The sequence below is a fragment of the Amycolatopsis sp. NPDC050768 genome (genome assembly GCF_040654155.1).
In the GTDB taxonomy this organism is placed as follows: domain Bacteria; phylum Actinomycetota; class Actinomycetes; order Mycobacteriales; family Pseudonocardiaceae; genus Amycolatopsis.
On record NZ_JBFAHL010000004.1, the window covers coordinates 451646 to 565393 of the forward strand.

The 113748-nt window shown below is 70.3% G+C and carries 105 protein-coding genes and 4 pseudogenes (2 of these 109 only partly in view); 41 read left to right on the top strand and 68 right to left on the bottom strand.

Translation table 11 applies throughout. The annotated features are described in order from the left end of the window. The 4 genes in view from AB0H62_RS15280 to AB0H62_RS15295 are tightly spaced (at most 5 nt apart) and all read left to right on the top strand, a layout consistent with a single transcriptional unit that may run on beyond the window. Positions 1-251: the final stretch of a crotonase/enoyl-CoA hydratase family protein gene (locus AB0H62_RS15280; protein ID WP_360586493.1), read on the top strand. 514 nt of this gene lie to the left of the window's left edge; 251 of the gene's 765 nt are visible here — the last part of the coding sequence; the start codon falls outside the window, past its left edge; it ends in the stop codon at positions 249-251. Positions 252-256: 5 nt separating this feature from the next. Further along, the gene (locus AB0H62_RS15285) at positions 257-997 is read left to right on the top strand and encodes an acetoacetate decarboxylase (protein ID WP_360586495.1); all 741 of its coding nucleotides are present in this window, start codon (positions 257-259) and stop codon (positions 995-997) included. 2 nt (positions 998-999) lie between these two features. After that, positions 1000-1968 (top strand): 3-hydroxyacyl-CoA dehydrogenase NAD-binding domain-containing protein, encoded by a 969-nt coding sequence (locus AB0H62_RS15290; RefSeq protein WP_220242334.1) that lies wholly within the window; start codon positions 1000-1002, stop codon positions 1966-1968. A 1-nt stretch (position 1969) separates the two neighbouring features. After that, complete coding sequence (locus tag AB0H62_RS15295; protein WP_360586497.1) at positions 1970-3175, top strand: acyl-CoA dehydrogenase family protein; 1206 nt, start codon at positions 1970-1972, stop codon at positions 3173-3175. Positions 3176-3195: 20 nt separating this feature from the next. Here the strand turns inward: AB0H62_RS15295 and AB0H62_RS15300 are convergent, their stop codons facing one another. Both AB0H62_RS15300 and AB0H62_RS15305 read right to left on the bottom strand, forming a co-directional pair. After that, positions 3196-4434, bottom strand: coding sequence for an LCP family protein (locus AB0H62_RS15300; protein WP_220242336.1), 1239 nt, complete (start codon positions 4432-4434; stop codon positions 3196-3198). A gap of 195 nt (positions 4435-4629) precedes the next feature. Further along, positions 4630-5373: an SDR family NAD(P)-dependent oxidoreductase gene (locus AB0H62_RS15305; protein ID WP_360586499.1), complete on the bottom strand. Its 744-nt coding sequence runs from the start codon at positions 5371-5373 to the stop codon at positions 4630-4632. A 101-nt stretch (positions 5374-5474) separates the two neighbouring features. On the opposite strand from AB0H62_RS15305, the gene AB0H62_RS15310 reads away from it, so the two are divergent. The 3 genes from AB0H62_RS15310 to AB0H62_RS15320 all read left to right on the top strand — a co-directional run bounded on the left by AB0H62_RS15310 (position 5475) and on the right by AB0H62_RS15320 (position 8937). Further along, positions 5475-6083 carry a TetR/AcrR family transcriptional regulator gene (locus AB0H62_RS15310; protein ID WP_220242338.1) on the top strand — a complete coding sequence of 203 codons (609 nt, stop codon included), beginning with the start codon at positions 5475-5477 and terminating at the stop codon, positions 6081-6083. Between the two features lie 286 nt (positions 6084-6369). Beyond that, the gene (locus AB0H62_RS15315) at positions 6370-7926 is read left to right on the top strand and encodes an MDR family MFS transporter (RefSeq protein WP_360586502.1); all 1557 of its coding nucleotides are present in this window, start codon (positions 6370-6372) and stop codon (positions 7924-7926) included. 15 nt (positions 7927-7941) lie between these two features. Continuing rightward, positions 7942-8937, top strand: a complete 996-nt coding sequence (locus AB0H62_RS15320; protein WP_360586504.1) for an RNA polymerase subunit sigma-70 — start codon at positions 7942-7944, stop codon at positions 8935-8937. A 130-nt stretch (positions 8938-9067) separates the two neighbouring features. Here the strand turns inward: AB0H62_RS15320 and AB0H62_RS15325 are convergent, their stop codons facing one another. Further along, positions 9068-9337 (bottom strand): WhiB family transcriptional regulator, encoded by a 270-nt coding sequence (locus tag AB0H62_RS15325; protein ID WP_220242340.1) that lies wholly within the window; start codon positions 9335-9337, stop codon positions 9068-9070. A gap of 613 nt (positions 9338-9950) precedes the next feature. Here AB0H62_RS15325 and AB0H62_RS15330 point away from each other — a divergent pair. Next, a pseudogene (locus tag AB0H62_RS15330) lies at positions 9951-10085 on the top strand (sigma factor-like helix-turn-helix DNA-binding protein); the annotation flags it as partial. Between the two features lie 162 nt (positions 10086-10247). Beyond that, positions 10248-10841: an RNA polymerase sigma factor ShbA gene (shbA, locus tag AB0H62_RS15335; RefSeq protein ID WP_255638870.1), complete on the top strand. Its 594-nt coding sequence runs from the start codon at positions 10248-10250 to the stop codon at positions 10839-10841. 21 nt (positions 10842-10862) lie between these two features. On the opposite strand, the gene AB0H62_RS15340 is transcribed toward shbA, so the two are convergent. Next, complete coding sequence (locus AB0H62_RS15340) at positions 10863-12233, bottom strand: carboxypeptidase-like regulatory domain-containing protein (RefSeq protein WP_360586506.1); 1371 nt, start codon at positions 12231-12233, stop codon at positions 10863-10865. A gap of 180 nt (positions 12234-12413) precedes the next feature. After that, complete coding sequence (locus AB0H62_RS15345) at positions 12414-13262, bottom strand: LysR substrate-binding domain-containing protein (protein WP_220242343.1); 849 nt, start codon at positions 13260-13262, stop codon at positions 12414-12416. A 98-nt stretch (positions 13263-13360) separates the two neighbouring features. Here AB0H62_RS15345 and AB0H62_RS15350 point away from each other — a divergent pair, with 98 nt between their 5' ends. The 6 genes from AB0H62_RS15350 (at position 13361) to AB0H62_RS15375 (ending at position 20215) form a co-directional block, all read left to right on the top strand. Next, positions 13361-14395, top strand: coding sequence for a bile acid:sodium symporter family protein (locus tag AB0H62_RS15350; RefSeq protein WP_360586509.1), 1035 nt, complete (start codon positions 13361-13363; stop codon positions 14393-14395). A gap of 1081 nt (positions 14396-15476) precedes the next feature. Beyond that, complete coding sequence (locus AB0H62_RS15355) at positions 15477-16829, top strand: MFS transporter (RefSeq protein ID WP_220242345.1); 1353 nt, start codon at positions 15477-15479, stop codon at positions 16827-16829. Next, on the top strand, positions 16829-17848 hold the full coding sequence (locus tag AB0H62_RS15360; RefSeq protein WP_360586511.1) for an alcohol dehydrogenase catalytic domain-containing protein: 1020 nt from the start codon (positions 16829-16831) through the stop codon (positions 17846-17848). The genes AB0H62_RS15355 and AB0H62_RS15360 overlap by 1 nt, the downstream gene beginning before the upstream one ends. Beyond that, the gene (locus AB0H62_RS15365) at positions 17845-18813 is read left to right on the top strand and encodes a CoA transferase (protein WP_360586513.1); all 969 of its coding nucleotides are present in this window, start codon (positions 17845-17847) and stop codon (positions 18811-18813) included. Before AB0H62_RS15360 ends, AB0H62_RS15365 begins: the two co-directional genes overlap by 4 nt. 1 nt (position 18814) lies before the next feature. After that, positions 18815-19342: a type II 3-dehydroquinate dehydratase gene (locus AB0H62_RS15370; protein WP_360586515.1), complete on the top strand. Its 528-nt coding sequence runs from the start codon at positions 18815-18817 to the stop codon at positions 19340-19342. Positions 19343-19426: 84 nt separating this feature from the next. Next, positions 19427-20215, top strand: a complete 789-nt coding sequence (locus AB0H62_RS15375) for an IclR family transcriptional regulator (protein ID WP_220242348.1) — start codon at positions 19427-19429, stop codon at positions 20213-20215. A 7-nt stretch (positions 20216-20222) separates the two neighbouring features. On the opposite strand, the gene AB0H62_RS15380 is transcribed toward AB0H62_RS15375, so the two are convergent. Then, positions 20223-20657, bottom strand: coding sequence for a VOC family protein (locus AB0H62_RS15380; RefSeq protein WP_220242349.1), 435 nt, complete (start codon positions 20655-20657; stop codon positions 20223-20225). Positions 20658-20889: 232 nt separating this feature from the next. On the opposite strand from AB0H62_RS15380, the gene AB0H62_RS15385 reads away from it, so the two are divergent. Continuing rightward, positions 20890-21459: a DUF1062 domain-containing protein gene (locus AB0H62_RS15385; protein WP_360586518.1), complete on the top strand. Its 570-nt coding sequence runs from the start codon at positions 20890-20892 to the stop codon at positions 21457-21459. A gap of 110 nt (positions 21460-21569) precedes the next feature. Here the strand turns inward: AB0H62_RS15385 and AB0H62_RS15390 are convergent, their stop codons facing one another. The 8 genes from AB0H62_RS15390 to AB0H62_RS15425 form a co-directional block, all read right to left on the bottom strand. Then, on the bottom strand, positions 21570-22700 hold the full coding sequence (locus AB0H62_RS15390) for a hypothetical protein (protein ID WP_220242350.1): 1131 nt from the start codon (positions 22698-22700) through the stop codon (positions 21570-21572). 10 nt (positions 22701-22710) lie between these two features. Continuing rightward, the gene (locus AB0H62_RS15395) at positions 22711-23109 is read right to left on the bottom strand and encodes a hypothetical protein (protein ID WP_360586520.1); all 399 of its coding nucleotides are present in this window, start codon (positions 23107-23109) and stop codon (positions 22711-22713) included. 1 nt (position 23110) lies between these two features. Then, positions 23111-24094: a phosphotransferase family protein gene (locus AB0H62_RS15400; protein WP_360586522.1), complete on the bottom strand. Its 984-nt coding sequence runs from the start codon at positions 24092-24094 to the stop codon at positions 23111-23113. Next, on the bottom strand, positions 24091-25305 hold the full coding sequence (locus AB0H62_RS15405; protein WP_220242353.1) for an acetyl-CoA hydrolase/transferase C-terminal domain-containing protein: 1215 nt from the start codon (positions 25303-25305) through the stop codon (positions 24091-24093). Before AB0H62_RS15405 ends, AB0H62_RS15400 begins: the two co-directional genes overlap by 4 nt. Further along, positions 25302-26177: a cyclase family protein gene (locus AB0H62_RS15410; RefSeq protein ID WP_220242354.1), complete on the bottom strand. Its 876-nt coding sequence runs from the start codon at positions 26175-26177 to the stop codon at positions 25302-25304. The genes AB0H62_RS15405 and AB0H62_RS15410 overlap by 4 nt, the downstream gene beginning before the upstream one ends. Next, positions 26174-27769 (bottom strand): class I adenylate-forming enzyme family protein, encoded by a 1596-nt coding sequence (locus AB0H62_RS15415; protein WP_360586524.1) that lies wholly within the window; start codon positions 27767-27769, stop codon positions 26174-26176. The genes AB0H62_RS15410 and AB0H62_RS15415 overlap by 4 nt, the downstream gene beginning before the upstream one ends. Positions 27770-27967: 198 nt before the next feature. Continuing rightward, positions 27968-29146, bottom strand: coding sequence for a CaiB/BaiF CoA-transferase family protein (locus AB0H62_RS15420; protein ID WP_360586526.1), 1179 nt, complete (start codon positions 29144-29146; stop codon positions 27968-27970). Then, positions 29143-30321 carry an acyl-CoA dehydrogenase family protein gene (locus AB0H62_RS15425; RefSeq protein WP_360586528.1) on the bottom strand — a complete coding sequence of 393 codons (1179 nt, stop codon included), beginning with the start codon at positions 30319-30321 and terminating at the stop codon, positions 29143-29145. The genes AB0H62_RS15420 and AB0H62_RS15425 overlap by 4 nt, the downstream gene beginning before the upstream one ends. Positions 30322-30449: 128 nt before the next feature. Here AB0H62_RS15425 and AB0H62_RS15430 point away from each other — a divergent pair, with 128 nt between their 5' ends. Further along, positions 30450-31247, top strand: coding sequence for a methyltransferase domain-containing protein (locus AB0H62_RS15430; protein WP_220242358.1), 798 nt, complete (start codon positions 30450-30452; stop codon positions 31245-31247). Positions 31248-31262: 15 nt separating this feature from the next. On the opposite strand, the gene AB0H62_RS15435 is transcribed toward AB0H62_RS15430, so the two are convergent. Further along, a complete protein-coding gene (locus AB0H62_RS15435; RefSeq protein WP_360586530.1) occupies positions 31263-31562 on the bottom strand; it encodes a hypothetical protein in 300 nt (99 codons plus the stop codon). A gap of 242 nt (positions 31563-31804) precedes the next feature. Next, positions 31805-32198, bottom strand: a pseudogene (locus AB0H62_RS15440) (MerR family transcriptional regulator). Between the two features lie 88 nt (positions 32199-32286). On the opposite strand from AB0H62_RS15440, the gene AB0H62_RS15445 reads away from it, so the two are divergent. Continuing rightward, positions 32287-33219, top strand: coding sequence for an LLM class F420-dependent oxidoreductase (locus AB0H62_RS15445; protein WP_360586532.1), 933 nt, complete (start codon positions 32287-32289; stop codon positions 33217-33219). Between the two features lie 62 nt (positions 33220-33281). Here AB0H62_RS15445 and AB0H62_RS15450 read toward each other — a convergent pair whose 3' ends face one another. From AB0H62_RS15450 to AB0H62_RS15470, 5 genes are read right to left on the bottom strand one after another with little or no spacing between them, the layout of a single operon-like run. Next, entirely contained in the window at positions 33282-34139 is an 858-nt protein-coding gene (locus AB0H62_RS15450; RefSeq protein WP_220242361.1) for an NAD(P)-dependent oxidoreductase, read from the bottom strand. After that, complete coding sequence (locus AB0H62_RS15455; RefSeq protein WP_360586535.1) at positions 34136-35200, bottom strand: alcohol dehydrogenase catalytic domain-containing protein; 1065 nt, start codon at positions 35198-35200, stop codon at positions 34136-34138. Before AB0H62_RS15455 ends, AB0H62_RS15450 begins: the two co-directional genes overlap by 4 nt. Next, the gene (locus AB0H62_RS15460) at positions 35197-36177 is read right to left on the bottom strand and encodes a zinc-binding dehydrogenase (RefSeq protein ID WP_220242362.1); all 981 of its coding nucleotides are present in this window, start codon (positions 36175-36177) and stop codon (positions 35197-35199) included. Before AB0H62_RS15460 ends, AB0H62_RS15455 begins: the two co-directional genes overlap by 4 nt. A gap of 14 nt (positions 36178-36191) precedes the next feature. Then, positions 36192-37577, bottom strand: coding sequence for a Xaa-Pro peptidase family protein (locus tag AB0H62_RS15465; protein WP_360586537.1), 1386 nt, complete (start codon positions 37575-37577; stop codon positions 36192-36194). Between the two features lie 59 nt (positions 37578-37636). Continuing rightward, positions 37637-38416 carry a glucose 1-dehydrogenase gene (locus tag AB0H62_RS15470; RefSeq protein ID WP_220242364.1) on the bottom strand — a complete coding sequence of 260 codons (780 nt, stop codon included), beginning with the start codon at positions 38414-38416 and terminating at the stop codon, positions 37637-37639. Between the two features lie 170 nt (positions 38417-38586). Here AB0H62_RS15470 and AB0H62_RS15475 point away from each other — a divergent pair, with 170 nt between their 5' ends. Continuing rightward, positions 38587-39285: a cupin domain-containing protein gene (locus AB0H62_RS15475; protein WP_360586539.1), complete on the top strand. Its 699-nt coding sequence runs from the start codon at positions 38587-38589 to the stop codon at positions 39283-39285. A gap of 44 nt (positions 39286-39329) precedes the next feature. On the opposite strand, the gene AB0H62_RS15480 is transcribed toward AB0H62_RS15475, so the two are convergent. From AB0H62_RS15480 to AB0H62_RS15500, 5 genes are all read right to left on the bottom strand, one after another. Continuing rightward, positions 39330-40424 carry an SDR family oxidoreductase gene (locus tag AB0H62_RS15480; protein ID WP_220242366.1) on the bottom strand — a complete coding sequence of 365 codons (1095 nt, stop codon included), beginning with the start codon at positions 40422-40424 and terminating at the stop codon, positions 39330-39332. Between the two features lie 44 nt (positions 40425-40468). After that, the gene (locus AB0H62_RS15485) at positions 40469-42982 is read right to left on the bottom strand and encodes an ATP-binding cassette domain-containing protein (RefSeq protein WP_360586542.1); all 2514 of its coding nucleotides are present in this window, start codon (positions 42980-42982) and stop codon (positions 40469-40471) included. Between the two features lie 10 nt (positions 42983-42992). After that, complete coding sequence (locus AB0H62_RS15490; RefSeq protein WP_220242368.1) at positions 42993-44102, bottom strand: substrate-binding domain-containing protein; 1110 nt, start codon at positions 44100-44102, stop codon at positions 42993-42995. Between the two features lie 12 nt (positions 44103-44114). Next, positions 44115-45200, bottom strand: a complete 1086-nt coding sequence (locus tag AB0H62_RS15495; protein ID WP_220242370.1) for an ABC transporter permease — start codon at positions 45198-45200, stop codon at positions 44115-44117. A 107-nt stretch (positions 45201-45307) separates the two neighbouring features. Further along, positions 45308-46369, bottom strand: a complete 1062-nt coding sequence (locus AB0H62_RS15500; protein WP_360586544.1) for a 2,3-butanediol dehydrogenase — start codon at positions 46367-46369, stop codon at positions 45308-45310. A 292-nt stretch (positions 46370-46661) separates the two neighbouring features. Between AB0H62_RS15500 and eboE the strand changes: the two genes are divergently transcribed. Beyond that, positions 46662-47864: a metabolite traffic protein EboE gene (eboE, locus tag AB0H62_RS15505; RefSeq protein WP_360586546.1), complete on the top strand. Its 1203-nt coding sequence runs from the start codon at positions 46662-46664 to the stop codon at positions 47862-47864. Positions 47865-47932: 68 nt separating this feature from the next. Continuing rightward, the gene (locus AB0H62_RS15510) at positions 47933-48625 is read left to right on the top strand and encodes an XRE family transcriptional regulator (protein ID WP_220242373.1); all 693 of its coding nucleotides are present in this window, start codon (positions 47933-47935) and stop codon (positions 48623-48625) included. Between the two features lie 33 nt (positions 48626-48658). On the opposite strand, the gene AB0H62_RS15515 is transcribed toward AB0H62_RS15510, so the two are convergent. Together AB0H62_RS15515 and AB0H62_RS15520 are read right to left on the bottom strand one after the other, a co-directional pair. Beyond that, the gene (locus tag AB0H62_RS15515; protein WP_220242374.1) at positions 48659-49315 is read right to left on the bottom strand and encodes a nuclear transport factor 2 family protein; all 657 of its coding nucleotides are present in this window, start codon (positions 49313-49315) and stop codon (positions 48659-48661) included. A gap of 71 nt (positions 49316-49386) precedes the next feature. Beyond that, on the bottom strand, positions 49387-50145 hold the full coding sequence (locus AB0H62_RS15520) for an arylamine N-acetyltransferase (RefSeq protein ID WP_360586548.1): 759 nt from the start codon (positions 50143-50145) through the stop codon (positions 49387-49389). Between the two features lie 107 nt (positions 50146-50252). Between AB0H62_RS15520 and AB0H62_RS15525 the strand changes: the two genes are divergently transcribed. Next, a complete protein-coding gene (locus AB0H62_RS15525; RefSeq protein WP_360586550.1) occupies positions 50253-50927 on the top strand; it encodes a TetR/AcrR family transcriptional regulator in 675 nt (224 codons plus the stop codon). On the opposite strand, the gene AB0H62_RS15530 is transcribed toward AB0H62_RS15525, so the two are convergent. Beyond that, positions 50918-51559, bottom strand: a complete 642-nt coding sequence (locus tag AB0H62_RS15530) for a TetR/AcrR family transcriptional regulator (protein WP_220246916.1) — start codon at positions 51557-51559, stop codon at positions 50918-50920. The genes AB0H62_RS15525 and AB0H62_RS15530 overlap by 10 nt on opposite strands. A gap of 139 nt (positions 51560-51698) precedes the next feature. On the opposite strand from AB0H62_RS15530, the gene AB0H62_RS15535 reads away from it, so the two are divergent. The 3 genes from AB0H62_RS15535 (at position 51699) to AB0H62_RS15545 (ending at position 54584) form a co-directional block, all read left to right on the top strand. After that, positions 51699-52262, top strand: coding sequence for a DUF4863 family protein (locus AB0H62_RS15535; RefSeq protein WP_220242377.1), 564 nt, complete (start codon positions 51699-51701; stop codon positions 52260-52262). A gap of 18 nt (positions 52263-52280) precedes the next feature. Further along, entirely contained in the window at positions 52281-53027 is a 747-nt protein-coding gene (locus tag AB0H62_RS15540) for a nitroreductase (RefSeq protein WP_360586553.1), read from the top strand. Positions 53028-53243: 216 nt separating this feature from the next. Next, a complete protein-coding gene (locus tag AB0H62_RS15545) occupies positions 53244-54584 on the top strand; it encodes an MFS transporter (RefSeq protein WP_360586555.1) in 1341 nt (446 codons plus the stop codon). 106 nt (positions 54585-54690) lie between these two features. On the opposite strand, the gene AB0H62_RS15550 is transcribed toward AB0H62_RS15545, so the two are convergent. Both AB0H62_RS15550 and wrbA read right to left on the bottom strand, forming a co-directional pair. Then, complete coding sequence (locus AB0H62_RS15550; protein WP_360586557.1) at positions 54691-55461, bottom strand: IclR family transcriptional regulator; 771 nt, start codon at positions 55459-55461, stop codon at positions 54691-54693. Positions 55462-55521: 60 nt separating this feature from the next. Beyond that, on the bottom strand, positions 55522-56133 hold the full coding sequence (wrbA, locus tag AB0H62_RS15555; protein WP_220242379.1) for an NAD(P)H:quinone oxidoreductase: 612 nt from the start codon (positions 56131-56133) through the stop codon (positions 55522-55524). Positions 56134-56499: 366 nt separating this feature from the next. On the opposite strand from wrbA, the gene AB0H62_RS15560 reads away from it, so the two are divergent. Beyond that, a complete protein-coding gene (locus AB0H62_RS15560) occupies positions 56500-57225 on the top strand; it encodes a PIG-L deacetylase family protein (RefSeq protein WP_360586559.1) in 726 nt (241 codons plus the stop codon). 214 nt (positions 57226-57439) lie between these two features. Here the strand turns inward: AB0H62_RS15560 and AB0H62_RS15565 are convergent, their stop codons facing one another. Together AB0H62_RS15565 and AB0H62_RS15570 are read right to left on the bottom strand one after the other, a co-directional pair. Next, positions 57440-58426, bottom strand: coding sequence for a hypothetical protein (locus AB0H62_RS15565; RefSeq protein WP_360586561.1), 987 nt, complete (start codon positions 58424-58426; stop codon positions 57440-57442). Positions 58427-58542: 116 nt separating this feature from the next. Next, on the bottom strand, positions 58543-60276 hold the full coding sequence (locus AB0H62_RS15570) for a GAF domain-containing protein (protein ID WP_360586563.1): 1734 nt from the start codon (positions 60274-60276) through the stop codon (positions 58543-58545). 136 nt (positions 60277-60412) lie between these two features. Here AB0H62_RS15570 and AB0H62_RS15575 point away from each other — a divergent pair, with 136 nt between their 5' ends. Then, positions 60413-61408 (top strand): nitroreductase family protein, encoded by a 996-nt coding sequence (locus AB0H62_RS15575; RefSeq protein WP_360586565.1) that lies wholly within the window; start codon positions 60413-60415, stop codon positions 61406-61408. A 21-nt stretch (positions 61409-61429) separates the two neighbouring features. Here the strand turns inward: AB0H62_RS15575 and AB0H62_RS15580 are convergent, their stop codons facing one another. From AB0H62_RS15580 to AB0H62_RS15630, 11 genes are all read right to left on the bottom strand, one after another. Further along, positions 61430-63139, bottom strand: coding sequence for a GAF domain-containing protein (locus AB0H62_RS15580; protein ID WP_360586567.1), 1710 nt, complete (start codon positions 63137-63139; stop codon positions 61430-61432). Positions 63140-63297: 158 nt separating this feature from the next. After that, positions 63298-63756 carry a DUF6292 family protein gene (locus AB0H62_RS15585; RefSeq protein ID WP_220242385.1) on the bottom strand — a complete coding sequence of 153 codons (459 nt, stop codon included), beginning with the start codon at positions 63754-63756 and terminating at the stop codon, positions 63298-63300. A 269-nt stretch (positions 63757-64025) separates the two neighbouring features. Beyond that, entirely contained in the window at positions 64026-64664 is a 639-nt protein-coding gene (locus AB0H62_RS15590) for a response regulator transcription factor (protein ID WP_360586569.1), read from the bottom strand. Between the two features lie 211 nt (positions 64665-64875). Further along, on the bottom strand, positions 64876-66069 hold the full coding sequence (locus tag AB0H62_RS15595) for a CHAD domain-containing protein (protein ID WP_360586571.1): 1194 nt from the start codon (positions 66067-66069) through the stop codon (positions 64876-64878). Further along, the gene (locus AB0H62_RS15600; RefSeq protein WP_360586573.1) at positions 66066-66956 is read right to left on the bottom strand and encodes a universal stress protein; all 891 of its coding nucleotides are present in this window, start codon (positions 66954-66956) and stop codon (positions 66066-66068) included. The genes AB0H62_RS15595 and AB0H62_RS15600 overlap by 4 nt, the downstream gene beginning before the upstream one ends. Positions 66957-67261: 305 nt before the next feature. Beyond that, positions 67262-68128 (bottom strand): universal stress protein, encoded by an 867-nt coding sequence (locus tag AB0H62_RS15605; RefSeq protein ID WP_220246920.1) that lies wholly within the window; start codon positions 68126-68128, stop codon positions 67262-67264. A 5-nt stretch (positions 68129-68133) separates the two neighbouring features. Then, positions 68134-69150: a nitroreductase gene (locus AB0H62_RS15610; RefSeq protein WP_220242388.1), complete on the bottom strand. Its 1017-nt coding sequence runs from the start codon at positions 69148-69150 to the stop codon at positions 68134-68136. A 253-nt stretch (positions 69151-69403) separates the two neighbouring features. Next, positions 69404-70132, bottom strand: coding sequence for an alpha/beta hydrolase (locus AB0H62_RS15615; RefSeq protein ID WP_360586575.1), 729 nt, complete (start codon positions 70130-70132; stop codon positions 69404-69406). Between the two features lie 183 nt (positions 70133-70315). Beyond that, positions 70316-73165: an FAD-binding and (Fe-S)-binding domain-containing protein gene (locus AB0H62_RS15620; protein ID WP_360586577.1), complete on the bottom strand. Its 2850-nt coding sequence runs from the start codon at positions 73163-73165 to the stop codon at positions 70316-70318. Between the two features lie 417 nt (positions 73166-73582). Further along, a complete protein-coding gene (locus AB0H62_RS15625) occupies positions 73583-74404 on the bottom strand; it encodes an alpha/beta hydrolase (RefSeq protein WP_220242391.1) in 822 nt (273 codons plus the stop codon). A gap of 40 nt (positions 74405-74444) precedes the next feature. After that, positions 74445-76037, bottom strand: coding sequence for an FAD-dependent monooxygenase (locus AB0H62_RS15630; RefSeq protein WP_360586579.1), 1593 nt, complete (start codon positions 76035-76037; stop codon positions 74445-74447). A gap of 196 nt (positions 76038-76233) precedes the next feature. On the opposite strand from AB0H62_RS15630, the gene AB0H62_RS15635 reads away from it, so the two are divergent. Beyond that, positions 76234-76833: a TetR/AcrR family transcriptional regulator gene (locus AB0H62_RS15635; protein WP_220242393.1), complete on the top strand. Its 600-nt coding sequence runs from the start codon at positions 76234-76236 to the stop codon at positions 76831-76833. A gap of 76 nt (positions 76834-76909) precedes the next feature. On the opposite strand, the gene AB0H62_RS15640 is transcribed toward AB0H62_RS15635, so the two are convergent. From AB0H62_RS15640 to AB0H62_RS15660, 5 genes are all read right to left on the bottom strand, one after another. Beyond that, on the bottom strand, positions 76910-77257 hold the full coding sequence (locus AB0H62_RS15640) for a TraR/DksA C4-type zinc finger protein (protein ID WP_255638212.1): 348 nt from the start codon (positions 77255-77257) through the stop codon (positions 76910-76912). A gap of 263 nt (positions 77258-77520) precedes the next feature. Beyond that, positions 77521-78855, bottom strand: a complete 1335-nt coding sequence (locus AB0H62_RS15645; protein WP_220242394.1) for an MFS transporter — start codon at positions 78853-78855, stop codon at positions 77521-77523. A 231-nt stretch (positions 78856-79086) separates the two neighbouring features. Further along, entirely contained in the window at positions 79087-79728 is a 642-nt protein-coding gene (locus tag AB0H62_RS15650; RefSeq protein ID WP_220242395.1) for a 3-oxoacid CoA-transferase subunit B, read from the bottom strand. Further along, positions 79725-80507, bottom strand: coding sequence for a 3-oxoacid CoA-transferase subunit A (locus AB0H62_RS15655; protein ID WP_360586581.1), 783 nt, complete (start codon positions 80505-80507; stop codon positions 79725-79727). The genes AB0H62_RS15650 and AB0H62_RS15655 overlap by 4 nt, the downstream gene beginning before the upstream one ends. Next, positions 80491-81477 carry a LysR family transcriptional regulator gene (locus AB0H62_RS15660; RefSeq protein WP_220242397.1) on the bottom strand — a complete coding sequence of 329 codons (987 nt, stop codon included), beginning with the start codon at positions 81475-81477 and terminating at the stop codon, positions 80491-80493. The genes AB0H62_RS15655 and AB0H62_RS15660 overlap by 17 nt, the downstream gene beginning before the upstream one ends. A gap of 231 nt (positions 81478-81708) precedes the next feature. Between AB0H62_RS15660 and AB0H62_RS15665 the strand changes: the two genes are divergently transcribed. From AB0H62_RS15665 to AB0H62_RS15695, 7 genes are all read left to right on the top strand, one after another. Further along, positions 81709-82758, top strand: a complete 1050-nt coding sequence (locus AB0H62_RS15665; protein WP_220242398.1) for a hypothetical protein — start codon at positions 81709-81711, stop codon at positions 82756-82758. A gap of 11 nt (positions 82759-82769) precedes the next feature. Then, positions 82770-83372, top strand: coding sequence for a UGSC family (seleno)protein (locus AB0H62_RS15670; protein WP_220242399.1), 603 nt, complete (start codon positions 82770-82772; stop codon positions 83370-83372). Then, positions 83369-83617: a NifU family protein gene (locus AB0H62_RS15675; RefSeq protein WP_220242400.1), complete on the top strand. Its 249-nt coding sequence runs from the start codon at positions 83369-83371 to the stop codon at positions 83615-83617. The genes AB0H62_RS15670 and AB0H62_RS15675 overlap by 4 nt, the downstream gene beginning before the upstream one ends. Before the next feature lie 103 nt (positions 83618-83720). Further along, entirely contained in the window at positions 83721-84926 is a 1206-nt protein-coding gene (locus tag AB0H62_RS15680) for an acyl-CoA dehydrogenase family protein (protein ID WP_360586585.1), read from the top strand. A gap of 15 nt (positions 84927-84941) precedes the next feature. Further along, positions 84942-85868: a thioredoxin-disulfide reductase gene (trxB, locus tag AB0H62_RS15685; RefSeq protein WP_360586587.1), complete on the top strand. Its 927-nt coding sequence runs from the start codon at positions 84942-84944 to the stop codon at positions 85866-85868. A gap of 35 nt (positions 85869-85903) precedes the next feature. After that, positions 85904-86248 (top strand): thioredoxin, encoded by a 345-nt coding sequence (gene trxA, locus AB0H62_RS15690; protein ID WP_360586588.1) that lies wholly within the window; start codon positions 85904-85906, stop codon positions 86246-86248. Next, positions 86245-87105, top strand: coding sequence for a 3-hydroxybutyryl-CoA dehydrogenase (locus AB0H62_RS15695; RefSeq protein WP_360586590.1), 861 nt, complete (start codon positions 86245-86247; stop codon positions 87103-87105). The genes trxA and AB0H62_RS15695 overlap by 4 nt, the downstream gene beginning before the upstream one ends. Positions 87106-87153: 48 nt before the next feature. Here the strand turns inward: AB0H62_RS15695 and AB0H62_RS15700 are convergent, their stop codons facing one another. The 7 genes from AB0H62_RS15700 to AB0H62_RS15730 form a co-directional block, all read right to left on the bottom strand. Beyond that, positions 87154-88047 (bottom strand): LysR family transcriptional regulator, encoded by an 894-nt coding sequence (locus AB0H62_RS15700; protein ID WP_360586592.1) that lies wholly within the window; start codon positions 88045-88047, stop codon positions 87154-87156. 48 nt (positions 88048-88095) lie between these two features. Beyond that, positions 88096-89442: an MFS transporter gene (locus tag AB0H62_RS15705; protein ID WP_360586594.1), complete on the bottom strand. Its 1347-nt coding sequence runs from the start codon at positions 89440-89442 to the stop codon at positions 88096-88098. Positions 89443-89560: 118 nt separating this feature from the next. Then, positions 89561-90679 (bottom strand): CoA transferase, encoded by a 1119-nt coding sequence (locus AB0H62_RS15710; RefSeq protein ID WP_360586596.1) that lies wholly within the window; start codon positions 90677-90679, stop codon positions 89561-89563. After that, positions 90676-91854: an acyl-CoA dehydrogenase family protein gene (locus AB0H62_RS15715; protein WP_360586598.1), complete on the bottom strand. Its 1179-nt coding sequence runs from the start codon at positions 91852-91854 to the stop codon at positions 90676-90678. The genes AB0H62_RS15710 and AB0H62_RS15715 overlap by 4 nt, the downstream gene beginning before the upstream one ends. Next, positions 91854-92861, bottom strand: coding sequence for a thioredoxin-disulfide reductase (gene trxB / locus AB0H62_RS15720; protein WP_360586600.1), 1008 nt, complete (start codon positions 92859-92861; stop codon positions 91854-91856). Before trxB (AB0H62_RS15720) ends, AB0H62_RS15715 begins: the two co-directional genes overlap by 1 nt. Before the next feature lie 18 nt (positions 92862-92879). After that, complete coding sequence (locus AB0H62_RS15725; protein ID WP_360586602.1) at positions 92880-93434, bottom strand: UGSC family (seleno)protein; 555 nt, start codon at positions 93432-93434, stop codon at positions 92880-92882. A 47-nt stretch (positions 93435-93481) separates the two neighbouring features. Then, a complete protein-coding gene (locus tag AB0H62_RS15730) occupies positions 93482-94588 on the bottom strand; it encodes a hypothetical protein (protein ID WP_220242411.1) in 1107 nt (368 codons plus the stop codon). Positions 94589-94705: 117 nt separating this feature from the next. Between AB0H62_RS15730 and AB0H62_RS15735 the strand changes: the two genes are divergently transcribed. Continuing rightward, positions 94706-95632 carry a LysR family transcriptional regulator gene (locus tag AB0H62_RS15735; protein ID WP_220242412.1) on the top strand — a complete coding sequence of 309 codons (927 nt, stop codon included), beginning with the start codon at positions 94706-94708 and terminating at the stop codon, positions 95630-95632. A 44-nt stretch (positions 95633-95676) separates the two neighbouring features. Here the strand turns inward: AB0H62_RS15735 and AB0H62_RS15740 are convergent, their stop codons facing one another. Together AB0H62_RS15740 and AB0H62_RS15745 are read right to left on the bottom strand one after the other, a co-directional pair. After that, positions 95677-96384: an amino acid racemase gene (locus tag AB0H62_RS15740; RefSeq protein WP_220242413.1), complete on the bottom strand. Its 708-nt coding sequence runs from the start codon at positions 96382-96384 to the stop codon at positions 95677-95679. A 74-nt stretch (positions 96385-96458) separates the two neighbouring features. Continuing rightward, positions 96459-98069: a thiamine pyrophosphate-binding protein gene (locus AB0H62_RS15745; RefSeq protein WP_220242414.1), complete on the bottom strand. Its 1611-nt coding sequence runs from the start codon at positions 98067-98069 to the stop codon at positions 96459-96461. Between the two features lie 133 nt (positions 98070-98202). Between AB0H62_RS15745 and AB0H62_RS15750 the strand changes: the two genes are divergently transcribed. Then, positions 98203-99180, top strand: a complete 978-nt coding sequence (locus AB0H62_RS15750; RefSeq protein ID WP_220242415.1) for a LysR family transcriptional regulator — start codon at positions 98203-98205, stop codon at positions 99178-99180. 198 nt (positions 99181-99378) lie between these two features. On the opposite strand, the gene AB0H62_RS15755 is transcribed toward AB0H62_RS15750, so the two are convergent. The 5 genes from AB0H62_RS15755 to AB0H62_RS15775 all read right to left on the bottom strand — a co-directional run bounded on the left by AB0H62_RS15755 (position 99379) and on the right by AB0H62_RS15775 (position 105334). Continuing rightward, positions 99379-100965, bottom strand: coding sequence for an MFS transporter (locus tag AB0H62_RS15755; RefSeq protein WP_220242416.1), 1587 nt, complete (start codon positions 100963-100965; stop codon positions 99379-99381). A 31-nt stretch (positions 100966-100996) separates the two neighbouring features. Beyond that, a complete protein-coding gene (locus AB0H62_RS15760; RefSeq protein ID WP_220242417.1) occupies positions 100997-102448 on the bottom strand; it encodes a UbiD family decarboxylase in 1452 nt (483 codons plus the stop codon). A 194-nt stretch (positions 102449-102642) separates the two neighbouring features. Then, positions 102643-103419 carry a maleylpyruvate isomerase family mycothiol-dependent enzyme gene (locus AB0H62_RS15765; RefSeq protein WP_360586606.1) on the bottom strand — a complete coding sequence of 259 codons (777 nt, stop codon included), beginning with the start codon at positions 103417-103419 and terminating at the stop codon, positions 102643-102645. After that, positions 103416-104270, bottom strand: a complete 855-nt coding sequence (locus tag AB0H62_RS15770) for a fumarylacetoacetate hydrolase family protein (protein ID WP_360586608.1) — start codon at positions 104268-104270, stop codon at positions 103416-103418. The genes AB0H62_RS15765 and AB0H62_RS15770 overlap by 4 nt, the downstream gene beginning before the upstream one ends. Next, positions 104267-105334, bottom strand: a complete 1068-nt coding sequence (locus AB0H62_RS15775) for a cupin domain-containing protein (RefSeq protein ID WP_220246922.1) — start codon at positions 105332-105334, stop codon at positions 104267-104269. Before AB0H62_RS15775 ends, AB0H62_RS15770 begins: the two co-directional genes overlap by 4 nt. 134 nt (positions 105335-105468) lie before the next feature. Between AB0H62_RS15775 and AB0H62_RS15780 the strand changes: the two genes are divergently transcribed. Then, positions 105469-106230, top strand: coding sequence for an IclR family transcriptional regulator (locus AB0H62_RS15780; RefSeq protein WP_255638213.1), 762 nt, complete (start codon positions 105469-105471; stop codon positions 106228-106230). 4 nt (positions 106231-106234) lie between these two features. Here the strand turns inward: AB0H62_RS15780 and AB0H62_RS15785 are convergent, their stop codons facing one another. Next, complete coding sequence (locus AB0H62_RS15785) at positions 106235-106987, bottom strand: IclR family transcriptional regulator (protein WP_220242420.1); 753 nt, start codon at positions 106985-106987, stop codon at positions 106235-106237. An 83-nt stretch (positions 106988-107070) separates the two neighbouring features. Between AB0H62_RS15785 and AB0H62_RS15790 the strand changes: the two genes are divergently transcribed. After that, on the top strand, positions 107071-108423 hold the full coding sequence (locus AB0H62_RS15790) for an MFS transporter (protein ID WP_360586611.1): 1353 nt from the start codon (positions 107071-107073) through the stop codon (positions 108421-108423). Further along, positions 108423-109646, top strand: a complete 1224-nt coding sequence (locus AB0H62_RS15795) for a flavin-dependent oxidoreductase (protein WP_360586612.1) — start codon at positions 108423-108425, stop codon at positions 109644-109646. Before AB0H62_RS15790 ends, AB0H62_RS15795 begins: the two co-directional genes overlap by 1 nt. A gap of 62 nt (positions 109647-109708) precedes the next feature. Here AB0H62_RS15795 and AB0H62_RS15800 read toward each other — a convergent pair whose 3' ends face one another. Continuing rightward, positions 109709-111139, bottom strand: coding sequence for a low temperature requirement protein A (locus AB0H62_RS15800; RefSeq protein ID WP_360586614.1), 1431 nt, complete (start codon positions 111137-111139; stop codon positions 109709-109711). 440 nt (positions 111140-111579) lie between these two features. On the opposite strand from AB0H62_RS15800, the pseudogene AB0H62_RS15805 reads away from it, so the two are divergent. After that, positions 111580-111660 (top strand): annotated as a pseudogene (locus tag AB0H62_RS15805) (hypothetical protein); the annotation flags it as partial. A 66-nt stretch (positions 111661-111726) separates the two neighbouring features. Here the strand turns inward: AB0H62_RS15805 and AB0H62_RS15810 are convergent. The 3 genes and pseudogenes from AB0H62_RS15810 to AB0H62_RS15820 all read right to left on the bottom strand — a co-directional run. After that, positions 111727-112992 (bottom strand): annotated as a pseudogene (locus tag AB0H62_RS15810) (MFS transporter); the annotation flags it as partial. Positions 112993-113036: 44 nt separating this feature from the next. Continuing rightward, positions 113037-113195 (bottom strand): hypothetical protein, encoded by a 159-nt coding sequence (locus tag AB0H62_RS15815; RefSeq protein ID WP_220242425.1) that lies wholly within the window; start codon positions 113193-113195, stop codon positions 113037-113039. Positions 113196-113550: 355 nt separating this feature from the next. Next, positions 113551-113748, bottom strand: partial view of a LysR substrate-binding domain-containing protein gene (locus AB0H62_RS15820; protein WP_360586616.1) — the end only. It continues 729 nt past the right edge of the window; 198 of the gene's 927 nt are visible here — the last part of the coding sequence; the start codon falls outside the window, past its right edge; it ends in the stop codon at positions 113551-113553.

A 113748-nucleotide genomic window follows, 5' to 3' on the forward strand; every position in this document is an offset into this window, starting at 1 on the left:
TGGCCAACCGCGTGGTCGCCCCGGGTGAAGCCACCGCCGTCGCGCTGCAACTGGCCGAGCTGGTCGCGCGGAACGCGCCGCTCGCACTGGCCGCGGTGAAGAAGATCGTGCGCGCCGCCGACGGGATCTCCGAGCCCGAGGCGTTCGCCGCGCAGCGTGAAGAGCTCAAGACCCTGATGACCTCCGCCGACGTCCGCGAGGGCATGACCGCCTTCGCCGAGCGCCGCGCGCCCCAGTGGACCGGACGGTGACGACCATGAAGCAAGAAGACGTCCTGCGGCACGTGACCACGCCACTCGTGAACCCCGCGTTCGCGCCGATGGTGCCGCGGTTCACCAACCGCGAGTACCTCAACATCGTCTACCGCACCGACCCCGAGGCCCTGCGCGCCGTCGTTCCGGAGCCGCTGCAGATCGAAGAGCCGCTGGTGCGCTTCGAGGTCATGAAGATGGGCGACGTGAGCGGCTACGGCCCCTACACCGAGTCGGGCCAGGCCATCCCGGTCACCTTCGACGGTGAGCGCGGCGAGTACCTGCACGCGATGTACCTCGACAACTTCCCGGCCACCGCGTCGGGACGCGAGGTCAGCGCCTACCCGAAGACCATCGGGGCGCCGAACCTCTATGTCGACAACGGCGCGCTCGTCGGCGCGCTGGATTACGGCACGCTTCGCGTGGCCACCGCGACCATGGGCTACAAGCACTTCGCGCTGGACATCGAGGCCGCCGAAGCGCAGATCACCGTGCCGACGTTCATGCTGAAGATCATCCCCGGCTACGACGGCGCGCCCCGCGTGATGGAGCTCGTGCGGACCGAGATCACCGACGTGGTCGTGAAGGAGGCCTGGACCGGACCCGCACGGCTGCAGCTGTTCGAGCACGTGCTGGCGCCGCTGGCCGACCTGCCGGTGCGCGAGATCGTCTCCGCGAGCCACATTCTCACCGACCTGACCCTCGCCCCCGTCACGCCGGTCCACGACTACCTCAAGGGAGCTTGACCATGAGCACCACCGAGTTCCACAGCGCCACCGAGTTCAACAGGGCAGCCGTCATCGGGGCCGGCACCATCGGCCTGTCCTGGACCGCCTTGTTCGCCGGCCACGGCCTCACCGTCAAGGTCACCGACCCGCGCCCCGACCTGGCCGAAGCCGTCGCCGCGGCGCTGGCCGAGTTCACCCCGCACCTGGCCGCACAGGGCCTCGACGTCACCGGGCTGGCCGACCGCGTGCAGATCGCCGGCAGTGTCGAAGAAGCCGTGCGCGACGCCGACGTGGTGCAGGAGAACGGCCCGGAGAGCGTCGAGTTCAAAAAGGACCTTTTCACCACGCTCGTGGAAGCCGCGCCGAAACACGCGCTGCTGCTGAGCTCGTCGTCGGCGATCCCGTCGACCGCCTTCACCGGCGAGCTGGCCGACGCGAGTCGGGTCCTCATCGGACACCCGTTCAACCCGCCGCACCTCATCCCGCTCGTCGAGGTCGTGCCCGGCGAGCGCACCGGCGAGGACGCGACCCAGGCGGCCGTCGACTTCTACACGTTCCTCGGCCGCGTACCGGTGGTGGAGCGCAAGGAAATCCCCGGTTTCGTCGGCAACCGCCTGCAGAACGCGCTGAGCCGCGAGGCGATCTACCTCGTCGAGCAGGGTGTGGTCACGCCCGAGGACCTCGACAAGGTGATGACCAACTCGCTCGGCATCCGCTGGGCCACGGTCGGGCCGTTCCTCGGCTCGCACCTGGGCGGCGGCCCCGGCGGTTACCGGCACATGGCCGAGCACATCGGCCCGTCGATGAAGAAGATGTGGGCCGGCCTCGGGCAGCCCTCGCAGACCCCGGAAGAAACCGAACGGCTCGTCGAAGCCGTCGAAAAGGCTTACGGCTCCTCCACGTACTCGGAACTCGCCGAGGCGCGCGACCGCAAGCAACTCGCCGTTCTGTCCGCATTGGACAGCGCGGACAGCAAGGAGGAGAACTGACATGGCCACTCTTGAAGACCAGCTCGTCGCCGACTTCTACGACTACGAAGCCCTGCTGAGCGACGAAGAGCGCAAGCTGCTCGTCAAGGCCCGCGGTTTCATGCGCGACGAGGTCAAGCCGCTGGTGAACGAGAACTGGGCCGCCGGTACCTTCCCGAAGGAGCTGATCGCGAAGTTCCGCGAGAGCGGCCTCGCGGGTCTGCCGTACGAGGGCTACGGCGAGCACCGCGCCGCCACCAGCCACCTGCTCACCGGGATGATGGCCATGGAGATGAGCCGCACCGACGCCTCGGTCGCCACGTTCTTCGGTGTCCACAACGGACTCGCGATGTACTCGATCTACTCCGGCGGCAGCCAGGAACAGCGCGACCGCTGGCTCCCCGAAATGGCCGCGATGGACAAGATCGGCGCGTTCGCCATGACCGAACCGCTCGGCGGGTCCGATGTGGCCGGTGGTATGCGCACCACGGCGCAGCGTGTATCTACTGAGGGAGAGGGGAACACCTGGATCCTCAACGGCGCCAAGCGCTGGATCGGCAACGCGACCTTCGCCGACTACGTGGTGGTCTGGGCGCGCGACGTCGACGACAACAACGTGAAGGGCTTCGTCGTCGAGAAGGGCACGCCGGGCTTCTCGCCGGTCAAGATCGAGAACAAGATCGCGTTCCGCATCGTCGAGAACGCCGAGATCACCCTCACCGACGTGCGCGTGCCGGAGGCGAACCGCCTGCAGGGCATCGACTCCTTCCGCGACGTCGCCGAGATCCTGCGCGCCACCCGCGGCGGCGTCGCGTGGCAGGCGCTGGGCGTGATGATCGGCGCCTACGAGCTCGCTCTGGACTACGCGAAGGAGCGCAAGCAGTTCGGCCGTCCGATCGCGCGGTTCCAGCTGGTGCAGGACCTGCTGGTGAAGAGCCTCGGCAACATCACCGCGTCGTGGGGCATGCTCGTGCAGCTGGCCCGCCTGCAGGACGCCGGGATCTTCAAGGACGAGCACTCCTCTCTCGCCAAGGCGTTCGTCACCTCGCGGATGCGCGAGGTCGTGGCCTGGGGCCGGGAGATCTTCGGCGGCAACGGCATCGTGCTCGACCACGACATCGCGCGGTTCTTCGCCGACGCGGAAGCCATCTACTCCTTCGAGGGCACCCGCGAGATGAACACGCTCATCGTGGGCAAGGCGATCACGGGGCAGAGCGCCTTTGTCTGATGGCGCAGGGTGATCTGCGGTCAGTTCACGCAGCCGGTGGCGTTCGTCGCCACCGGCTGTTGTGGCGTTCCGCCGGCAGGCGTGTCCGAAGGCGGGTTCACGGACTTCGTGACGGCGATCGGCTTCACCCCTCCGCCGTGCGTGCCAGGCGGTGAGCTGGTCTCGCCGGATCCGCCGGAGGCCGACACCGACGACGAGCTCAGCTGGTTCTGCACGAACGTCTTGACCTGCTGCGGGCTGACCTTCACCGCGTCACCGTCGGCCGGCGTGGCCAGCGACAGGCTCTGCACCGGGATCGTGACGAACGCGATGGCGCCGGAGCTGATGCCGTGCAGCTGCTGCGCGAAGCTCAGCACGTCCCAGCCCTTGTCGAGCACGACCGAACCCTGCAACGCGTCGACGAGGGCCGACAGCTTGTCCGGGCTGGTCAGCGTGCCCCCGCCGAGCACGTTCTTCGCCATGCCGGCCAGGAACGCCTGCTGGCGAGCGATGCGGTCGAGGTCACCGTTGGGCAGGCCGTGGCGCTGCCGCACGAACGCGAGCGCCTGAGCACCGGACAGCGTCTGCGGGCCGGCCGGGAAGTTCGCGCCGGAATAGGAGTCGTGCACCGGGTTGTTCAGGCACACCTGCACGCCGCCGACGGCCTGGCTCAGCGCCGCGAACCCGGCGAGGTTCACCGCCGCGTAGTGGTTGATCGTGAGCCCGGTGAGCTCTTCGACGGTGGCGATCGCGGACTTCGCGCCCTCGGCGTCGGCGGCCACCTCGAGCTGCGGACCGCTGAGGCCCTGGCCCGACAGGTGCGAACGCGCGGACGCCCGCGCCCGGCTGTAGGCCGAGTTGATCTTGTGTTTGCCGTATCCCGGGACGTCCACATAGGAGTCACGCGGGATGGAGATCGCCGTGGCGGCCGCGCCGCCCGCCGGCACGTGGACCACGATCATCGTGTCGGTGGTGCTGCCGCCGTCGTCGCCGCTGCCGGCGTGCAACGAGTCGAGCACGTTCTGTGGCAACGGGTTCCCGTTGGCATCGGTGCGCGAGTCGAGTCCGACAAGGAGGATGTTCTGCGCCACCTGCAGCGGTTGTCCGGTCGGTGTTTCGGGAACCTGCGCGGCGGGCGGGATGACGTCGGCCGTGACGATCCCGGTGTCGAGCCGGTGCAGCTGCGACCACGCGTACCCGGTGGCACCCAGCACCAGCGTCGACACCACCCCCAGCACGAAACGGCCGCCGATCCGGCGGCCCCGGGACGTGAGCAGCACGACAGAATCCCCTTGCTTCCCAGAAAGAGCCCGAGAGGGCCTTCTTCGAGGATCACCGCGTTAGCTGGGAATAGCCTGAGAATCCTGTCGCAAAGATGTGATGATGCCCGTTCGGCCGACCTGCGCTGGGCCGAAAGTGAGCCACGCCACGGGGTTCCGCGACACCGCGTGGCGCGACGGATACGAGGAGTCCGCTCAGCGCGGCATGCGCCGCCACACCGCACGCGGCAACAGGCGAATCACCGCGAAGACCGGACGGAGCACTCCCGGCACCCAGACGACCGCGCGCCGGCGCCGCAGCGCCGCGACGGTCGCGTCGGCCACCTGGTCGGGCGTGCTGGAGAACGGCGCCGGCGACATGCCCTCGGTCATCCGGCCGATCACGAAGCCGGGCCGCACGAGAAGCAGGTGCACGCCGGTGCCGTACAGCGCGTCGGCGAGCCCGCAGGCGAAGCCGTCGAGCCCGGCCTTGGCCGAGCCGTAGACGTAGTTGGCGCGCCGCACGCGGACGCCCGCGACGGAGGAGAACACCACGAGGCTGCCCGAGCCTTGCGCGCGCAGCAGTTCGGCCGTGTGGGTGAGGACGGCCACCTGGGCGACGTAGTCTGTGTGCACGATCGCCGTGGCGTGCTCGGCGTCGGCCTCCGCGCGGGCCTGGTCGCCGAGGATGCCGAAGGCGAGCACGACGACGTCCAGCGGACCGTGCTCGGCGACGACGCGGTCGAGGAACGGGCGGTGCCCGGCCAGGTCGTCGGCGTCGAACCCCGCGGTCTCGACCACCTCGGCGCCGGCCGCTCGCAGCGTCGTGACCTGCTCCGTCAGGTCGGCGCCCGGTCGCGCGGCCAGCACGAACCGCTTCGCCCCGCCCGCGGCCAGCCGCTGCGCGACCGCCGTCCCGATCTCGCTGCGTCCGCCCAGCACCAGCACCGTTCCGCTCACGCGCGGCAGTCTGCCAGCCCCGCTCAGGGCCTGCCCGAGGTGGCCTGTTTCACAAACTGCAACTTTGCAGATTGTGAAAGTTTCGCGCTACGCTCGTCGGCGTGTCCTCTCCCGGCCTGCGCGAGCGCAAGAAGCTCGAAACCCACCGCACGCTCTCGACCGTCGCCGTGCGGCTCGTCGGCGAACGCGGTCTGGACCATGTGACGGTGGAGGACATCGCGGCGGAGGCGGGGGTTTCCGCGCGTACCTTCTTCAACTACTTCGCGTCCAAAGAGGACGCCGTGGTGATCGCGCACGCCGACCGGGCCGAGCGCAGCCGGCGCCTCATCGACCGGCTCGCCGAGCTGCCGCCGGAGCTGAGCACGCTCGAGGCAGTGGTCGCCGCCGCGCGCGAAGACCTCGCGGAGATCGACGAGAACCGCGACGAGTGGCTCACGCGGATCCGGATCATCAAGGAGAACCCGGGCCTGACGCTGCGGGCCCTGTCCCTGAGCACCGACGTCGTCGAGCCTGCGATCGCCGCAGTCGCCCGGCGCAGCGGCACGGACCCGGCGAAGGATCTCTTCCCGTCGCTGCTGTTCTCCGCCGTCGGCGCCGCGATCAACGCCTCGCTCATGCTCTGGCGCGACCTCGGGGGTTCGCGCCCGCTGCTCGACCTCGTCGACGAGGCGGTGGCCGCACTGGCCGCCGGGCTCGCCGATCCGCGCTGAACCGCCACGACCGCGACCGGAAGCACTCGCCACACCACTTGCACTCCGCTCCCGCTGCACCGCATGGCATGCCACCGCACGCCCACCACGACACCGCACGCCGCACCCGACACCGCCGCCCGCGCTTCACCACCCGCGCGCCCAGCGACCCAACCGGCCTGAACCCGGACCGACCCGACCCGCGCTGAAGCGCACTCCGCCGTTTCCACCGAACCCGCGCTCGGACCGAACCGGGCCGAGCCGAAGTCCCACCCGACCCACCCGAGCACTCTCCGAGGGGATCTCCATGACCGTGTCCGAAACCGAGGCGCCCGCCGCCTCGGGCGCGATGAGTCGGCAGCAGGTGCTGCAGGCGATGTCGGGGCTGATGATGGGCATCTTCGTCGCCATCCTCGCCTCCACCGTGGTGGCCAACGCGCTGCCGCGGATCGTGTCCGAGCTGGGCGGCTCGCAGTCTTCCTACACCTGGGTGGTGACCACGGAGCTGCTCGCGATGACGGCGACGGTTCCGCTGTGGGGCAAGCTTTCCGACCTCTACAACAAGAAGCTGCTGATCCAGCTGTCGCTCGGGCTGTTCGTGGTGGGCTCGCTGGTGGCCGGCTTCGCGCCGAACATCGAGCTGCTCATCGTGAGCCGCATCGCGCAGGGCATCGGCGGCGGTGGCCTCACGGCGCTGGCGCAGGTGATCATGGCGGCGATCGTGTCTCCGCGTGAGCTCGGCAAGTTCTCCGGCATCTTCGGCGCCGTCTTCGCCGTGGGCACCGTGGCCGGGCCGCTGATCGGCGGCGTGCTCGTGGACACCTCGTGGCTCGGCTGGCGCTGGTGCTTCTTCCTCGGCGTGCCGTTCGCGCTCGCCGCGATCCTGCTGCTGCAGCGCACCCTCAAGCTGCCGACGATCCGGCGCGAGGCGCACGTGGACTGGCTCGGGGCGTTCCTGATCATGCTCGGGGTGTCCACTTTGCTCGTGTGGTCGTCGCTCGCCGGCTCGTCGTTCGCGTGGGGCTCCTGGCAGACGGGCGTGCTCGTGCCGGTCGGCGTCGTGGTGCTGGCGGTCGCGGTGTTCGTGGAGACGAAGGTGCGCGAGCCGATCATCCCGCTGCGCCTGTTCCGCAACCGCACGGTTTCGCTGACCACGATCGCGAGCTTCTTCGTGGGTGTCGCGATGTTCGGCGGCACGGTGTTCCTGTCGCAGTACTTCCAGCTCTCGCTCGGCAAGTCGCCGACAGTCGCCGGCCTGATGAGCCTGCCGATGATCTTCGGGCTGCTGGTGTCCTCCACCGTGTCGGGCCAGCTGATCAGCCGCACCGGGCGGTGGAAGGGCCACCTGGTCCTGGGTGCCGTGCTGCTGACCGTGGGCCTCGGGCTGCTCGGGCTCATCGACGCCCACACCAGCGTGCTGGAACTGAGCCTGTTCATGCTGGTGCTGGGCGTCGGGGTCGGCATGCTCATGCAGAACCTGGTGCTGGTGACGCAGAACGACGTGCCCGCCCACGACCTCGGCGCGGCGACCTCCACGCTGTCGTTCTTCCGCAGCCTCGGCGGCTCGATCGGGGTGAGCGCGCTGGGTGCCGTGCTGGCCAGCCGGGTCACGACGCTGATCACCGAGGGCCTCGGCCCGATGCCGGCGATGAGCAGCGGCGGCAGCGAGAAGGTGCCGAACCTGGCCGACCTGCCCGCGCCGATCGCGAACGTGATCCGCGAGGCCTACGGCACCGCGACGAGCGACCTGTTCCTCATCGCCGCGCCGATCGCGCTGCTCGTGGTGGTGGCGGTGGCGTTCCTCAAGCACCTGCCGCTGAAGACCCAGAGCGGTCTCGAACGACTCGCGGAGGAAGCCGCCTGAGCTACCGTGCTCCGCGTGGACGACGACTTCGGCACGCTCCTCGAACGGCACCGCCGGGAGATCCTGGTGCACTGCTACCGGATGAGCGGTTCGTTCGAGGAAGCCGAGGACCTCACGCAGGAGGCGTTCCTGCGGGCATGGAAGGGCCGGGGCGGGTTCGAGGGCCGGGCGAGCGTGCGGACGTGGCTGTACCGCATCGCCACCAACGTGTGCCTCGACGCCCTGGCCCGCCGGCCCCGCCGCGTCCTGCCGGACGAGCTGGGCGCGGCCGCCGACCCGGCCGGCACCCCGGCCGCGCTCGACGTGCCGTGGCTCGGCCCGATCCCCGACGCACTGCTCGACGCCGCCTTGATCGACACCGCGGCCCCGGACGAAACCGGCGCCGCGGTGGTGGAGCGCGAGACGATCGAGCTCGCGTTCCTCGCCGCCGTCCAGCACCTGCCGCCCCGGCAGCGCGCGGCGCTGGTCCTGCGCGACGTCCTGGATTGGTCCGCCAAGGACACGGCGGCGGTGCTGGAGACGTCGGTGGCGTCGGCCAACAGCGCGTTGCAGCGCGCTCGCGAAACCCTGCGTACGCACTTGCCCGCGCGGCGTGCCGACTGGGCTTCCGCCGGCGCGACCACGGCGGAGGAAGCCGAGTTGCTGCGCCGGTTCATCGCCGCGTACGAAGCGGGCGATCCGAACGCGGTCGCGGAATTGCTGCGCGAGGACGCGCGGGCCGTGATGCCGCCGTACTCGCTCTGGTTCGACAGCCGCGAGCGGATCATCGCCGCCCTGCGCACGAGCATGGACGCGGAGTCACCGTATTTCACGGGCTGGTTCCGGATGGTCGCGGTGCGTGCGAATCGGCAGCCCGCCGTGGCCACCTGGGTACGACGGCCCGGGGAGAACGGGTTCCGCCGGTTCGGCATCAGCGTGCTCACGGTGGAGCACGGATTGGTCACGGCGGTGGCGGCGTTCGAAACGGCGTCGTTCGCGCCGTACGGATTACCGGAGACGCTCTCGGAATGAGCCGCGCCGGGCAAAAAAGAGCCCGGGTGGGTGACCTCGATCAGGTCACCCACCCGGGCACAAGCCGGTCCCCGTGGGGATTTCCGGGAAAGTCTCGCCTTCGCCTCCGGGAATGGTCACCGGCACGCGGTCAGGCGGCTTGATGCCGTTCGGCGGCGGAGCGGGTGCGAACCAGCTTGCGGCGCTCCAGCTCGGTGGTTCCCCCGAAGATGCCGTTGTCCAGCCCGTTGTCCAGGGCGTAGGAAAGGCACGCTTCGCGAACCGGGCAGCGCGCGCAGACCGCCTTGGCCTCGTCGACCTGACGGGCTCCGGGGCCGACGTCCGAAATCGGGAAGAACAGTTCCGGATCCTCGTCCTGGCAGGCTGCGCGGGACAGCCAGCCGGTGCTCGTGAGTTCCATTGTTGCGTTTCACCTCCTGTCGAACATTGTCTTTTCTCGGTCAACCGACTTCTCCGGGCGCACGGCGCAGCACAACTCCAGAGAGCTGTACAGCTCGGGTGACGCTCGGTGGGCTTTCGGCCGACCCCGCAAGACCACTGTGCCCCAGGTAAGGACAGCGGCCCGCGGACGACCGAAGTTTCAACTTACCACCGATGGCGGTTGTTCCTAAGAGTTACGGGCCCAGCTCACACTGATCTTCTGTTGTGCCAGGAGAGGTACCCGCGCGAACGCGTCGTCACACGTGGTGCCGACATCGAATCGTTACACCTGGCGCCGCCCTCACCGCACCTGTTCCTACAGCAGAGCGGACAGGGCGGGGGTGGGCGTGGACGAATTCGACGGGTTCTTCCGCGCCGAGTTCCCGCCCCTGGTGGCCTTCGGCTGCAAGCTGGGCCTGGACCCGGCGGCGGCGCGCGAGGCCGCCGCCGACGCGCTGCTGCAGGAGGCGCAGGTGTGGCCGCCGCCGGACGATCCGCGCGCGCGGGTGCGCCTGGGCGTGCGGGTGTTCGCCGGGGAGCAGGTCCCGGCGGACGACGGTCTGACCGCGCTCGTCGAGCGGAACGCCCTGGGGGTGGAGCTGCTCGCGACGCTGCCGGACACGCAGCGCACCGTGCTGGCGTGGTCGCTCGACGGCTTCGCCCCGGCCGCCATCGGGACCGCCCTCGGGATGCCGGCCAGCACGGTGCGCTCGAACCTGCGCCACGCACGGGAACGACTCAACCGCCGGGTGTCGCCCTTGCCTGGCGTGCCGGATTTGTCTGTCTTGCCGGATGGGGAGGACGCCCTCGTGACCCTGCTACTGGAAGCCGACGCGACGCTGACCGGAGCCCTTCGCCGGGGCCTCGATGTGGAAGCGACGCTCCGGCACGTGAAATCCCGCACCGCGGCGCGCTTCCCCGACCACTGGCACCACCTCGACGGCCCCGTCGCCGCCGCCACGGCCGGCGACCGCCTCGCGGCCGCTCGGCTGTTGGAGGCCGTCCGCCCCCTGGTCGTCCGCTACTGCCGCGGCCGTCTCGGCGGATCCGACCGCGCCTACGCCTCCGCCGACGACGTGGCCCAGGAGGTGTGCGTCGCGCTGCTCGCCGCCCTGCCGACGTACCGCGACCAGGGCCGCCCATTCCTGGCCTTCGTGTACGGCATCGCGCAACACAAGGTCGCCGACGCCCACCGCGCGGTCGCCCGCAACCGCACCGACCCGGTCGCCGACCTCCCCGACCGCACCGACACCGCGGACGGCCCCGAGCAACTCGCCCTGCGCACCGAGCTCACCACCCGCCTGGCGCGCCTGCTGGACGTCCTGCCGGACCGCCAGCGGGAGATCGTCCTGCTGCGCGTGGTGGTCGGCCTCACGGCGGAGGAGACGGCGGAAGCAGTGGGCGCTTCGCCGGGCGCGGTGCGGGTGTCGCAGCACCGCGCGTTGCTGCGGCTGCGGAACCTGCTGAACGGCGGGCAGGGGTGACCTGCCCGCCCCAGCGGTGAACTACTTGGGGACGACCTGGAACTCCCACGTGCCGAGCCCGTACGGCGGCACGACCACCCAGGTCTCGCCGAAGTCGGGCGCGATCTTCCAGGCCCCGAGCGCCGAGACCCGGTACTTCCCGGCCGGCAGCGCCGCGAACGTGACCCCGCCGGAAGCGTCGGTCGACGCGAGTCGCAGCTGGGTGGTTCCCGGACGGGTCAGAGCGATCTGGACGTGCCCGACCTCCTCACCGGTGTCGCGATAACCGTTGTGGTTGCGGTCGAAGTACGCGATCCCCGGCCAGTCGGTGCTGCGGGCGGGCACCGAGCTCTCGGCCCCGACAGTCGGCGTTTGCCCGCCGGCGAGTGTGTAGAGGTAGCAGGACAGGCTGGTGAGCCCGTAGTACGAGGCTTCCTCCGGCACCGTTCCGCTGACCGCGATCGTCTTGGTCTCACCGGGTGCGACGCTCGCCCCCGGGCTCCCGAAGGAGAAATCACCCCACTCGGAGTCCGGGATCGGCACGTCGTTGGAGCCCCCGAACGGGTCGCAGTCGATCAGGAGACCGGCGGCCGCGTACTGCCCGCCGTTGTGCACGGTCACGGTCGCCTTCGCCTGGTCGCCGATGTGGTAGCTCGGCTTGTCGAAGGCGATCCGCAGGTCCAGCGATTCGGCGAGCGGCCGGGCACCGGCGAGCATCAGTGCGGAACTCGACCCGCTGCCGTCAACTCGCACGTCGTGCGCCGGGAGCACCCATCCGCCCGGCACGCCCGCGAAATCCAGCCGGTACACGTGAGCCGGCACGGCGGGTATCCGGAACGTGCCGTCGGGACCGGTGGTGGCGCTGAAGACCAAGTCGAAGCGATCGGTGTCACGCAGCGACACCTTCACTCCGGCCAGGGCGTCGCCGGCGCCCGGATGCTCGTCGCCGTCGGCGTCGGCGAACACCTGGCCGCCGACGTCCTCCTTGACGTCCGGGGAGATCACGTCCACCGCGGTCGTCACGGAGTTGTCGTCCTGGTTCGCGTCGGCGTCGTTGCGCACGCCGATCCGGTAGACCGGAGGACCGTTCCAGTCGAAGAACATCGCGTCGAACGTGAGGTGCCGGCTGTCCCCGGGCGCGCTCGTGGCGCCCTCGGGCAGCGTCGGGTCGAGGTCGCCCCACTGCGACAAGGTGAGGCCGACGTCCGTTCCGCTGACACCACCCATGTCGCCGCGGGCCCCGACGGCGGGTGCGTCACCCACATTGGTGACCTCGACAGTGACCTTGAACCGGTCCCCCAGCACGAGGGGTCCCGCCGGGAACTCGACGCTCACGCGCAAGTCCGAGCCGGTGGCGGCCGAGGCGGGGGTGGTGGCCGCCAGGCCGAGGAAAGCGAGCAGTGCGGTCAGCACGCAGGCAGCGCGAGCCGACCGGGCTCTGGAGCCCGTTGACATGGAAGTTCTCCCCCTGATCCGGTGCCCCGACGTGTGGTCGGCCCCCGACACCGCTCATCCGCCCGGCGAGCGTGAAAGACAGCTTCCGAAATCTAGAGCGCGGCGGGATCGATCATCAGGCCCGTTCGGCCGAATCGATCACTCCTGTCCGAGCTTCGCCACCACGAAATCCGCCAGTGCCGCCGCTGGGCCTTCGGTCGCGTCGCGCAGCAGGAGCATGAACTCCACGTCGCCCGGGTCGGGCAGGCCGAGGTGGGCCGGGAGCTCGAGGAGGCCGTCCGGGACGAGGCTGCGGGCGTGGACCGTGATGCCGAGCCCGGCGGCCGCCGCGGCGCGCAGGCCGGTGAGGCTGGAGGTGAGGCACGCGGCGCGCCATTCGAGGCCCGCGCGTTCGAGCGCCTCGACGGCAAGCTGACGCGTGACCGACGGCATGGGGTACTGCACGAGCGGGACGGGCTGGCCGGCCTCCAGCACGGTGGCCGTCGAGCCGATCCACACCAGGGGTTCGCGGCGCAGGACGCGGGCGGGGCCGGGGGCGCCGGGGCGGCGTTTGCCGAGCACCAGGTCGAGGCGGCCCTCGGCGAGGCGGCGGGCGAGCACATCGGACAGTTCGACGTGGAGCTCCACGTCGACGAGCGGGTGGCTGCGCCGCAGCCGGCGCAGGATCTCGGGCACCTCTTCGAGCACGAAGTCCTCGGACACTCCGAAGCGGACGCGCCCCCGCACCTGGGTCCCGCGGAAGTGACGCGCGGCACGTTCTTCCGTGTCCACAATGGTCTGGGCGAAGCCCAACATCGCCTGCCCGCGCGCGGTGAGGTCGACCGCGTGGGTGTCGCGTTGGAACAGCAGCCCGCCGGCTTCCCTTTCGAGGCGCCGGATGTGCTGGCTGACTGTGGGCTGGCCCACACCCAGCCGCCGGGCCGCGGCGGTGAAGCTGCGGGTCTCGGCCACCGCGAGGAAGGAGCGGCACAGGCGGGAATCCAGCATGCGTCACATCTTATCGGCGCCCACAATGACAGTGAGTACGGTGATCGGGGTTCCGAATGACCGTGCCGCACCGGAGAATCGGGTGGGAAAGGAGTTCCATGACGACCGTGTTCGCCCCGTTGACCCGCCCCGTTTCCGCGCTGCTGGCCAAGCTGCGGATCGACCCGTTCATCGCCGCCATCCTGCTGACGGTGGGCGTCGCGTCGCTCCTGCCCGCCTCCGGCGGCACCGCCACCGGCTTCGGGATCGCGGCGAACATCGCGGTGGGACTGCTGTTCTTCCTCTACGGCGCAAGGCTTTCGAGCAAGGAAGCCATCGACGGCCTGAAGCACTGGCGCCTGCACGTCACTGTGCTGTCCGCCACATTCGTGCTGTTCCCCTTGCTGGGCCTCGCGGCGTCGTTCCTCTCCCCCGGGCTGCTCACGTCGCCGCTCTACACCGGCGTGCTGTTCCTGTGCCTGCTGCCGTCCACGGTGCAGTCGTCGATCGCGTTCACGTCGATCGCCAAGGGCAACGTCGCGGCCGCCATCTGCAGCGCGTCGGTGTCGAACCTGCTCGGCATCGTGCTGACGCCGCTGCTCGTCGCGCTGCTGCTCGCGACCGACGGCCCGGGCGTGAGCGGTCAGGCGGTCCTGGACATCGTGCTGCAGCTGCTCGTGCCGTTCGTGGCCGGCCAGCTCGCACGCCGCTGGATCGGCGGCTGGGTCAGCCGCCACTCGGCGCCGCTGAAGCTCGTGGACCGCGGCTCGATCCTGCTCGTCGTCTACACCGCCTTCAGCGAGGGCATGACCGAAGGCATCTGGCACAAGCTCGACATCGGCCCCCTGTTCGTGCTGCTGGGCGTGTGCGTGGTGCTGCTCGCCGCCGTGCTCACCACTACGAGCGTCGGCGCGCGGCTGCTCGGCTTCGACCGCGCCGACCGCATCACGATCGTGTTCTGCGGCTCCAAGAAGAGCTTGGCCAGCGGCCTGCCGATGGCCACCGTGCTCTTCGGCCACGGACAGGTGGGCCTGATCGTGCTGCCGCTGATGCTGTTCCACCAGATCCAGCTGATCGTGTGCGCCGCGATGGCCCGCCGCTACGCCCGCGAGGCCGCGGCCGACGAGCAGGGTGAGCTGGTCCCCGCGAGCTGACCTTCAGCCCGGAACGGTTCACCCGGCAGGGTCTTTTCCGGACGATGTGCACGCTTGGTCCGGCCACACGGGACTATCAGGCAACGCCGCAGCTCGGGAGCAAGAGGACGGCAAGACTCGACTAAGGCGTATTCGGGTATTTCGCTGCTGGAATCCGCGAATGACTTGTCGACGGCCATCGAGTCGGGTGACTGGGCGTCGATCACCCGAAGAAGGCGCAAACCCAGAATGCGGTCAACGACATCGAGAACGTCCTGAAAACCGACCGGCGCTACGAGGGACTCTCCGACGAGATCAAGAAGAACCTGGCCAACGAGTACTTCTGGGGCAAGAAGCAAGGACGGGTCTGAGCAACCGGCCGGACCTCGACCCCCGCGGGTCCGGTCCGGCCACCGCTCGCAGCCGGCGCGAGATCACCAGCCGCATGGTGTCCGACGTGTCTTCTTCGAGCTTCGCGTCGCGCATCCACTGCTCGACGGGGAACTCGCGCGAGTAGCCCCAGCCGCCGAGGGCTTGCACGGCGCCCAGGTGTAGAACATTGCGGTCTCCAACGCCTGGAGTTGCGCCATGGCCCCGTTTTTCGTGGCGGGTTCGCCGGTATCGATGCGGCGGGCGGCGTTGAGGGTGAGCAGCCACGTGGACTCGACGGCGTCGACGTCGGCGGCACGTTCGTGATCGGCGCCGGTTCGCTGGTGCTCGGCCTGGTCGTGTTGCTGGTGTGCCGCCGGGTCTACCTCGCCTTCTTCCGCCGCGGAGGAGCGACGCGGAAGGCTTGGAGGAGGCCGAATCCTCTCGCGAGATCTTCGAGTACTACGCCATCGCAGGCCCGCTTCTGCATCGCAACCCGCACCCAGGCCGAGCCGATCATCGGCGACCCCGGTCCCAGGGCGTCTCCTTCACCGGCTCCGAACGCGCTGCTCCGCCGTGTCGCGCGGCGCCACCCTCCGCACCGGCGGCGCGCTCCAACCCCGACCTGAGCCTTGTGGCGAAGCCCTCGACGAAGTACCGTCGCCTCATTCGAGTTTAAGAAAGATCTTTCGGTATTTCGAATCGAAGGGACTCGGGGTCAATGGCGACAACGATGAGGGCCACCACGGCGATGGGCAGACGGCGGGTCGCCGTCGCGTGCATCATCGGGAACTTCCTGGAGTACTTCGACTTCGGCGTGTACGGGTTTCTCGCCGTGGCCATCGGGCACGAGTTCTTCCCCGGTGGGTCCAGTGCGGTGGGGCTGCTGAAGTCCCTGGCGGTGTTCGGGGTGGCGTTCGCGGTGCGGCCGCTGGGTGGCGTCGTGTTCGGGCTCATCGGGGACCGGGCCGGACGGAAGGTGTCGTTGTCGGCGAGTGTGGCGCTGATGGGCGTCGCGACGACGTTGATCGGGGTGCTGCCGTCGTACGCGACGATCGGGATCGCGGCGCCGGTGCTGCTGGTGTTGCTGCGGTGCCTGCAGGGGCTGGCCGTGGGCGGCGAGTGGGGTGCGAGCTCGGCCTACCTGATCGAGACGGCGCCGGCCGACCGGCGCGGGATCCCCGGCAGCTTCCCGTCCATGGCGGCGGCGCTGGGGCTCATCTTCGGCGCCCTGCTGTCGCTCGCCTTCCAGCTCTCCCTCAGCGCCGCGGCCCTCGACAGCTGGGGCTGGCGCGTGCCGTTCTTCGTCGCGGCGCCGCTGGCCGCCGTCGGCCTCTACGTCCGCCAGCGGCTGGAGGACACACCGATCTTCGAAGAGCTCGCGAAGAGCGACGCGCCGCGGGCCCGGCTGAAGGACGCGCTGCGCCGCGACCAGGCGAAGGCGATCTTCGTGACCTTCGGGTTCTCCTGGATCTGCGGGGTGGGCCTGTACTTCCTCGGCACCTACGTCGTGAACTACCTGACCGCGACCGCGCACGTCGGCGGCACCCGCGCGACCGTGCTGACCTCGATCGGGCTCGCCATCTACTGCGCGCTGTGCCCGCTCGCGGGCCGGCTGTCCGACCGGCTGGGCCGGCGCCGCACGCTGCTGTTCGGCTGCCTCGGCCACGTCGTGTTCGGCATCCCGGTGTTCATGGCGCTCGGGACCGGGTCGACGCCGGTCGTGATCGTCGCGCTGATCGTGTTCGCGATCTTCCAGGCACCGATCAACGCCAACACCTCGCTGGTGCTCATCGAGATGTTCCCGGCCTCGACGCGGCTCACCAGCGGGGCGCTCGGCTTCAACCTCGGCGTCGGCGCGCCGTCGGGCTTCGCGCCACTGGTCGCCGCGGCGCTGGTGGTGTCGACCGGGCTGAGCTACGCACCGGGCATCCTGCTGGTCGGCGTCGCGCTGATCTGCGGGCTGATCCTGCTGTTCTGGCTGCCGGAGACGGCCGGGCGCGACCTCACGCTCGACGTCGACGCAACCAAGTCCGGCCCCGCCCCGACGATCGCGGGCAAGGTGACCGAGGTCGTGTCGCCGTGATGCGAGCCGCAGTGCTGACGGCGCCGGACCGCTTCGAGGTGCACGACCGCCCGGTCCCCGAACCCACGGCCGACCAGCTGCTCGTGCGGGTGGCCGCGTGCGGGATCTGCGGCCACGACGTGCTGGCGCGCAAGGGTTTGCTGGCCGCCAAACCCGGCCAGGTGCTCGGGCACGAGATCGCCGGACGCGTCGAGGCCGTCGGTCCCGCCGGCGACACTTCGTGGCTGGGCCGCCGGGTCGCGCTCGTGCAGCGGTTCCCGTGCGGCACGTGCGCCGAGTGCGTGGCCGGGCACACCAACACCTGCCGCAGCGGCCCGGGCTTCTACGGCGAGGACCTGCCCGGCGGTTACGCCGAGTACGTCCTCGCCGGGCCGGTCAACGCGGTCGCCCTTCCCGACACCGTCGACGACGCCTCAGGCGCGATCCTTTCCTGTGCGCTGGGCACCGGACTGCATGCGCTGCGCCGCACCCGGGCCGCGGCAGGCGACGTCGTGCTCGTGACCGGCGCGAGCGGCGGCGTCGGTGTCCACACGGTACGGATCGCCGCCGCACTCGGCGCCACCGTGATCGCCCTGACGAGCAGTGACAGCAAAAGGCAAGCGCTACTGGACTCGGGCGCCCAGGCCGTGGTGACCGTCGCGGAAGGCGCACCGGCCGTGCGCGCGGCCGCCGCGGACCTTGGCCGCCCGCGCGGAGTCGACGTCGCGATCGAGACCACCGGCACCCCGACCTTCACGCTGTCGCTGAAAGCCTTGGCGCCGCACGGAAGGCTGGCCGTCGTCGGCAACACCGACCCCGGCGCCGTCGAAGTCCACTTGGGACTCATGATCCTCAAGGAGCTCGAAATCGTCGGCTCGGCCCACGCGAACCGCCGGGAGCTGCTCGACGTCGTCGACCTCGTCTCCAGCGGCAAGGTGACCCCCGTGCCGCCGCGGGTCTGGCCCCTCGACGACGTCGCCGCCGCCCACGCCGCCGTCGACTCCGGCGCGCTCGTCGGCCGGGCAGTGGTCCGGCCGTGACCGCCCCGCTGCACGGCATGACCGTGCTCGACCTGAGCCAGCAGCTGCCGGGACCATACGCGACCTTCCTGCTCGCGTCACTCGGCGCCGACGTCCTCAAGGTCGAGCCGCCCGCCGGCGACCCGGCCCGCCGCTTCGACCCGCCGATGTTCGAGCGCGTCAACGCCGGCAAGCGCAGCGTTTTCCTCGATTTGAAGTCGCCCGCCGACCGCGAGCGACTGCTGGAGCTGGCAGCCGGGTGCGCGGTGTTCGTCGAGGGCTTCCGCCCCGGCGTCACCGCCCGCCTCGGCTGCGACGAGAAGGCCGTGCGCGAGGTGCGCCCGGACGTCGTCTATTGCTCGATCAGCGGAATGGGCCAGACCGGACCGCTGGCGGGCCATCCCACGCACGACCTGTCGCTGCAGGCCATGGCCGGAATCCTCGGCGATGCGGGAGAGTCCGACCGCATCGGCGTGCCGTGGGTCGACCTCGGCACCGCCACCACGGCCGCACTCGCGATCACCGCGGCGTGGCACGCGGGCGGCGGCACCTTCCTCGACCTGGCGATGCTCGACGTCGCGACGGGCTGGAGCTCGGTCAAACCCCTCGCCGTCACGGAGCCGGAGGCGACCTACGGCGTCGTCGGGGCCACGGACGGCTTCGTCGCCCTCGCGCTGCTCGAAGACCACATGTGGCTCCGCCTGTGCACGGCGCTGGGCTGGCCCGCCGACCCGGCCCTGGCCACCTACGCCGACCGGCGCGGCCACGCGGCGGAGATCCGCGCGCGGCTGGAAACCGCGTTCGCGCAGTGCACCGTCGCGGAACTGATCGCGCTGGCCCACGAGCACGACCTGCCGCTCGGCCCCACCGACGCCACGGGCGATCCGGACACCGTCGCCCAGCTGCGCGCCCGGGGCCGCGACGGCAGCCCGGCCGCGCGCCACACCCCGTTGCCGCTCAACCTGATCACCCCGCAGGAGTCCTGACATGTCCCTCTCGCGCTTCCGCGGACCGGACCCGACACCGTGGCGCATCGGCGTGATCGACGGCCCGAACATGCCCAACCTCGGCCACCGCTCCGAGACCATCTACGGCCCGATCAAGTCCCTGGCCGACCTCCAAAAGCTCGTGGCCGAGATGGCCGGTGAGCTCGGCGTGTCCGTCGTCCCGTTCGCCTCCAACCACGAGGGCGAGATCCTCGACTTCATCCACCGCACCGCGCGCGAGGTCGACGGCTACGTCATCAACCCCGCCGGCCTCACCACCTACGGCGAAGCCACGCGCCACGCCCTCGACGACACGACCAAACCCGTCGTCGAATGCCATTTCGCCAACACCGCCCGGCACTTCGCCGAGGTGACGCCGCCGCAGCTCGTGCAGCAGTCGCGGTTCACCTACACCGCGACCGGCCTGGTCATGGGCCTGCGCCAGTACAGCTACCTCGGTGCGCTCCTGGCCCTGACCCTGGCGCTGGACGACGCGGATTTCCTCGCCGGCGGGACCCGCCGGCACTGATCACCCCGGCCGTCTCGCCACCGGCGACGGCCGGGGATCGGCTAGGCTTTTTGGCGGATGACCAGCGACGAAAGGCAGGGGTGCGTGGCAGCCGACACAGGAGCGGAACGGTTCTCGCGGGTGTTCGACACGCTCGAGCTGCTCGTCGGGCACCCGGAGGGCATGACGCTCACCGAGATCGTGAAACGGCTCGGGATGCCGGCGAGCAGCGCCCACAACCTGTTGCAGCGGATGGCCGCCACCGACGTCATCGTGGTCTCCGATGACCTGCGCTACTCGCTCGGCTCGCGCGCGGTGCGTCTGGGCATCCGCATCGTCGACGGCCTGGAGGTGCGTGACGTCGCCCGCCGCCCCCTGCAGGAGCTGACCCGCGCGACCGGCGAGGACGTCTACCTCGCGGTGCGCCTCGGCACGCGGGTGTCCTACATCGACCGGTTCCCCGGCACGCGCCCGATCGCGGTCGACATCCGGCTGGGCCAGTCGCTGTTCCTGCACGCCACGGCCGTCGGCAAGCTGTTCGCCGCGTTCCACCCGCCTCTGCACCGGCGGCTGATGGGTGAACCGCGGCCGCGGCTGACCGAGCACACGCTCACCGAAGAGGCCGATCTCGAGCGCGAGCTGGAGACGATCCGGCGCGCCGGCTACTCCGTGAGCCGCGAGGAAGCCATCCCCGGCGTCGTCGGCTACGGGTTCCCGATCCGCGACGCGTACGGCGAGATCACGGCCGCCATCCACATCTCGGTGCCGCTCGCGCAGATCGACGAGACACACGAGAAGCTGTTGCTGGACAAAGCTTTCGAGGCGGCCGCCTCGATCGAAGCCGACCTGGGCCGCAGCGGTGCGGACCTGTCGCGGCGCGGGCGCCGGGCCTAGCACCGCCTCAGTCGAGGCAGAACTCGTTGCCCTCGACGTCCTGCATCACCAGGCACGACTCGTTCTCCTCGTCGGCGACCAGCAACTGCTGGCGAACCGCGCCGAGCGCGACCAGGCGGGCGCATTCGGCTTCGAGGACGGCGACACGCTCCGCACCCACGAGCCCGGTGCCGACCCGCACGTCGAGGTGCACCCGGTTCTTGACGACCTTGCCTTCGGGCACGCGCTGGAAGTACATCCGCGGGCCGGCGCCGGTGGGATCACCGCACACGAACCCCGCGTCCTGTTTCTCCGGCGGCAGAGAGCGGGTGAACTCGTCCCAGGTCGCGAACCCGTCCGGCGGCGGCGGGACGACGTAGCCGAGCACCTCGCACCAGAACCGCGCGACGCGCTCCGGCGACGCGCAGTCGAAGGTGATCTGGACCTGCCTGACTGACCCCATCGGCCCACCCTAGCCCGGCGTCGTCTTCCCCCGCACGCGAAAACCGGTGGAGCGATGCCGCCGTGCGCCATTACCGTGCTGTCGAACCACGTTGCCCAGGAAAGGGCGTGCCGTTGTACACGCTGTGAGACCTCCCGAGAGCTGATTCGTCGCGCGTCGCGCCTGTGCGCCGCGCTGACTTTTGCTGCGGACTTCTCACAGAAACCGGTGTACTTCTGTGCTCACCCATTGGGTGGTCGAACCCACCCGTTTTCCCGTCCTGCTCCGTCGCTGCACGGCCTGCGGTCACGACCGTTTCCGCGCCAGTGGCAAATTCCGCGTCAACGCAAACCACAAGCTCCTCGACGCCTGGCTCCTCGTGCTCTGCTCCTCGTGCGGAGACACGGCGAAACTATCGGTCCTGGAGCGGGTCAACGTGCGCTCCGTCCGTCCCGAACTGCTGGAACGGTTGCACACCAACGATCTCGGCCTCGCCGCCGAGCTGCTCCAGGACCCGGTCGTGCTGCACCGCAACCACGTCGCCCTCGACTGGGCCGGCGCTTGGCGCCTCGACACCGGCGGATCGGATCACCTCGACCGTGAGGTGATCGACGTTTCGGTCCGCTTCGCCGCCCGGATTCCAGTCCGGCCGGTGCGCTTGATCGCCGACGGCTGCGCACTTTCGCGCGCCGAGGTCGAAAGGCTGCTCGCCGAAGGGAAACTCGTTTCGGCGGCCCGCCTGAGCGGCAAGCTCTCCGGCGACTTCACCTTCACGCTGTGTTGTCTGCCCCGGCTCCGCCGGGGCGGGCGACATCGCCTTTGAGCCGGTGTGGGGATCGAGCGGTCGGATCGGCCTGGCGGCCGATCGCACCGCTCAATCCCCACACCGGCGCGATCTCGCGGCGGTGTTCAGTACAAAACCCCCAGCCGGGTTCAGTCCAAAAACGCCCAGCCCGGGCGGCCCGACTTGCAGGTTTCGTAGGCCACGGGGTCGATGGTCTGGTAGATGCCGATCACCGTTTCGCCGTCGCAGGTGACGCGGCACAGGTGTTCGTCCAGACCACGCAGGCTGATGCGGGTGCGGGGGTTCGTGAGGTCGTAGGTCTCGCCCTCGGTCAGCTCCGGGCCGTCGTAGGAGCCCTGGTGGATGCCGCTTTCCGGGGTGCCGCCGTACATGCCGCAGCGCAGGAACGCCGTCTGCAGGCCGAGGTGCTCGTAGTGCAGCTGCTTGACCTCGCCGGTGCCGAGGCGGTAGTCGACGATGCCCTCGGCGAAGATGTCGGTGTCGGGGTCGAAGCGCAGCCGCCGCGTCGGTTTGGCCACGCGCGTCGCGCCGGGCCGGCTGTCGCCGAACGGGTAGTACACGCGGTCGCCCCACAGCGTCCAGTCGGAGAACGGCACGAACGCGTTGCCGGACACGCCCACGTGGAGCCGTCCGCCGAGCGACATCGCCGGCCCGCCCACGCCGCGGCCCGTGCCCCAGTGCCGGTCGCGGGTGCCCGCGGAGCCGGGGCCGAGCTCGACGCGGGTGCCGTCGACCTCGACCCAGCCCTCGACCGTGCCGAAGCCCTCGAACCCGGCGGTGACGTCGTTGCGCCGGCCCGGCGGCGTGCCGTGGGCCGAGTCGGACAGCGGCTCGCGGAACACCTGCCGGGTGGTGTCGCGGAAGGTCAGGTCGTAGCTGATGCCGTGCTCGTTGGGCTCGAGCACGTAGCGCCATTCCCGCAGGCCGCGGATGATCTCCGGGGCGATCGGGCCGATGCGCAGGTCGGCGCGGTCCACGCCGAGCGCGCGGAAGCTGCGCACGGAGGTGTGCCGGCCGCGGAAGTTGACGATGGCGTAGGCCTCGGCGCGGTCGAGGTTCGGGTAGAAGCTGCCGCCGGTCGCGACCATGACCTCGCCGGTCGGGTCGTGGCAGATCATCCAGTACCGCTCGTAGGCGCGCGGGTCGCCGGTCGCCATCACGCGGATCGGGTCCGGCGTCTGGTGGATGAGGTAATCGTCCAACGGGGACAGGGGGAACTGCTCGGCGAAGTGCTCGTCGCCGACGGTCAGGTCGCTCATCGCCACCTCCTCAGCTCGGGTCGGCTTCGATCCGACGGACCAGGTACTCGGTGATCTCCCGCCGGGCGGCGGTTCCGTCCGCGGTGTCGGGCAGGTTCGTGATCACGCGGGACAGCAGCGCTCGCAGCTCGGCGTTGCGCTGGGCGGCTTGAGCGACGTCGTAGCCGGCGGGTCCAGCCGCCGCGGGGATCCCGATGTCCTGCGCGTGGCGGGTCAGCAACTGCGCCATGGTGGCGTTGTCGTTGACGTAGAAGGGAAGCAGCTCGGACCACGAACGGCCGATCTGCTTCAGCAGCCGCCGCACGTTGGCCAGGTTCTCGCGGGAGTCCCGGCTCAGCTCGGGGTCGCCTGCGACTTCGTCCAGCAGGCGCTGCGCACCGTGCAGCTGGTCCTCGATGGTCGGGCGCACGTCAACTCCTTTCGGCGATCGCGGTCAGCAGGGTCTGCAGCACGCGTTGGGTCGGGCGGTACGGTTCGTCGCTGCGCTCGTCGAGGAAGGCCCGGAGCCCGCTGACCTGCATGACCACGGTTTTGAAGGTCGAGAAAACCACCCACCACTCCAGCGCCGTCTCGTCGACGTCGAGGCCGGTGGTCTCGCGATAGTGGCGGACGAGATCGTCGCGTTCCCACACGCCCTCGATGAGGTGCTCGCGGCGACGCAGGGGCTGCACGACCCAGCCGAGGTCTTCCAGCGGGTCGCCGAGGTGCGCAAGCTCCCAGTCGAGCAGCGCGGAAATGTGGTTGCCTTGCAGCAGGATGTTGCCGGGCTTGAAATCCGCGTGCACGAGCACGGTGCGCGGCGACGCGGGAGCGTGCTCGCGCAGCCACGCAACAGCAAGGTCCACTTCGGGCAGTGCTTCGAGCTGGTCCTGGCGCAACACGGTCTCCCAGCGGTTCAGCTCGGCCAGCGCTGCCTGTTCCCCCGGATCTTCGAGCACGGCGCCGAGGCCGGTCGAGCGCCAGTCGACAGAGTGGACTTGGGCCAGCAGTTCGCAGAACCGCCGGGCCAGGTCGGCGCGTTCGGCCGGCGGGCGGTCGCCGTTGACCACGCGGTAGTCGCAGTCGCCGGGTTCGCGGCGCATGATCAGCGACGGTTTGCCGAGCCACCGGCCGTCCGAGTCCAGCCAGCGGGCCTGCGGCGCCGGGAGCCCGCTCGGCTCCAGGGCGCGCAGGACGGCGAACTCCGTGCCGCGGTCGGTGTCGACCAGGCCGCCTTCGGGGTCGCGGCGCAGGATCAGCGGCTCGCGTTCGTCCGTGGCGGGATCGACGAGGTCGAACACCCAGTTCTCCCGCGAGCGGCCGACGCCGACGCGGGCCAGGTCGACGATCTTCGGGACCGAGCCGAGCTGCGCCGAGAGGAACTCGTGCAGCTGCTCGTCGAGCGTGCTGGTCATGGCGTCTCCCGCAGTGAGGAACGGTGGCCGGGGGCCGCGATGGCGATGAGGGCGTCGGCACGCTCGGTGAGGCTTTTGCCGCGCAGGTCGGCGATCCCGTGTTCGGTGACGACGACGTCCACATGGGACCGTGGTGTGGTGACGGCACCGGCGTGCAAGCCGCGCACGATGCGGGACCGGGTGCCCTCGCCCGTCGTGGCGGGGAGCATCACGACCGAACAGCCGTCCCGCGACTGCTGGGCCGCGCGCAGGTAGTCGGGCTGGCCGCCGATCCCGCCGACGTAGCCGGAGCCGAGCTCCTCCGCGTTGACCTGACCGGTGAGATCCACCTGCAGCGCGGAGTTCATCGCCACGAAGTGGTCGACGTCGGCGAACGCGCCCGGCCGCGACAGGTCCGAGACGGGCCGCACGAGCACCCCGGATTCGACCACCCAGTCGTAGAGCTCCGGGGAGCCGGCGGCCTCGCAGATCGTCACGGCGCCCGGCTCGTCGCTCAGCGCGCCGGAGCGGGCGAGGTCGAGCAGCCAGGAGCCGGCGAGCGTCGAGTGCACGCGCAGGTCGCGTCGGGACTCCAACGCCCGGCCGATCGCCGACGGCAGCGTGCCGACGCCGAGCTGGATCGTCGCGCCGTCGGGCACCAGGCCGGCGACGTGCCGCGCGATCGTTTCGTGCACCGGCCCGGTCGTGCCGGCCGTGATCGTCGGCATCGGCCGGGAGCTGAGCACGGTCGCCGTCAGCTGCGAGGAGTGCACGCGGGGCGCGCTCGTGTGCGGCAGGCGGTCGTTGACCTCGGCGACGACGGCGCGGGCACGGCCGAGCAGGTCGTAGGTGTAGTCGACGGACAGACCGAGGCTGTGGTGACCGGTCTCGTCGGCGCTCGACACCTGCAGCGCCACCACGATCTGCTCGGGGTTGCGGCTCGCGAGCGCGCGCGGGACGTCGCGGAAGTGACACGGGATCACGGAGACGGTGCCGTTCGCGGCGAGCCGGCCGAGCGGGCCCAGCGCGCCGAACGACACCAGCGGCAGCTCACGGGCGGCCGGGCCGGTGAGCGCGGTGCTGTGGCTGAGCCCGACGAACACCTCGACGTCGGGCGGGGCCGCCCGCACCAGCTGTTCGAGCAGGGGCGTCGGCTCGCCGGTGCCCTGCGCGACCACGACGAGGTCGCCGGGTTTCAGGACGCCGGTGAGCCAGCCCTCGTCCGCGGTCACAGGACGACCACCGGCGTGACCGGAGTGGCCGTCGAGCCGACGAGCGGGATCGGGGCGAAGACGAACAGGAACGTCGACCGCGATTCGGCCGCCAGCGCGTCACCGAGCCCGGCCAGCTCGAGGTTCTCCAGCAGCGGCACGCCGTGCTGGTGCAGGAGCAGCAGGTGCGCGGGGAACCCGCTGGTCGCCGACTGCTGCTCCACGGCGTAGTTGTCGGCGCCGACGAGCGCGACGTCGCGGTCGGCCAGCCAGCGCGCGGCTTCCTCCGTGATCCCGGGCTCGTCCGCGAAGTAGTCACCGCCGCGGCCTTGCGTTTCCAGCCAGCCGGTGCGGATCAGCACGGCGTCGCCGATTTCGGGCGTGACACCGGTTTCCGCGATGCCGCGGCGCAGCTCGTCGACCCCGACGGGGGCGCTCGGCTCCAGCGGGCCGCCGGTCGCGGCCACCAGGTCCACGAGCACCCCGCGCGTCACGACCGGGAGCAGCTTTTCGGCACCGCAGCGCTGGGCGCCGCGCGTGGTGCGCGTCGAGGCCTGCGAGTGTCCATTGTAGATCTCCTCGCCCGTCCACGCGTGGGACAGCGAGTCGACGTGGGTGCCGCTGTGCGTCGGGAACTGCACGGTGTCCTCGGCGAACCGGAAGCCGCCCGGCGAACGCGCACCCAGGGCGTAGTCGCCGGCGTCGCGGTTCATGAATCGCATCGGCCCCGGCCGGTGGCGCGGCGACGCGGTGGCCGGGCCGAGCGGCTGGGCGAGGCTGAGCGTCCGGCCCGACCGCACGAGCCCGGCCGCGCGGCGCGTGACGTCGGGGGTGACGAGGTTGAGGGCGCCGGCCTCGTCGCCGGTGCCCCAGCGGCCCCAGTTGCCCGTCATGGCGTGCCTGCTTTCAGCTTGTCCTGCACGAGTTTCTCCGCCTCGTCGCGCAACGTCCGGCGGACGAGCTTGCCGGTGCCGGTCTTCGGCAGCTGTTCGACGATCGCCACCGCCCACGGCACCTTGTACCCCGCGATGCGCTCCTTGCAGTGGGCGATCACGTCCTGCGCGGTGAGCTTTCCGCCGCGCGCCACGACGAACGCCACCACGACCTCGTCGCGGCTCGGGTGCGGCGCGCCGAGCACCACAGCCTCGGCCACCTCCGGATGGCCTGACAGGAAGCTCTCGACCTCGGCCGGGGAGACGTTGATGCCGGAGGTCTTGATCATGTCGGTGATCCGGCCGACGAACGAGACGGTGCCGTCGGCGTTGACCACTCCACGGTCGCCGGTGCGGAACCAGCCGTCGCCGGTGAAGGCGTCCGCGTTGGCTTCGTCGTCGTTGAGGTAGCCCGGCGTCAGGCGGCCGCGCACCTGCAGCTCCCCCGGCTCGCCCGCGGGCAGCAGCGCGCCGGTTTCCTGGTCGGCCACCCGGATCTCGACGCCGGTCAGCGGCTCGCCCTGCGTGCTCAGGCGCGTCCCGAGCGGCATGCGATGGTCGGTCACGCAGCAGTTGCCGTAGGTCTCGGTCGAGCCGTAGACGTTGCACATCTCGCTGATGCCCAGCTGCGTGATCGCGCGCTCGACTTCTTCGGGGCGGCCGATGGTCAGCCCGGTGCGCAACGAGTCCACCGCCCGCACGCGCTCCGCCGGTCCGTTGACGAGCGCGTCGACCATGGCGGGCAACAGGTACGCGGCCGTCACGCGCTCCGCCGCCATCAGCTCGGCCGCGATTCGGGGTTCGAACTGCTCCTGCAGCACGAAGCACGCCCGGTGCGTCATCGTGGCCATGAGCGCGTTGGCGCAGCCGAAACTCCAGAACAGCGGGGAGCCGAACCACACGCGGTCGTCGGCGGACAGGCCCATGCGCTCGCCGATGTGGAAGCCGTTGAGGATCAGGTCGCGATGGCACAGCGGGACGGCCTTGGGGTTCTTCGTCGAGCCCGAGGTGTAGAGCACGAAGGCGGGTTCGCCGGGATCGGCTTCCGCCGGGGTGGCCGGCGGCTTCGGCAGATCGGCCCACGCCAGCGCCCCGTCCGGCACGGCGTCGCCGAGCACGACGACGTGCCTCAGCTCCGGGAACACCTCCCCCGGTTTCCCCAGGTCCGGCACCAGCTTCCGCAGCTCGCCGACGAGGTCGTTGCCCCGTACCCGGTCCACCATCACCAGCACCGACGCTTTCGAGCTGGTCAGCAGGTACTCGATGTCGTAGGCCTTGACCCACGTGTTGAACGCGTCGACCCGCGCCCCGGCCGCCATCGCCCCGAACGCCACCGGCACCCACGCGGCATCGTTCGGCGCCAGCAGCGCGACGACGTCCCCTTCACCGACGCCGATCCCCTGCAACGCCCTGCGCGCGTCGTCCATCCGCTCGTTCAGCTGCGCGTACGTCAGCCGCACGCCGCCGACCACGAAGGCCTCCCGTTCCGGCACAGCCGCGGCACCCGCGCGCAGCAGGTCGGGCAGGGTCTCGGCAGCAGGCGTCGTGGTCATCGCGACATCATCGTCACTTTCGTAATCTCGAATCGAAATTCGTATATCCGTAAGCTACCGGCCGCGTGGCGAGGGAGTCAAGACGATCGGCAGCTGCGGCGATAGCCTGCCGCGGGCACGACAACGCCGGCCCCGGAACCACCGCTGGTACCAACGGGTTCCGCAGGGCCACGACGAAGTCCGGCGACAGCCGGTATCTCACGCCCGGGGCGGCCCAGCGATTCCGCGGGCGATGACGTCGTCGGCGTCCACACCGGACTCCGCGAGCAGGGCGCGCGTGTGCTGGCCCAGCGCGGGGACGTCGCCCATGCGGGCTTCGACGTCGGCGAAGGTCGCGGGTGGCAGCAGGGCGTCGATCTCGGCGAACTCGGTGCCGACCTTGCGCCAGCGGTCGCGGGCGCGCAGCTGGGGGTGGTCGACGACCTGGCCGACTTCCTTGAGCTGAGCGGCGGGAACGCCGGCCGAGGCGAGGCGCTCGTCGAGCTCGGCGTTGGTCCAGCGGACGGTGTGGCCGGCGACCGCGGCGTCGCAGGCGGCGCGGTGGGCGACGCGGTCGACGTTGGTGGTGAACCGCGGGTCGCCGGCGAGTTCGGGGGCCTCGAGCACGGCGGTGACCAGGGTGCGCCAGCCGCTGTCGTTCTGGACGCCGATCAGCATCTGGCCATCGCGGGTCGGGAAGGCGTCGTACGGGGCGATCGAGCTGTGGCTCAGCCCCATGCGGGCGGGCTGGGTGCCGGCGTACATCTGCGTGTAGAGCGCGTAGCCCATCCACTCGACGGTGGCCTCCAGCATCGAGACCTCGATGGTGGCGCCCTCGCCGGTGCGCCAGCGGCGCAGCAGCGCGGCCAGCACGGCCTGCGAGCAGTACATGCCCGACGCGATGTCGGCGGTCGGGATGCCGGTCTTCGCCGGCGTCTCGGGCGTGCCAGTGATGGCGATGAGCCCGGCCTCGGCCTGGATGAGCATGTCGTAGGCCTTGCGCTGCTCCATCGGCCCGCCGGCGCCGAAGCCCGACACGTTCACCACGACCAGTTCCGGGTGCTCGGCGCGCAGATCACCGAACCCGAGGCGGTCGGCGGCACCGGGGGCGAGGTTCTGCACGAACACGTCCGCGCCGGCGACGAGCCGGCGCGCGATGTCGCGGCCCTCCGGCACTTTCAGGTCGAGCGCGATCGACTCCTTGCCCCGGTTGAGCCAGACGAAATGCGCCCCGGTGCCGTGGACGACGTGGTCGTAGCCGCGCGCGAAGTCGCCACCGTCGATGCGTTCGATCTTGATCACGCGGGCACCGAGGTCGGCGAGGTTGCGGGTGGCCAGAGGAGCGGCGACGGCCTGCTCGACCGCGACGACGGTGACCCCTTCGAGCGGGCGCGTCACGACTGCTTCCGCTTCTCGGCGCGCACGAGCCCGCCGCCGACGATGAGCCGCTGGATTTCGCTGGTCCCTTCGTAGAGCCGCATGAGCCGCACGTCGCGGTAGATACGCTCGACCGGGACCTCGCGCAGGTAGCCGCTGCCGCCGTGGATCTGCACCGCCAGGTCGGCGGTCTTGCCGGCCATCTCGGTGCAGAACAGCTTCGCCGCCGACGGCGCGATCCGGCGGTCCTCCCCCGTCACGTACAGCCGCGCGGCCTCGCGGGCCAGCGCCCGGCCGGCGAGCACGCCCGTCTGCTGGTCGGCGATCATCGCCTGCACCAGCTGGAAGTCCCCGATCACCGTGCCGCCCTGGGTCGCGGTCGCGGCGTAGGAGACCGACTCGTCGAGCGCCCGTTGCGCGGCACCGACGGCCAGCCCGGCCATGTGGACGCGGCCGCGGGCCAGCGACGTCATCGCGGCCCTGTACCCGACCTCACCGTCTCCGCCGACCAGGGCCTCGGGGCCGACGCGGACCCCGGTGAAGGTGACTTCCGCGGTGCGCGAGCCCTCCTGCCCCATCTTGGCGTCCTTCGGGCCGACCGTGATTCCCGGCGCGTCGGCCGGCACGAGGAACACCGCGATGCCCGTGCCGGAATCCGACGCCGGCCGCGTGCGGGCGAACACGACGAACAGGCCGGCCTCGGTGGCGTTGGTGATGAACTGCTTGCCGCCGTCGATGACCCAGCCGTCGCCGTCCGGTTTGGCGGTGGTGCGCAGGCCTGCCGGGTTCGACCCGGCGCCGGGTTCGGTGAGCGCGAACGAGGCGACGATCTCGCCCGAGGCGATGCCCGGCAACCACCGCGCGCGCTGCTCCTCGGTGCCGAACCCGACCAGGACCTGGCCCGCGATGCCGTTGTTCGTGCCGAACATCGAGCGCAGGGACAGCGACGTGTACCCCAGCGCCATGGCGACCTCGACGTCCTGCACGAGATCGAGGCCGAGACCGCCCCACTCCTGCGGGATCGCGTAGCCGAACAACCCCATCTCGGCGGCTTGGGCCCGAAGATCGGCGGGAATGGCGTCCGTGGTCATGATCTCGACCTCGCGAGGCGTCACGCGGGTGCGCACGAAGTCGTTGATCTGACCGAGGACGGCCGCGAACACGTCGTCGGGGACGTCGGGGTTGCCCAGGTACATGGCGATCAGTATCCGCCGAGCGGCCGCACCTCGCCCAGCCCCGCTCAGCCGCACGATTCCGTTTCGCCGCTGGTCCAGATGCCGAGAACGGCGTCCCGATCACTGAGAAGCTGAGCTAGGCTCACGATGTGACGTCCTACACCCATGGTCACCAGGAATCCGTGCTCCGCTCACATCGCTGGCGGACCGCCGAAAACTCGTGCGCGTACCTCCTGCCCCGGCTCGCGCCCGGGCAGGCGCTGCTCGACATCGGCAGCGGGCCCGGGACGATCACCGCCGACCTCGCCGCGCTGGTGGCTCCGGGCCGGGTCACCGGCGTCGAGATCACCGACGCGGCCCGCCGGCTCGGCGAAGCAGAGGCCGCCCGGCGCGGCTTGGGCAACGTCGAGTTCGTTGTCGGCGACGTCCACGCGCTCGACTTCCCCGACGACACCTTCGACGTCGTCCACGCCCACCAAGTGCTGCAGCACGTCGCCGACCCGGTGCTGGCCCTGCGCGAAATGCGACGCGTGTGCCGCCCCGGCGGTCTCGTCGCCGCGCGCGACGCCGACTACCAGGCCTTCACCTGGCACCCCGCGGACCCGGCGCTCGACCGCTGGCTCGAGCTCTACCGCCAGGCCTTCCGCGCCAACGGCAGCGAGCCCGACGCCGGCCGGCGGCTGCTCACCTGGGCCCACGCCGCGGGCTTCACCGACGTCGTCCCGTCGTCCGCCACGTGGTGCTTCGCCACACCCGAAGACCGCGCCTACTGGGGCAGCATGTGGGCCGAGCGCGTCCTGAACTCCGACACCACCACCCAGATCCTCCGCGACGGCCTCGCGCAGCCGGCCGAGCTCGAGGAGATCTCCACCGCGTGGCGCCGCTGGGTCGACGACCCCGACGGCTGGTTTTCCGTCCTGCACGGCGAAATCGTGGCCGTCGCGTAAAGTCAGCGCGAGAAATCAGATTTCGTCGACCTGATACGCGACCACACTCGCGGGCACGAGCAGCGCACCGTTGCATTCCGCGGTCGCCGGGCCGAATCCGTACGGGACGAAATCACCCGCCGCGAACCAGAACGCGTTTCCGCTCGCACAGTGGGCGATCACGCGGTAGCCGTGACCTTCGCCGGGCAGGCACGAAACACTGATGCCCTGTCCGAAAAAGATGCTGTAGCGCTCCCCGAAACAGCCCGCCGCGGCGAACTGGTCACCACTCGCCGCGGCGGGAACAGCGGACAGACCCAGCAAAGAAAACAACATCGCGGCAAGAACAAGCAGATTTCGACGCACAATTCCTCCCAGGCACGAGGATCTCGACCTTTTCCAGCGTAGAAGCGCGGGAGAATTACCGGCAATTCATCGGGCGAGTGAGTGAAAGCCAGCGGAACGTCACAGCGCTGCTCCATTGGAGCCGGCCCGGGCACCCACCGGACACGTCCGCGCGACGGCCCGGCACACCCCGCAGAACTCGGGACCGTTTCACTGCCGGCGCCCGGGGAGGCTCAGGACATGGCCTTGCTCGCGGCGTTCGCTGCCTTGACGTTGACGACCGCGTCGAGGTAATCGGCGATCGCGTCCCGGTTGCGGGTCAGGAACTCGATGCGTTCGGTCAGCCGGTCTTGCTCGCGGTGCAGGGTGGTGATCATCTCGGGAGGTCACGTCGGGCACGTAGATGGTCTGGGGCTTGTCCAGGCACGGCAGGAGCTGCTCGATGATACGGGTCGGCAGCCCCGCGTCGAGCAGTCCCTTGATCTGCCGGACGACGTCCACGTGCGACTCGGTGTACTCGCGGTACCCGTTGCCGCCGCGGCTCGGCGCGAGCAGGCCCTGTTCCTCGTAGTAGCGCAGCAGCCGGGTGGAGACGCCCGTGCGCTCCGCGAGCTCACCGACTCTCATGTGTCCAAGACTACCTTGACCTTCACACCAATGTGAATGTTCAAACTCGGTCCTGTCAGGACAATCACGACTCGCTCGGAGAACTGTCATGAAGCTCGGACTCCGCCTGCCCCAACGACTGGGTGTGGACCTGCGGCACGACGTGGTCGAAGCGGCCCGCACGGCGGAAGCGGCCGGTTACGCCGGCTTGTGGACCTACGAACGGCTGCTCTTCCCGGAGAAGCCCCTCGAACCGTACGGGGTGCCGAACGCGCCGTGGCCCGCCGCGCAGCGGCAGGCCGCCGATCCCCTGGCCGTGCTCACCGCCGCCGCGGTGGTGACCAGCACCGTGCGCCTCGGCACGTCCGTCCTGGTCGCCCCGCTCCACCTGCCCATCCAGCTGGCGAAGGAGCTGGCCACGGTCGACCAGCTCAGCGGCGGCCGCGTGATCGCGGGCCTGAGCACCGGCTGGTCCACCGACGAGCTCCAGGCCGCCGGCACCACGCGCGCCGACCGCGGCCGCATCCTCGACGAGACCCTCGACGTGTTCGACGCCGCGTGGGGCCCGGACCCGGTGACCTTCCGCGGCACCCGCACGGTCATCGACAACGCGGCGGTCCTGCCCAAGCCCGTGTCGAAGATCCCCGTCATGCTGGGCGGCGGTGGCGACTCCCGCGCCCTGCGGCGCATCGCCCAGCGCGCCGACGGCTGGCTGCCGCTGCTCACCACCCCCGGCCCGGCCGGCACCGCCGAACTGCGCACCGGCTGGGACCGCATCCGGGAGCTGGCCACCGACTACGGCCGCGACGCGAGCCGGATGGAGATGGTCGTGGTCGGCAACGTCACCTTCACCGACCGCCCGGCCGGCCCCGATCGCACCGCGTTCGTCGGCACCCTCGACCAGATCCTGGAAGACGTCCACACGGCCGCCGAGGCGGGCGCGGACGAGCTCATCGTGGACCTGAACCTGCAGGACTGGTTCACCAGCACCCGGCAGATGCTCGAGACCGCCGTGGAAATCCGCGACCGGGCCGACGTCTGACCGGCGACGCCACCGGAGCCGCAACCGGTTCCGGGGTCACCGCCTGACCAGCGCCGGAGCGCTCAGCTCCCGTTGTACAGCCGCGCGAGCGTCGCCATGTCCTCCTGTCCGAGACCGGCCGACTGGGCCCGGTGCACGACGTCGACGGCGGTCCGCACCGTCGGGCTCTGCCGCGCCGGGTCGGGAACCGCGTCGAGGAACAGTTCGAGGTCCTTGCGCACCAGGTCCACCGCGAAGGCCACCGGAGGGTTGGTCTCGGACAGAAAGGCGTCGCGCTTGTAGCGCACGAACGGGGCGGCGATGGCGGACTCGCCGATCGTGTCGTAGGCCGTGCGCAGGTCGATACCCGCGCGCGTCGCGGTGCCGAGGACCTCGCCGAGGGTGGCGTTGAAGGTGTGCAGCAGGGCGTTGACGCACAGCTTCAGCGTCGAGGCGGTGCCGACCGGTCCGATGTGGATGGTCCGCCCGCCCAGGAACCGCAGCACCGGGTCCGCCGCGGACAGGTCCTCGGCCGCACCGCCGAACATGATCGTCAACGACCCGGAGCGGGCCGCGCCGACCGACCCGGACACCGGGGCCTCGGCGAACCGGATCCCGTGCCCGGCCAGGGTTTCCGCCACTTCGCGCGCGACCGTCGGCCCGGAGGTGCCCATGTCGAGCACCAGCGTGGTCCCGGCGAGCGCGTCGACGACCCCGGTCAGCACGGCCCGCAAGGCCGGCCCGTCGGCGAGCATGGCGATCACCACGTCGGCCCCGGTCACGGCGTCGGCCGCCGAGGCCGCGACCCGGTCCGGCGGAATTCCGGCTCGGCGCGCCCGTTCGGGATCGCGGTTCCAGCCGACGACGTCGACGCCGCTGTCGACCAGCCGCAGGAGCAGCTGCGAGCCCATCGCGCCCAGTCCCAGCACCGCGACCTTCACAAGCGCCTCCCCGGGTCGATGAGGACCTTGCCGTCCACTCCCCCGGCAGCCAGCCGCGCGAGGCCGCGGTCGGTGAGCTCGTCGAGCCCGATCACCGAGTCGAGCAGCTCGGCACCGAGCACACCGGCGGAAAGGATCTCCAACGCCGGCACCAGATCCGCCCCGCACACGTGCGCCACCGTCGACTCGACGGTGATCTCGCGCAGCACCAGGCCGAACAGGTCCACCGCGGGCGCCTGCTTGGGCAGGCCGACGGCGAGGATCCGTCCGCCGTCGGTGACCATCCGCAGCGCGTTCTCGAACTGCCCCGGCGCACCGCTGGCCTCGATGACCACGTCGGCGCCACGCCCACCGGTCAGCTCCCGCACCGCCTCGACGACGTCGCCCGCCGCGTCCACGGTCCGGGCGGCGCCGAGCCGGGCGGCCCGATCCAGCTTGTCGCCGGCGAAGTCGACCACGGTGACGTCGGCGTCGTCCAGGTGCCGCAGCCCGGCCAGGACGAAGGAGCCGATGGCACCGGCGCCGATGACCACCACGGTGTCACCAGGCCGGACGCCCGCCCGCCGCGCGGCGTGCAGGCCGACGGCCAGCGGCTGCGCCAGCCCGGCGTGGTCGAGGGGAACCCCCGCCGGGATCGGGCGGAGCATGCCGGCGGGTGCGGCGACGTATTCCGCGAGCCCGCCGGGGGCGTTGAGCCCGAGCGTGTAGTACCGGCGGCACAGGTTGGTGCGGCCCTCACCGCAGCGATCGCACTGTCCACAGGAGACACCGGCGCCGGCGGCGACCAGATCGCCCGCGGCGAACCCCTCGCCGGCGTCCACGACCTCGCCGACGAACTCGTGGCCGATGATCATCGGGCCAAGGTGCCCGCTGCCGGGGTGGCGCCGGGTGAGCGGCACCATCTTCGGGCCGGCCGCCCACTCCGTGGCGTCAGAGCCGCAGATCCCGCTGCGCCGCACGGCGACGAGCACCTCGCCGTCGCGAAGCCGGGGCACCGGCACCTCTTCGATCCGGACGTCCTGGCGGCCGTGGTAGACGGCCGCCCTCATGGTCGGGGTCACCGCGCGGCCTCGAACTCGAGGTGCACCTTGATGTTCTTCGCCGTGTCGCGCGAGGCGGTGATCGCCTCCGCGGCCCGCTCCACGGGGAACCGGCCGGTCACCAGGTCGGACAGGTCGAGTCCGGCGCGGGCGAGGAACCGCAGCGTCTCCGGCCACACCCCCGGTGAACCGATGATGCCGCGGATGCTCAGCTCCTTCGACTGGATGAGACCCAGCGCGGCAGGCGCGCTGCCGCCCACGTCGATGCCGACGTACACGACCCGCGCGCCGTGCGCGGCGACCTCCAGCACGTCGGCCATCACCGACGGCCGCCCCGTCGCCTCGATCACCACGGTGCCACCGACGCCGCCGGTCGCCTCGGCCACCTGCTCCGCGATCGGCCCGGCCGTCGGGTCGAGCACCACCTCGGCGCCGAGCTTGCGCGCCGCTTCCGCGCGCCCGGCCGCCGGCTCGACGGTGATGGTGCGCGCGCCCAGCGCCGCGGCACCGGCGGTGACACCGAGACCGATCGGACCGGCGCCGAACACCACCACCGTGTCGCTGGCGTTGACGTTGCCCGCCTTCATCAGCGCGTGGTATCCGCAGCTGAACGGCTCGACGAGCGCGCCGTCGGTGAACGACAGCGAATCGGGCAGCCGGTGCAGCCACGCGGGTTTGGCGACGAAGAACTCCGCCGCCGCACCGCTGACCGAGAAGCCGAAGTGGTCGTCGCCGATCACGCACTCGCCCACCACGCGGTCGCCGGGCGCGAACTCCGTGACGTCGGCACCGGTCTCGACGATCTGGCCCGCCCACTCGTGCCCCGGGATGATCGGATAGGAGAACGGGATGATGTAACGGCCTTCGAGCAGGTCGATGTCGGAGTGGCAGATGCCGACCGAGCGGGCCGCGACGAGCACCTCGTCGGCGGCGATCCGCGGCACCTCCAGCTCGTCGACGGACACCGTGTCCGCCGCGGTGAACCTCAGGGCTTTCATCGTCTGGCTCCTTCTCAGGCGGTGGCTTCGCCGCGGCCGGCCGGCGTGTTGAGGTGCGACTGGGACTCACGCGCGGTGGAGAGCGCGCCGTTCACGGCGATGTAGCGGGGACCGGCGACCAGCAGGTCCTCGGCCGGGAACTTGGTGATCACCTCGCAGCCCTCGGGGGTCACCACGAGCTCCTCCTCGATCCGGGCCGCGCCGATGCCGTCGGCCGAGGGCCAGTACGTCTCGAGCGCGAACACGTTCCCGACCTCCAGCACCTCGGGGTGCTCCAGCGAGACCAGGCGCGAGAAGATCGGCTTCTCCCAGATGGACAGCCCGACGCCGTGCCCGTACTGCAGGGCGAACGCGGCTTCCTCGTCGGCGAACCCGAACTCCTGCGCGGTGGGCCACACCGACACGATGTCCGCCGTCGTGGCGCCCGGGCGCACCAGCGCGATGGCGTGGTCCATGTACTCACGGGCCCGCACGTAGGCGTCACGCTGCGCGCGGCTGGCCGAACCGACCGCGAACGTGCGGTAGTAGCAGGTGCGGTAGCCCTGGTGGCTGTGCAGGATGTCGAAGAACGCGGGGTCACCGGGCCGGATCAGCCGGTCGGAGAACACGTGCGGGTGCGGCGAGCAGCGCTCGCCGGAGATCGCGTTGACGCCCTCCACGTACTCCGAACCGAGGTCGTAGAGCGACTTCGAGACCAGCCCCACGCACTCGTTCTCCCGCACGCCCGGGCGCAGGAACCGGTAGAGGTCGTCGTAGGCCGCGTCGACCATCGAGGCCGCCTGGGTCAGCAGCGAGATCTCGTCGGCGGTCTTCACGCGCCGGGCCTCCATGAAGACCTGCTGCCCATCGGTGACCGTGATGCCCGCGCGCTGCAGGGCGGCGAGGATCGGCAGCTCGATCACGTCGACGCCGAGCGGTTCGCCGAGCAGCCCGAACTTCTCCAGCTCGCGCTTGATCTTCGCGGCGACCTCGTCGGCGATGCCCGCGTCCGGGTGGAACGCGCCGCGCAGCGTGGAGATCCCGGCGCGGGCCCCGGACTCGGCGCGCGGCCGGACCGCGCCGTGGTGCGGCGCGTGCGGGTCGGCGTCGGCCTCGGCGGTCGTGGTGGCGAGCCACGGGTTGTAGAGCTCGTGGTGCTTGGCCGCGGACCCGAAGTCCCACACGATCGGGTCGGTGGCGCGGGTCAGCAGGGAGAACCGGATGAGCTTGTCCATGGCCCACGTGCCGATGTGGGTGGCGGACATGTAGCGGATGTTGGCGAAGTCGAACGCGAGGACGGCGCCGAGGCTCGACTTGTCCAGCTGCTCGCGCAGTCGCTGCAGGCGTTGCGTGCGCAGGCGTTCGTGGTCGATCCTGGTCTCCCAGTCGACGGCGTTGGGCCCGAACGTGGCGATCGGCATGAGTTTTCCTTTCCCCCGCGGCGGTGGACCGCCGGGAACGTGTGACGAGCGGGACGGCCTCAGACGAGGACCATCCCGCCCTCGATCGGGATCACCTGCCCGGTGATGTAGTCGGAGTCGGGGCCGGCGAGGAACACGGCCGTGGGCACGAGGTCCTCGGGTTCGGCCGGGCGGCCGAGGATGATGTCGCCGGCCATCGCGGCGAACCCGGCGTCGCCCTCCCCCATGCGCTCGAGGTCGCGGTCGAGCTTGTCCCACAACGGGGTCCGCACCACGCCGGGCGCGAAGGCGTTGACGGTGATGCCGTGGCCGGCAAGCGCGCGGGCGCCGGACTGCGTCAGCGAGATCACCGCGGCCTTGCTCGCGCAGTAGGGCGCGAAGTTCGGGAAGCCCTGGCGGCCGGCGATCGAGGCCGTGTTCACGATCTTGCCGCCACCGCCCTGCCGGATGAACTGGCGGGCGGCCTCCTGGCTGCCGAGCACGACCCCGAACGCGTTGACGCGGAAGATCCGCTCCCACACGGCTTCGGTGATGTCGAGAAACTTCTCCGGCTCGTTGAACCCCGCGTTGTTGAAGTACGCGTCGACCCGGCCGAACTCGCTCACGGCGAGGTCGATCGCCGCGCGGACGTCTTCGCGGTCGACGACGTCGACACGCCGGTGCACCGCCCGCCCGCCACTGTCGCGAATGGACTGCGCCACCGCGGCGGCTTCGGGTTCGTCGCGGTCGGTGACGACCAGCGCCGCGCCCTCGGCCGCCATCCCGCGGGCGAGAGCGGCTCCGATCCCCCGGCCCGCGCCGGTCACCACCACGGTCCTGTCGGTCAGCCGAGCCGGCATGGCCACGCTCCTCTCGTCGAGACGCTCGGCGTTCGCTCCCGCTGAACGAAACGCCGCCGATCCGGGATGTTGCGCAGGTCGCACCCGCGCGTGTGTACAGCCACAACGCACGAACGTATGATCGAGTGAACAGTCGGCGATGGCGCCGCGAACGGAACGGGAGCGGCACCGTGGACGACCGGATCGGCCCTGCCCTGCGCGAAGCGCGGATCAGGCAGAAGCGCACCCTGCGCGGCGTGGCGCTGGCCACGGGGCTCTCGGCGAGCCTGCTGTCGCAGGTCGAGACCGGCAAGTCGCAACCGTCCGTGAGCACGCTCTACACGCTGGTCAGCCACCTGGGCCTGTCGCTGGACGAAGTGCTCGGCCTCGAGGTCACCGGCCGCCGCACGAAGGCCGAGCCCGGTAGCCGCCCGGTCGTCCTCGAGCCCGACGAGGCTGCCACCACCATCCAGCGCGCGGCCGACAACCCGGTGCTGGACATGGACAACGGCGTGCGCTGGGAACGCCTCGCGATCGACGGCTCGCGGTCGGTGGAACCGCTGCTGGTGGCCTACGAGCCCGGCGCGAGCAGCTCCGTCGACGGCGGGCTGATGCGCCACCAGGGCAGGGAGCACGCCTACCTCCTCTACGGCGAGCTCACGCTGCGGTTCGAGTCCGACGAGCACGTGCTGCGCGCCGGCGACTCGTTCTCCTTCCACTCCGAGCGCCCGCACCTCTACGTCAACCACACCGACGCGCCCGCGCGGGGGCTGTGGTTCGTCGTCGGCCGCACCGGCTCCGGCCGGCCGCGCGACTGGCTCGCCGAGCCGCCGGCCGAACTGATCGAGCTGCTCGGCCACCCGCTCCCGGCGACGAGCGACGAGCGCTGACCGAGCGCCCGGAGCGCGTGTCCTGCGCATTGCGTCCACTGTGGTCATTCCGCTGTGCTTGCTTCGGTCGTGGCGGGCGGGATGATCCGCTCCGCGCGCAAGGTCTCGAAGAGCCGGGCGAAGGAGTCCAGCGTGCTGGTGTAGCCCGTGAACCCGGCCTTGCGGCTCTTGCTCATGTCGGTGAGGCACTCGATGGGCCGGCCGAGGTCGCTGTCGGTGTGCCACCACGAGGCGACGCGGGTGAGGTCCGCTTCGCGCAGCCCGTGGCGCTCAGCGATCCGGCGCCAGACTCCGGCGGCGTCGGCCATCTGCTCCTCCAGCGGCGCGGGCTTGCCGTCGAACCCGGCCGGGGTGACGCCGAGCAGCTTCGCGAGGCGCGGCCACATCCAGCGCCAGCGGAACACGTCGCCGTTGGCGATGTTGAACGCCTCGTCGCGCCCGTTCTCGTCGGTGGCCGCCCACACCATCTGGTCGGCCAGCAGCCCGGCGTCGGTCATGTCGGTGACGCCGTTCCACTGGACCTCCGAGCCGGGGAAGCGGAACGCCCGCCCGGTCTCGCGGCAGACGGCCGCGTAGACGGCCAGCGTCATCCCCATGTTCATGGCGTTGCCGACGGCGTGGCCGATGACGGTGTGCGCCCGGTGCACGCTCCAGGTGAAGCCGTGGCGCTCGGCGGCCGCGAAGAGCTCGTCCTCTTGCGCGTAGTAGAAGTTCGGCACGTCGAGCCGCGCCTCGTCCTCGTGGAACGGCGTGTCGGGCGTGACCCCGGCGGCGTAGGCCTCGAACGGCCCGAGGTAGTGCTTCAGCCCGGTCATCAGGGCGACGTGGCGCACGGCGCCGCCCGCGGTGGCCGCCGCGAGCACGTTGCGCACGATGCCGGCGTTGACGTCGATGTTCTCCGCTTCGGTCGGCTGGCGCGACCACGCGGTGAGGAAGACGTGCGTCGGTTTCGTGTCCGCGAGCGCGGCGCTCAGCGCGGCCGCGTCCTCCAGGTCGGCGCGGACAGAGCGGACTCCGGCGATGCCGCATTCGCTGCGGCGGGACACCCCGGTCACCGCCCAGCCGCGTTCGACCAGCCGGGTGGCCACCGCGGCCCCGGCGATGCCGGTGACCCCGACGACGAGTGCTGTTTCGGTCACTGTCTCCTCTTTCTGCTGGGATCTGGGCCCGGGTTCGGCAAAGCTCAGACCAGGGCCGGGGTCCGGCGGCGCACCCGGGTGTAGATCGCCGCCGCGACGAGGATCAGGATCCCCTGGAAGAAGTACTGCCAGCTCTGGCTCAGGTTCAGGAACGTCGTCGCGTTGAGCACTTCCTGGATCAGCGCGGCGCCCAGCAGGGTCCCGATGAACGACCCGCGCCCGCCGGCGAGGCTCGCGCCGCCCAGCACGACCGCGGTGATGCTGGAGAGCGTGTAGCTCACGCCCTGGGTCGGGTCGCCGACGCCGATCTGGGCCATCAGCAGCAGCGCGCCGAAGAAGGTCAGGACGGCGCAGCCGAGGTAGGCCAGCACGTGGACCCGGTTCACCTTCACGCCCAGGCGCCGCGCGGACCCCTCGTTCGACCCGGCCGCACGCAGGCCGCGGCCCCACGCGGTGAACCGCAGTGCGAACTCCAGCCCGACGGCGACCACCACCGCCACGAGGAACGCGATCGGCACGAACCCGACCGTCGCGGTGATCGCGTCGGTGACCGACGTGCTGATGAACCCGCCCTGGAACGGCCGCAGCAGCAGGGAGACGCCCTGCAGTCCGATGTAGAGGGTAAGGGTCGCGGCCACCGCCGTGAACCCGCCGAAGCGGATCAGCACCCCGTTGAGCACCCCGGACCCGACGGCCACCACGAGCATGATTACGAACGCGAGCGCCACGAGCGGCGGCGAGCGGCCGTCGGTGACGAAGAACGACGCGATCACCACCAGGAGTCCCGCGAGTGGACCGACCGACAGGTCGATCCCGCCGGTCATGATCACGATCGTCTGGCCAAGGCTGATGAACGCGAGCGCCGTGAGCAGCGTCAGCAGGGAGGTGAGGTTGAACGGCGCGAGGAACCGCACATTGTGGGCGAAGGTGTAGCCGCCGAGCGCGAGGATGACCAGCGCGAGCACCAGGCTCGGCGCGTAGTCGCCCTTGGCCAGGTCGCGCAGGCGCTCGGCCAGCGGGGGGCGCCCGGTCGAGGGAACCGGCTTGGCCGGCACGGCCTTCTTCGCCGATGGCGCGTCGCCGCGCAGCGTGGTGGCGTTGACGACCGAGCCGGTGATCTTCTCCTCGGTGACGTCCTCGCCGGTGAGCTCGGCGACGACGTGGCCACGCGAGAACACCACGACCCGGTCGCAGAGTCCTTCCAGCTCCTTGGCGTCGGACGACACCACGACCACCGGCACCCCGGACGCGGCCACGTCGCGCATGATCGTGTAGATCTCCGACCGGGCGCCGACGTCGACGCCCTGGGTCGGCTCGTCTGCCAGCAGCAGCCGCGGCGCGGCGAGCAGGGCGCGCGCCATCACCACCTTCTGCTGGTTGCCGCCCGAGAGCGCCATCACGTTCGTCTCGCGCGAAGCGGTCTTGACCGAGAGCTTGGCCAGCTCGGCGTCCACAGTGGATCGTTCACGTTCGCCGGAGACCACTCCCCCGCCTGCGAACGAGGGCAACGCGCTGACCGCGGCGTTCTCCCGCACCGACATCGCCGGCAGCAGGCTTTCCCGGTGGCGGTCGGCCGGCATGTACGCGGTCGAACGGACGAGGGCCCGGCCCCGCAGCGGCACACCGTCGAGCACGATCCGTCCGGTCGACGGACGAAGTCCCGCCAGTGCGCGCAGGAACTCGCTCTGGCCGTTGCCGACAATGCCGGCCAGCCCGACGATCTCCCCGTGGTGCGCGACGAGCCGCGCGTCGTGGAAGCCCTCGCCGGACAGGCCTTCGACCTCCAGCGCGACCTTCGCGCCGGCCGGGTCCGAGTACTTCTCCGGGAACGCCGACGCGAGCTCACGCCCGACGATCAACCGCAGCATCTCGTCGTCGGTGAGGTCGGCGACGGCCGAGTGCCCGCGCGCCCGGCCGTCGCGCAGCACCGTGACCTCGTCGGCGATCTCGCGCACCTCGGCGAGGCGATGCGTGATGTAGACGACCGCCGTGCCGCGGGCCGTGGCCTGGCGCACCTGGTCGAACAGGATCTCGGTCTGCTGGGCACCCAGCGGCGCGGTCGGCTCGTCGAGGATCAGCACCTTCGGCTCCAGCGCGATGGCCTTTGCCAGCTCCAGCAGCTGTTTCTGCGCGACGCCGAGGTCGGCCACCCGGTCCTGCAGCCGCAGGTCCGAACCGACCCGGCGCAGCAGTTCCACCATCCACACGCGCGGGGTGCCGGCCGGCATCCGCTCGGCGGGCACGGCGAGGCGGATGTTCTCCGCGACCGTCATGTCCGCCAGCACGGCGGGATGCTGGTGCACGATCGCGATGCCGAGCCGGCTCGCCCGGTCGGTGGTCAGGGCCGCGATCGGCTCGCCGGCCACCGTGATCGTGCCCTCGTCGGGCCGGGTGGAGCCCGACGCGACGCCCATCAGCGTGGACTTGCCCGCGCCGTTCTCACCCAGCAGCGCGTGCACCCGGCCGCCGAAGACATCGAGCGATACCTCCGACAGCGCCCGCACGGGCCCGTAGCTCTTCGACACCCCGGAGAGGCTCAGAGCCGCAACTTCGGTCATGGTCGGTCTCCTACTTCAGGGCAGCGGTCTGGTCCGCTTTGGACAGCGAGCTGGACACGAACGCGTCGCTCGGCAGCTCCTTGTCGCACGTGACGGGGTGCGGCTGCCCGGAGATCGAGTCCTCGAACGCGGTCTGCGGGTACACCTGGTCCTTCGGCACCACACCGCCGGTCGCCTTGGCCACCGCGACGTCGATCGCCAGGCGGGACATCGCGTTCTGCGAGGAGACGGTGAACAGCTGGAACGGGCTGCCGGCGTCCTTCTGCTGCTGCCAGTTGCAGGCGAGCTGGTTGGCGTCCTCGGTCGCGATCGCCGGGATCTTGCGCCCGGCCGAGGTGAACGCGGAGAACGAACTCGCCAGCGCGGCACCGAAGTCCGTGGTGATCGCGTCGATCTCCGGGTTCTTGGCCAGCGCCGCGGTGATCACGCGCTGGGTCTGCGCGGCGTCCCAGTTGGTCACCTCGTACGGCGTGGTACCGACGAACTGGATCCCCGGGTGGTCCTTGAGCACGCTCTGCATGCCCTTGTACTCGTCGAGGCTCTGCGAGTTCGCGGCCGGACCGCCGAGGTTGAGCACCTTGCCCTTGCCGTTGAGCGCCTTCACGAGCCACTGGCCCCACAGCACCCCGGCCTGCTCGAAGTTCGTGCTCACGAACGCGTCGTAGTCCTGGCCGGGCGTTCCGCCCGGGTTGACCCGGTACGGCACGGTGACCACGCCCGCCTTGAACGCGCTGCGCAGGGCGGGCAGCACCGCTTGGCCCGCGTCCGGGAAGACCACGATCGCCTGCGTGCCCTTGGCGACGAGGCCCTGGATGTCCGAAATGGCCTTCTGGGTGTTGCCTTGCCCGTCGGTGTAGGTGAACGACGTGACGCTGGGGCACTTCGCTACCTCGGCCTTGGCTTCGGCCGTGGTGACCTTGCGCCAGTTGTTGTCGCCGAAGCCGTCGGCCAGGCCGAGGGTGACCTGCTTCGAACCGCACCAGGCCGGCGCGTTCGCGTTGGCGGGTTTGCCGCCCTCGGCGCTGGTCGAGCCGCCGTCGTCCACCGTGCAGGCGGTGGTGACGAGGGCGAGGGAAGCCAAGCCGGCGAGCAACGACCGGCGAAGGGGCTGGACAGACATGGGAAACCCTTCCTACTGCTGGGTCCGGGGAGCGGGGACACGGCGGAACCAGCCGCGCACGGCGGCCCAGTTCACGGTGTAGACGGCGACACCCGCGGCGAGCGCGAGCGCCTGGACGATGTTGTTCGTCGCCGCGCTGACGCCGAGCGTCAGCACGAACTGGTCGAGCTGGGACAGGAACAAGGCGGCTATGGCGCTGGCGACCGGGCTGCCCTTGCCGCCGAGCAGGGACGTGCCGCCCAGCACGACAGCCGCGACCGACGGCAGCAGCAGCGTGTCGCCCTGGAACGCGCCCGGCGTGGTGACGATGCCGGCCAGGAGGATGCCCGCGGTGCCGTAGAGCAGGGACGCCCAGACGTAGGCGGCGAGCTGGTGGCGTCGCACGCGCAGGCCGGCCAGCCCCGCTGCCTCCGGGTTGTCGCCCACGGCCTCGAACCGGCGGCCCGGCACGGTGCGCTTCATCGCGAAGCCGGTCACCGCGACGAGGACGACGGCGATGTAGACCGCGTAGGGCAGGCCGAGGAAGCGGCCGGTGACGAGCGAGTGCAGCGTGTCCGTGGTCGTCACCGGCGAGCCGCCCGAGACCCCGAGCACCACCGCGTACAGCAACGCGTTGGTGCCCAGCGACGTGACGATCGCCGACATCCCCAGCCGGCTCACGACGAGGCCGTTGAGCAGCCCCGCCGCCAGCGCCGCGACGTAGGCGAGCAGCACCGCGGGGAGCAGCTTCCCGTTGTCACCGGCGGGGTAGTGCGTCACGATGATCACGCTCAGGGACACGGTGCCGGGCACCGACAGGTCGATTCCCGCCTGCTGCACGACCAGCGTCTGCCCGAGCGCGACCACGGCGAGCACCGCGGCGAAGGGCAGCATCCCCTGCAGCGAGCTGCGACCCAGGCTCTCGGGCTGCAGCAGCAGGCTCACGAGGAACAGCAGCGCGGTCGCGACGAGGATCGTCACGAGTCCGCGCGAGGCACGCTGCGCCGTCGTCTGCCGCCAGAGGCTCGGGCGGCCGCGCGGGCGGTCGGTCCCCGAAGCCGGGGCGGGCGACGGGGCCGACTGTGTGACGACCACGGAACCCCTTCTCGTGTCGCTCATCGGATCGCTCCTCGGGTGCAGCGCACCGGGTCGCAGGGCAGGACGAATTATGTCCACAAAGGTCTTGCGGACAGCGGGAAATGGTTGTGGTGTAAAGGCGGTTCGGGTCAGCCGACCTGGACGAGCAGCTTCTGCGCGTCGCCTTCGGGGTCGAGCAGCCGGTCGAACCCGCCGGTGACGACGTCGTCGACCGCGATCACCTCGGTGAGCACGCGCTCCACCGGGAAGCGGCCGGTCGCGACGAGCGAGATGATGCGCGGGAAGTCGAACACGGGGTAGCACCACGTGCCGACCAGGCTCAGATCGCGCTGCGACAGGGCCATCGGGTCGATCGTGGCGGGCCGGACGTGCAGGCCCACCTGCGTCGCGGTGCCGTGGGAGCGCAGGCTGCCCAGCGCCGTGGCGAGGCCGGCCTCCGAGCCGGAGCACTCCGCGGCGACGTCGGCCCCGATCCCGCCGGTGAGCGCGCGGACCGCCTCCGGCACGTCCTCGGCCACCGGGTCGAGCACGGTCGCGACCCCGAGCGCTTCGAGCAGGGCCCGGCGGCGCGCGTTCGGCTCGCTCACGAAGATCTGTGCCGCGCCGGACGCGTGGGCGTACAGCGCGGCGAGCGCGCCGATCGGCCCGGCGCCGGTGATCAGGACGCTGTCGCCGGAGGTGAAGCCGGTGCGGTCGACGCCGTACGCGGCGACCGCGGCCGGCTCGACGAGCGCGCCCTGCACGTCCGACACCGATTCCGGCAGCACCGAGATCTGGTGCTCCGGAACCACCACCTGTTCGCTGATCCCGCCGCCGTCCCAACTCAGTCCCGTGCAGGCCATCCGCTGGCACAGGTGGTTGAGCCCGCGGCGGCAGTAGTAGCAGTGTCCACAGTAGATCAACGGCATCACCGAAACCCGGTCGCCGACGCGGACACCGGTGACCTCGGCACCGATTTCCAGCACTTGCCCGGAGAACTCGTGCCCGAGCACCTGCGGCGCCGCCGCGTGCGAGAGGGGGTGCGGGCTGGTCGGGATGACGATCGGCCCGGACGCGTACTCGTGCAGGTCGGTGCCGCAGATTCCGCACAGGTAGGGACGGACGCGCACTTGGCGCGCACCGACCACGGCCGGCTCCGGGATGTTCTCGACCCGGATGTCGTGCTTGTCGTGGAAGACCGCGGCGCGCATGCTCAACTCCTCGTAGTCTCTCCGGAAACCCGCGCAGCCGGGATCCGGGCGTGGACACGGCGTCGGTACTCGCCGGGTTCACTCCCGTTCGACGACGCTGTACAGCGGTAGTGAACAATGAACCAGCCAGTGAGTCAAGAGTCAGCGAACAAATTTGACAGATACGCAGGTCAAACGCAGCAATCCTTGACAGCACTGGGTTTCGGACTGTTCACTTCGAGCAAACGTCTGCTGCAGCGCGTCACCGCAGCACTTCCGGCAGCCCCTCTGCCACCTTCCCCGGAGGAACCTCATGGACCTCGGCACGCGTCTGGGCCACCTGTCCTACTCGACCCTCGTGCACCCGGGTGACACCTGGGACGAGATGAACGCCAGCCTCGAGACCTACGTCCCCGAAGTGAAGCGCCGCGTCTCCCCCGACGCGCCGTTCGGGGTGTCGCTGCGGCTCTCGGGCGCGTCCGCCGACCGGCTCGCCGGCGACGCCCCCGAGCGGGACCGGCTGAAGAAGTACCTGGCGGACAACGATCTCTACGTCTATACCGTCAACGCGTTCCCGCACGGACCGTTCAAGGGCCGTTCGGTGATGGAGAACGTGTACGAACCGGACTGGAGCACCGAAGAGCGCGTCGCGTACACCACGCGCGTGGCCGACGTGCTCGCCGACATCGCCGCGGACGGGGTCGAGCCGACCATCCAGACCGTGCCGCTCGCCTACCGGCCCAAGGTCACCGGCGAGGCGTACGTGGACCTGTTCACGCACAACGTGCTGCGGGTCGTCGCCCACCTCGTCGCCCTCGAACGCCGCACCGGCCGGCGGGTGAAGCTCGCGATCGAGCCGGAACCGTTCTGCTACCTGGAAACCATCGAGGAGACCGTCCGCTACTTCACCTCACGGCTGTACTCCCGGGCCGCGGCCGAGACTCTTTCCGACCTCGCCGACCTGCCGCTCGCGGAAGCCTTCGGCGCCCTGCGCCGTCACGTCGGGATCGTGTTCGACATCGGGCACCAGGCCGTGGAGTTCGACGACATCCCCGCCTCGCTCGACCTGCTCGCCGACGCCGGCGTGCCCGTGTTCAAGCTGCAGCAGGCCGCCGCGCTGTGGGTGCCCGAGGTGACCGACGAGGTGGTGCGCGAGCTGGAGCGGTTCACCCGCACCATCTACCTGAGCCAGACCTCCGAGCTGCGCGAGGGCACCGTCACCCGCCACCTCAACCTCTCCGACGCGATCGCCGCCTGGCGGCGCGATCCCGGCGGCGCGCGCGAATGGCGCACGCACTTCCACGTGCCGGTCTTCCTCGACGACCTCGGCCCGTTCCGCACCACGCGGTTCGCCTTGGAACAGGCCCTGGACCGCCATCGCGCGCAGCCGCAGTCGTCGCACCTGGAGATCGAGACCTACACCTGGGACGTGCTGCCCGAGCACCTCAAGAGCGGCGACATCACCGACTACGTCGTGCGGGAGCTGGAGTTCGTGCGCGACCGGCTCACCGCTTGAGCCGCCCTCGCGGCGAGGGCGTCAAGCTATAGTGAACACTGACCGAACGACAGCGCGAGGAGCGAGACGTGGCAGCGAAGCACGAGCCGGCGGCGGAGCACTCCGAGGCCGCGAACCTCGGCGAGCAGCTGCGGGCGCGCCGGCAGGCGTCCGGGCTGTCGCTGCGCCAGTTCGCGCGCGATCTCGGGTACTCGGCCGCGTTCGTGTCGCAGATCGAGAACAACAAGTCCCAGCCCTCGGTCGCGACCTTGTACGCGATCTGCAGCGCCCTCAACGTCTCCATCGACGAGTTGTTCAGCAGCGCCGCCGGTGCGGGCGCGGAGGAACCGCCCGCGCCCGCACCGGCGGCGGGCGTCGAGAAGCACAGCTTCCACGGCGCGCTGGCGAAGCTCAACGAAAGTCCCGAGGAGCAGCAGAGCCCCCTGCTCCGCCCCGGCGAACGGCGCCAGCTCGTCCTCGACTCCGGCGTCACGTGGGAGCAGCTGTCGTCCATCCACGACAGCACGGTGGACTTCCTGCACGTCCGCTACGAAGTCGCCGGCAGCTCCGTCCCCGACGACAAGCTCACCCGCCACTCGGGCATCGAATACGGCTACATCATCAGCGGCACCCTGGAAGTCGCCTTGGCCTTCGACACCTACCAGCTCCACGCCGGCGACTCCATCGCCTTCGACTCGACGACCCCCCACCGCCTCACCAACCGCGGCGACGGCCCGGCCGAGGCGATCTGGTTCGTCCACGGCCGGAATCCGGCTCGCTGAACCCCATAGGCCATCGCGCCGGACCCGGCAGCGTCACGAAGCTCCGCCGCGGTCGTCGCTGCGGACGACACCCGGGGTCGCCGAGCCGTCGAGCCAGCCCCGGCCCTCGGCGTAGAGCACCTCGACCACCGGTCCGCGCAGCCCGGGGAGGTCACGCATGACCTGGTGGCCGTTGTCCTCCTGCAGGTAGCCGAGGTGGCGGTAGCCGACCGGGAAACTCGCCAGCACGGCCGCGTCGAGTTCCAGGGTCGTGGCCGGGTCGACGACGTCCATCCGGTCGGATTCGTAGATCGGCTGGCGGCGGACGATTCCCCACCGCCCGTCACGGCGTTCGAGGAAGTCGAAGAACCGCCCGGTGCACGTCACATCGACGAGCGTCTCGTGGACGCGCGCCCGCTGCTCGATCTTCATCTTCGTCTGGGCGATCGCCCGATCACCGGCGACCTCGCACGTGAATCCGCCGAGGAAGTGCAGGATCTGCCCGCCCCGGTCGAAGGCCGCTCGGCTCACCTTGATGAACTCGGTGAACGGGCCCTGGAACCACGTCGCGGTCATCCAGCCGTCGGCGTGCCAAACCGTCGCGAACTTCTCCCACTGCGCGGAATCGCGGTACAGGGCCCAGTCCTCGACGACCTTCCGGATCTGCTCGTTCGCCGAACCGTCGGTGTCGTGCTCGTTGTGCAGAGGCATGCGCCCCACCATTTCCTGCCCTGCGCGGAATGTCGACGGCCGGCTTCCACCGACCGGAAACCGTGACGAAATCATCCCGCGGTGGGCACGGAATCGAGAACGACGCCGAAGTGCTCGCGATAGGCCGCGAGCACTTCGTCGTCGTGTTCGAGCACGCGCTCGGTGCGCGTCTCCCCCTCGGTCTCGATCAGCCGGGCGCCCGCGATCGTCACCCGGCCACCGGGCCTCACGAGCGAACACGTCGGCCCGTGCGCGAAGGGCGAAGCCGGCGAGTTCGCGTGCCACCAGGCCATCGCCTGGAAGTCTTCGAGCTCCCGCGGCCTCGCTTCGAGGCGGTAGACGACGTTTCCGTCGCACAGCACGTCGACATCTCCGTGCGGCGCGGGCAGCACGGTGAACCCGCCCGCCGGATCCGGCTGCTCCTCGGTGGTCGCGAGCCGCAGCGGCCGGATGCTGAACCGGCCGAACCCGACGTCGACCAGCCACGGCTCGTCCAGGTCCACCCGCAGCGCCAGGTGGTCGAGCGGCGGGCCGAACCCACCGTCCCGCCGCATCACGCGGCCGGCCAGTAGCCGCACGTCGAACCCGACACCGCGCAGCAGCAGGCCGAACGCCCCGTTGAGCTCGTAGCAAAGCCCGCCACGACGCCGCCGCACCACCTTGTCGAGCAACGCCTTCTCGTCGAGGTCGACCTGCTCGCCCAGGTAGCGGCCGAGGTTCTCGAACGGCACCCGCTCCAAGTGCCGCCGTTGCAGCTCGCACAGTGCTTCGAGGCCGGGTACTCCGGGATGAACCGCTTCGAGTCTGCGGAGGTAGTCCTCGACGTCCACGATCACGTTCCTCCAGTGGCGACTGGTTACGTTACAGATATAGTGTGTAACTTCGAGGTTAACAGAGGATCCGTACCGTGGATCGACTTTCCCAGCGAGGTGGAACCGTGGCGCGAGCACGCCGAGCGACGGCGGTCGTACCCGCCGGCACCGAAGACGGTCCGCGTCCGGTCGGCCGGCCCCGTGATGCCGCGCTCGACGAGGCGATCATCCTCGCCACCCGGCGACGCCTCGTCCTGGACGGCTACTCCCGCATGACGATCCGCGACATCGCCGCCGACGCCGAGGTCGGCCGTCCGACGTTGTACCGGCGCTGGGGCACCAAGTTCGAGCTCGTCGTCGACGCCCTCGACTACGGCTTCCGCAAGCAGCACGCCATGTTCGAGATGGACCTCGACGAACTCGCCCCGCGGGAAGCGCTCGTGGAGGTCGTCCGGCGCCTCGACCCCACGTACTTCAACCCGGACGCGATGGTCCTGATGGGCACGTTCGCCGGGGAGGCGGTCCACACCCCCGAACTGCTCGGAATCCTCCGTGAGCACGCAGTGGAACCCCGCGTGCGCCTGGTCGAGAGCGTGCTGACCCGGCTGCAGGACCGCGGGGCCGCGCGCGAGGACATCGACAAGCACACGATCGCGACGATGTGCTTCGGCAGTTATCTGGCCGCCTTCTTCCGCGGCGAGTCCGACCTGGACATCGCCGAGGCGGTCGTCTCCGTGCTGTGGCCCGCCATCGGGAAAAAGCCCACCCGACGGCGCACCACAGTGGACCGTCAGCGCTGAACGGCGATCCCCGGCCACAGGACGGCGACGACCTGCTCGGCGAGCCCCTTGCGGTCGGGTTCCGCACGAAGGAATGCGGCGAAGTAGCTGCCGAAGCACAAGGTGGCGATCGTGTGCCGATCGATGTCCGGTCGCACCTCGCCGCGCTCCTGCAGTTCGGCCAGCACGCCTTCGAGCTGCCGCAACCGGGGCTCGACGGCGTGCTCCAGGACGATCGCGAGCAGCTCCGGCGTCCGCATCGTCTCGCTCATGAAGTTGCCCATGAGCACCATCGCGTCCGGGTTGAAGTAACACGGATCCAGCCGCCGGACGGCCTCGGTCAGCGCCTCGAGCGCGGGGAGTTCCTCCAGGCTCAGATCGGGATAGGTGTCTCGTTGCGCCCGGAGCCCGTAGTCGATCGCCTCGATGGTGAGCTCGAGCTTGCCCGGCCAGCGCCGGTAGATCGTCGGCCGGGACACACCGGCGTCGGAGGCGATGTCCCCGATGGTCATCTTCGAATAGCCGTCGAGAACCAGCCTGCGGCGCGCGGCCGTGATGATCGCTTCGTCGCGCCCGGGATCCAGTGGCCGGCCACCGCGTGACACGGCCACCGCTTCGCCCGCAACCGAATCCGCCTTGCGTGAGTCCGTCATGGCCTGATTATCGGGCACGCCGCGGGCGGTCTACACCGACCTCGAACGTTACAGCTATTGACTGTAACGTTCGGAGTGTCTTACCTTCGTCGTGCGCGGGGCACCCCGCTCCGGCAACGACGCCAGGAGAAGACAGCGCATGAGCGCGACACCCGAAGATCTGATCGAGCGCAGCATCCCGTTCATCAACGAGATCAAGAACCGCACAGCCGGAGTCGAGCTGGAAACCTGGCTCAACGAGAGCCGGGGACCGGGCTCCGAACTGTGGGACGACCTCGCCCGGATGATCAAGGAAGGCGTGGCCGAGGGCTGGGCCGCCAACATCGAGGTGGACGGCCCCAACTACCGCCGCAGCAGGATCATCGAGCCGTCCGAGCGGCTGAGCTGGTTCAGCATCACCGCGGTCTACCTCAACAGCGTCCCGCTGTTCTGCGGTGAATACCACCAGCACCCCTACGGCGAGATCAACATGGTCATCCCCCTGGATCCCGGCGCCCTGCTGCGTGGGCCGCGCGGCTGGCAGGGACCGGGATGGACCTCGCCCGAGCCGGGCAGCCACCACTACCCCGAGGTCGTGGGCGGCGGCCTGATCGCCTTGTTCTACCTGCCCGCGGGGCGCATCTCCTACGACATCACGGTGCCCGACGACTACGAGGTCACCGTGCCCGAGGGCTATGAGATCGCCGCGTCCGACGGGCGCTGACCCGAGGCCGACCAGCTGATGAAAGACACCACCACCACGAAATTCGCCGCGTCGACCGGCCCGGCGAAGGGCGCGGCGACCGTCGTCGAGGCGCTGCTGACCCGGCGCAGCGTGCGCGCGTTTCTGCCCACCCCCGTCCCGAGAGCCGAGGTGGAGCGCCTGCTGGCGCTCGCCTCCCGCTCGGCCAGCAATTCCAACGGTCAGCCGTGGCACGTCCACGTCCTGACCGGCGAGCCGAAGAGACGCCTGACCGAGGCGCTCTGGCAGGCGCTGGACGGCGACGGTCGCGTCACCGAACAGGAGTACCCGTACCAGCCGGCCGCGCAGGATTGGGAAGAACCGTTCCGGAGCCGGCGACAGAGGTTCGGCGAAGGTCTCTACCGGGACACCCTCGGCATCGAGGCGCACGACGCCGAGGGACGGCTGGCCCATCACCGTCGCAACTACGACTTCTTCGGCGCCCCGGTCGGCCTGGTCCTCACGGTCAGCCGGAGTCCGCTCGCCGGCGCACTCATCGACGCCGGGCTGTTCCTGCAAGCGTTGATGCTGCTGGCCCGGCAAGCGGGGCTCGACACCTGCCCGCAAGCCTCGTTCATCGACTTCTACCCGGTTCTGAGGCAGCACCTGAAGATTCCGGACGACCAGATCATCGTGTGCGGGCTCGCGCTCGGCCACGCCGATCCCGACCACCGCCTCAGCCGGCACCGGACAGCGCGAGAACCGGTCGGCACCTTCACGACCTTCCACAGCGGCGAAACCGTCTGATCTCCGACGGCGAATTCGCTGCCGCTCGATGACTTTCCCCGATCCCCGGGCTTCTCCCTCCCCTTGTCTCGACACCGAATCTTCGGTGGATCGTGCCCCCACCCGAAAGGCGATATCGCCGTGTCTTCTCGAATATCGGAACCAGGCCGCACCGTGCGCCTGGACGACCTGATCGACGGCCGACCAGTAGGCAGATTCCACGTCCTGGTCCTGGCTTTGACCGGCTTGGTCATGTTCCTCGACGGTCTCGACACGCAAGCGATCAGCTTCGTCGCCCCGGCGGTCGCCCGGGAATGGTCCCTGCCCGTCGCCGCGCTCGGCCCGATCTTCTCGGCTTCGATCGTCGGGCTGATGATCGGTTACCTGGTGCTCTCGCCGTTGGCCCACCGGATCGGGCACCGCAAGCTCGTCATCGCCGCCACGGCGTTGTTCGGGGTGTTCACCGTGCTGTGCGCGGTGGCCGGGAACGAGACGCAGCTGATCGCGCTGCGGCTGTTGACCGGGGCGGGCCTCGGCGCGGCCATCCCAAGCGCCGTCGCGCTGGCCAGCGAGTTCGCGCCGGCCCGGCGCCGCTCGACGTTCGTCATGTTGATCTACTGCTGGCTGGCCCTCGGCTTCGTCGCGGCGAGCTTGATCTCCGGCGCGGTCATCCCGGCCTGGGGATGGCGACCCCTGTTCGTGCTCGGCGGCATCCTGCCGTTGCTCCTCGCGCTGGTTCTGCTGAGGTTGCTGCCCGACTCCCCGAGCTACCTCCTGCCCCGCGACGCCGCTCGAGCTCGCGCGACCCTGCGGCGTCTCGACCCTGACCTGGATCCGACGACGCGCGTGTTGCCCGCCGAGCGCGCCTCCGGAGCCGCCGGGGCATCGGCGCGAACCCGTTCTCCGCTGATCGAGCTGTTCCGGCGGCACTGGCTGGTCAGCACCGCGTTGCTGTGGATCGCGTTCATGCTCAACCTGGGTGTGTTCTACGCCGTTCAAAGCTGGCTGCCCACGATCCTGGGCCGGCTCGGACACGCGCCCTCGACGGCGGTCCTCGCGACGGCGCTCACGACGATCGGCGGGATCGTCGCGGCGCTCGTGATCGGACCCTCGATGGACCGGCGCGGGCCGTTCGGCACGCTCGGTGTGGTCTACCTCCTCGGCGCGGTGTTCGTGTCGATGCTCGCGTTCGCGGTCACCGGGGAGAGCTGGCTGGTGCTCGGCGCGGCGTTCCTCGCCGGCACCTGCGTGACCGGTGGGCAGATGAGCGTCGTCGCGCTGGCCACGGTGCTCTACCCGCCTCGGATCCGGCCGACCGGCGTCGGCTGGGCCCTGGGCATCGGCCGGATCGGCGGCATCCTGGGGCCGCTGCTCGTCGGGTTCGCCCTGGGCGGCGGGACGGCTCCCCGAACCGTGTTCGTGGTGATGGGCGTGGTCCTCCTGGTGGCCAGCGGCGCGGTCATGGCCCTGGCCAGGGTTTCGCGCACCGTCCGGACCGACGCCCGGCGGGCTGACTCCGCCGGCTCGTCCGCGGCCGGCTCGGATGCGGCACGAACAGTGGCCGTCACCGGCGACTGACGACCCGACGACCGACCGGGAACCGAGCGGGCCGCACCACGGCCCGTTCGGTTCCCTGCGGCCGGCTTCAGGGCACGTCCGTCGCATGTGGACGGTTGCCGGCCGGTCAGGAGGGCCGGCCCACTGGCGCATCAGGCTCGACGCGGCGGGAGATCTCCCTCGCCACGTCACGGATCGCCGCCGCGTAGCGCGACACGTCGACGTGGGAATGCGCGACGATGCCCACGGCCGCCCGCACGTCTCCCCTGCCGTCGGTCACCGCCGCCGCGACCGAGGACGTACCGAGCGTCATCTCCTGGTGCACGGTACCGATTCCGGTGTCGCGCGTCGCGGAGATCGCGGCGGCGAGCCGACCGGGTTCAGTCAGGGTGTAGCGGGTGCAGCGTGCGAGACCGCGCTGCTGCACCTGGGAAACGACGTGAGCGGGAGCCGACGCCAGCAGCACCTTTCCGACGCCGGTCGCGTGCAACGGCAGCCGCCCGCCGACCTCCGTGACGGTGCGGACGGCCCGCGGTCCGGTGAGCCGCTCGATAACGAGCGCGTCGTGGCCGGCGCGGAGGGCGAGCTGCACGTTCTCGTGCGTGGACTCGTAGAGGTTCTGCATGAGCGGCAGGGCCGTCTCGCGCAGTCCCGACGGGATCGTCGCGCGGGTCCCGAGCTCCCAGAGCCGCAAGCCCACGCGATACCGGCCGCTGGGTGCGCGTTCGATCCCGCCCCACCGCTCGAGTGCGCCCAGCATGCGATGGGTCGTGGACAGCGGCAGGCCGGATCGCCCGGCGATCTCGACGAGGGTCAGGTCGGCCCCGTCGAAGACGTCGAGCAGGGTCAGCAGCCGATCGATCGTGGACCGACCGGGCTCACGCGCGTTACCGGACACGACACGTACTCCTTCCCGCCGCGGCCGCGGCAGCGCTCGACGGCACCCGCCGGAAACCGATCAGCCGCAGGTTTTGACGCCGGTGGCGATCCGGGCGACACGCTCTCCCTGGTGCCGGGCCGCCGCCCGGGCGGTCTCGTCGACGGGCGCCTCGCCTCGCCGCCCGACATGGCTGCTGCCGTAAGGGTTTCCGTCGGCGAACTTGACGGGATCGGTGTACCCCGGCGCGACGACGATGCCGCCGAAGTGGTGGAACGTGGTGTACAGGGCGAGCAACGTCGATTCCTGGCCGCCGTGGTCGGTGTCGGTCGTCGTGAACCCGGAGTACACCTTGTCCGCGAGCTGCCCCTGCGCCCACTGGGGACCCAGCGTGTCGAGGAACTGCTTGAGCTGACTGGCGATGTTGCCGAAGCGAGTGGGTGACCCCATCACGATGCCGTCCGCCCACAGCAGGTCGTCGGGAGTGGCGACCGGCAGGTCGCGGGTCGCGGCGACGTGCTCGGCCCACGCCGGCCGCGACGCGATCGCCGCCTCGGGCGCGAGCTCGGCGACCTTGCGCAGGCGAACCTCGGCGCCGGCCTTCTCGGCCCCGATCACGATCTCCCGGGCGAGTTCGTGCGTGGTGCCGGTGGACGAGTAGTAGACGACGGTCACCCTGGTCGGCTCGGGCATGGAGATCCTCTCGGTTCGAACGTTACAGTGAGGATCTGTAACTTATCAGGGCCCAGGCCTGCTCGCGGTCCCGATGTGGCGGACGAGACGCACTGCTCCCCGGGCGGCCCGGACGCCGGCTCCCGGCGAGGGCAGGCTCGGGACAGGCGGCAGGGCGCTCATCCCCAGGACAGTTTCGGGAATTCACCGGAGCCGCGAGGCGAATACCCGATGAGAACACGGCAGTAATAGCCGTGATCGGGTCACTTCTTATCGAGATCGGCTCATCCCGCCCAAGCGGCCAGGTTGCGCGGAAACGCCGCACCCGCATTCGGCTAGGGTGACCCGCGTTCAAGCTGTGGGGTTTCGAGAAAGGCTGACCCGAGGGTGACCGAACCACTTGTGCCGCTGGATGAATCGTGGTCGACGGCGCTGGCGTTCGCCGCGCACCCGGACGACCTCGAATACGGCACGGCCTCGGCCGTCGCCCGCTGGACCTCGCAGGGCAAGCGAGTCGTCTACTGCCTGGCGACGAGCGGTGAAGCCGGCATCGACGCCATCGACCCCGCGGTCGCCGGGCCCCTGCGAGAAGCCGAAGAACGCGCCGGCGCGGCCGCCGTCGGCGTCGACCTCGTGGAGTTCCTCGGTCACCCGGACGGCGTCCTCGAATACGGGCTCCCGCTGCGCCGGGACATCGCCCGGGCCATCCGCCGGCACCGCCCCGACATCGTCGTGACCGGCAACTACCACGACCGCTGGGGCCCGGGTGCCCCCAACCAGGCCGACCACATCGCACTGGGTCGCGCCGTCCTGGACGGCGCCCGGGACGCGGGCAACCGCTGGGTCTTCCGGGAGCTGCTCGACGAAGGCCTCGACCCGTGGCAGGTGCGGCGGATCGTCGTCACCCACAGCCCCGAATCCACCCACGGCGTCGACACGACGGACTTCCTCGATCAGGGCGTCGCCTCCCTCGAAGCCCACGCCGAATACCTGCGCGGGATCGGCCCCGGCGACATGGCCTCGCCCCGGGAGTTCCTGGAATCCTCCGGGGCCGAGACGGGTCTGCGGCTGGGCGTGCGGTTCGCCGTCCCCGCCGAGGTCATCGTGCTCTGACCCGGCCGCGCGCGAACTATGCCCGATGGCCGAAAGGCCGCCGGGCGGTGCCCCTTTGGTCATTGATATTGACCAGCCGTCGGTCGAAAAGCGCCGAGTGCGAAACGATCGGACCGATCGGCGGCCTTTTCCTGATCGGCCAGGAAATTGCACCACGCGATGGCGCAGCCGCACACCAGCGGCTCGGAATTGTCCTGATCGGACGGTCGGTCGGTCAGAGGGCCGGTACGTCGGGTTCGGCCCGCTGTGTCGTCACCTCGGCGGCCGGCCGTCGCGACGTCATCCGGGTCGGGTGGCCGTACCCGATCCGCAGCAGCGCGTGCACCTGGCCCAGCCCGCGGAACAGCTCCAGGAACTGTCCCCGGGTGCCGTGGACCTCCAGTGGCTGCGAGAGGAACGAGGTGGCCAGGCCCTCCGCCGTGGCGGTCAGCAGGACGCGCTGCATCGCCATGCCGGCCCGGACGTCGGCGGCCGCGCCCTGATCGCGCGTCAGCACGACCGCCAGCAGCGGATCCTGCTCGAACGCCCGCGAGGGAACGGCCGGGTTCGTGTGCGAGGCGCGGTGGCACACGACACCGGGGATCTCGTGCGGCGGCCCGAAAGCGGCCGTCGGCACCCCGTCCGGGCTCTCCGCCGCCCGCCCGGTCCAGAACTCCGACTCCGCCCGGAACGCCGGATCCTCGGACTGCAGCGACTCCGCTCGCCGGACGAGCGCGGCGACCTTCGGGTAGCGCCCCGAGGCGTCCAGGAACTCGAGCTGCCCGCCTTCGCTCAGCGCCGCCGACTTCAGCCGGGCGCGGGCGACCGTCGGCACGGCGCGGTCGGCGAACGGGCGGCGGTTCGTGTGCCTGCGGTGCACCGCCTCGGCGAGCCTGCGGTCCTGTTCCGTCGAACGCCGGGTGCCGTCGAGACCGATCACGGCGAGCAGGTCCGGCGACGCGGGGTCCGGCAGGATCCGCACCCGCGCGCCGAGCCCGTTGAGCCGCAGGGTGATCACGAGGTTCAACACGGCGGCGCCACAGGACAACCTCGCCTCGCGCGCCGCGGGATCCGCGACCGTGAGGACCCGCTCGCGGTCGAGCCACACCTCGACCGCGGCCCCGTCCACCACGAACCGCCACGGCTGGGTGTTGTGCGGAGACGGCGCTCGCACCGCCGCCGCGAGGGCCTGGTCGAACGCGGTGGGGAGCTGGTCGTTCATCGTGGTCTCCGGGGGACGACACCTTGGGTCACCGTCGAGCCTGGTCCGCGCGGCCGGCCCGGTGTACGGGCGGCGGTCACGAGGTCGAGGGACCTAAGACCCCCGGTGCCACCGGCTCAAGGCAGGGGCACCGTCCACTCGACCCGCGTGCCGCCGCCCGGGCGCGACTCGATGGTGAAGGTCCCGCCCGCCGATTCGGCCCGGTCGCGCAGGTTGCCCAGCCCGCTCGGCGAGACCTCGGCGGGCAGCCCCGCGCCGTCGTCCGCGACCGACACCCGGAGCACTTCGTCCTTGACCGACACCGCAATGGTCACCGACGTGGCGTCGGCGTGCCGGACGGCGTTGCTGACGGCCTCGCGGACCACGGCCTCCACGTGTTCGCCCAGCTGCGCGGGCACCGCGTCGACGGTTCCGGATATGCTCACCGTGGGATGCACGGGCGCGTCGTCGGTGAGCTCGGCAATCGCGTCGTAGAGCCGGTGCCGCAGAGTCAGCCCGGTCGCCCCCGCCGCGCCACCGTGCAGGTCGAAGATCGCGGTGCGGATCTCGTGGACGATCTCGTGCATCTGGTCGACGCTGTCCTGAAGCCGCCGCTTCAGCTCCGGTTCCTTCAGCCGGCGGCGCGTGCCCTGCATCGCCAGCCCGACCGCGAAGAGCCGCTGGATCACGTGGTCGTGCAGGTCGCGGGCGATCCGGTCGCGGTCGGACAGCACGTCCAGCTCGCGGGCGGCGCGTTGCTGGGCCGCCAGTTGCAGGGCGAGCGCGGCCTGGTCGGCGAACGACGCGAGGACCGGCAGCTGCGTCGCCTCGAACGCGGCGGCGCCCGGCTCGCGGACCGCGATCAGGACCCCCGACGTGCGGTCTCCCGTGCGCAGGGGCACCACGAGCGTCGGGCCGAACCGCCTGCCCCCGCCGAGATCCAGGGCCGGGATGCTGCGCGGGGTCCGGTCCCGGTAGACCGCTCCCGGAACGGTCGAGGCGGTGTCGATCCGCAGGCCGGTGAGCTCGACCGCGCTCACGCTCGCGCATACGGTGATCGTCAGGTCGGTGGCCTCGTCGTCCCAGTCCTCGTCGACGTCCAGCCGACCGGAGTTGGGCAGCGCGAGCATCGTCACGTCCGAGCCGGTCAGCTCCAGGGCCCGTTCGGCGATCAGGTTCAGCGCGTCGGCCGGGTCAGTGCCGCCGAGCAGCTCGGTCGTGACCTCACTCGTCGCACCGAGCCACCGCTGCCGTAGCTGCGCCTGCTCGTACAGGTGCGAGTTCTCGATCGCGATCCCCGCGGCGGCGGCGAGCGCTTGCACCATCACCTCGTCGTCGTCGGTGAAAGCGCCACCACCCTGCTTCTCGGTGAGGTAGAGGTTGCCGAAGACTTCTTCGCGCACCCGGACGGGAACGCCGAGGAAGGAGTGCATGGGCGGGTGGTGGTTCGGAAACCCGACGGACGCGGGATGCTCCGAGATCTTTTCCAGCCGCAGTGGCTTCGCCTCGTCGATGACCAGGCCCAGCAGCCCGTGGCCCTCGGGCAGGTGACCGATGCGCTCCCGCGTCGCCGAATCGATGCCGAGGTACACGAACTCCGCGAGCGAACCGTCGGCGGCGAGCACCCCGAGCGCCCCGTACCGCGCCTCGCCGAGGTCGATCGCGGCTTGGACGATGCGGCGCAGCGTCGTGTCCAGCTCCAGTCCCGACGCCACCGCGAGCACCGCGTCGAGCAGGCCGTCCATCTTGTCGCGCGTGCCGATCAGCTGCTCGACGCGCTCTTGGAGCTCTCGCAGCGTCTCCCGCAGGCGCAGCTGTCCCAGGGTGCCCGAAAGCCTGCGGGCGCTCTCCCCGGACCCGGTTGCCGGCATCGGTCCGCTCGCCTCCCTCATCCCACGGCGTCGCCCGTGATGACTTTCTCCTCTGTCCGCGGCCGCGGCGGTCGACCAACCTGGCAGGGCAAGGCTCGACTCCGACCAGCACTCGCTTTCCACGGCCAGGAGACCGATGACCCTACAAGTGGCTGCGACCGGGCGGCTCACCTCCGAACAGGTGAGATCGGCTCTGCGCGCCGCGACGCTCGCGCCGTCGACGCACAACACCCAGCCCTGGCTGTTCGCCAGCGGACCGGGCGGAATCGAGGTCCGCGCGGACCCCGACCGGATCCTGCCCGTCGCAGACCCGGACCGGCGCGAGCTCCTGCTGTCCTGCGGCGCGGCGCTGTTCAACCTCCGCGCCGCGATCCACGCCTGCGGCGTGCACCCGGTCGTGTCCCTGTTCCCGCGCCGCCCGGAGCCGGACCTGCTGGCCGTGGTGCGGCCGGTAGGCGCCGCCTCGATCGACGACCGCCTCGCCCGGCTCGCGCGGGAGATCCCCCGCCGCCACACGAACCGATCGCCGTTCAGCGCCCAGGTCGTGCCCCCGTCGGTCGTCGGCCTGCTGCGCCACGCCGCGGAGCTCGAACAGGCCTGGCTGCCCCGCCTCGATCACGGCCAGGTGGCGGAGCTGAAGAAGCTGGTGCGGTCGAGCCACCGGACCCAGATGACCGATCCCGCGTTCCTCGCCGAGTGGCAGCGCTGGACCGCGCGCGAGGGGTCCAGCCGCGACGGCGTGCCGATGTCCGCCGGGGGGATCCTGCCGGCCGACGATGCCTGGGTCCTCCGTGATTTCGGAACCAGGGCCGCCGGCGCGCTCCGCCTGGGTACGGCGCCCGAACCCCTGGTCGTGGTGATCGGCTCGTTCGGCGACGACCCGGTCGACCGGCTGAGGACCGGCCAGGCCATGCAACGCGTGCTGCTGACCGCGACGGCGCTGGGGCTCGACGCGTCCTTCATCTCGCAACCGGTCGAAGTCGCGCACGTCCGCGAACGGCTCCGCGTGCTGCTCGGCGGTGGGGTCTGGCCCCAGATCATCCTGCGCCTGGGCCACGGTTCGCCGGCCTCGCCCACGCCGAGACGGGAGCTGGAGGACGTCGTGGTGGCTCCGACCCTGCTCACCGCCTGACGACCGCGCCGGCTCCCGTCCCTAGCCCGTCGGCACCGTCCAGTGCACGGAGCCGGCCTCGGCACCGTGGCCGACCCCGCAGGTCCCTCCGCGCAGCCGCGCGGCTTCCGCCAGCTCCGCGAGGTCCGCGGCGGCCGATTCTTCGAGCTCGCCCGTGCCGTCGTGCCGGATCACCGCGGTGAGCTGGCCCGGCTCGGACCGGATCTCCACCTGGACCCAGGCCGCGGCCGCGTGGTGCGCGACCAGCCGCAGGCCCCGCTCGAGGAAGGGCACCAGATCGGCGGCCACCAGCGTGTCCAGCTTGCCGGAGAACTGGGTCGAGACGGCGAACCCGAGCACGGGGGTGGCCTCGGAGAGCACCCGCAGGATCTCGTCGCGCTCAGGTGACGGGCCGGCGTCGGCCGGGTCGTCGACCGAGAACACGGTGGCCTGGATCTGGTCGATGACGTCGTCGAGGTCGGCGATCGTCTCGCGGACCCGGCGCGCGACGATCGCCGACCGGGCGAGACCGGCCGTCGTCTGCAACGCCAGGCCGGCGGAGTACAGCCGCCGGACCACCTGGCTGTGGAGATCGGCGGCGATCCGCTCACGTTCGTCGTACAGGGCGTTGCGCTGCTGTTCGGCCCGCGCCTCGGCCAGCTCGATCGCCACGGACGCCTGGTTGGCGAACCCCGCCGCCATCTCCAGATCGTCCACGGTGAACGGCGGGCGGCCCGAGGCGCGCGCCGCGGTGAGCACGCCGTTGACCTGCCCGCTGCCGATGAGGGGCACGACGAGAACGGCGTCCACGTCCATCTCGATCGCCGGCCGGACCGGCAGCCGCTCCCGCTGTTCGAGCCACGAGCCCATCATCGGCTCGCCGGTGAGGAAGACCGAACCGGAGACCGACGAGCCGACGGGCAGCATGAGGCCCTCCAGCTTTTCCGCGCCGGCCCCGACCGCCAGGTCCACGCGCAGGGTGCCCTCGGCGCCGGCCGGCCTGACGACCGTCACCAGTTCGGCGTCGGCGAGCTCCCGGGTGTGACGTGCGATGAGCGCGAGCGGGTTCTCCGACTCCGACGAGAGGAGCTCGCGGGTGATCGCGGCGGACGCCCGCAGCCACTCCTGCTGGACCCTCGCCGTCTGGTACAGGCGCGCGTTGTCGATCGCGCTGCCCGCGGCGGCGGCGAGGGCGAGCGCGAGCTCTTCGTCCTCGGCGCTGAACCGGCCGGTGACGCTGTCGGTGAGGTAGAGGTTGCCGAACACCGCGTCACGCACCCGGATCGGGACGCCCAGGAAGTTCGCCATCGGCGGATGGCCCGCCGGGAAACCGGTGGACCGCGGGTCGTCTTGCAGGCGGGCGAGCCGGATGGGCCGGGGATCCTCGACCAGGGCGCCCAGCAGCCCCTTGCCCTCAGGCAGGTGGCCGAGTTTCGCCACCGTCTCGGCGGCCATGCCCACGTGCACGAACTCGGCGAGCTGTCCGTCCGGGCCGATCACGCCCAGCGCCGCGTAGTGCGCCCCCACCAGCTCGCGAGCCGCCTCGACGATGCGCGTGAGCAGCGCGGGCAAGGCGAGGTCACTCGTGATCATCGTGGTCGCGCGCAGCAGGCCGCGCAGCCGGCCTTGGGTTCCCATGACCTCCTGGGCGCGTTCGACCAACTGCGCGAGCAACTGGTCGAGCTCCAGCCTCGGCAGGTCGGGGAAGGTCAGCCTGCCTGGGTCGGGCTGGTCGTCCTGGGCTCCGCTCACAGCCGTTCCTGTCTTCGCCGCGGTCCTCGCACACCGCGCAGGTCGCCGCTCCGGACACCCAGTCTCCCATCCTCGTGAGCACCGTCAAGCCGGTGAAAACCCGACCGGCAGTCCGGGGCTGCACGGTGTTCACCCACGTTTCCACTGTGGACAAAAGGTCAACCGGCCCAGCGCAAGATCAGGACACCGGCGGAAGAGTTGTCGAGGCGGTACCGCAGCAACCGGGCGACCAGCTCACCCCGCTCACCACCGACCTCGGGCGGGACCGGTGCCGGGACCGCGTCGGCGGACCGGACGCCGGCCACGAAGCGGCGCACGGCAACCGGATCGGGCACGACCTCGTCGCCGAAGTAGGCGAGCACCAGTAAATCCTCACCGGAATGCGTTTCCATGGCGAACGACCAGCCGTACCGCTCATCCCACACCAGGGCTGTGTCCCGCCCCGGTCGCCGGCGCAAGCGCACGTCCAGCGCCACGTACGCCGAGACGGGGTCGTCGAGGTCAACGGTGCACGATTCCACCCCCACGCCCACCGCGGCACTCACCGCGGACAGGTAGCCGGTCAGGCCGCACCGCAGGCCGTGGTCGTCGTCGATGGCGGTCTGCAGTGGAATCACCCTCCAACGTGGTCGGCACCCACCGGCCGCTCGCGGCCGTGGCCTCTCCCGCCGCGACGTTACGACGGCGCGGCGGCGGCCCGATGGCGGCGTTCGGCCCCTGCCGCAAGGACTTTCGTCCCCGGCTCACGCCGGGTGGCCGCCGCGCGACCCGCAGCTCGGCGACGACGAGGAACCACAGTCCATTGAGGACGATCGCTCGAAGTGCTGCGACCCCGGAAACCCTTCCGGCATCACTACGACGCAGCGGCGCGCGGCCACGCGCCGGTTCAGTGTTCCTGGTTGCGCAGCTCCGTGGCCAGGACAGCGGCTTGAGTCCGGCGCGCCAGGCCCAGCTTGGCCAGCAGCCGCGAGACGTAGTTCTTGACGGTCTTCTCGGCCAGGAACATCCGTTCCGCGATCTGCCGGTTGGTCAGGCCTTCGCCGATCAGCTCCAGCAGCTTGCGTTCCTGGTCCGACAGGTCGGACAACGGGCCTTTCTTGGCCTGGCTCTCGCGCAGCCTGGCCATCAAGGCCGCCGCCGCGTGCGCGTCGAGCAGGGACTTGCCCGCACCGACCTCCCGGACGGCCGAAACCAGGTCCATGCCCTTGATGTCCTTGATCACGAACCCGGCGGCGCCGGCCATCACCGCGTCGAGCATCGCCTGCTCGTCGGTGTAGGAGGTGAGCATCAGGCACTTGAGCTCAGGCAGCTTCGACCGCAGCTCGCGTGCCAGCTCGATGCCGTTGCCGTCGGGCATCCGCACGTCCAGCACGGCGACATCGGGCCGGAGCGCGGGGATCCGGGCCAGCGCCTGCGACACGTTGCCGGCCTGCCCGACGACGGTGATCTCCTCGTCCTCGTCCAGCAGGTCGGCCACGCCACGGCGCACGACCTCGTGGTCGTCCACGAGAAAAACGCGGAGCATCGGCGGCCTCCCCGGCCCAGAAGGGATGACGCGGATCAGCCTACGACCGCCCGGCCCCGGGACCGCGATGACCAAAGTCCCGGGTCTCGAGCCGGAGGTCACGTCCGGCCGAGCCGGCGAGACCGAAAACCCGGCCGATCACGGTCAGACGTTCGTCGTCGGCCACCGGGAGCGCGGTGAACCCGGTTCTCCTCCTTGTCCTTCCGCGGCCTCAACCCCGCATCGGCTCCAGTCCCCGCCGCAGGGTCTCCCACGCCGCGGGCAAGGCGGCGAGGCACTGCTGCGCGGCGAGCGCCTCGGTCGTGATCAGCAGTTCGTAGGTCGCCGCCGGATCGCCGGCCTCCGTCGCCGCCGACGCGAGTGCGCGCAGCTGCCCGCAGGCGACCGTCGCGTCCTGGTACTCCCCCAGCAAGTCCTGCACCGCACGGCAGTCCGCCAGCACGCGGTCCGCGACGAAGGGCAGGGAGTCCGCCGCCGCTTCGAGCGCGTACCGGAGCCGCTTCGCGCTTTTGCGCACCGCGTGGACGGCGCTCGGAGCCGAATCGGCGAACGCCGCTTCCAGCCGCGCGTCGGTCTCGGTCACGACCGTCCACACGAGACCCGGCAGGACGGCGCCCGCCGGTTTGAGTGCCGCCTTGCGCTGGTCGGACCGAGCCTGCTCCCGCAGCACAACCCCGAGCACTTCGAACGCGTTGAGCAGCTGGAGGTAGCGGTGCGAATCGAGCGCCTCGGCGCATTCGGCGGCGGATTCCTCGGCCGCCACGCCGAAGTGCCGCTGGACGTCGGCCCGGACCGGCCCCAGGATCGCCTCGTCCGACAGCTCGTCGAGGCGGCGCAGGAACCTGCGCCGCTGCACCTCGGTGTCCCACGCGGGCCCGACGCTCGCGGCGAGCCGGAGCAGCGCTGCGCACAGGCCCCGCACCATCCGCCGGCCACCGAGGACGGGGGCGAACGTCCACAACGCCGCCCTCAGGCGACGCGCCGCCGCTCTCAGGTCGTGCACCCCCTCGGGTTCGCCCAGCCGCACGGCCAGATCGGCGCGGGCGAGCGCCTCGATCTGCGTCTCCAGGTAGCCGAGCACCGCGGCCCGGGCGGTGCCCCCCGGTAACGCGTCCCGGGTCAGGCGTCCGCAGCACGGGCCGGTCACCGGGGTGAGCTCGAGGTCTCGGCTGTAAGCGCGGACGAGCCGGCGCAACTCGTGCGGCACCTGGTCCGACTCGGGCGCCTCCACCCGGCACCCTCTGCCGTCGCCGCGGTCCAGCTGCCAGCTCGTGCCGACCCGGCTGAGCGTCAGGCCGTGCCGCCGCAGCCGCAGGCCGGCGGTGTCGTAGTAGTGGATGCCGTAGTGCAGGAGCGTGTACTCGGGTGCGGGACGCGGGCTCGTCGCCGGTGTCGTCACGGTCATGGCCGGCTCCCCGGGCGGACCACCGCGACGGGGCACGGGGAGTGGACCAGCAGCGCGTGGCTCGTGGAGCCGAGCAGCATGCCGGTGAACCCGCCCCGGCCGCGGGTGCCGACCACCACGAGCTGGGCGCCGGCACCGAGTTCCAGCAGGGTCCGGGCCGGCCGGCCGTGGGCGACGACCACCTCGACCGGCAGTTCGGGGAACTTCTCCCGCCAGGGCGCGAGCTGCTCGTCCACCAGCCGCCGTTCCCCGACGGCCATGTCCTCGGGACGGCAGTCCGCTTTCCGCGGCGAGCTCCCCGACGTGATCTCGTTCCAGGTGCGCACCGCCACGAGCCCGGTACTGCGAGCAGTGGCTTCTTCACACGCGTAGCCGAGCGCGTCGTTGCTGTCCGGCGATCCGTCGAGCCCGACGAGGACCGGTCCGGTGGTGGGCGGCGCGTCGTCCGGCTTTCGCCCGCGCACGACCACGACCGGGCAGGGCGCGCGGCCGGCGAGCGCGGCCGCGGTCGAACCGAGCAGGAGCCCGGTGAACCCCCCGAGCCCGCGGGAGCCCAGCGCCACCACCTCGGCACCGGCGCTCTCCCGCAGGAGCACCCCCACGACACTGCCCTCGACGGCGCTGCGCTCGACCGGCAGCGACGGCCACCGCGCGAGCACCGTCCCCTCGGCCTCGGCGAGCCCCGTCTCGGCCACGGCCCGGAACCCCTCCCGGACGGCGGCGACCGCCATGCCGGACACGCCCGGCCCAGGAACCGTGTACGCCTGCACCAGCTTCAGCACCGCGCCCCGGCGGGCCGCCACCGCCGCGGCCCAGACCGCGGCGTGGCAGGAGGAAGGCGAGCCGTCGACTCCCGCGAGCACCACGCGGTTGTCACCTTCTGCCACTGCGCACACCCCCTCCGTTCCACCGAAGGGGATGCGTCCGTCGCCGCGTCGCGCGACCCTGCTCGTCGCGGACGGTGATCTCCGTTTCGGTGCCGACGACGGCATCCGGCCCGGGAAACACCGCGGCCCCGCGGTCGGCGGGGGGCCGGCGGCCTCCGGGTTGTGCGTGCATCGGTTCTCCTCGTTGTCGACGTCGCCGGTACGTCCCACCGTCGCGCAGCCGCGCCCAGGCGGGTCAGGGGACGAAGTCCCTTTTCCCGGGGACGAAAGCGCAGGTTGGATTCCCGGGCAGGACATTTCGGGAATCAGGTCCGCTGCTCCCCGCCGACCACCATCACGGGGCAGTCCGCGCGGTGGAGCAAGGCGTGGGTCGTGGAACCGAGGACCATGCCCGTGAACCCGCCGCGGCCCCGGCTGCCCACGACCACGAGCGCCGCCTCGGTGCTGCGTTCGAGCAGGCTGTCGCGCGGAAGATCGCGCTCGACAACCGGTTCGACGTCGACGTCCGGGTATCGCTCGCGCCGGCCGGCCAGGCGCTCCGCGAGCAGCCGCCGCTCGACGTCGCCGATGTCGATCAGCGGGCTTCCGCGGATGTGCGCGAACGGCCCGCCGCCCTCGCTGTCGTGCCACGCGTGCACCGCGACCAGCCTCGTGCCCCGGCGCGACGCCTCCTCGAACGCCCACGCCACGGCGGCCTCGCTCATCGGGCTGCCGTCGACGCCGACGACGACCGGACCACCCGCGCGCGTCGCACCGGTCCCGCGCACGATCACCACCGGGCAGCCCGCTCTCGCGATGAGGTCGGCATCCGGGGATCCGGCCAGCAGCCCGGAAAGTGTCCCGGTCGGCGGGCCGAGCACGAGCACGAGCGCGCCGGCCGAGGCCTGCCGCAAGGCGGCTTCGGCGCCGGCCGCACTGGTCTTGGTCATCACCGGCACACCCGGCTCGGCTGCCGCGAGTTCGTCACGCGTCGCCCGCGCCACCTCCTGCGCGAGCACGGCCTTGGTTTCGAGCCACGCCGACGCCATGGCGCTCGAAGCCGGGTCCTCCACCGCGCTCGCCGTGAGCACGGTCAGCGAGGTGTGCCACCGCGCCGCTTCGCGCACCGCCCACCGTGCGGCCGACGCCGCCTGCGCGCTCCCGTCCACACCCACGACGACCGGCCCGGCCATCCCTTTCACGACTCGCTCCAGAATGCCCCGACCAGGACTTCGCCCACCCCGCGACGCAGGCTCGCGGGCGCGTTCCCGGCCGGCCGGCCGAGCCGCATCAACGCTTGCGGAAACCCCGCGAGACCCCGGTCCTCGCACAGTGCCGAGCGCACTTCCGGCACGTGCAGTGGCTGCGTCAGCACCGCGGCCGACAGCCCCAGCGTGACCGCTTCGAGCCAGCCGCGTTCGAGCGCGTAGCCCGCGCGGACGTGGTCGGCGCGGCTGTCGTCGGCGGTCAGGAACAGCAGGAACGTCTCGGCCGCCAGCCGCGACCGCAGCACCCGCGGCTCGGGCACCTCGGTGGCGCGCCGGACCAGCCCGGCCCACGGCAGCTGACCCGGCGGCGCCACGGTGCGCCCCAGCCCCACGCCGTGGCGGTGCCCGACCTCGTCGCGGATCGTCCAGAGGGCGAGCTCGCGCTGGTAGGCACCGTCGTCCCCGATCGCGCGGGCGGCGTGGCCGAACAGCTCCGCGAGCTCGCCGGCATCGGTCAACGGCACAGCTTCGGCTCCGGTCGTCACCGCGGCCCGCGCCACCCGCTCGACCTGCCGCCGGGCGACCGGTAGCCCGCCGAAGCGGCCGCGATGGCTGCGCCGCGCCGCGATCGCCGCGAACCGCGCCAGGTCCTCCGCCGACGGCCCGCACCGCGTTGCCGCATCGACGCGCGCCACCACGTCCGGGCGGGCCGGATCGGGCAGGATCTCCACGTCGGCCCGCCGACCGAGCACCCGCACCGCCAGCTCGAGGTTCGCCAGTGCCGTCCCGCACGACATGGCGAGATCACGCCGCCCGGGATCGTGCTGCGGCAAGGCCACATCGGTCCGCTCCCGCAGCAGCACCGCACCGTCCTTCGGCTCCACGGCCCACGGCTGGGTGTTGTGCACCGACGGGGCCCTCAGCACCGCGCGTGCCAGAACCTCCACCTCGGCGCTCGTCCACGCACCGGCCCCAGGTGCCGGGGCGGGAACAGCTTCGTGGGACACGGCATCTCCTGGTGGCCTCGTCGGATCGGACCGGCTCAGCCAACCCCGAACGGCCGAGACCACGCGCCGGCCACAAGACACCGCCGCGAAGGACCAACGTCACCGGGTCCGGGTCGGTGTCCACAACGGACCCGGACCTGCCACTGCTTGCCTTTCCCGCCGTGGCAACGGATCTCGGCCCGCAGGCCCGGCACACAGTGCCGTGGCGACCTGGCTTCCCGCAGCCGCCGCGAGGAGGGCGGTCGCACCTGTCTCATTTCAGGTGCCGGGCGAAGAACCGGTTCCCGTCGTCCCCTTCGAACTGCGGGACGCCGGTGTGCCCGCCCATGTTGGCGTGCAGCGTCTTCTCCTTCGAGCCGAAGGCGTCGAACAGGTCCAGGGCCAGCTGCCGGTCGTTTCCCTCGTCGTCCCACTGCAGCAGGACGTGCAGCGGGATGGTGACCTGCCGGGCCTCCTCGAACATGCCGCGGGGCACGAAACTCCCGGCGAACAGCAGGGCGGCCGCAATGCGCGGTTCGACCACCGCCAGCCGGACGCCGAGGGCGATCACCCCTCCCGCGAGCCCGACCGGCCCGCTTATCTCGGGCAGCGCAAGAAGGGCGTCCAGGGCGGCCTGCCATTCCGGGACCGCCTTCTCGACCAGCGGCGGGATGAGCCGCTCGACGATCTCCTCGACCGGCTCGCCGGACTGCAACGCCCGGCGCAGGTCGGCGCGGGCCTGCTCGGCGGCGGCGGAGCGAGGCCGGTCACCGCTTCCGGGGAGCTCGATCGTGACCGCGGCGTAGCCTTCCGCCGCGGAGTGCCGGGCCCGGGCCGCCAGCCGGGGGTACATCTTGCGCAGTCCGCCGGGGTGACCGAGCAGGATCAGCGGGGCCGGCTCGGATGCCGGTCCGGGGGTCCACAGGATGCCGGGGATCTCGCCGAGGGTGAACTCGCGCTCGAGGACGCCGTCGTCGAGGCGCTGTTCGGCGGTGAATCGCATGGTCGTGCCTTTCGGGAGTGCTCGTGAACGGCGCTCCCGGGCGACCTACCGCCCGACCGTGACCCCTGAGGAGAGCACCCATGTCGTTGCGTTCACGGGTACCACCTCCTCGGTCTCTCGCACGGCCTCCGGCAAACTAGCAGCGGTCGCCTCGGTCCGCCACCGCGTTTTCGCGGGCCTCGCTCAGAGTTTTCCCTCCGCGGGCCTGGTGGCCCGTTCGACGAGCTCCAGGACGTGTTCGTAGCGTTGCCCGGTCGCCCTGGTCATGCCGAGTTCGCACGTGCGGTTGCAGGAGACGTGGGCGTCGAAGGGACCGGCGGCGGAGAGCTCCCGGGCCTGGCGCGCGGTGGCCGACGCCGTCAGCTCGGGGTGCAGCAGACCGCGGTCGCCGGCGAAGCCGCAGCACCCCCACTCGTCGGGCACGGTCACGCTGCCGGCCACGGCCGCGGTGACCTCGCGCAGCGCGCCTGAGAGCCCCATCCGCGTGGCCGAGCACGTCGGATGCAGGGCCACGGCAGCTACCGGGGCGCTGATCGTGAGGCGGCCGAGCACCTCGTCGCGCACGAACTCGACGGCGTCGAGAACCCGGATCTCCCGGAACCGCTCCGGCCCGTGCTCGATCATGTGCCGCAGGCCCTCGGTGCACGAGGACGCGTCGCCGATCACCGGGATCCGGCCGCTCCCCGTGGCGGCCCACAACGCGGGGAGCACGCGCCGCGACATCTCGTCGTATCCCCGGTCCATGCCCTTGGACTTCCACGGGGTGCCGCAGCACAACGAAGCCGGCCCGTCCGGGGTCGTGAGGCGGATCCCGGCGCGCTCGCACAGGGTCCGCAGCGCCGCCGCGGCTCCGGGCTCCGCGCCGCCGAACATGGTGCCCGTGCACGAGGCGAACAGCACCGCGTCGGCGTTCCCGGTCACGGACTCGGTGCGGCGCCGGCCGCCACTCGGGAGCTCGGGCGACCACAGCGGGACCGAGTCGGTGCCCCCGGCCTTGCGGGCCAGCTCGTTCGCGCCGAGAACCAGGCGCTCCGGCAGCCTGGCGGCGGTGGTGAGCGCGGTCGCGGCCGCCCGCGTCGCGCCGTCCCAATGCCGCGCGGCGCCGGCCCAGATCGCCGACGTGGCCCGTCCGGCCTCTTCGGCCCGGAGCCGTTTCATCAGGTCCCCGGTGTTGATCGTCACCGGGCAGGCGGTCTGGCACATCCCGTCGGCGGCGCAGGTCTGCACGGCGTCGTACTCGTACTCGGCCCGCAGCTGCGCGAGCGCGGCCGTGTCCCCGGCTTCGCGGGCGCGCTCGATTTCCCGGCGCAGCACGATGCGCTGGCGCGGCGTGGTGGTCAGGTCGCGGCTCGGGCAGACGGGTTCGCAGAAGCCGCATTCCACGCAGCGGTCGACTTCTTCCTCGACCTGCGGCGAAGCCTTGAGGTTACGCAGGTGCCCGGCCGGGTCCTCGGCGATGAGCACACCCGGGTTGAGCAGGCCCCGGGGGTCGCACAGGCGCTTGATCTCGCGCATGACCTCGTAGAGCTCGTCGCCGTACTGGCGGCGCACGAACGGGGCCATCATCCGGCCGGTGCCGTGCTCGGCCTTCAGCGAGCCGCCGTGGCCCAGCACGAGGTCGACCATGTCGTCGGTGAAGGCCGCGAACCGATCGAGCGGCCGGCCGTCGCCGAGCCGCTCGGTGAGCATGAAGTGGATGTTGCCGTCCTTGGCGTGGCCGAAGATCACGCTGTCGCGGTAGCCGTGGCGGTCGAACAGGCCCGTGAGCGACTCGCACGTCGGCAGCAGTTCGGGCACCGGCACGACGATGTCCTCCAGCAGCGCCGTGGTGCCGGCCGGCCGGGCCCCGGCGATCATGGCGTACAGGCCCTTGCGGACGTGCCAGTGGCCGGCCCTGGTCGCCGGGTCCGCGGACAGCACCACCGGCGCGGTGGTCGGCAGCGCCGACAGGACCGCACCGGCTTCGGCGGCCAGCTCGTCCACCTCGTCGGCGGTGCCGGCCTGGTACTCGACGAGCAACGCCGCATGCCGGTCGACCGCGAGGTCGCGCAGCACCGCGGTCGCCTGGGCGTCGCGCTGGCCCACGCGGATCGAGGTCGCGTCGAGAAGCTCGATCGTCGCCGGCCCGGTGGCGACCAGCGCCGGCAACGCTCCGGTGGCCCCGGCGAGGTCGTCGAAGACGAGCAGGCCGGTGCGCGCGTGCCCGTGCAACGGCACCGTGCGCAGCACCACCGAGGCGATGAACGCCAGCGTCCCCTCGCTGCCGACCGCCAAGTGGGCCAGGATGTCCGCCGGCTCGGTGTGGTCGAGCAGCGAATTGAGGCCGTAACCCATGGTGTTCTTCTTCGAGAACTGCTGCTCGACCCGCTTGCGCAGCGTCGCGTCACCTCGCACCCGGTCCCGCAGCCGGCACAGGCCGGCGTGCAGCTCGGGCTCGGCGGCGCGCAGGCGGCGGTCCACATCGGCTTCGCCGGTGTCGACGACCGTGCCGGACGGCAGGACGAGCACGATCGACTCGAGCGTCGCGTAGCTGTTGGCCCAGGTGCCGCACGCCATGCCGCTGGAGTTGTTCGCGACCACGCCCCCGACGGTGCACGCGACCTCGCTCGCCGGGTCGGGCCCGAGCTTGCGGCCCGACCGCGCGAGGCGCGCGTTCACCTGCCGGATCGTGGCCCCGGGCCCGACTCGCACGCGAGCCCCGTCGTCGAGCACCTCGATGTCGCGAAAGTGGCGCCGGGTGTCGACGAGCACGCCGTCCGTGCCGCCCTGCCCGGACAGGCTCGTCCCCCCGGACCGGAACCCCAGCGGCACCCCGGCCGACCCCGCGGCGGCGAACAACCTCCCGACCTCGGCCGCGCTGCTCGCACTCACCACCGCCCGCGGCGTCAACATGAAGTGCGACGCGTCGTGCGCGTGGGCCAGCCGGTCGGTCAGCCGCTGCCCCACCCTCCCCGGGTCCCCGGTCGCGGCGGCCAGCAGGTCGAGCAGGTCGGCTTCGCCGCCGGTGGTGGCGGCGTGCTCGGTGACGGTCATCGGCTGATCCTCGTCGATCGTGGGGCGTTGTCGCGCGTTCAGCGTGCCCGAGATCGCTCGGCCCGCTGCTCCAGGTTCACGGCCGGCGCCGGCCGGGGCAAGGGTCAGCGGCGGAGATGTCCAGCACCACCTGGGCTTCCGTGCCGACGCAACGTGCCGATCCGGGACCCGTAAGTACCCAGGACAAGCGATGAGCACCGAGTCGAGGTGCCGGCCCATTGATCGTTCTCGTCTCAGGGCACCGCCGCGCTGCTGACGACCTGCACGCACGTCGTCGCCGGTCGGTTGGTGCCGAGTGATGAGCAGCGGTTGCTCGGCGCACTGCTCACGGACGAATGGGCCGGTATACGGAACCGGCCCAGCCGGGCACCGACGCGATGGGTTCGGTGCCCGGCCCGGCAAACGCGGTCCGCGCACTCAGGTCGACTCAGCGGCGGAGAGAATTTCCCGCGCGACCGCGTCCGGTGCCGTTTCCGGGACCCAGTGCGTGATCCCCTCGAGTTCGACGAACCGGTAGGGCCCGGCGACGTGCCGGCGGCAGCGTTCGGCGCCGGCGCGGCCCAGGGCCGTGTCGGCGGTGCTCCACAGGTACGTGGTCGGGACCGTCGACGGGCCCAGCGCCCGGAAGCTGCCCATCGCCCGGTACCAGTTGAGGGCGGGGGTGGCGGCGCCGCCGGACATGAGTGCCTGGTGCGGGGCGAACTGTTCGTCGGACAGCGGTGGCACCATGAGCGCGCGCAGCCTGCCGCCGGCCGCGATCACCTGGTCGATCTCGCCCTCACGCCTGAATTCGGCGAGGTAGCGCGAGCTGTGCTGCTGATCGGGATCGTTTTCCCGGGCCCACTCCCACGCGGCCGGGTGCGGCATCGACACGGCCACGAGTGATCGGGTGCGCTCGGGGTGCTGCACGGCGAGGTGCCAAGCCAGGACCCCGCCCCAGTCGTGTCCTGCGATGTGCGCTTGCGCCACACCGAGGGAATCGAGGATACCGAGCGCGTCGGCCACCAAGGCCGGGACCCCGTAGTCGGACACCGACAGCGGACGCGCGCCCGCCGAGTAACCACGCTGGTTCGGTGCGATCGTGCGGTATCCCTGCGAGTTGAGCCGCTGGGCGACCCCGTCCCAGCAGCGGTAGCTCTGGGGGAAGCCGTGCAGCAGCAAAACGGCCGGGGCTTCTTCGGGTCCGGTGTCGGAGACGTCGAACGAGAGCGCGCCGAGGGTGACTTTTCTGAGTGCCATAGCCGAATTCCGTCCTTCCGCAGGCGTTCAGCGCGCCGGGTCAGCGGGCGAGAACCGCGGTGAGCGCCTCGTCGAGCTCGTGTTCCGGATCGCCGGCGGCCGTCTTGCTGCGCCACGCGATGACCCCGTCGGGCCGGACGAGCACCGCGCCGCCGGGGTTGATCCCGTACCGCGAGTGCCACGCGTCCTCGGTGTCGACCAGCTCGGCGCCGATCGTGTGCGAGGCGATGTCGAGGCCGAGGCTTTCCGACACCTTGTCCGCGGCGCCGAGCCAGCTGGTGCCCTCCGGATCCGTGAGCAGCGCGAACCCCGGTCCGAACAGTTCCTGCGTGGACAGCTCGGTCCGGTCCCGCCGCAGCCGGACGTGGGGCGCGCGGGTGCCCGGGAACCCGGACGGGTTCATCGGATCTTCCTGCAGGCTGAGATCGTCCTCCGGTTCCGTGCGGACGGTGCTCGAGTGGTACCGGAAGCCGAGCATCTCCTTCGCCGTGGGAATCGGTTGCGACGGGTCGCTCGTCGCGAGCACCCGACCCTCGGCGATCTTCAGCAGCTCGACCTCGCGTTCGAGGGTGATGTTGACGATCGGCCGGCGTTCGACCTCCCAGGCGTCCAGCAGCCCAGGCCCGGCCTGGCCGCCGGTCACCAGGGCCAGCCGCCACGCGAGCTCGTACCCGTCCTGCAGCGCGAGACTCCCGCCCTGGCCTCCGACCGGCGGACACGAGTGCGCGGCATCGCCCGCGAGGATGACCCGGCCGACCTTGAACTGCCGGGCGAGGTGGTGGTTGAGCGCGAAGGAACGCCGGTTGACGATCCGGCAGTCCAGATCGGGAACGCCCACCGCCCGGCGCACCCGCTCGACGCACCGGTCTTCCGTGAAGTCGGCGTCGCTCTCACCCTTTTCCGGGAAGTAGTCGACCCACAGCGTCAGAACGTTGCCGTCGAAGATGATGCTCATGCCCTGACCGCGCACCGTCACGACGAACGGCTGCTTGTCCTTTGTGTACTGCGGCAGATCGGCTTCGAAGGTGACCACGTAGATGTGGCCGACTTGCCCGCCCCCGTCGAGGGGGACACCGAGCTGCTCGCGGATCGGGCTGGCGTGACCGTCCGCGGCGACGAGATATTCGGCGTGCACAGTGCCTTCCTGCGCTGAAGCCACGTCGCGAAGGGTGGCGGTGACGCCGTCCTCGTCCTGCGTCCACGAGACCAACTCGGTTCCGTACCGCAGATCGGCACCGAGCCGCTCCGCCTGCTCTCGCAGCGTTTTTTCGATGGTGGACTGCGGAAGCACTTGGGGCGACGTCGACGTCACGCGGCGCCGCAGGGCGAGGATCTGCTCGGTGTCCGACTCCACCACCTCCGACGCGACGAGGCTCGCCCCGGCCCTGTGCTGGACCAGCTTGCCGGTGATCTCCGCGGCAGTGAGCGAAGCGTCGACCCCCGGGACGTTCCTCAGCAGCTCCGTCGTCCGCATGTTGAGACCCCACGCTTTCGGCAGCGTGGCGGTCGTGGGCCGGCGCTCGACCAGCAGCGATCGCACGCCGCGCCACGCCAGTCCCAGCGCGGTGCTGAGTCCGGTGTACGCGCCGCCGACGATGAGAACCGGGACCTTGTCGCCCGACACAGTGTTCATTTCGGTCATCTCCAACCCCTCAGGCCGTTGCGTTGACCCGCCTTGTGGCAGTCAGTGCCACATGGCTCATTGTGCCGTTCGGCCACCACTGCCAAAAGGAGAACGGGGTGTGACTTGAACCTCACCGTGCGTCGAGCCAGTCGGCACTGACTGCCAAGTGGCAGGATGACGTCCGACGGTCTGCCGAGGAGGAGCCATGTCGCTGCGCGACATCAAGATGGAGCGAACCCGCGAGTCGATCGCCGACGTCGCCTTCACCCTGTTCGAGGCAAAAGGCTTCACCGCAACGACAGTGGGTGAAATCGCCGCCGAGGCCGAGGTGGGCAGCCGCACCGTGTACCGCTACTTCCCCACGAAAGAGGAACTGGTCCTCAGCGGTTTCAAGAAGGTCTTCGACACCGCCTTGGCCGACCTCCGCGAGTGCCCGGCGGAAACGCCGATCCCGGACGTCCTGAGCGTCGTCCTCGAAAGCGTCGTGCAGTCCAACCTCGAACTGCCGAAGCAGCTCCGAGGCGCATACGAGATCATCACCACCACGCCGTCCGTCCGGGCGCATTTCGCCCAGTCCATCCGGGCCTGGGAAGCGGATCTCCGTCGCGAGGTCGCCGATCGCCTCGGCGGCCAGTCGGCCGACGTCATCGCCGGACTCGCCGTCGCGCAGACCGCCGCCGTGTTCATCCTGGCGTTCGAGGACTGGTACGCGAGCGGCGGCCGGGCCGATCTGCGCAAGCTCACCCGCACGGCGCTGGAGCTCTTGCGCGCGGAGAAGGTGCCCGTCCCCGCGCGCATGGAGTGAACGTCAGGAATCGCGCGGCGCGTCTGTGAACGTCTTTTCGCCCACCGAAGGCCGACGTTGCCGTGGAGTGGTTACGTCACATTCGGTTCGCGCAGGCGATGCAGATCCGCGTCGCCGGCAGGGCGGCGAGCCGGCCTTCGGAGATCGGGCCGCCGCAGCGTTCACAGACCTCGTAGACGCCGGCGAGCACCCGCTCGGCGGCTTGTCCGAGCTCCGCGAGCTCGTCTTGGGCTTGCCGCAGCAGTGCCTGGACCTGCGCCCGCTCGAAGGCGATGGTGGCGCCTTCCGGGTCGTGTTCGTCATCGCCACTGGTGAACTCCGAAGCCGCCACGATCTCGTCCCACCGCCGCGCCAGCGCCGAGGCCCGTCGCGAGGTCTCGGCGTGCGCCCTCTCGATCAGCTTCATCGCGGCGCGCTCATCCATGACGCAGGACCATCCTCCCCGTCACCAGCCGCCGCCTCACCACATCGATGGGTCACCGGCGAACCTCGGGAACGATCCGTACAGGTACGTCCGGGACGATACCGCCCCTCGCCCGGCTACGCGCGGCCCGTGAAGCTCGACGCCCGCGGGTGACAACACTGCCACCTGTGCCCGCTGTACCACGACGTCCTGCAGCGACCGACGTTCGAACGAGAGTGGCGGCGCCGGACGCGCGGTCGACCCGCCCGAAGGACAATCGGGTTCTAGCCTCGGTGTGGGGATTGAGCATCGGGCACGGACTCCAGCGGCGCAACGGACTCCAGCGACGCACCGGTGGTCTCGGGTCCGAACACCGCGACGATTGCGCCGGCGCCGACCCAGCACACTGCGACCGCGACGAACACTGCGGTGTAGCCCCAGGCGGTGTAGATGGCGGGGATGAGCATCGGCCCGACCACGTTGGCGAGCCGGCCGGCGCCGTAGGACACCCCGCAGCCGAAGGCGCGCGCGTGCATCGGGAACACCTCGGGGGTGTAGGTGTAGATCAACGCCACGAAGGTCTGGCTGAGCAAGGACACCAGCAGGCCGAACACGACGATCCCGGCCGGGCCCGAGCTGAATCCGTACGCGATTCCGAACGCCGCGATCACGGTCGAGGTGGCCGCCATCGTCCATTTGCGAGAGAACCGGTCGGACACCGCTCGGGCCAGCAGGGCGCCGGGGACCGCGCCGATGGTGGTGATCGCCGAGAACGTCAACGAGGTGGTCAGCGACAAGCCGTGCTCGGCCAGCAGTGCCGGAACCCACGCTGCGAAGGCATAAAACCCCAGCATCGCCAAGATCCAGGTCGCGAGCATCACCGCTGTGCGGCGACGCAGCCCCCGCCCCGCCAGCGCGGCGAGCGCCTCGAGACTCGTGTCGCGACGCCTTGCGGTGTCCTCGGCCAGGGTGAGGTGCGGATCGCCCAGCTTCGTCATGACCTCACGTGCTTCGGCGTTGCGACCGGTGTACAGCAGCCAGCGCGGCGATTCGGGCAGCCGTGCCAGCGCCGGCACCGCCAGCAGACCCAAACCGCCGACGACGAACACGATGCGCCAGCCGTCGGCACCGAGCGGAACCACGCCACGGGCCAGGAAAGCGATGGCCGGAATGCCGGCCAGGCCGACGGCCAGCGTCGTGGACTGGGCCCGGCCCCGATGGGCCGCGGGCATCGTCTCGCTGAGGAAGTTGATCGCGCACACCGTCATCGCCGACAGCCCCACCCCCGTGCAGAAGCGCAGTCCGGCCATGACCCACACGCCCGTCGCCGCGGCGGTCAGGAGGGAGAACACCGAGAACAGCGCGGTGGCCCAGGTGAGCGTGCGGCGGCGGCCGATCCGGTCACTCACCCGGCCGGCGAGGACCGCACCGCAGAACATTCCGAGAAACCCCGCCGAGGTCACCATGGCGACATCGTCCAGGCTGTACCCGGCGAATCTCTTCAACGCGGGAGCAGCGTAAGAGAACGTATTCAGGTCCGCGAACTCGAAGAACAAGACGGCGGCGACCGTCCAGACAATTCTTTTGTGCACGCGGGTCATGGCGGGACGGGCGGCCACCGGCGATTCCGTTGGCGACTGCGGCAAAGGATCACGCATGAATTTCTCCGACGTCGTTGTCTTCGATGGGGAGGGTGGTTCGAGTCACACTGCCGGAATGGAGCATCGGAAACAAGTCCTGCACGGAAATCCACAAAGGAATACGCCGATGCAATTCCGTATCTCGCCGAGCGGCCGCTCCCCGCGGATGTGTTCTGCTCGTCGGAAAGCGTACGGCTGAACCGTGCCAGGCTACCGGGGAAGGAATTGCCCGGTAGCGGGACGCAGCAGCGCCGCCAGTTCGCCGTCGATCGACACTCCCGGCGCGAGTTCTCGCACGGCGAAGTGATCGCCCCGGACGTCGAGAACGCCGATGTCCGCGATGACCGTCGTGACGCAGCCGCGTGCGGTCAGCGGGAGGCCGCAGCGGCGGACGAGTTTCAAGTTGCCGTCGCGGGTGCGGTGGGTCATCACCGCGAGCACCTTCTCGGCTCCGCTGGCGAGATCCATCGCGCCGCCGATGCCCTTGACGACCGAGCCGCCGTCGGTCCAGTTCGCCAGGTCGCCCGCCACCGAGACTTGCATGGCCCCGAGCACCGCGACGTCGATGTGCCCGCCGCGGATCATGGCGAAGGAAGTGGCCGAGTCGAAGAACGAGGCACCGTTCACCGTGGTCACGGTCTCCTTCCCGGCGTTGATCAGATCCGGGTCTTCTCGCCCCGGGGCCGGGTGGCCGCCCAGGCCCAGGATTCCGTTCTCGGAGTGCAGCACGATGGGCCGGTCCCGGACGTGGTCGGCGATCAGCGTCGGGATGCCGATGCCGAGGTTGACGTGCTGGCCGTCGCGCAGCTCGGCAGCGGCGCGGGCGGCGATCTGCTCACGGGACCACGTCATGACGCACGTTTCCCTTCCTCGGCGACTCGCGGATGCGCGACCCGCAGCCGTTCGATCGGTTTGTGCATCCGCGCGCCGACGGGCAGCACCCGCGAAACGAACACGCCGGGCAGATGAACGTCGTCGGCGCCGATAGTGCCCGCGTCCACCACCCGCACCACCTCGACGACGGCGACCCGGGCCGCCATCGCGCACAGCGGATTGAAGTTGCGCGCCGAAGCGCGGAAGCGAAGATTGCCCTGGGTGTCCGCGACCTCGGCCCGGATCAGGGCGAGATCGGCGGTGAGACTGTGCTCGAGCAGGCATTCCCGGCCACCGACCCGCTCGACCCGGCGGGCCGTGGAGTATTCGGCCACCACTCCGGCAGTGCCGTAGCGCAGCGGAATGCCGCCTTCGGCCACGGCCGTGCCGACTCCGGTCGGCGTGTAGAACGCCGGGATCCCCGCACCGCCGGCGCGCAGCTTCTCGGCCAGCGTTCCTTGCGGGACGAGGTCCACGCTGAGCGATCCCCGCAGGTATTGGCTCAGGAACACCGTGTTGTCGCCGATGTAGGAGGCCGTGATGTGGGAAACCCGCCTCGCCCGGAGCAGCTCGGTGACCGCTGAAGTGTCCGGGCCGCAGTTGTTCGTGATGAGGTGCAGGTCGGTGGCTCCCGAGTCCAGCAGCGCCTCGAGCAGAGCCGCGGGCGTTCCGCACAGCCCGAACCCGCCGAGGGCGATCGTCTGCCCGTCGGCGACCGCGGCGAGTGCGTCCGCGGCGGTGTCAACGACTTTGTTCATCGTGTTCTCCCCGGGTGGTGAGGTCCTGCCAGGCACTGGTGCCGGTCGATTCGTCGAGTGCGGTGGAGAACTCGTCGACGGCGAAACTCCGGAACCGCTGCGCCGGTTCGGTCAGCTCGACATCGACCCGCCACGCCAGCCCGACCTCGCGGTAGGCGCCGGCGTCGGTGAGCGGGACCTCGACCAGGCCCGGGACCGGTGCCGGGGCAGCCGGCACGATGGCCACCCCCAGTCCGGCTGCGACCAGACCCCGCAGGGTGCTGATGCCGGCCGCCTCGAACGCGATCCGCGGTTCGAACCCGGCCGCCCGGCACAGGTCTGCCGCCATCTGCCGCATGTAGTTGCCCACGCCCAGGGTCACGAAATCATCGCTGGCCGCAGCGGCCAACGGCACTTCGGACTCCCCGGCGAGCACATGCGTTGCCGGTACCGCCAGGACCAGCCGCTGCTGACCCAGCCGGGCGACCTCGATGTCAGGCAGGGCCGGCAGCGGGGAGGTCAAGCACAATTCGACCTGGTCTTCGCGCAAGAGTCTCAGCAGCTGATCGGCGCTGTCCTGCACGAGGGAGAACTTGATCTGCGGTGCCCCTTCGGCGAACCGGCGCAGCAACAGCGGCACCGCCTGCTCGCCCAGCGTGTGCAAGAACCCCAGCCGAAGTCGCTCGTGGGCCGTGCGGACCTGCAGATCGTCGATGGCGGTGGTCAGCACCGCGAGGGCCTGCTGCACAGGCTTCACGAACTGCTCCCCGTCGGCCGTCAGCGTCATGCCACCCTGAGCACGGGTGTACAGCCGGACCCCGAGGACATTCTCGAGCCGCGCCAAGTGGCGGGTGACCGTGGGCTGCGGCACGCCCAGCGCCGCGGCAGCCTTGGTGACCTGTCCCTCTCGCGCCACCGCGGCAAATTGCACGAACATCGGGCACAGGGTATTCAACACTGCATCCGGATTCGAATCAGGCAGCTCATTCATTTGTGAATTCCAGTTATGCAAAAATGACTTCCGGATGGTTCTGGAATCATCGTTGACCCTCGTTTCTGGCTGCTGTTAGCATCCCACTCTAGGATAACGGGACGCCGTAAGGCAATAGCCGATAACTGGCATCGAATCCGCACAGGGGCCTCCTTCCCTTGCCTGGTCCCGATTTCGAGCCGATCAAATCATTGCGACCGGGCGCGGTCTGCCGCCCGAGAAAGGAAGACAATGACGACGGAAATGCTGGGCCGGGAAGCCGACCCGATGGATCTGTTCGAGATGCACGTCGCCGCCGGTTGGACCGACGGCCTGCCGGTCATCCCGCCGACCGCCCGCCGGGTGGCCGAGTTCGTCGAGCGCAGCGGGCGCGGGGCCGACGAGGTGATCGCCGAGATCGCCCCGCTGGGCGGGGCCGCGACGACCGAAAAGATCGCCGCCAACGCCGTGATGGCCGGCTGCGCGCCGGCGCACATGCCGGTGCTGATCGCGGCGATCGAGGCCGCGACCGCACCGTCGATGAACATCGGCGGCGTCCAGTGCTCGACGCACATGGCCTCGCCGCTGCTGGTGGTGCACGGGCCGATCCGGAACGAGCTGGGCATCAACTCGGGCGCCAACGTGTTCGGCCAGGGGGTGCGGGCGAACGCGACCCTGGGCCGCGCCCTGAAACTCGCGCTGGTGAACATCGGCGGCTCGCGTCCTGGTGAGGCGGACAAGGCCACGCTGGGGCAGCCCGGGAAGTTCACGTTCTGCATCGGGGAGAACGAAGAGGAGTCCCCGTGGGCCGGCCTGCACGTCGACCGCGGGTTGCGCGCCACGGACAGCGCGGTCACGCTCTACGGCGCGGAAGGCCCGCAGAACATCAACAACCAGGCCGCGGACAATCCGTTCGACATCCTGACCACGGTCGCGAGCATGATGACCAACCTCGGGTCGAACCACATCTTCATCCAGGGCGAGAGCTTCGTGGTGCTCTGCCCCGAACACGCCCGCATCATCGCCTCGGCCGGCTGGACCAAGGCCGACGTCCAGCATTTCCTGTTCCAGAACGCCACTCGCAGTCATCGCGAGATCAAGGCCGGCGGAATCCACGGCCGCAAAACGCAGAACTACACGACCTGGCCGCGCTGGGTCGATCGCGACGACCCCGATGCCCGCATTCCGGTCACCCGCCGCGTGAATGACATCACCGTCCTCGTCGCCGGTGGTCCGGGAAGGCATTCGGCGTATCTGCCCGGCTGGGGAACCCGGTCGGTCACTCGCAAGATCGAAGGATGAAAGGTCACCACATGTCTGCTGTCATCGCCGACATCGGAAACGACGAGAAGGCCGGCGCGGCCCGGTACCTGGTCGGAACGCTCGGCCTGGTCGATCCGACCGCTACCCCCCGCACCGTCGAGACCGCCGGTGCCGCCGCGCAGCGCCTGGCTTCGCTCGCCGGCGCCCACGGTGTGCTGCTGGACAACACGAAGGGCAACGCCGGACCGCTGCTGCGCCACGTCGGCAACCTGCTCGAGAAGAAGTACGGGGTGCAGCCGATGGACATGGCTCGCAAGCTCGTCTACTCGCGCCCGGCCGATCCATCGCTGCTCGACGAGCTCTCCCAAGACTACGACTTCGTGGTCACCGGGGTCGGTGCGTGCGGGTCGTGCACGTCCGGTTGCGTGCGGGACACAGTCGAACTCGAAGCCCGCGGGATTCCCACCGCCACCATCCACACCCAGGTCTTCATGAACTCCGCGGTCGCGCACAGCGCCGCGTTCGGGCGTCCGGACCTGCGGTTCGTGGAGGTCGAGCACCCGATCGCCGCCGTCAGCGACGACGAGTTGCAGCGCCGCGCCCTCGCCCTGGTGGACTCGGTCGCCGCGGTCCTGATCGGAGACGCGGCATGAGCATCCGCGAAGACGTTGAAAAGGCCCTGGACGGGCTGCGGCAAGGGTTTCAGGCCGACGGTGCGGATCTGACCGTGGAGAACGCGACGCCGGATCAGGTCACGCTCCGGCTGGTGGGCGGGGAAGAGACGTGCTGGGAATGCATCGTTCCCCCGCAGCAGCTGCGTGACGTGGTCGGCTCCGTGTTGCGCGACAGCATCGCCGCGCAGCCGGCGGTCGAGGTGATCGACCCACGCAGCGAGTGAGGCACGGCGGCCAGGGCACCTGCGTCACGCGATCCGCGTGCGCAGGCCCCGGCCGCCGCCCGTACGTCCACCCAACCCAGCCCCGACCGGAGAAACGATTCCTGTGACCACACTCTCGGGCTCCCGTGCCGATACCCGGCAGCGGGCGCAGCCGGACCCCCACGACTTCCTCGATCTCGACTTGTCGTTGTCCGACGACGAACGCCTCATCCGGGACACCGTCCGGCAATTCGTGCGCCGTGACCTGCTCGACCGGATCCCCGCCGCTTACTCGGCCGGCCACCTGCCCGAGGGCTTTCCCGCCGCGGCCGGTGAGCTGGGTCTGCTCGGAATGCACCTGTCCGGGTACGGCTGCGCCGAAACCACCGCGGTGGCCTACGGCTTGGCCTGCCTCGAACTGGAAGCCGGTGATTCGGGGCTGCGCAGCTTCGTCTCGGTGCAGGGATCGCTGGCCATGTTCGCGATCCGGACCTACGGCAGCGAAGCACAGAAGCAGCGCTGGCTGCCCGAGATGGCGCGCGGAACCGCGATCGGCTGTTTCGGGCTGACCGAGCCGGACTCCGGCAGCGACCCGAGCTCGATGATCACCACCGCACGGTTCGAGCACGGCGAGTGGATCCTGAACGGCGCCAAGATGTGGATCACCAACGGCAGCATCGCCGACGTCGCCGTGGTGTGGGCGAAGACGCCGACCGGCGTCCGCGGGTTCGTGGTGCCCCGTGGCACCCCCGGCTTCTCAGCCCGAGACGTCGCGAACAAGATGTCGCTGCGGGCCTCGACCACTTCCGAGCTGCTCTTCCAGGACTGCCACCTGCCGGCCGAAGCCGTGCTGCCCGAGTCCGCCGGGCTACGCGCGCCGCTGTCTTGCCTGAACGAGGCGCGGTTCGGCATCGTCTGGGGCGCGGCCGGCGCCGCGCGGGCGTGTTTCGAGGCGGCCCTGGACTACGCGGGCGTGCGCACCCAGTTCGGCCGGCCGATCGCCGGGTTCCAGCTCACCCAGCAGAAGCTCGTCGTGATGGCCACCCAGGTCAACAATTCGCTGCTGCTCGCGCTGCACCTTGGCCGGCTCAAGGACGCCGGCCGGCTGCACCCGCACCAGGTCAGCTTCGGCAAGCGGCACAACGTCGCCGCCGCGCTGGAGGTCGCCCGCGAGGCCCGCACGATCCTGGGCGCCAACGGCATCACCGGCGAGTACCCCGTGATGCGGCACATGGCCAACCTCGAATCGGTCCTCACCTACGAAGGGACCGGGGAAATCCACACCCTCGTCGTCGGCCAGGCACTCACCGGCCTGAGCGCCTTCCACTGAACCCGGAGAACGATCATGAACTCGGTCCGCAACGTCATCATCGTCGGCGGCGGCCCCGCCGGCTACACCGCGGCGATCTACACCGCTCGGGCGAACCTCGCGCCGGTGGTGTTCGAAGGCAGTCAGTACGGCGGCGCGCTCATGCAGACCACCGAGGTCGAGAATTTCCCCGGTTTCGCCGACGGGATCCAGGGCCCCGAACTCATGGACACCATGCGCAAGCAAGCGGGCCGGTACGGCGCCGAACTCTTGGCCCAGGACGTGTCCGAGGTCGATCTGACGGGTGAGATCAAGACGGTCACCGCCGGCGGGCGGCAGTGGCGGGCCCGCACGGTCATCCTCGCGATGGGGTCGGCCTACCGCCGGCTGGGCCTGCCCGGCGAAGACCGACTCGCCGGGCACGGCGTTTCCTGGTGCGCGACCTGCGACGGGTTCTTCTTCCGGGACCAGGACATCGCGGTCGTCGGCGGTGGTGACTCGGCGCTGGAGGAGGCGATGTTCCTGACCCGGTTCGCCGAGACCGTGACCGTCGTGCACCGCCGAGACACACTCAAGGCGTCCAAGATCATGCAACAGCGCGCTTTCGCCGAGAGCAAGATCCGGTTCCTCTGGAACGCCGTGGTCGAGGACGTCGCCGGCACCGAACAGGTCACCGGTCTCGCGGTGCGCGACACGGTCACCGGGTCCGCCTCGACCCTGCGCGTGAGCGGCGTGTTCGTCGCGATCGGACACGAGCCCCGCAGCGACCTGGTCCGCGGCCAGGTTTCCCTCGACGAGGCCGGGTACGTGGTGACGCAGGGCCGATCGACGCGGACCGACCTGCCCGGCGTCTTCGCCTGCGGCGACCTCGTCGATCACACCTACCGGCAAGCGATCACCGCGGCCGGCAGCGGCTGCAGCGCCGCTCTCGACGTCGAACGCCACCTCGCCGGCATCGAATGACCTTGCAGTCAACCGACTCTCGTCAGGAAGTGGACATGTCCGAGAACACCACCGTAGTCACCGTCACCGACGACTCGTTCGCCGAGCTCGTCCTGAACCGCCCCGGGCCCGTCCTGGTGGATTTCTGGGCACCCTGGTGCGGGCCGTGCAAGAAGCTCGGCCCGGTGCTCGACGAAATCGCCGGGGACCACGACAGGATCACCGTGGCCAAGCTCGACGTCGACGCGAATCCGCGGTCCGCCAAGGACTTCCACGTCCTGTCGTTGCCGACCATGCTCGTGTTCCGCGACGGTGACATCGTGCACCGCATCGTGGGCGCCAAGGCGAAAACCGAGCTGCTGGACGAGCTCGACGCCGTCCTGATCTCGGGTGATGAATGAGGCCGGCAGCGGGGGAAATGGTCGGTGTGGTCGGGTGCGGCCTGATGGGCGCCGGGATCGCGGAGGTCTGCGCGCGAGCCGGGCTGGACGCGGTGGTCGCCGAATCCGGTTCCGCCGCGGTGGATGCCGGACGGCGGCGGTTGGAGGCGTCGCTCGACCGGGCCGAGCGCAAGCGGAAGATTCCCAGCGCCGCCGACGTGCTGGAGCGGATCCGGGTGGTCGACGGCCTGGACGAGCTCGCAGACCGCACGCTCGTGATCGAAGCGATCCTGGAGAACGAAGCGGCCAAGGCGCAGGTGTTCCGGCAGCTGGACAAGATCGTCGAGGCACCGGACGCGGTCCTCGCCTCCAACACGTCGTCGATCCCGATCATGAAGCTGGGCACCGCGACAACCCGGCCCGCCCACGTCATCGGGATCCACTTCTTCAACCCCGTGCCGGTGCTGCCCTTGGTGGAGCTCGTGCCGAGCCTGCTGACCGGCGAGGAGACCACGCGAGCCGCACGGGCGTTCGTCGAGGACATGCTCGGAAAGCGTTCGATCCTGGCCCAGGACAGGGCCGGGTTCGTGGTCAACGCCTTGCTGATCCCCTTCATTCTCGCGGCCATCCGGATGCTCGAGTCCGGGTTCGCCACGCGGGAGGACATCGACGAAGGGCTGGTCCGCGGTGCCGCGCACCCGCAGGGCCCGCTCGCCCTGGCGGACCTGATCGGGCTCGACACCACCCAAGCCGTGGCCGAATCGCTGTACGAGGAGTTCAAGGAACCGCTGTACGCCCCGCCGCCGCTGCTCGCCCGCATGGTGGATGCCGGCCTGCTCGGCCGCAAGAACGGCCGCGGTTTCTACACCTACGCCTGAACGGCCTCGCACGCCCGTGATCGAGAACAGGCTCACGTGGCGACTCGGTCAGGGTGCCACGACGTCGTAGGTGTTCAAGACGTGGTCGCGAAACGCGCCCACAGCCGGGATGACGCGGTCCCCCACTCGCCACATCAACGCGATCTCCCGATCGACACTGGGGATCAACGGTATCTCTGTCGCTCCGTCGGGCACAGCGTCCTCGTCGGCAGGCAGCAGCGCCACGCCCAGCCCCACGGCGACGAGCCTGCGTACGGTGTCGACCTCTTCGCCCGCGAACGCCTGCTGGGGAGTGAAGCCGGCGGCGCGGCAGAGCTCATCGGTGAACTTCCGGAAGCCGAAGCCCTCTTTGAGCCCCACGAACTGTTCGTCAGCGAGGTCGCCGACCCGGATACCCGCGCGCCGCGCCAGTGGATGGCTCGCGGGTACCGTGGCGACGACCGGCTGCTTGCCGAGGACGACCTGCGCGAGATGCGTCTCGTCGTGCCGGCGGGTCATCAATGCCAGGTCGCACTGCCCGCTCTCCAGCTGCGCGAGCACCTCGTCCCCCGATCCTTGGGACAGGACGAACCGCACGTGCGGGTGCTGGAGGCGGAACGCGCGCAACAGGTCAGGAATCCGCCGTTGTCCCATCGTGGTCAGAAAGGCGAAGTTCACCTGGCCGCGCTCGGGATCGCCTTCATTTATGACCTGGCGGCATCCACTGCGCAGGTCTGCGACGGCGGACACGGCGCTGCGCACGAGATGTTCTCCCGCACGGGTGAGTCGTACCCCGCGGCCGTGCTTCACGACGACGGGCGCACCCAGGTCGACGCCCATCTGTGCAAGCCACCTGCTGGCAGTCGGCTGCGGGATCCCCAGCCGGTCCGCTGCCTCGGTGATGTTGCACTCCGAGTGGAGCAGCGCGAGCAGCAGCAGCCGGGGCGCCAGTGCCGCCGCCATTCTGTCCACTTCGGACCTGGTGTTGGGGTGCACGTCGCGACAGTGGCGTCAGGGCTCGATGTGAACCGGACCGGGCCTGGCCGCGTGATCGCCGGCGGGTCGCTCCTCGGACACGCCGTGGCGGCGGTTGCGCGGCAGGCTGATCGTGGTGATCAGGGTGATCACCGAAAGCGCGGCGATGTACCAGCCGAACCAGTTCTCGGCGCCGGCGCTCGCCAGCGCGGTCCCGATCGTCGAGACGGTGCCGCCGAAGATCGCGATCGAGAGCGAGTAGGGGAAGCCCATTCCGGCGACGCGGAAGCGTTGCGGGAACATCTGCACGAGAACCGCGGCCATGATCGAAGTGCCGAGAGAAGTGAACAGGAGTCCGATGATCTGCGCGGCGAGGACGCCGACGAATCCCGCGGACATCAGGTGCAGGAGCGGCACGGTGCCGACCGCGGTGGAGATCGCGAACGCGTACATGATCGGGCGCGTGCCGATCCTGTCGGCGAGCAGGCCCACCAAGGGCGCGGCGACGGTGTAGACGGCCAGTCCGATCAGGCTCGCGACCATCGCCGCCGAGGCGCCGAGGTCGGTCATCACGCTCGCGTACGTGGGGAAGTAGGTCGTCCACAAGTACACGCTGCCGCCGATGCCCGCGACGAGCCCCACCGCCTGCACCGTTTGCACGGGGTGCCGGCGCATCGCCTCGAACAGCCCTGGTTTCTCCGCCCGAGTGTCCTTTCCGGACGAGGTTTCGGCCTGCTCCAGGGTTTCTTGGGACCGGTGCCGGATCCACCAGGCGACAACCGCGATGACGGCACCGAGCGCGAACGGAATGCGCCACCCGTAGCTGCGCATCGCGTCATCGCCCAGCACCCCGGCCAGCAAGGCCACCACGCCGAGCGCGACCATCTTGCCGATGCTCGAACTGACGAACATGAAACTGGAGAACAGTCCCCGCCGGTTCGCCGGCGCGGATTCGACGAGGAAGGCGGCGGCCGCGGTGTACTCGCCACCGGTGGACAGGCCTTGGAGAATGCGCGCCACGACCAGCACGATCGGTGCGCCGATGCCGATTTGCGCGTAGGTGGGGGTGATCGCGATGAGCAAGCTCGCCGCGCCCATCATCCACACACTCATGGTCATCGCCGCGCGACGGCCGTAGCGGTCCGCGAAGACACCGATCACCAGGCCGGCGATCGGCCGGACGAGGAAGCCGGCGGCGAAGACGCCGAATGCACTCAGGAGGGGCACCAGCTGAGAGCCGGACGACGAGGGGAAGAACTGACCGGCGAAGTAGATCGCCAGGTACGAGTAGATGAGGAAATCGAAGAATTCGACGAAATGGCCGACCGCGCCCGCGAGGAGTTGCCGGGCCGGGCGTCGGGCGGTGGTGGCTGAGCTTGCCATGTGTGGTCCTCCTGGCGAAGGACACTCGGTTGCGCTACGCGCTCCCCGGTGTCGACGCTGACGTGGGTGGGCTGTGCAGGCTGGTATGGCGTGAGAAGTGGCGGTGGAGCGGGCCGGCCTAGCCGGGCAACGGCGGTGGTACCCGGCGATAGGTGGCCGGGGTGTGCGACAGCTGGATCGGGCAGGCGACCTGGGGGTAGGGCGTGCCGGTGTCGGGGCACGTGATCGAGACGACGGCGTCGAGATCCAGTGAGGTGGCCAGCTCGAAGGCCTGGTTCAGGTCGTTGATCGGACTGCAGGGAACTCCGGCCCCGCGCAGGAGGTCGAACCAGTGGTCCGCCGGTGCCCGGCTCAGTGTCTGCTCGAGCTCCTTGACGAGCTGCTGCCGGTTGAGCACCCGCTGGGGGTTGGTGGCGAACCGCTCGTCGCTGATCAGGTCCGCCCGGTCGATCGACCGCGCCAGTGCCGCGAACAGCTTGTCGTTCGCGGCGGCAATGGCCAGCGGCCGGTCCGCTGTTTTCATCGTCTCGTAGGGCGCGATGCTGGGATGCCGGTTGCCCAGCGGCTTGGGGACGTGCCCGGTCGCGACGTAGGCGGAGGCCTGGTTGGCGAGCGCCGAAAGCAACGAGGAGAACAGGTTGACCTCGATGTGCTGGCCGGCACCGGTTTCGTCGCGGTGCCGGAGCGCGGCGAGGATTCCGGTGACGGCGTGCAAGCCGCAGATCACGTCGACGAGCGCGACGCCGGTCTTGATCGGCGTCGCGTCGTCGGGGCCCGTGATGCTCATGAGCCCGCCGGCCGCCTGGACGATCAGGTCGTAGCCGGGCAGGTCCGCGCCGCCCGCTGCCCCGAAGCCGCTGATCGAGCAGTACACGAGCTCAGGCCGCTCGGCGGCGAGTTGGGCGTAGCCGAGGCCGAAGCGTTCCATCGTGCCCGGACGGAAGTTCTGCACGACCACATCGGACTGTTCGATGAGCGCTCGTGCCCGGGCGCGGCCCGGCTCGGTGCCGAGGTCGACGCCTTCGACCGACTTGTTGCGGTTCGCGCCGAGGTAGTAGGTGGCCTGGCCCTCGTACCACGGCGGTCCCCACGACCGGGTTTCGTCGCCCACGCCCGGGCGTTCGATCTTGATCACTTCGGCGCCGAGGTCGCCGAGCAGCATCGTGGCGTAGGGACCGGACAGGACGCGGGTGAAGTCGGCGATGCGCAAGCCGCCGAGTGCACCGGTGCCGCTCACGTGAACGCCCCGATGCCGGTCAGCGCCTGGCCGACGGTGAGCTGGTGGATCTCGGAGGTGCCCTCGTAAGTCAGGACGGACTCGAGGTTGTTGGCGTGCCGGATCACCGGGTACTCGAGGGTGATGCCGTTCGCGGCGAGAATGGTTCGGCACTGGCGGGCGATGGCGAGCGATTCGCGGACGTTGTTCAGCTTGCCGACGCTGATCTGGTGCGGCCTGATCCGGCCGGCGTCTTTGAGCCGGCCCAGCCGCAGTGCGAGCAGCATGGCCTTGTCCAGCTCGACCGCCATGTCGGCGAGCTTGGCCTGGGTCAGCTGGAAACCGGCCAGCGGGCGGTCGAAAACCGGGCGGTTGATCGCGTAGTCGATCGCGGTTTCCAGGCATTCCCGAGCCGCTCCGGGTGCGCCGAACACGATCCCGAACCGCGCCTCGTTCAGGCAGGTCAGTGGCCCCGACAACCCGGCTGCCTCCGGCAGGACGGCGTCGGCGGGAAGCCGCACGTCCTCCAGCACAAGCTCGGACGTGACCGATGCGCGCAGCGACATCTTCCGCGTGATCTCGGGTGCGCTGAATCCCGGGGCGTCGGTGGGCACGACGAAGCCCCGGATCCGTTCGTCGGTCTGCGCCCACACCACCGCGACGTCGGCGACAGACCCGTTGGTGATCCACATCTTGGTGCCGTTGAGGATCCAGTCGTCGCCGTCTCGTTTGGCGTTGGTGCGCATGCCCGCGGGGTTGGAGCCGTAGTCGGGCTCGGTCAGGCCGAAGCACCCGATGGCCCGGCCGGCGGCCAGCTCGGGGAGCCACCGGCCCTTCTGCTCCTCGGAGCCGAAGCGGTGGATGCCGAACATGGCCAAGGATCCTTGGACCGAGACCAGGCTGCGGATCCCCGAGTCGGCCGCCTCCAGTTCGTGGCACGCCAATCCGTAGGCAGTGGCGCTCGTGCCCGCGCAGCCATACCCCTGCAGGTGCATGCCCAGCACGCCGAGCTCGCCCAGTTCCCGGGCGAGGTCGCGAATCGGCAGGTGCGCCTGCTCGAACCAGGTCGCCATGTGCGGCCGCACCCGGTCGTCGCAGAAGCGCCGCACGGCGTCGCGGATGTCCTTTTCCTCGTCACCGATTTCCTCGTCGAGTGCCAGGAGATCCAGTGGTCGGACGGGGCTGGGGGCAGTCATCACACACTCCCTGAGGTCGATGCCGCCGGTTCGGCGAGCTCGGAGGCCGGCACGAGGTCATGGGCGAGCTCCTCGAGCCACCGCTCGGCGTCGAGCGCGGCCATGCACCCACTGCCGGCCGAGGTGATCGCCTGGCGGTACACCGGGTCCTGCACGTCGCCGCAGGCGAACACGCCCGGCACGGTGGTGGCCGAGCCGCAACGGGTGACGAGGTAACCGAGGTCGTCCAGCTCCAGCTGCCCGTCGAAGACCGCGGTGTTGGGCAGGTGGCCGATGGCCAGGAACAGGCCGGTGACCGGAAGAACGTCGTGGCTGCCGGTCGTGGTGTCACGCAGCCGCACGCCCTCGAGACGATCGTTTCCGACGAACTCGTCGAGGACGCTGTTCCACCGCACCGTGATCTTGGGCTCTCGCTCAGCCCTCGCCTGCAGGATCTTCGAAGCCCGGAGCTCGTCGCGGCGGTGGATGATCGTGACCGAACGCGCGAACCTCGACAGGAACAGCGCCTCCTCCAGCGCGGAGTCTCCCCCGCCGACGACGGCGATGTCGTGGCCGCGGAAGAAGAATCCGTCGCACGTGGCGCAGGTCGACACGCCGCGCCCGACGAGGTCCTGCTCGCGGGGAAGCCCGAGCATCCTGGTTCGCGAACCGGTCGCGACGATCACCGAGCGCGCGCTGAACGCACCGGCGTCGCCGCTGACCTCGACGTGGAACGGCGATCGGTCCAGTTTGACCCGGGCGGCTTTGCCCGGAACGAGACGAGCACCGAACTTGGTGGCCTGCTCGCGCAGATCCGTGATCAGTTGCGGGCCGGTCACCCCGTTCGGGAATCCCGGGTAGTTCTCCACGTCGGTGGTCAGCATCAGCTGGCCGCCGGGCTGGTCCGAAGTGGAGGACGGCTCGCCCTCCAGAACCACCACCGTCAAGGCGGCCCGTGCGGTGTAGATCGCGGCGGTGAGGCCGGCCGGCCCGCCACCCACGATCAGAACGTCGGTTTGGTCTGTCATCTCGACTCCGATCCGAGGTCAGGCGCCGGCGGCCGGACGCGCGCCGGTGACCCAGATCGACAGGGCCTGCGGGGCCACTTCGCGGGCCCGGCCGCTCAACAGGTCCGGAGCGAGCGACGAGATGGGGTGGGTGATCACGACCGGCTCCAGATCGTCCATCCCGTGCGCACGCTTCTGCAGAGTCGCTTCGCGCTCGAACTCGGTGGTCACGATGACCGCGGCGGGAAGACCACGCAGCTCCATCTGGATGCCGTCGTTGACGCAGGAGGACGTGCACGAGCCGCAGTCACCGATCGCGGTGAGCACGATGTCGTTCTCGGCCGCGATCCGGTCGAGCAGGGCCGGCTCGGCGTCGGAGGAGAAGTGGTGCTTGTCGTAGAAGTTCACGATGTCGAATTTCGCGCCGAGCTCTTCCATCTGGGCCACGGACTGGCGCAGCAGCTTGGAGGCGTTCCACTTCGTGTTGTTGAGGACGGCCAGCCGGCTGCCCTTGATCTCCGGTACGCGGGGGGCGCATTCCTGCGCTGCGGCCTCAACGCTGCCGGTCGGATCGAAGGTGATGAAAGAATCCATGTCGGTCGTTCTCCGTTCGGGTGCGGTGGATGGCGTGGCGGTCGGCGTCAGAGGCGGCAGGTGCCGTCGGAACAGTCCGGCCCGTCAGCCAGCTTCGGGAGTTCGCCCTGGACGTTCTCGATCGGCTGCAGCACCGGCACCGTGGCCCGGCTCCACCCGGGCAGGACCGCCGAGAAGCGGCCGGCGAGGCCACCCGCGACGAAGAGGTGCAGGTCGTCGGGCGTCTCCACGATCGGGGCCGGCGAATCGAGATCGCGGCGGTACCACTTGGGCAGATTGCGGTTGTAGACCTTGCCGTGGCGGTGGTTGTGCGCGATCTCGCCGAACCTGTTCGCGCTGTTCATCCACAGGTAGCTGCGCACGTCGTGCCGCGTCCAACCGTGCTTGTTGATCGTTTCCGCGTGCTCCGGGCCGATGACGATCGTGCAGCTGCCGCCGAGCACGCTGTTGTTGTGCGCGATGGTGCGCATGCCGGAGGCGATGCTGTCGAGGATGCCCTCGGGGTCGTCCGACACGTGGTTGGTCACACTGTGCGGAGCCTCGGCCGCGATCGCGAACACCGTGCTGTCTTCCGGGGCGAAGCCGTGCTCGACGTGGTACGGAGCCCACGGGCTCGCTTCCTCGTTTTCGGCGATGCAGAACGTGTACTTGCCCGGGTGCCCCAGCGTGCTCTTGTCGAGGTCACCGGGGACTCCCCCGCCGACCGCGAGCATGACGAGCCGGATCGCGCGGCCGATCGTCGCGTTGGCCCGGTTGCCGGACCCGAAGACGTTGCCTCCGGAGTTCATGCCGATCGCGGTGCGGATCGGTCCGTTGACCACCAAGAGTGGTGAGGTGACGTGCGTGGTCGCCTGCAGGCCGTTGAGGTTGAAGCGCGGTTCGCAGACGGCGTGCACCGCGGCCTTCACCACCGGCGCGTACTCGGGCTTGCATCCAGCCAGAACCATGTTCACCGCGAGCACCTGGCGGGTCAGGGTTCCCCACCGGGGCGGAACCCGCCCCTCGACCACCGAACCGTCACCGCCCAGCGCCTCGACCATCTGCTCGACCAGTTCGGGAGTCGGCGGGACAACCGGAAGCCCGTCGCTCCACGGCTGCTCGAAGTAGTGCTCCACGAGCCCGGCGGCGCTTCGCTCTTCCTGGGCCAGCGTCATGACTGCCTGCCTTCACACGTCGTTGTTGTGGGTCTGTCTCGAACGCTAGAAGCGGCCTATCATTGCGTCTAGTGAAAGATTTTCTTCAAATCAGTTCCCTGTAGGAATGAGTCCTCAATGGAGCTTCGAGACCTGGAGGTCTTCCTCGCGTGCGCCCGCTCCGAGCACTTCGGACGGGCGGCCGACGCCCGGCACATGTCACAGTCGGCGGTCAGCAAGGCCGTGGGCCGAGTCGAAGAGGAGCTGGGAATCCCGTTGTTCGACCGGCAAGGGAGAGTCGTGCGGCTCAACCGCTACGGCGAACTGTTCCGCGCACACGTGGAAGACGCGATGCGGTCACTGGAGGCAGGTCGTGCTGCCGTCACGGACGCGACAGACCCCGAGCGTGGAGAAGTAGCCCTGGCCTTCGTGCCCAGCCTCGGACCGATCTTGATCCCAGGATTGGTCCAGAAGTTTCGCACCACCTTTCCCGCGGTCAGGTTCCTGCTGTCCCAAGGCGGTGCGGAACACGTTGTCGCGATGCTCGAGAGCGGGCAGGTCGATCTCGGTCTCACCTCACCCGATCCGGCTCGCCCGGGCGTCGAGTGGACTCCACTGTGGACCGAGCGACTGGTGCTGGTGACCCCTCCGGGCGAACCCACGGGCGGAGGCGAGGGACCGGTTCGGCTGCGCGACGTGGCGGACCGCCCCTTCGTCGCGCTCAAAACCGGTTACGGTCTGCGCCAGATCACCGACGCCCTCTGCGCCGAGGCCGACGTCCGGCCGAGGATCGTGTTCGAAGGAGCCGACGTACCGACTGTGCGCGGGCTGGTGGGCGCCGGCCTCGGCATCGCAGTCCTGCCACCGGCCGTCGGGCCGGAGAGACGCTGGAGTCCGCCCGAGACCGAGCTGGCCGACTCCGGTGCCCAGCGCACGATCGGGATCGCCCGAGTCCGCGGCCGTTACCTCCCCGTCGCGGCTCACCGGCTTCGAGAGCTGCTGATCGAGGAACATTTCCATCTGCTGAGGACACAGTTCAGCGACGGAGCAATAGATGAACCGTGACGGCAGGTTCCATCGGCACGGCGGGTCCGTCGCGGCCGTTGGCCTCAGGGACGCGACGCGAGCGCCAGATCGACCGCGGCTTCGGCGTGCGCGAGCGTCGTGTCGATGACGGGCACGGCACTGTCCTGAGGTTCGACGAGCAATCCGAACTCGGTGCAGCCGAGGATGATCACCTCGGCGCCGCGACCCACCAGGTCGGCGATCGCCGCAGTGAACTTGCGTCGGGTCCCGGGCAGGAAGATGCCCTTGGCCAGCTCCTCGTACAGGGCATTGTGCACGTTCTCCGCGTGGTCGCCCTCGGCAACCAACACCTCGCGACCGTACTTTTGCCGCAGTCGGTCAGTGAAATAGCTGCCGGCCATGGTATAGCGGCTTCCGAGCAACCCGACGGTGCGAAATCCTCCTTCGAGCACCTTGCGAGCCGCCGGGTCCACGATGTGGACGAACGGCAACCCGACGGCCGCCTCCACCTGATCGGCGGCCGTGTGCACGGTGTTGCACGCAATCAGAAAAAAATCCGCCCCCGCGGCTTTCAGCACCTTGCCCTGGATGGCCAGCAGATCGCCGACCCGATCCCAGCGACCGAGCCGCTGATGGTGCTCCATCTCCTCGAAGTCGGTCTGGGCCAGCACGACGTTCGCACTGTGCAGCCCACCGTCGCCAAGACGCCGGCTGACCAACTCGTTGATGACACGGTAGTACACGATCGAACTCGGCCAGGCGAGGCCGCCGACGATCCCGATCTTTTTCATTCCGACACTCCTGTGTGGACGGCTTCCCGGCCGCCGAGTCGCGTTCAGCGAAGATCTCCGAGATGACCTGCTCGTCACGAAGCGATGTCGACCGTGGGATCCAGTCGAACGTCGATCACCAAGGGGCCACCGAGGTTCTCGGTCAGACTCTCGACCTCGTCCAGCTCTTCCAGCTTTCTGATGGAAACCGCTCGCGCGCCCAGTCCCTGCGCCACACCGCGGATATCGGGCCAGGACATGAAGGAATGCGCGGGGTCGATGCCGTATGCCGTCAGTTTGTGGTACTCGGCCCCGTACGCGCCGTCGTTGAACACCAAGACGATGAGCGGGAGGTTTTCGCGTACCGCGGTGGCCAGTTCCGCTGGATTCATCATGAAACCGCCGTCGCCGATGGCACAGACAGTCGGCTCGTCGGGACGAGCGAACGCCATACCCACGGCGCCGGCCAAGCCCAGACCGACGGCCCCGAAGCCGCCCATCGCGGTGAAACCACGAGGATCGGGAACGTGGATGTACGGCCACGCCGCATGCACGAACCGGCCGCTGTCACTCACCATGTTCCGCCGAGCCGGCAGCAGGCCGTCCAGGCGGATGGCCGCGGTTCGGATGTCGACGGTGTCATGGCCCGAAGTGTCGGCGAAGTCCACACCGGGCTCGAATTCGGACAGTCCTGTTCGGATCTTCTCCAGCCACGCCCGGTTCGGCGCATGACCGCTCTCGCCCAATGCGGCAGCCATCGCCGAGGCCACTTCGCGGGCGTCGCCGACGACGGTCTCCGCAACCGCCGTGTACCAGCCGAACCGGTTCGGATCGTGATCGATCTGGACGATTTTCTTCCCGGCGAAGAGCTCGCCCCGAGAGGAGGTGTACACGTTGAGGCTCGCGCCGAAGGCGATGATGCAATCGGATTCGGCGAGTGCCGTGACGGCGGGGCCGTGTGCGAGGCTGCCGCAGATTCCCAGATTTGCCGGATGCCCGACGAACAAGTCCTTCGCCAGCACCGATGTCGCGAGTGGGGCCGCGAGAACGTCGGAGAGCGCCGTCAGCGATTCGCGCGCGCCCGACACGACCGCGCCCCGGCCGGCGAGCACGACCGGCCGGTTCGACGCCGCGACAAGCCCGAGCGCCGAGTCGAGTTGCTCCGCGCCGGGAGTGGCCGTGGCGTGCCGGACAGGCGGTTGAACGGCCTGGAGATCCTCGATGTCCGACTGCAGCATGCGGTGCGGAATGTTGAGCACGACCGGCCGCCGGTCGGCCAGAGTTCGCCGCAGCGCCCGTTCGAGGTCGCGGATCAGCGTCTCCGGCCGATAGACGCGCTCATAGCCGGCGTCCGCCGTCGCGGCGAAGGCCGACAGGTCAAGCCGCTGGAAATGTGTCGGCTCCGGGGGCGTGTCGCCGGTGAGGACCAGTACGGAGCTACGGCTTCGCGCCGCCTCCACGAGCGAGGTCATCGTATTGGTCAATCCGGGCCCATGCGTCACCGTCGCGATCCCGACCCGGCCGGTGGCCCGTGACCAGCTGTCGGCCATGGCGACCGCGCCGCTCTCGTGCGCAGCGGCGACGAACTTTCCACCGCGCTCCCGGAACTCCGCCACGTAGGCCATGTTCGCGTCGCCCATCACACCGAACATCGGACGGATCTCCAGATCGACCAATGCCGCGGCAAGGGCCCGGTAGAGCTGCATGTCACTTCCCTCGTGGGCTGCGGAGATTCGCGGGTCAGCCGAGGCTCCGTGTCCCCCGCCGGCTACCCCGACGCTAACCGCCGCAAAGTTATCCGTCCAAGACAGATGCGGTCTTCTCTCATATCCTGTGGATATGACCATGGCCGATCCCGAGATGCGCCTCCTTCGGTACTTCGTCGCGGTCGCGGAGGAACGTCACTTCGGCCGAGCGGCCGAGCGCTTGCACATCGCGCAGCCGCCGCTGAGCCAGCAGATCCGCAAGCTGGAACACCAGCTCGGCGTCGAACTCATCGATCGCTCGCGCCGGCCCATCGAACTCACCGACGCCGGCGAGGCGCTTTTCCAGGAAGCACGCCTTGCCCTCGTGCACAGTGAGCGGGCGTTCGCAGCAGCCCGCAGGGCGGCGACCGGACACCTCGGCCACGTTCGGATCGGCGCCTTGCAGGCGGCGGTCAACAGCATGCTGTCCTACGTCATCCGCGAGCATCGCCGCGAGTATCCCGACGTCACGCTCGACCTGGCCGAGCTGGGCACCCGTGAGCAGACGGCTCAGCTCCTCGAACACAAACTCGACATCGGCTTCCTCCGCGGCCCCGTCGACGAACCCACTCTCACCGTCGAGACCCTCATCGAGGACCCGTTGGCCGCGGTTGTACCGGACGAACACCCGCTCGGCAGCGCGGGCCTGATCGATCCCGCGCTCCTCGCCGACGAGCCACTGGTCCTCTGGACCCGAACCCCGGCCACCACAATGTTCGCCGATGTCGTCGAGCTGTTCCGCCGGCACGACATCCAGCCCCGTGTCGCCGTGGAATCCTCACGAATCCAGACCATTCTCGCCCTGGTGGCAGCAGGCACCGGCATCGCGGTCCTACCGACTTCCTTCGTCAACCTCGGCCGCCACGGAGTCCGCTTCATCCCGCTGCGGGAACCGCTCCCGTACCGGCCGCTCGCCCTCGCCTGGCGCACCGACGACCAATCCCCGAGTCTCACCGGCTTCGTCACCGTCGCCCGGAAGGCGACATCCGACTATCTGGTGGACCTGATCCGGCGGCACCCCCAGCTCCGAACAGCGCGGACTTCGCACCCGGACCACGGGGGCAAGACCTGACCATCAGGACGAGGGAAGACGCACTTGCTGCCGTTGACGTAGGTGGCGCTGTCGTATCGGCTGATCGTGGTCGGCGAGGCACTCAAGTCGGGGCGCTGCAGGGGTGCTTCGAGCGCGAAGCAGAGGCCCGTTTCGAAGAATCCGCGCAGACGGCCGGGCGGGGTCACCGCTCGGCCGTCCAGCCCGGACGACCTGTGCCTACTCCCCCGATTCCGCCGCCGGCTTGATCGTGCGGCCCAGGGTCGCCGCTGCGAGCAGGGCTGCGACGACGGCCGCGATACCGCTGATGAGGTAGCCGAGCGAGTAGCCGTGTCCGAGCGCGTCCACGGCGAGTGGAACGGCTCCGGCGTGGGGCGCCGTCGGCGGGGCCGAGTTCACCGCCAGCGGACCGCCCGCCTTCGCCACGGCCGCGGCGGCTGCTTTGGCGTGGGCCGGCAGCGCACTGGCCGCGAGCGAGGTGGTGAAGTCCCCCGCTGCCCGGCTCAGCGCCACCGCGCTGATCACGGCCGGGCCCAGGGTGAATCCGAAGTCCCGCAGCAGGCTGGTCGCCCCGCTCGCCATGCCCGCGAGCCGCACCGGCACGGTGTTGACCGCGACCGCGCTGATCGACGTCACCGTCAGCGCGAACCCCAGTCCCACCGCCAGCAGGGGCCCCACCAGCGAGCCCAGGCTTCGGTCCGTGATGGAGACCGTCGACGCCCAGAGATCGCCGGCGCCGGTGAGCAGCAAACCGCCGCTGAGGATCCAGCGCGGGCTGACGTGCTCGATCAGCCGGGAGGTCAGCGGGGCGACGACGAGCGTCACCCCGTTGAGGACCACGAACGCGGCCGCGGCGAGCAGCGGGCTCTGGTGCTGGACCGGGCCGAGCCGGATGCTGGTGCTGTAGGCCGTGGCCACGAAGCTGAACATGCCGACCACGGTCACGAAAGCCGACACCGTGAACGCCCGGTTGCGGAACACGTCGAGCCGGAGCAAGGGGGCCGGCGAACGCAGTTCGACCACCACGAACAGCGCGAGGAACACCGCGGCGATCACGAACGCCGCCACCACGGCCGTGCTGCCCCAGCCGTCCGTCCCGCCTTGGATGACCGCGTACATCAGCGCGAACAACCCGATCGCGATCGTGATCTGGCCCGGCCAGTCGAGGGACCGGCCTTCGGGAGCACGCGAGTCCGCCGCGAACAGGCTCACGACGCCGCTCAGCGCGGACAGCACGATCACGACGACGAACGCCCATTTCCAGGATCCGTTGTCGGCGGAGATCCCCGAGATCACCGGGGCCAGCGCGGCGCCGGCGGCCAGCGATGCGGCCCACAGCGTGACACCGCGCGCGCGTTCGTGGCCTGTGCGGGTCCCGATGGCGACCACGGCCAGCGAGGTGGGGAACAGCGCGGCCGCACCGAGTCCCGCGATCGCCCTGCCGGTCCACAGCTGGGCCGTTCCGGCGGCGGTGGCCGTCACGAGGTGCCCGGCGATGAGCGCCACGGCACCCAGCACCAGGAGCCGTTTGCGGCCGAACTTGTCGCCCAGCACACCGAACGTGAGGGCGAGCGCGGTGACCGGGAGCAGGGAGGCGTCGGTGATCCAGGCGATCTCGCTGCCGTCGGCGTGCAGCCGGCTCTGGAAGAGTCCGTTGAGGACGGTCGGCATCGCGATGGTGATCTCGGCAACGCACACCGCCAGGCAGGCCGCGAACAACGTCGCGAAGCCCAGTTTCTTCTCAGGTCTTGACTTCGGAACGGCGACCACGCTGGCGCCGTCCTGTTCGTAGGTCGAGGAACTCATCTCCGCTGTCCTTTCAGCGTCGGTCCCAGGATCAGGAAGTGGGCAGCCGGTCGAGCAGCTCGGCGAACTTGGCCGCGACCCGGTCGCGCAGCTCGGGTGAGGCTTCCGCGACAGCGGGGAAATCGCGGCCGAACGGGCGGACCGCGGTGATCAGCGCGCGCGAGTTCGTGGTGGTCGCGCGATCGAGGCGCGGGTCGAGCGGGCCGCTCCACGTCCCGCGGATCAGGTCGATGTCCTGGGCCGGATCGCAGCGCGTGGACATGGCCCACAGCACGTCGAAGGTGTTGGTGGGGTCGATGTCGTCATCGACGACGACCACGAAACGGCCCAGGTACGAGCTGGACTGACACGACGCGGCGAGCAGCGCGGCTTGCTTCGCGTGCCCCGCGTAGGCCTGCTTGATCGAGACGACGGTGAACATCCGGGCCGCGCCGGCCTCGTGACACCACACGCCTTGCACCCCGGACAGGCCCGCACGCTCGATCTCGTCCCACACCATGCCGGCCTTCATCACGCACTTGCTGTAGGAGAAGTTCGACGGCGGACGAATCGGCGACGCGACGGTGAGGATCGGGTTGTCCCGGTGGTAGACGCGGCGAACGCGGACCACCGGTTGCTCGCTGCGGCCACCGGCGTAGTAGCCGGTGAACTCGCCGAACGGCCCTTCGGGCGCCGTCTCGCCGGGATGCAGCTCACCTTCGATCACGAACTCCGCGGCGGCGGGCATCGGCAGTCCGTACAGTTCGGAACGGACCACCTCGATCGGGGCGCCGCGGTGCCCGCCCGCGTAGTCGTATTCGGACAGTCCCCAGCGCAGCTCGTTGCCGGAAGCGAGGAACAGCAACGGGTCGTGGCCGCAGGAGATCAGCACCGGGCAGGGCTTGCCCTGGGCGAAGTACTTCTCTCGGATCTGCCGGCCCTGCTTGCCCGGCGAGATCCACAGCCCGGTCCGATCCGGGCCCTGGACCATCGCCCGGTACGTGCCGATGTTGACCCAGCCGTCGTCGGGATCCTGCATGATGACCAGGTCGTCGGTGCCCAGGTAGCGCCCGCCGTCGAGCTCGTGCAGCCGTGGCGCCGGGATCGCGGTCAGATCGATCTCGCCCTCGCGCAGGATGTTCTCCAGCACCGGACCGTTGTCCACTTCGGACGGCGGAATCGGCTTGTGGGTCTGCATCCGTTCGCGGTAGGAATTCACCGCTTCCAACGGGTGGTCCGGCCGCGGGAAGCCCATGGTCAACGCCAGGCGCTGGGCGGAGTTGGTCGCTCCGGAGAGCACGCGGAAACCTTTGCCGTCGCCGGTGAGCTTCTCGAACAGCAGCGCGGGAGCGCCCTCGCCGCCGCGGTGGGCGACCAGCTCGATCAACGTGCCCAGCTCCAGGTCCGGATCAGCCTCGGGGACCCGGACGAGCTGGCCGAGCTTGTCGATCCGGTCGACCAGTTCTCGCAAGTCCTCGTGGGGTTTGGGATAGTCGTTGTACACGCCTCACTCCTTTTGGCACGACGGTAGGCTGAACCCGTCCGGTCCCGGAATCTTGCCGTCCCACAATTCTTCTGTGCGGGACGGCACGATTCACTTCGGAGGCAGGCCGCCTCGAAGCGGAAAAATTCCCACGAAGTCCACAGTAGACCGGCACAGAATCCGCGCCGGAGTCTTCTCTCGTTCCACGCAGAGGGTCAGAACCAGCGCGGAAGCTCTGGCAACTCGCCACTTTCCGCGACCAAGCCGGCGGTTCCGCGGCCGGTCACCCAGCGCACGAGATCGGGCAGACCACTCGAAACGGTCGTACCACCCTCACCCAGGACGATCGGCGCCCGGCCCGTCGGGGCGAGCACCACGTGCACCGGCTCCTGCCGCCGTCGCCACCCCCGCAGCACATCGGCGAGCAGCTCGTCGAGCAGCTCGCCGGGGAACTCCCGGGTGGTCGCGCCGTTGTTCAGGTCGAGGGCGTGCACCCACACTTCGCGGGTACGCATCCACGCCGTCTCCCGAACGGGCACCGATCGGCCCAGCGCGGTGCGGACCTCCGCGTCCCAGGAAGTGTCCGGCAGGTCGCGCCACTCGGTGTCGAGGTGTGCGGCGGCGTGAGCGACCAGGCTCCGCAGCGCGCGGGCCGGCAGGGTGGCCCCCGTGCGGATCTCCGACAGCCGTTGCTCCGCCGAGGCGTACATCGGGGTCTCGGCACCGGTCCGCGCCCAGGTGAGCAACCGGGTCAGCGCCCGGGCGTTGTAGCCGACGTGGGCGAGCACGTGCCGCCGGGACCAGCCCGGCAGCAGGCTGGGTTCGTCGAGCTCGGCGTCGGACAGTTCGCCGAGCTTGCGGGCGAAGTAGGCCGTGCCCCGCCGGGCCCAGAGCAGTTCGCGGGCGGGCGCGTGGGGCGAGTCGTAGCGGGCTCCGGGCCCCTGCCGTTCCCGCAGGGCCGCGCGCGCCGCGTCCTCGGAGGTGACGCTCATGCGCCGGCCGCGGCTCGTTCCGGCCCGCCGCTCACCTTTTCCGCCGCCGCGACGTTGACCAGCTCTCCGATTCCGTCGATGCGCGTGGTCAGCGTCTGCCCTGGTGCGAGGTAGCGCGGGGGCTTGCGCGCGTGCCCCACACCACCGGGGGTTCCGGTGGCGATGACATCACCCGGCTGCAAGGTGACGATCGTGGAGATGTAGCGCACCAGTTCCACGGCGTCGAACACGAGGTCGTCGAGCGGGGTCCGCTGCAGTTCCTCGCCGTCGACCGACGTGACCAGCTGGGCGCCGGGGGCCAGCTCGTCCGGTGTCACGAGCACCGGCCCGAGTGGCGTGCTGTTCTCCCACGTCTTGCCCTGGAACCACTGGGCCGTGCGGTACTGGTAGTCGCGCATGGTGACGTCGTTGAGCACCGAGTACCCGGCGATGGCCGACACCGCTTCTTCGGCCGAGGCCCGGCGCACGCTCGTGCCGATGACGACCGCGAGCTCACCTTCCCAGTCGACCCGGTCGGATTCCGGCGGCAGCAGGATCTCGTCACGCGGCCCGATCAGCGCTTCGGGGTACTTGGCGAACAACGTGGGGAACTCCGGGAGCTCGCGACCCATCTCGAGAATGTGATTGCGGTAGTTCAGCCCCACGCACACGATCTTGCCGGGCCGCGGCACGACCGGCGCGAGATCCGCGGTGGCGTAGTCGTGCCGCGCACCGTCCGCGGCTGCGGCCACGTCCAGGCCACCCGCCCGCAGGAGGGCGCCGACGTCGGTAAATCCCGTCTCGATCGCCGTGGTGCCGGTTATCCGCACGGCGGCGGTCGTCCCGCCGACCCGGATCGTCGCCAGTCTCATCGGTCTTCTCCTTCGACATGGGTGCGGTGGAAGTGCAGGCGCTCCATGATCGGAGCGTCCGAGAAGCGGAAGAGGTCGAACGCGCTCTCGGCGCGCAGGGACCAAGGCACCCAGGAGGGCACGACGAACAGGTCGCCCTTTTCCAGCCGGTGTTCGACGCCGTCCAGGACCACCTCACCTCGACCCTCGAAAACCTGCAACACGCTGGAGCCGACCTCGCGCCGCGCCCGCGTCTCGACGCCCGCTCGCAACCGGTGGAACTCGGCCCGGATCGTCGGCATCACGTCGCCGCCGGTGGTCGGGTTGACGTAGCGCACCGCGGCGTGGCCCGGCCCGACGGTCGCCGGCTGGCCCTCGTCCTCGAGCAGGAGCTGTTCGGTCAGCGCCGCGTCGGTGTGTACCCAGCGGTAGGCGGCGATCGGTGAGGACACCGTGTCCTGCAGCCCGGAGAGGGGACGCAGACCCGGGTGTCCCCACAACCGCTCGCTGCGGGAGAAGTTCGGCGTCGCGTCGTCGGTGACCCGATCCGCGCCGAACTCGAAGAAGCCGACGTCGGCGTAGTGCGTGAACGGGATGTCCAGACCGTCGATCCAGGCCATCGGCTGGTCGGTTTCGTTGTGGTGGCCGTGAAAGCGCCAGCCGGGGGTGAGCAGGAAATCGCCGCGGGACATGCGCACCGGATCACCGTCCACGACCGTCCACACGCCTTCACCCTCCACGACGAAGCGGAAGGCGTTCTGGGAATGCCGGTGCTCGGGCGCCACTTCCTTCGGGCCGAGGTACTGGATCGCCGCCCACAGGGTCGGGCTCGCGTAGGCGAGACCGGGGAGGCCGGGGTTGGCCAGCGCGATGGCGCGGCGCTCACCGCCACGCCCGACAGGCACCAGCTCACCGGCACGCTGCGCCAGGGGGTAGAGCGTCGACCACCGCCACACGTGCGGCAGCGCCTTCGGTTTCGGGTGCATCGGCATGAGGTCGTCGATCTGCGTCCACAGTGGAATGAGGTGCTCGGACTCGAAGTCCCGGTACAGCTCGGCCAGCTCCGGACTTTCCCCACTGGTCATCTCGTTCGCGGCCGGGCCACGGCCGATCACCTGCTCCGTCTCCGGGGACATGCGCGCTCCTCTGGTGTTCGGCGGTCTTCCCGGAGCGTAGGCAGAGTCTTCCGGACAACGCAAAGGCGACGTATGGTTTTTCTGTGGAGCAGAATTCCGGGCACCGAATCGAAGCGGTCGACCGCGCGCTCACGCTGCTGACCCTGCTGTCCGAACGCGGCCACGTCACCGTGACCGAGGCGAGCCGGGAACTGGGTGTGGCGCCCTCGAGTGCGCATCGGCTGTTGTCGACACTGTGCCACCGCGGGTTCGCGGTGCGCGGGGACAAGCGGCAGTACCGGCCCGGACCGGAACTGCTCGCGCTGGCCACCCCCGGCTGGGCGCCGCCGCTGGCCGACCGGGTTCGGCCGTACCTCGAGCGCCTTCACGCGGACGTCGGCGAGACCGTGCACCTGATGGTCCGCGCCGCGGCCGACATCCGGTTCGTCGACGGCATCGAGAGTCACCATCCGCTGAGGGTGGGCCTGCGGACCGGCGCACGAATGCCGGCGTACTGCACGTCCGGTGGCAAAGCGATGCTGGCCGACCTCGACCCGGTGGAGGTCACCGCGCTGCACGCCGCCGGGCTACCCCCTTGGCCCGGCGACAGGATTCATGACGTCGCGGCGCTGCACAAGGAGCTCGCTGCGGTGCGCCGCAACCACTTCGGTCTCAACCACGACGAAAGCGAACCCGGCGTCACGGCGATCGGCGCGTCCATCGGTGTCATCGACGGCCAGCCGATCGCACTGGCGATCGCCGTGCCCACGGCGCGGTTCGCCTCGGCCGATCCGGAGGCGATGGCCGCGCACCTGCTCCGGACCTGCGGCGACGTCCGGGAGGCGATGACCGCACGAGCCCGGTGACTCGTCATAGATCGGCCGAGGCCCGTCGGCAGTGTTCCTCGATGGCCTTGGCCAGTTCCGGGATCCGGGACCGCGGGCACCGTGGGCTCGGCAACGCGACGGCGAACGCCGCCAGGGCCCGCCCAGTGCCGTCGCGCACGCAGGCACCGATCGCGACGATGCCGCGATCGCTCTCGCCGTAGTTGGTCGCGTACCCCCGGCGGCGGATCCCGGTCAGCTGCTGCAACAGGGCCGCCCGGTTCACGGTGCCGCTGCCCGGCAGGGCGGGCAGATCCCGCGGGTACAACGCGGTGAACTGCTCCTTCGACAGCTCGGCCAGCAACGCCTTGCCGCCCGAGGTGACGTGTGCCGGCAGCAGCATCCCGGTCCGCGCCCCGACCCTCAGTATCTGCGTGCTCTCCACGCAGTCGAGGAATCGGGCGCCGTTGCCCTCCAGCACCATCAGGTGACACGTCTCCCCCAGTCCCTGGCTCAGCTCCGCCAGGTGGATATGCAGCGCCGCGCGCAGATCCAGCGGCGAGGGACCGGGCCGCACCATCCGCTCGAACGCAGGCCCCGGCCGGTACACCTTGTGCGAGTCCTGCACCGCGAACCCGCGGTGCCGCAACGTGATCAGCAACCGGTGCGCTGTGGATCGGGCGACACCCAGCTCGTCCGAAGCCTCGCTCACCCGAAGCCGCCCTCGTTGGGCCAGCAGTTCCAGCAGCCGAAGCACGTTGTCGGCCGACTCAACCAGGTACCCCGACTCGTCCCGCATAGCAGAATTCTACAACCCAAGGATTCCGATGGGTGGTCGCGCGAACTTAAGGTCCAGGCACAGCCCTCAAGGAGGAGGTCGCTTTGTCCGCTGACACCATCGACATCCGCACGGAACTGCGGACCGCTCCACTCCGGCCCTTCCACTGGTTGCTGGTTCTGCTCGTCGCCCTGGCGACCCTGTTCGACGGTTACGACACCTTCATCCCGTCGTACATGATCCACTTCGTGGTGAAGCCCTGGCATCTGTCCGGCGGGGCAACCGGTTTCCTGGTGTCGTCCGCGTTGATCGGGTTCGCCGTCGGCTCGCTGGTCCACGGCGTCGTCGCCGACCGGATCGGCCGCCGTCCCACCCTGATCGCCGGCCTGCTGATCGCCGGGGTGTTCAGCGTGCTGACCGGCATCTTCGGCACCACGTTCCCGACCTTCGTCACGCTGCGCGCGGTGACCGGGCTGGGCCTGGGCGTGCTGCTGCCGCTGGGCACGGCGTACGTGAACGAATACCTGCCCGAGCGGGTGCACAACCGGCTCACGGTGCTCGGCGGCACCGGCTTCGCTCTCGGCGGGGTGCTGGCGGCGGTCCTCGGTGTCGCGCTCACCGAAGGCGGCGACTGGGAGTCGCTGTTCTACGTGGGCGGTGCCGCCGCGGTGCTGGGCGTGATCTACCTCGCCGTGTTCCCCGAGTCGGTGGAATTCCTGGTGGCCAGCGGAAAACAGGAGCAGGCGGTGCGCCTGCTGTCCCGGCTGCGGCCAGACCGCGCCCAGTCCTACCGCCAACACGGGCTGTCCGTCGACCGGCAACCCCGGGATTGGCGGCTCGTGCTCGCGCCCCGGTTCCGGGCGCGAACCGTGGCGCTGTGGGTGTCGTCGTTCTTGCTGCTCTTCGGCGTCTACGGGTTGTCCACCTGGACACCGCAACTGATGATCGCGCGCGGCGAGACCTTCGCGACCGGCTACACCTTCGGCGCCGTGCTGCAAGGGATGTCCATCGTCGGTGCCCTGCTCGGCGGCCTCGTCGCCGACCGCTACCTCGGCGCCCGGCGCAGCTTGATGCTCTGGTGCGGCCTGGGCGCGGTGGCCACGCTCGTCGTCGCCGTCGGCGGTTCGACGGCGGTGAACATCGTCGCGGTCGGGTTCGCGGGGTTGTTCATCATCGGTGGCCAGTTCCTGCTCAACAACATCTGCGCGGCCACCTACCCGGTTCAGGCCCGTGCGACCGGCGCAGGCTCGATGCTCGGCGTCGGCCGGGTCGGCGGCATCCTCGGCCCCTCGATCGGCGGCGCGTTGCTGAGCGCGTTCGGTGGCAGCGCCGTGCTGTTCGTCGCGGTCGCTGTGGCCGCCGTGCTCGCCGTGGTCAGTACGTCCTTTGTGCTCGTTCGCGATCACGCACCTCGCCGGGTCTCCCCGGCGGCACCCAGAGAAGAAATGGAGCACTGATGTCGGAAGTCGTCATCATCGGTGGAGGCATCGGCGGCCTGACCCTGGCCCTCGAACTGCACGCCGCCGGCGTCGACTGCACGGTCCACGAAGCGGTCGACGAGCTCTCGGCCGTCGGTGTCGGGATCAACCTGCTGCCGCACGCCACCCGGGAACTGACCCGGCTCGGCCTGGCGGACGAACTGTCCGCGGTCGCGATCGAAACCGAGAGCTCGCTCTACTTCAACAGGTTCGGCCAGCGCATCTACACCGAGCCGACCGGCCGGACCGCGGGATACCCCTGGCCCCAGTTCTCCATCCACCGCGGCGACCTGCACGACATCCTGGTGCGCGCGGTCCGCGACCGGCTCGGTCCCGACCGGCTGGTCACCGGCCGCCGCTGCGTGGCGGTCTCCCAGGACGCCACCGGGGCCACGGCCGAGTTCGAGCAGGGCAGCGTGCGCGCCGCCGTCGTCGTGGGCTGCGACGGCGTGAACTCTGTCGTCCGCCGGCAACTGCACCCGGACCAGAGCGGACCGGTGTACTCGGGCTACAACATGTGGCGCGGGGTCACCCCGTGGCCCGCCATCCTCGGCGGCGCCAGCATGATCCGCGCCGGCTGGCTCGCCACCGGCAAGCTCGTCGTCTACCCCATCCGCAACCACGTCGACGACGAGGGCCGCCAGCTCGTCAACTGGGTGGTGGAAATCGAGACGCCCCAGCACGCCGACCGCGACTGGAACCGCACCGGACGGCTCGAGGACTTCCTGCCCGCCTTCGCCGACTGGCACTTCGACTGGCTGGACGTCCCGGCGCTGCTGTCCTCGTCCACGACGATCCTGGAATACCCGATGGTCGACCAGGAACCACTGCCCTCGTGGGGCACCGGCCGCATCACCCTCCTCGGCGACGCCGCACACCCCATGGTGCCGCGTGGTTCCAACGGCGCCGGACAGTCCATTTTGGATGCCCGCGCGCTGGCCACCCAACTCACCGCGACGTCCGACGTGGTCGCCGCCCTGTCCGCCTACGAGGCCGAACGCCTCCCCGCCACCGCCGCCGTCGTCCGCGCCAACCGCACCACCCCACCCGACGCGATCCTGCGCGAGGTCTACGAACGCACCGGCGACCGCCCCTTCGACCGGCTCGAGAATGTCGTCGACCCCCGGGAACTGGAGGCAATCCTGACCAGTTACAAGGAGATCGCCGGGTACTCACTGACAGAGCTGTCAGCCCGGCGCTGAAGGGGCCCGGCGCGGCGCTCCGGTCGCGGGTCTCGCTCTGGATCCGGGACACGCGCTGTCGCCTACCTGGCCGCCGCAACAGGATCAACCTCGGTCCGCAGCAGTTGGCGGCGAGGAGGGGAACGTCGGGCGGCTCGTCTCGCCCGGCGTTCGCGGTCGTAGCCAACGGGGCACGACCCGCTCCAGGTCTCGGCCGGACAGAACTCGAGTCGTACGAGGGTGCCGCTGCCCGGGCCTGTCACGATGGCGAGCTTCCCCCCGAGTCGCTCAGCGCGCTCGCTCATCGAGATCAGTGTGCTGCGGCAGCCTGTCGGACACGCGTGCGGGCTCAGGCGTCGTGGCCATCGGTCTGCCGTCGCCAGACGAGCACGGTGACGGTGCCGGCGAGGATCGCCGCGGTGAGGGCGAAGGGGATCGGGATGAGGGGGGTCGACGAGGACGAGGAGTCCGGCCAGAGGCAGGGCGGTGTTGACGACGCGGTCGGCGTGGGGCCTGATCGCGAGGGCCCAGATGCCGATGACGAAGACTGCGAGCGGGATTGTGTAGGCGAAGGACGCGTAGGGCGGGTGCAGCGCGGTGTGCCCGGTGAGGACGTCGATCTCGACTTCGATGCCGGCGGAGAACGCGCCTGCGGCGGCGAAGATGAAGAAGTGCCCGTAGACGTAGGCCAGGGAGCTGGCGACGTCTTTGATGGCGTGGTGGTGCGGGGGCCAGAAGTAGATCCACCACAGGGCCGCCGTGGCGATGAGCGTGAGCGCGGCGATACCGATGAGCCGGCCGGGCGACTCGGCGTCCTGCAGGGCCTCGATGATCGCGTTGGCGGAGGCGAGCAGGCTCTCGCCGAGGAGGATGAGGGTGAACAGGCCGTAGCGCTCGGTGATGTGGTGCGGGTGCCAGGGCGTGGTCCCGGTGCGCTCGGCGAGGATCGGCACGACGATTTCCGCGGCGACGAGCACGATCAGCGCGACGGTGAACATCCCGGTGGGAAGTAGCAGGGAGGCGAGCCACAGGGCCTGGACCAGTGAGATGCCGACCGCGTACCTGAGCGTGGCCCGGCGGATGGGGCCCGACGACCGGGACGCGCGGAGCCACTGGGCGACGAGTGCCGCGCGCATGACGACGTAGGCGATGATGAGCACCGAGTAGTCGTGTTCCTCGAAGGCGGGCCCGATGCCGGAGGCGAAGACGAGCACGCCACCCATCTGCACGATGGTGGTCACCCGGTACAGCCAGTCGTCGGTGTCGAAGGACGTGGCGAACCAGGTGAAGTTCATCCAGGCCCACCAGATCCCGAAGAACACGAAGCAGTAGTTGAAGATCCCGTCGAGTACGTGCCCCTCGGTGAGTCCGTGGTGCAGTTGCGCGGCGGCGATGCTCACGGCGACGACGAAGACGAGGTCGAAGAACAGCTCCAGCGTGGACGCGGCCCGTCCGGTCTCGTTCGGGTCGCGCGGCCTCATCGCGACGAGCCGGAATCGGGAATCGGGTGTCATGACGTGGCTCTCTCCGCGTGCGAGCGTCCCACACGCCTGGCGGAGCGTCCGCGACGTGTGGTCGGCAGTGCGATCAGTTCTCGGAGAGAGTGGGACACGACGATCGACGGGTAGGTCTTGAACTCGTCGAAGTGCTCTTCCCCATGATTCTCCCTCGGCACGGCTCGGTGCGTGGCGCGTCTGTCGACATCGGACGGAACCGGCTTGTTCGAACAATTCCATACTGGATCGATGGCGGCCACTTCGGCCGTTCCGTCGAGGCTTCCCTCCTATCGCCGCGGGCGGCGGCCAAGCGCGCGACGCCGACGTCTGCAGAACGATTCCGGAATTAACGCTGATGGACAGACCTACCATTAATTCATCAGGTTCGTCTTCGCGTGGAACGGAGTGGGATAGAACCCGACCCGACGTCGAGGGATCTGTCGATGACGGTTCACTTCATGTCATGGCTGTTCGATCCGCGGAATCTGGTGACCCTCGCGGCCGTCGTGCGGCTCGGCTCGTTCGCCGCCGCCGAGCTGGGATACACCCAGTCCGCGGTCTCGCAGCAGGTCGCAGAACTGGAACGTCCTCTTGCGCCGGACGGATTCGGTCACCAGGAACACCGAGACGAACGACACGGCAGCCATCAGGGCCAGGTACAGAGCGATCGCGTCGGCCGTGTGGAACTCGGCGAACAGCGAGGTGGCGATGATCGGCGCGAGCGCACCACCGGCGACGGCGCCGATCTGGTAGCCCACGGATACGCCCGAATACCGCACGCCGGCGCCGAACATCTCGGAGAACAACGCCGGGCACGGGCCGTAGGTGAGGCTGAAGACGACCTGCGCCACCACGAGTGCCAGCGTGATCAGCACGGGCGAACCCGTGTTCACGAGCCAGAACATCGGGAAGCCCCACACCGCGAGCAGCACCGCGCCGGTGAGGAACACGCGCCGGCGGCCGATGCGGTCGGACAGCGCGGCGGCCGCGGGGATCGTGAGTCCCGACGCGACGGCCGACACGAGCACCGCCACGAGGATCGTGCCGCGCGGTAGTGAAAGCGCTTGCGTGGCATAGGACAGGATGTACACGGTCAGCAGGTAGTAGGCACCGCCGTTGATCACGGTCGCGCCGGCGGCCAGCAGGATCTGCTTCGGGTGCGAACGCAGGAGTTCCAGCAGCGGCGCGCGCCGCTGCGCCGATTCCGCCGAAGGCGCCGCGTGGGTTTCCGACGCCCGCGACTGGGCGTAGAGCCCGACCGCGATCAGCACGATGCTGAGCAGGAATGGGATCCGCCAGCCCCAGGCAAGGAAGGCGGCCGGCGACACGGTGGCCGAGAGCACGAGGAACATCACGTTGGAGAAGATCAGCGCGATCGGTACGCCGAGCTGCGCGAAGCTGCCGTAGAAGCCGCGTTTGCCCTCCGGCGCGCACTCCGTGACGAGCAGTACCGCACCGCCCCATTGACCGCCCAGTGCGAGGCCTTGGATCAGCCGCAGCACCACGAGCAGGATCGGGGCGGCCACGCCGAGCGTGGCATACGGCGGCAGCAAGCCGATCGCGGTGGTCGCCGCGCCCATGATCATCATGGCGGTCACCAGCGCCGGCTTGCGGCCGAACTTGTCACCGAAGTGCCCGAACACGGCGGCCCCCACCGGCCGGATCAGGAAACCGACGGCGAACGTGCTGAACGCGAGCAGAGTGCCCGCGACCGAATCGACCGAGGGGAAGAAAAGCTTGTTCAGCACCAGCGCCGAAGCCGACGCGTAGATGAAGAAGTCGTACCACTCGATGGCCGAACCGGCGACGCTGACGAGGATGTTCTTTCTCATCTGCCGCGCCGTGCGGGCCGGTGGGGACAGCCGGCTCATGGGGTGAACTCCGTTGTTCGGTGGGGACTTGCGGAACTACGCGATCAGCGGGCGACCGAGGCGGCCGCGCAGCGGTGTTCGACCGTGGTCCACGCGCGTACCACGTCGGGGTGTGGCTCTTGCTGCGTCGAAGGGTCACGGTGCAGTACTTCGTCCGAAACGGACAGACCGCGGCGCCCCGGCAGCGCCACCACGTCGGTCACGGCGCGGAGACCCCGTCAGAACCCGCCCTCACTCCCCGCGGGATGTTTTCACCCAGCTCGAAATTGTTCGAATGGTGAAAGATCAAACGAGCTGGCCGTCATCCCGTGCACGCCGTCGCCGTCGGGATCGTGATCACACTGACACCCGTCGGGAAATGCCGCAACGCGTGCCGGAAAGCCAAGGCATCACGCCCGTCGGGAACGAAGGTGCTGCTGGGGACGGTCACTGCCGATCACTCCTCCTCGTGAGGCCGTCAGTCCGGCCGCCGGTAGGTCTGGCGAGCAGCATCCATCAGCGATCGCAGACCGCGCCAATGCGCGTTCTGCCGTCGGACATACCAGGAGTGGCATACCGCTACGACCCGACAAGCTCCCGGAGAATGCCGATCATCGCGCTCGCCGCGGGCGTGACTTCTCGGCCGGCGGCCAACGTGATGCCGACGCTGTGACTGGCCAGCTCGAACTCCGGCCCCAAACTCACCACACCCGCCAGTCCTTCATGGATGGAGACGGACAGCGCCGCGATCGAGTCCGTGGCGAGGAGTAAATGCCT

Bases quoted from the DNA above. Each gene is read 5' to 3' on its own strand.
- AB0H62_RS15285 (WP_360586495.1), top strand. From the start codon at position 257: ATGAAGCAAGAAGACGTCCTGCGGCACGTGACCACGCCACTCGTGAAC.
- AB0H62_RS15290 (WP_220242334.1), top strand. From the start codon at position 1,000: ATGAGCACCACCGAGTTCCACAGCGCCACCGAGTTCAACAGGGCAGCC.
- AB0H62_RS15295 (WP_360586497.1), top strand. From the start codon at position 1,970: ATGGCCACTCTTGAAGACCAGCTCGTCGCCGACTTCTACGACTACGAA.
- AB0H62_RS15315 (WP_360586502.1), top strand. From the start codon at position 6,370: ATGACCGTGTCCGAAACCGAGGCGCCCGCCGCCTCGGGCGCGATGAGT.
- AB0H62_RS15325 (WP_220242340.1), bottom strand. From the start codon at position 9,337: ATGGAACTCACGAGCACCGGCTGGCTGTCCCGCGCAGCCTGCCAGGAC.
- AB0H62_RS15345 (WP_220242343.1), bottom strand. From the start codon at position 13,262: ATGCTGGATTCCCGCCTGTGCCGCTCCTTCCTCGCGGTGGCCGAGACC.
- AB0H62_RS15350 (WP_360586509.1), top strand. From the start codon at position 13,361: ATGACGACCGTGTTCGCCCCGTTGACCCGCCCCGTTTCCGCGCTGCTG.
- AB0H62_RS15355 (WP_220242345.1), top strand. From the start codon at position 15,477: ATGAGGGCCACCACGGCGATGGGCAGACGGCGGGTCGCCGTCGCGTGC.
- AB0H62_RS15360 (WP_360586511.1), top strand. From the start codon at position 16,829: ATGCGAGCCGCAGTGCTGACGGCGCCGGACCGCTTCGAGGTGCACGAC.
- AB0H62_RS15370 (WP_360586515.1), top strand. From the start codon at position 18,815: ATGTCCCTCTCGCGCTTCCGCGGACCGGACCCGACACCGTGGCGCATC.
- AB0H62_RS15380 (WP_220242349.1), bottom strand. From the start codon at position 20,657: ATGGGGTCAGTCAGGCAGGTCCAGATCACCTTCGACTGCGCGTCGCCG.
- AB0H62_RS15390 (WP_220242350.1), bottom strand. From the start codon at position 22,700: ATGAGCGACCTGACCGTCGGCGACGAGCACTTCGCCGAGCAGTTCCCC.
- AB0H62_RS15400 (WP_360586522.1), bottom strand. From the start codon at position 24,094: ATGACCAGCACGCTCGACGAGCAGCTGCACGAGTTCCTCTCGGCGCAG.
- AB0H62_RS15410 (WP_220242354.1), bottom strand. From the start codon at position 26,177: ATGACGGGCAACTGGGGCCGCTGGGGCACCGGCGACGAGGCCGGCGCC.
- AB0H62_RS15415 (WP_360586524.1), bottom strand. From the start codon at position 27,769: ATGACCACGACGCCTGCTGCCGAGACCCTGCCCGACCTGCTGCGCGCG.
- AB0H62_RS15425 (WP_360586528.1), bottom strand. From the start codon at position 30,321: ATGTACCTGGGCAACCCCGACGTCCCCGACGACGTGTTCGCGGCCGTC.
- AB0H62_RS15435 (WP_360586530.1), bottom strand. From the start codon at position 31,562: ATGTTGTTTTCTTTGCTGGGTCTGTCCGCTGTTCCCGCCGCGGCGAGT.
- AB0H62_RS15445 (WP_360586532.1), top strand. From the start codon at position 32,287: ATGAAGCTCGGACTCCGCCTGCCCCAACGACTGGGTGTGGACCTGCGG.
- AB0H62_RS15460 (WP_220242362.1), bottom strand. From the start codon at position 36,177: ATGAAAGCCCTGAGGTTCACCGCGGCGGACACGGTGTCCGTCGACGAG.
- AB0H62_RS15465 (WP_360586537.1), bottom strand. From the start codon at position 37,577: ATGCCGATCGCCACGTTCGGGCCCAACGCCGTCGACTGGGAGACCAGG.
- AB0H62_RS15470 (WP_220242364.1), bottom strand. From the start codon at position 38,416: ATGCCGGCTCGGCTGACCGACAGGACCGTGGTGGTGACCGGCGCGGGC.
- AB0H62_RS15485 (WP_360586542.1), bottom strand. From the start codon at position 42,982: ATGACCGAAGTTGCGGCTCTGAGCCTCTCCGGGGTGTCGAAGAGCTAC.
- AB0H62_RS15490 (WP_220242368.1), bottom strand. From the start codon at position 44,102: ATGTCTGTCCAGCCCCTTCGCCGGTCGTTGCTCGCCGGCTTGGCTTCC.
- AB0H62_RS15495 (WP_220242370.1), bottom strand. From the start codon at position 45,200: ATGAGCGACACGAGAAGGGGTTCCGTGGTCGTCACACAGTCGGCCCCG.
- AB0H62_RS15500 (WP_360586544.1), bottom strand. From the start codon at position 46,369: ATGCGCGCCGCGGTCTTCCACGACAAGCACGACATCCGGGTCGAGAAC.
- eboE (WP_360586546.1), top strand. From the start codon at position 46,662: ATGGACCTCGGCACGCGTCTGGGCCACCTGTCCTACTCGACCCTCGTG.
- AB0H62_RS15515 (WP_220242374.1), bottom strand. From the start codon at position 49,315: ATGCCTCTGCACAACGAGCACGACACCGACGGTTCGGCGAACGAGCAG.
- AB0H62_RS15530 (WP_220246916.1), bottom strand. From the start codon at position 51,559: ATGACGGACTCACGCAAGGCGGATTCGGTTGCGGGCGAAGCGGTGGCC.
- AB0H62_RS15535 (WP_220242377.1), top strand. From the start codon at position 51,699: ATGAGCGCGACACCCGAAGATCTGATCGAGCGCAGCATCCCGTTCATC.
- AB0H62_RS15540 (WP_360586553.1), top strand. From the start codon at position 52,281: ATGAAAGACACCACCACCACGAAATTCGCCGCGTCGACCGGCCCGGCG.
- wrbA (WP_220242379.1), bottom strand. From the start codon at position 56,133: ATGCCCGAGCCGACCAGGGTGACCGTCGTCTACTACTCGTCCACCGGC.
- AB0H62_RS15565 (WP_360586561.1), bottom strand. From the start codon at position 58,426: ATGAACGACCAGCTCCCCACCGCGTTCGACCAGGCCCTCGCGGCGGCG.
- AB0H62_RS15570 (WP_360586563.1), bottom strand. From the start codon at position 60,276: ATGCCGGCAACCGGGTCCGGGGAGAGCGCCCGCAGGCTTTCGGGCACC.
- AB0H62_RS15575 (WP_360586565.1), top strand. From the start codon at position 60,413: ATGACCCTACAAGTGGCTGCGACCGGGCGGCTCACCTCCGAACAGGTG.
- AB0H62_RS15590 (WP_360586569.1), bottom strand. From the start codon at position 64,664: ATGCTCCGCGTTTTTCTCGTGGACGACCACGAGGTCGTGCGCCGTGGC.
- AB0H62_RS15595 (WP_360586571.1), bottom strand. From the start codon at position 66,069: ATGACCGTGACGACACCGGCGACGAGCCCGCGTCCCGCACCCGAGTAC.
- AB0H62_RS15605 (WP_220246920.1), bottom strand. From the start codon at position 68,128: ATGGCCGGGCCGGTCGTCGTGGGTGTGGACGGGAGCGCGCAGGCGGCG.
- AB0H62_RS15615 (WP_360586575.1), bottom strand. From the start codon at position 70,132: ATGCGATTCACCGCCGAACAGCGCCTCGACGACGGCGTCCTCGAGCGC.
- AB0H62_RS15620 (WP_360586577.1), bottom strand. From the start codon at position 73,165: ATGACCGTCACCGAGCACGCCGCCACCACCGGCGGCGAAGCCGACCTG.
- AB0H62_RS15625 (WP_220242391.1), bottom strand. From the start codon at position 74,404: ATGGCACTCAGAAAAGTCACCCTCGGCGCGCTCTCGTTCGACGTCTCC.
- AB0H62_RS15630 (WP_360586579.1), bottom strand. From the start codon at position 76,037: ATGAACACTGTGTCGGGCGACAAGGTCCCGGTTCTCATCGTCGGCGGC.
- AB0H62_RS15635 (WP_220242393.1), top strand. From the start codon at position 76,234: ATGTCGCTGCGCGACATCAAGATGGAGCGAACCCGCGAGTCGATCGCC.
- AB0H62_RS15640 (WP_255638212.1), bottom strand. From the start codon at position 77,257: ATGGATGAGCGCGCCGCGATGAAGCTGATCGAGAGGGCGCACGCCGAG.
- AB0H62_RS15650 (WP_220242395.1), bottom strand. From the start codon at position 79,728: ATGACGTGGTCCCGTGAGCAGATCGCCGCCCGCGCCGCTGCCGAGCTG.
- AB0H62_RS15655 (WP_360586581.1), bottom strand. From the start codon at position 80,507: ATGAACAAAGTCGTTGACACCGCCGCGGACGCACTCGCCGCGGTCGCC.
- AB0H62_RS15660 (WP_220242397.1), bottom strand. From the start codon at position 81,477: ATGAATGAGCTGCCTGATTCGAATCCGGATGCAGTGTTGAATACCCTG.
- AB0H62_RS15665 (WP_220242398.1), top strand. From the start codon at position 81,709: ATGACGACGGAAATGCTGGGCCGGGAAGCCGACCCGATGGATCTGTTC.
- AB0H62_RS15670 (WP_220242399.1), top strand. From the start codon at position 82,770: ATGTCTGCTGTCATCGCCGACATCGGAAACGACGAGAAGGCCGGCGCG.
- AB0H62_RS15675 (WP_220242400.1), top strand. From the start codon at position 83,369: ATGAGCATCCGCGAAGACGTTGAAAAGGCCCTGGACGGGCTGCGGCAA.
- trxB (WP_360586587.1), top strand. From the start codon at position 84,942: ATGAACTCGGTCCGCAACGTCATCATCGTCGGCGGCGGCCCCGCCGGC.
- trxA (WP_360586588.1), top strand. From the start codon at position 85,904: ATGTCCGAGAACACCACCGTAGTCACCGTCACCGACGACTCGTTCGCC.
- AB0H62_RS15695 (WP_360586590.1), top strand. From the start codon at position 86,245: ATGAGGCCGGCAGCGGGGGAAATGGTCGGTGTGGTCGGGTGCGGCCTG.
- AB0H62_RS15700 (WP_360586592.1), bottom strand. From the start codon at position 88,047: ATGGCGGCGGCACTGGCGCCCCGGCTGCTGCTGCTCGCGCTGCTCCAC.
- AB0H62_RS15705 (WP_360586594.1), bottom strand. From the start codon at position 89,442: ATGGCAAGCTCAGCCACCACCGCCCGACGCCCGGCCCGGCAACTCCTC.
- AB0H62_RS15715 (WP_360586598.1), bottom strand. From the start codon at position 91,854: ATGACTGCCCCCAGCCCCGTCCGACCACTGGATCTCCTGGCACTCGAC.
- trxB (WP_360586600.1), bottom strand. From the start codon at position 92,861: ATGACAGACCAAACCGACGTTCTGATCGTGGGTGGCGGGCCGGCCGGC.
- AB0H62_RS15725 (WP_360586602.1), bottom strand. From the start codon at position 93,434: ATGGATTCTTTCATCACCTTCGATCCGACCGGCAGCGTTGAGGCCGCA.
- AB0H62_RS15730 (WP_220242411.1), bottom strand. From the start codon at position 94,588: ATGACGCTGGCCCAGGAAGAGCGAAGCGCCGCCGGGCTCGTGGAGCAC.
- AB0H62_RS15735 (WP_220242412.1), top strand. From the start codon at position 94,706: ATGGAGCTTCGAGACCTGGAGGTCTTCCTCGCGTGCGCCCGCTCCGAG.
- AB0H62_RS15740 (WP_220242413.1), bottom strand. From the start codon at position 96,384: ATGAAAAAGATCGGGATCGTCGGCGGCCTCGCCTGGCCGAGTTCGATC.
- AB0H62_RS15745 (WP_220242414.1), bottom strand. From the start codon at position 98,069: ATGCAGCTCTACCGGGCCCTTGCCGCGGCATTGGTCGATCTGGAGATC.
- AB0H62_RS15750 (WP_220242415.1), top strand. From the start codon at position 98,203: ATGACCATGGCCGATCCCGAGATGCGCCTCCTTCGGTACTTCGTCGCG.
- AB0H62_RS15755 (WP_220242416.1), bottom strand. From the start codon at position 100,965: ATGAGTTCCTCGACCTACGAACAGGACGGCGCCAGCGTGGTCGCCGTT.
- AB0H62_RS15765 (WP_360586606.1), bottom strand. From the start codon at position 103,419: ATGAGCGTCACCTCCGAGGACGCGGCGCGCGCGGCCCTGCGGGAACGG.
- AB0H62_RS15770 (WP_360586608.1), bottom strand. From the start codon at position 104,270: ATGAGACTGGCGACGATCCGGGTCGGCGGGACGACCGCCGCCGTGCGG.
- AB0H62_RS15775 (WP_220246922.1), bottom strand. From the start codon at position 105,334: ATGACCAGTGGGGAAAGTCCGGAGCTGGCCGAGCTGTACCGGGACTTC.
- AB0H62_RS15785 (WP_220242420.1), bottom strand. From the start codon at position 106,987: ATGCGGGACGAGTCGGGGTACCTGGTTGAGTCGGCCGACAACGTGCTT.
- AB0H62_RS15795 (WP_360586612.1), top strand. From the start codon at position 108,423: ATGTCGGAAGTCGTCATCATCGGTGGAGGCATCGGCGGCCTGACCCTG.
- AB0H62_RS15800 (WP_360586614.1), bottom strand. From the start codon at position 111,139: ATGACACCCGATTCCCGATTCCGGCTCGTCGCGATGAGGCCGCGCGAC.